The sequence below is a fragment of the Pseudomonas sp. PvP001 genome (assembly GCF_040546375.1).
Classification (GTDB): Bacteria; Pseudomonadota; Gammaproteobacteria; order Pseudomonadales; family Pseudomonadaceae; genus Aquipseudomonas; species Aquipseudomonas coleopterorum.
Map to the genome: position 1 here is coordinate 113642 of NZ_JBEPNQ010000001.1, position 115343 is coordinate 228984.

Annotated in this window: 96 protein-coding genes and 6 pseudogenes (2 of these 102 running past the window's edge); 41 read left to right on the plus strand and 61 right to left on the minus strand. The window is 61.2% G+C overall.

Translation table 11 applies throughout. The annotated features are described in order from the left end of the window. From aroQ to ABMD26_RS00540, 3 genes are all read right to left on the minus strand, one after another. A protein-coding gene (gene aroQ / locus ABMD26_RS00530) for a type II 3-dehydroquinate dehydratase (RefSeq protein ID WP_056842671.1) crosses the window boundary here: on the minus strand, positions 1-30 show its start. 423 nt of this gene lie to the left of the window's left edge; the window shows 30 of its 453 coding nt (coding positions 1-30); it begins with the start codon at positions 28-30; its stop codon lies beyond the left edge, outside the window. Positions 31-242: 212 nt separating this feature from the next. Next, complete coding sequence (locus ABMD26_RS00535) at positions 243-584, minus strand: hypothetical protein (protein ID WP_049859635.1); 342 nt, start codon at positions 582-584, stop codon at positions 243-245. A gap of 361 nt (positions 585-945) precedes the next feature. After that, a complete protein-coding gene (locus ABMD26_RS00540; protein ID WP_354306865.1) occupies positions 946-2088 on the minus strand; it encodes a cysteine desulfurase family protein in 1143 nt (380 codons plus the stop codon). A gap of 184 nt (positions 2089-2272) precedes the next feature. On the opposite strand from ABMD26_RS00540, the gene ABMD26_RS00545 reads away from it, so the two are divergent. After that, entirely contained in the window at positions 2273-2740 is a 468-nt protein-coding gene (locus ABMD26_RS00545) for an Lrp/AsnC family transcriptional regulator (protein ID WP_354306867.1), read from the plus strand. 76 nt (positions 2741-2816) lie between these two features. Here the strand turns inward: ABMD26_RS00545 and ABMD26_RS00550 are convergent, their stop codons facing one another. Further along, positions 2817-3140 (minus strand): RcnB family protein, encoded by a 324-nt coding sequence (locus tag ABMD26_RS00550; RefSeq protein ID WP_122742232.1) that lies wholly within the window; start codon positions 3138-3140, stop codon positions 2817-2819. A 120-nt stretch (positions 3141-3260) separates the two neighbouring features. Continuing rightward, positions 3261-4355 carry a site-specific integrase gene (locus ABMD26_RS00555; RefSeq protein ID WP_354306869.1) on the minus strand — a complete coding sequence of 365 codons (1095 nt, stop codon included), beginning with the start codon at positions 4353-4355 and terminating at the stop codon, positions 3261-3263. Positions 4356-4433: 78 nt separating this feature from the next. Between ABMD26_RS00555 and ABMD26_RS00560 the strand changes: the two genes are divergently transcribed. The 10 genes and pseudogenes from ABMD26_RS00560 (at position 4434) to ABMD26_RS00605 (ending at position 15166) form a co-directional block, all read left to right on the plus strand. Continuing rightward, a complete protein-coding gene (locus ABMD26_RS00560) occupies positions 4434-5396 on the plus strand; it encodes a DNA-binding protein (RefSeq protein ID WP_354306871.1) in 963 nt (320 codons plus the stop codon). Positions 5397-5599: 203 nt separating this feature from the next. Further along, a complete protein-coding gene (locus tag ABMD26_RS00565) occupies positions 5600-7240 on the plus strand; it encodes an AMP-binding protein (RefSeq protein WP_354306873.1) in 1641 nt (546 codons plus the stop codon). Between the two features lie 15 nt (positions 7241-7255). Then, positions 7256-8017, plus strand: a complete 762-nt coding sequence (locus ABMD26_RS00570; RefSeq protein WP_354306875.1) for an SDR family NAD(P)-dependent oxidoreductase — start codon at positions 7256-7258, stop codon at positions 8015-8017. 15 nt (positions 8018-8032) lie between these two features. Continuing rightward, the gene (locus ABMD26_RS00575; protein WP_502948287.1) at positions 8033-9220 is read left to right on the plus strand and encodes an acetyl-CoA C-acyltransferase; all 1188 of its coding nucleotides are present in this window, start codon (positions 8033-8035) and stop codon (positions 9218-9220) included. A 165-nt stretch (positions 9221-9385) separates the two neighbouring features. After that, positions 9386-10432, plus strand: coding sequence for an AraC family transcriptional regulator (locus ABMD26_RS00580; protein ID WP_354311774.1), 1047 nt, complete (start codon positions 9386-9388; stop codon positions 10430-10432). A 146-nt stretch (positions 10433-10578) separates the two neighbouring features. Then, a complete protein-coding gene (locus ABMD26_RS00585) occupies positions 10579-11544 on the plus strand; it encodes an amino acid ABC transporter permease (protein ID WP_122742225.1) in 966 nt (321 codons plus the stop codon). Between the two features lie 54 nt (positions 11545-11598). Further along, positions 11599-12369, plus strand: coding sequence for an amino acid ABC transporter ATP-binding protein (locus ABMD26_RS00590; protein ID WP_354306877.1), 771 nt, complete (start codon positions 11599-11601; stop codon positions 12367-12369). An 87-nt stretch (positions 12370-12456) separates the two neighbouring features. Next, positions 12457-13298 (plus strand): annotated as a pseudogene (locus ABMD26_RS00595) (transporter substrate-binding domain-containing protein). 70 nt (positions 13299-13368) lie between these two features. Then, positions 13369-14668 (plus strand): annotated as a pseudogene (locus ABMD26_RS00600) (NAD(P)/FAD-dependent oxidoreductase). A 27-nt stretch (positions 14669-14695) separates the two neighbouring features. After that, positions 14696-15166, plus strand: a complete 471-nt coding sequence (locus ABMD26_RS00605) for an Lrp/AsnC family transcriptional regulator (RefSeq protein WP_049859649.1) — start codon at positions 14696-14698, stop codon at positions 15164-15166. 54 nt (positions 15167-15220) lie between these two features. Here the strand turns inward: ABMD26_RS00605 and ABMD26_RS00610 are convergent, their stop codons facing one another. The 8 genes from ABMD26_RS00610 to ABMD26_RS00645 form a co-directional block, all read right to left on the minus strand. Next, positions 15221-15826: an OprD family outer membrane porin gene (locus ABMD26_RS00610; RefSeq protein WP_354306880.1), complete on the minus strand. Its 606-nt coding sequence runs from the start codon at positions 15824-15826 to the stop codon at positions 15221-15223. Continuing rightward, positions 15741-16469, minus strand: coding sequence for an OprD family outer membrane porin (locus tag ABMD26_RS00615; protein ID WP_354306882.1), 729 nt, complete (start codon positions 16467-16469; stop codon positions 15741-15743). Before ABMD26_RS00615 ends, ABMD26_RS00610 begins: the two co-directional genes overlap by 86 nt. 90 nt (positions 16470-16559) lie before the next feature. Continuing rightward, a complete protein-coding gene (locus tag ABMD26_RS00620; protein ID WP_354306884.1) occupies positions 16560-17786 on the minus strand; it encodes a M20 family metallopeptidase in 1227 nt (408 codons plus the stop codon). Next, a complete protein-coding gene (locus tag ABMD26_RS00625) occupies positions 17776-19410 on the minus strand; it encodes a dipeptide ABC transporter ATP-binding protein (RefSeq protein WP_354306886.1) in 1635 nt (544 codons plus the stop codon). Before ABMD26_RS00625 ends, ABMD26_RS00620 begins: the two co-directional genes overlap by 11 nt. After that, positions 19407-20240, minus strand: coding sequence for an ABC transporter permease (locus ABMD26_RS00630; protein WP_049859653.1), 834 nt, complete (start codon positions 20238-20240; stop codon positions 19407-19409). Before ABMD26_RS00630 ends, ABMD26_RS00625 begins: the two co-directional genes overlap by 4 nt. Beyond that, complete coding sequence (locus ABMD26_RS00635) at positions 20233-21180, minus strand: ABC transporter permease (protein ID WP_122742219.1); 948 nt, start codon at positions 21178-21180, stop codon at positions 20233-20235. The genes ABMD26_RS00630 and ABMD26_RS00635 overlap by 8 nt, the downstream gene beginning before the upstream one ends. 15 nt (positions 21181-21195) lie before the next feature. Continuing rightward, on the minus strand, positions 21196-22767 hold the full coding sequence (locus tag ABMD26_RS00640; RefSeq protein WP_191999577.1) for an ABC transporter substrate-binding protein: 1572 nt from the start codon (positions 22765-22767) through the stop codon (positions 21196-21198). A gap of 93 nt (positions 22768-22860) precedes the next feature. Beyond that, positions 22861-24144 (minus strand): M20 family metallopeptidase, encoded by a 1284-nt coding sequence (locus ABMD26_RS00645; RefSeq protein ID WP_354306889.1) that lies wholly within the window; start codon positions 24142-24144, stop codon positions 22861-22863. A 69-nt stretch (positions 24145-24213) separates the two neighbouring features. Between ABMD26_RS00645 and ABMD26_RS00650 the strand changes: the two genes are divergently transcribed. Then, positions 24214-24984, plus strand: coding sequence for a GntR family transcriptional regulator (locus ABMD26_RS00650; RefSeq protein ID WP_134722335.1), 771 nt, complete (start codon positions 24214-24216; stop codon positions 24982-24984). A gap of 1206 nt (positions 24985-26190) precedes the next feature. On the opposite strand, the pseudogene proA reads toward ABMD26_RS00650, so the two are convergent. Next, positions 26191-32032, minus strand: a pseudogene (proA, locus tag ABMD26_RS00655) (anti-phage protein ProA). A gap of 448 nt (positions 32033-32480) precedes the next feature. Here proA and ABMD26_RS00660 point away from each other — a divergent pair. From ABMD26_RS00660 to ABMD26_RS00680, 5 genes and pseudogenes are all read left to right on the plus strand, one after another. Continuing rightward, positions 32481-33455 carry a FecCD family ABC transporter permease gene (locus tag ABMD26_RS00660; protein ID WP_354306891.1) on the plus strand — a complete coding sequence of 325 codons (975 nt, stop codon included), beginning with the start codon at positions 32481-32483 and terminating at the stop codon, positions 33453-33455. Continuing rightward, positions 33452-34216, plus strand: coding sequence for an ABC transporter ATP-binding protein (locus ABMD26_RS00665; RefSeq protein ID WP_354306893.1), 765 nt, complete (start codon positions 33452-33454; stop codon positions 34214-34216). The genes ABMD26_RS00660 and ABMD26_RS00665 overlap by 4 nt, the downstream gene beginning before the upstream one ends. Positions 34217-34434: 218 nt before the next feature. After that, positions 34435-34626: pseudogene (locus ABMD26_RS00670) on the plus strand (hypothetical protein); the annotation flags it as partial. Between the two features lie 760 nt (positions 34627-35386). Continuing rightward, positions 35387-36340 (plus strand): TonB-dependent receptor, encoded by a 954-nt coding sequence (locus tag ABMD26_RS00675; RefSeq protein ID WP_354311775.1) that lies wholly within the window; start codon positions 35387-35389, stop codon positions 36338-36340. A gap of 50 nt (positions 36341-36390) precedes the next feature. Beyond that, entirely contained in the window at positions 36391-37380 is a 990-nt protein-coding gene (locus ABMD26_RS00680) for an ABC transporter substrate-binding protein (RefSeq protein WP_354306895.1), read from the plus strand. A gap of 106 nt (positions 37381-37486) precedes the next feature. Here ABMD26_RS00680 and gspD read toward each other — a convergent pair whose 3' ends face one another. The 11 genes from gspD to gspE form a co-directional block, all read right to left on the minus strand. Next, positions 37487-39772 (minus strand): type II secretion system secretin GspD, encoded by a 2286-nt coding sequence (gspD, locus tag ABMD26_RS00685; protein WP_354306897.1) that lies wholly within the window; start codon positions 39770-39772, stop codon positions 37487-37489. After that, positions 39769-40290 carry a hypothetical protein gene (locus ABMD26_RS00690; protein WP_354306899.1) on the minus strand — a complete coding sequence of 174 codons (522 nt, stop codon included), beginning with the start codon at positions 40288-40290 and terminating at the stop codon, positions 39769-39771. The genes gspD and ABMD26_RS00690 overlap by 4 nt, the downstream gene beginning before the upstream one ends. After that, complete coding sequence (gene gspM, locus ABMD26_RS00695) at positions 40287-40898, minus strand: type II secretion system protein GspM (RefSeq protein ID WP_122742196.1); 612 nt, start codon at positions 40896-40898, stop codon at positions 40287-40289. The genes ABMD26_RS00690 and gspM overlap by 4 nt, the downstream gene beginning before the upstream one ends. Beyond that, complete coding sequence (locus ABMD26_RS00700; protein WP_502948288.1) at positions 40873-41808, minus strand: PilN domain-containing protein; 936 nt, start codon at positions 41806-41808, stop codon at positions 40873-40875. Before ABMD26_RS00700 ends, gspM begins: the two co-directional genes overlap by 26 nt. 107 nt (positions 41809-41915) lie before the next feature. After that, a complete protein-coding gene (locus ABMD26_RS00705) occupies positions 41916-42605 on the minus strand; it encodes a type II secretion system minor pseudopilin GspK (protein WP_354311777.1) in 690 nt (229 codons plus the stop codon). Positions 42606-42634: 29 nt separating this feature from the next. Continuing rightward, positions 42635-43237: a type II secretion system protein GspJ gene (locus ABMD26_RS00710; RefSeq protein ID WP_354306901.1), complete on the minus strand. Its 603-nt coding sequence runs from the start codon at positions 43235-43237 to the stop codon at positions 42635-42637. After that, a complete protein-coding gene (locus tag ABMD26_RS00715; RefSeq protein WP_354306903.1) occupies positions 43234-43605 on the minus strand; it encodes a type II secretion system protein in 372 nt (123 codons plus the stop codon). The genes ABMD26_RS00710 and ABMD26_RS00715 overlap by 4 nt, the downstream gene beginning before the upstream one ends. Further along, positions 43602-44039 (minus strand): GspH/FimT family pseudopilin, encoded by a 438-nt coding sequence (locus ABMD26_RS00720; RefSeq protein WP_354306905.1) that lies wholly within the window; start codon positions 44037-44039, stop codon positions 43602-43604. The genes ABMD26_RS00715 and ABMD26_RS00720 overlap by 4 nt, the downstream gene beginning before the upstream one ends. A 2-nt stretch (positions 44040-44041) precedes the next feature. Continuing rightward, on the minus strand, positions 44042-44446 hold the full coding sequence (gene gspG, locus ABMD26_RS00725; protein WP_320497091.1) for a type II secretion system major pseudopilin GspG: 405 nt from the start codon (positions 44444-44446) through the stop codon (positions 44042-44044). A gap of 32 nt (positions 44447-44478) precedes the next feature. Beyond that, positions 44479-45681 (minus strand): type II secretion system F family protein, encoded by a 1203-nt coding sequence (locus tag ABMD26_RS00730; protein WP_354306907.1) that lies wholly within the window; start codon positions 45679-45681, stop codon positions 44479-44481. 3 nt (positions 45682-45684) lie between these two features. Next, on the minus strand, positions 45685-47217 hold the full coding sequence (gene gspE, locus ABMD26_RS00735) for a type II secretion system ATPase GspE (RefSeq protein WP_502948289.1): 1533 nt from the start codon (positions 47215-47217) through the stop codon (positions 45685-45687). Positions 47218-47839: 622 nt separating this feature from the next. Between gspE and ABMD26_RS00740 the strand changes: the two genes are divergently transcribed. After that, positions 47840-48088: a hypothetical protein gene (locus ABMD26_RS00740; protein WP_354306911.1), complete on the plus strand. Its 249-nt coding sequence runs from the start codon at positions 47840-47842 to the stop codon at positions 48086-48088. 92 nt (positions 48089-48180) lie between these two features. After that, a complete protein-coding gene (locus ABMD26_RS00745; RefSeq protein ID WP_354311778.1) occupies positions 48181-50835 on the plus strand; it encodes a glycoside hydrolase family 3 protein in 2655 nt (884 codons plus the stop codon). Positions 50836-50898: 63 nt separating this feature from the next. Here ABMD26_RS00745 and ABMD26_RS00750 read toward each other — a convergent pair whose 3' ends face one another. The 14 genes and pseudogenes from ABMD26_RS00750 to ABMD26_RS00815 all read right to left on the minus strand — a co-directional run bounded on the left by ABMD26_RS00750 (position 50899) and on the right by ABMD26_RS00815 (position 67052). Then, positions 50899-51534: a TetR/AcrR family transcriptional regulator gene (locus ABMD26_RS00750; protein WP_354306913.1), complete on the minus strand. Its 636-nt coding sequence runs from the start codon at positions 51532-51534 to the stop codon at positions 50899-50901. Positions 51535-51560: 26 nt separating this feature from the next. Then, a complete protein-coding gene (locus ABMD26_RS00755; protein ID WP_354306915.1) occupies positions 51561-52892 on the minus strand; it encodes an MATE family efflux transporter in 1332 nt (443 codons plus the stop codon). 149 nt (positions 52893-53041) lie between these two features. Next, complete coding sequence (locus ABMD26_RS00760) at positions 53042-53884, minus strand: cache domain-containing protein (protein ID WP_192068529.1); 843 nt, start codon at positions 53882-53884, stop codon at positions 53042-53044. Further along, positions 53881-54675 carry a cyclase family protein gene (locus ABMD26_RS00765; protein WP_192068530.1) on the minus strand — a complete coding sequence of 265 codons (795 nt, stop codon included), beginning with the start codon at positions 54673-54675 and terminating at the stop codon, positions 53881-53883. The genes ABMD26_RS00760 and ABMD26_RS00765 overlap by 4 nt, the downstream gene beginning before the upstream one ends. Further along, positions 54675-55640 carry an NAD-dependent epimerase/dehydratase family protein gene (locus ABMD26_RS00770; RefSeq protein WP_192068531.1) on the minus strand — a complete coding sequence of 322 codons (966 nt, stop codon included), beginning with the start codon at positions 55638-55640 and terminating at the stop codon, positions 54675-54677. The genes ABMD26_RS00765 and ABMD26_RS00770 overlap by 1 nt, the downstream gene beginning before the upstream one ends. A 9-nt stretch (positions 55641-55649) precedes the next feature. Further along, positions 55650-56627, minus strand: a complete 978-nt coding sequence (locus ABMD26_RS00775; RefSeq protein ID WP_354306918.1) for a fumarylacetoacetate hydrolase family protein — start codon at positions 56625-56627, stop codon at positions 55650-55652. Further along, positions 56624-57187: a cupin domain-containing protein gene (locus ABMD26_RS00780; RefSeq protein ID WP_122742182.1), complete on the minus strand. Its 564-nt coding sequence runs from the start codon at positions 57185-57187 to the stop codon at positions 56624-56626. Before ABMD26_RS00780 ends, ABMD26_RS00775 begins: the two co-directional genes overlap by 4 nt. Positions 57188-57296: 109 nt before the next feature. After that, a pseudogene (locus ABMD26_RS00785) lies at positions 57297-58480 on the minus strand (MFS transporter). Further along, positions 58470-60959, minus strand: a complete 2490-nt coding sequence (locus tag ABMD26_RS00790) for an efflux RND transporter permease subunit (protein WP_354306920.1) — start codon at positions 60957-60959, stop codon at positions 58470-58472. The pseudogene ABMD26_RS00785 and the gene ABMD26_RS00790 overlap by 11 nt, the downstream one beginning before the upstream one ends. 4 nt (positions 60960-60963) lie before the next feature. Beyond that, on the minus strand, positions 60964-62016 hold the full coding sequence (locus tag ABMD26_RS00795; RefSeq protein ID WP_354306922.1) for a YCF48-related protein: 1053 nt from the start codon (positions 62014-62016) through the stop codon (positions 60964-60966). Position 62017: 1 nt separating this feature from the next. Next, positions 62018-63391 (minus strand): DUF1329 domain-containing protein, encoded by a 1374-nt coding sequence (locus ABMD26_RS00800; protein ID WP_354306924.1) that lies wholly within the window; start codon positions 63389-63391, stop codon positions 62018-62020. Between the two features lie 17 nt (positions 63392-63408). Then, positions 63409-65095, minus strand: a pseudogene (locus tag ABMD26_RS00805) (DUF1302 domain-containing protein). Positions 65096-65526: 431 nt separating this feature from the next. Further along, a complete protein-coding gene (locus ABMD26_RS00810; protein ID WP_354306926.1) occupies positions 65527-65898 on the minus strand; it encodes a Rieske (2Fe-2S) protein in 372 nt (123 codons plus the stop codon). Positions 65899-65927: 29 nt separating this feature from the next. After that, positions 65928-67052: an FAD-dependent oxidoreductase gene (locus ABMD26_RS00815; protein ID WP_354306928.1), complete on the minus strand. Its 1125-nt coding sequence runs from the start codon at positions 67050-67052 to the stop codon at positions 65928-65930. A 155-nt stretch (positions 67053-67207) separates the two neighbouring features. Between ABMD26_RS00815 and ABMD26_RS00820 the strand changes: the two genes are divergently transcribed. The 3 genes from ABMD26_RS00820 to ABMD26_RS00830 all read left to right on the plus strand — a co-directional run bounded on the left by ABMD26_RS00820 (position 67208) and on the right by ABMD26_RS00830 (position 70434). Further along, positions 67208-68131 carry a LysR family transcriptional regulator gene (locus ABMD26_RS00820; RefSeq protein ID WP_192068537.1) on the plus strand — a complete coding sequence of 308 codons (924 nt, stop codon included), beginning with the start codon at positions 67208-67210 and terminating at the stop codon, positions 68129-68131. Between the two features lie 193 nt (positions 68132-68324). Further along, complete coding sequence (locus tag ABMD26_RS00825; RefSeq protein ID WP_354306931.1) at positions 68325-69482, plus strand: alpha/beta hydrolase family protein; 1158 nt, start codon at positions 68325-68327, stop codon at positions 69480-69482. A 22-nt stretch (positions 69483-69504) separates the two neighbouring features. Next, positions 69505-70434 carry a VOC family protein gene (locus ABMD26_RS00830; protein ID WP_354306933.1) on the plus strand — a complete coding sequence of 310 codons (930 nt, stop codon included), beginning with the start codon at positions 69505-69507 and terminating at the stop codon, positions 70432-70434. A 78-nt stretch (positions 70435-70512) separates the two neighbouring features. Here ABMD26_RS00830 and ABMD26_RS00835 read toward each other — a convergent pair whose 3' ends face one another. The 4 genes from ABMD26_RS00835 to ABMD26_RS00850 form a co-directional block, all read right to left on the minus strand. Then, the gene (locus ABMD26_RS00835) at positions 70513-71790 is read right to left on the minus strand and encodes an OprD family porin (protein ID WP_354306935.1); all 1278 of its coding nucleotides are present in this window, start codon (positions 71788-71790) and stop codon (positions 70513-70515) included. Positions 71791-71815: 25 nt separating this feature from the next. Next, complete coding sequence (locus tag ABMD26_RS00840; protein WP_354311779.1) at positions 71816-73162, minus strand: MFS transporter; 1347 nt, start codon at positions 73160-73162, stop codon at positions 71816-71818. Between the two features lie 202 nt (positions 73163-73364). Then, positions 73365-74453, minus strand: coding sequence for a Rieske 2Fe-2S domain-containing protein (locus ABMD26_RS00845; protein WP_354306937.1), 1089 nt, complete (start codon positions 74451-74453; stop codon positions 73365-73367). A gap of 37 nt (positions 74454-74490) precedes the next feature. Beyond that, entirely contained in the window at positions 74491-75444 is a 954-nt protein-coding gene (locus ABMD26_RS00850) for a PDR/VanB family oxidoreductase (protein ID WP_354311780.1), read from the minus strand. A gap of 283 nt (positions 75445-75727) precedes the next feature. Here ABMD26_RS00850 and ABMD26_RS00855 point away from each other — a divergent pair, with 283 nt between their 5' ends. Then, positions 75728-76201 carry a MarR family winged helix-turn-helix transcriptional regulator gene (locus tag ABMD26_RS00855; protein WP_122742168.1) on the plus strand — a complete coding sequence of 158 codons (474 nt, stop codon included), beginning with the start codon at positions 75728-75730 and terminating at the stop codon, positions 76199-76201. Between the two features lie 111 nt (positions 76202-76312). Here the strand turns inward: ABMD26_RS00855 and ABMD26_RS00860 are convergent, their stop codons facing one another. Then, positions 76313-77656: an LLM class flavin-dependent oxidoreductase gene (locus tag ABMD26_RS00860; protein ID WP_354306939.1), complete on the minus strand. Its 1344-nt coding sequence runs from the start codon at positions 77654-77656 to the stop codon at positions 76313-76315. Between the two features lie 52 nt (positions 77657-77708). Further along, a complete protein-coding gene (locus ABMD26_RS00865) occupies positions 77709-78665 on the minus strand; it encodes an ABC transporter substrate-binding protein (protein ID WP_354306941.1) in 957 nt (318 codons plus the stop codon). Positions 78666-79004: 339 nt separating this feature from the next. Here ABMD26_RS00865 and ABMD26_RS00870 point away from each other — a divergent pair, with 339 nt between their 5' ends. Beyond that, a complete protein-coding gene (locus ABMD26_RS00870) occupies positions 79005-79643 on the plus strand; it encodes a hypothetical protein (protein ID WP_354306943.1) in 639 nt (212 codons plus the stop codon). An 86-nt stretch (positions 79644-79729) separates the two neighbouring features. Here ABMD26_RS00870 and ABMD26_RS00875 read toward each other — a convergent pair whose 3' ends face one another. After that, positions 79730-80698, minus strand: coding sequence for an XdhC family protein (locus ABMD26_RS00875; protein ID WP_354306945.1), 969 nt, complete (start codon positions 80696-80698; stop codon positions 79730-79732). 444 nt (positions 80699-81142) lie between these two features. On the opposite strand from ABMD26_RS00875, the gene ABMD26_RS00880 reads away from it, so the two are divergent. Continuing rightward, entirely contained in the window at positions 81143-82027 is an 885-nt protein-coding gene (locus ABMD26_RS00880) for an AraC family transcriptional regulator (protein ID WP_354311781.1), read from the plus strand. 56 nt (positions 82028-82083) lie between these two features. Here the strand turns inward: ABMD26_RS00880 and ABMD26_RS00885 are convergent, their stop codons facing one another. Then, the gene (locus ABMD26_RS00885) at positions 82084-83136 is read right to left on the minus strand and encodes an aldo/keto reductase (protein ID WP_354306947.1); all 1053 of its coding nucleotides are present in this window, start codon (positions 83134-83136) and stop codon (positions 82084-82086) included. 304 nt (positions 83137-83440) lie between these two features. On the opposite strand from ABMD26_RS00885, the gene ABMD26_RS00890 reads away from it, so the two are divergent. Continuing rightward, entirely contained in the window at positions 83441-84535 is a 1095-nt protein-coding gene (locus ABMD26_RS00890; RefSeq protein ID WP_354306949.1) for an NADH:flavin oxidoreductase/NADH oxidase, read from the plus strand. Positions 84536-84587: 52 nt separating this feature from the next. Here the strand turns inward: ABMD26_RS00890 and ABMD26_RS00895 are convergent, their stop codons facing one another. From ABMD26_RS00895 to ABMD26_RS00910, 4 genes are read right to left on the minus strand one after another with little or no spacing between them, the layout of a single operon-like run. Continuing rightward, the gene (locus ABMD26_RS00895) at positions 84588-86978 is read right to left on the minus strand and encodes a xanthine dehydrogenase family protein molybdopterin-binding subunit (RefSeq protein WP_354306951.1); all 2391 of its coding nucleotides are present in this window, start codon (positions 86976-86978) and stop codon (positions 84588-84590) included. After that, positions 86975-87400 carry an FAD binding domain-containing protein gene (locus ABMD26_RS00900; protein WP_354306953.1) on the minus strand — a complete coding sequence of 142 codons (426 nt, stop codon included), beginning with the start codon at positions 87398-87400 and terminating at the stop codon, positions 86975-86977. The genes ABMD26_RS00895 and ABMD26_RS00900 overlap by 4 nt, the downstream gene beginning before the upstream one ends. Continuing rightward, complete coding sequence (locus ABMD26_RS00905; RefSeq protein WP_354306955.1) at positions 87354-87968, minus strand: FAD binding domain-containing protein; 615 nt, start codon at positions 87966-87968, stop codon at positions 87354-87356. The genes ABMD26_RS00900 and ABMD26_RS00905 overlap by 47 nt, the downstream gene beginning before the upstream one ends. After that, positions 87965-88441, minus strand: a complete 477-nt coding sequence (locus ABMD26_RS00910) for a (2Fe-2S)-binding protein (RefSeq protein WP_502948290.1) — start codon at positions 88439-88441, stop codon at positions 87965-87967. The genes ABMD26_RS00905 and ABMD26_RS00910 overlap by 4 nt, the downstream gene beginning before the upstream one ends. 244 nt (positions 88442-88685) lie before the next feature. Between ABMD26_RS00910 and ABMD26_RS00915 the strand changes: the two genes are divergently transcribed. Together ABMD26_RS00915 and ABMD26_RS00920 are read left to right on the plus strand one after the other, a co-directional pair. Next, on the plus strand, positions 88686-89444 hold the full coding sequence (locus tag ABMD26_RS00915) for an alpha/beta fold hydrolase (RefSeq protein ID WP_354306959.1): 759 nt from the start codon (positions 88686-88688) through the stop codon (positions 89442-89444). Positions 89445-89521: 77 nt separating this feature from the next. Beyond that, positions 89522-90319 carry an SDR family oxidoreductase gene (locus tag ABMD26_RS00920; protein WP_354306961.1) on the plus strand — a complete coding sequence of 266 codons (798 nt, stop codon included), beginning with the start codon at positions 89522-89524 and terminating at the stop codon, positions 90317-90319. A 96-nt stretch (positions 90320-90415) separates the two neighbouring features. Here the strand turns inward: ABMD26_RS00920 and dmeF are convergent, their stop codons facing one another. The 3 genes from dmeF to ABMD26_RS00935 form a co-directional block, all read right to left on the minus strand. Continuing rightward, a complete protein-coding gene (gene dmeF, locus ABMD26_RS00925; protein ID WP_354306963.1) occupies positions 90416-91345 on the minus strand; it encodes a CDF family Co(II)/Ni(II) efflux transporter DmeF in 930 nt (309 codons plus the stop codon). Positions 91346-91352: 7 nt separating this feature from the next. Next, positions 91353-91628 carry a metal/formaldehyde-sensitive transcriptional repressor gene (locus ABMD26_RS00930; RefSeq protein ID WP_090358149.1) on the minus strand — a complete coding sequence of 92 codons (276 nt, stop codon included), beginning with the start codon at positions 91626-91628 and terminating at the stop codon, positions 91353-91355. A 124-nt stretch (positions 91629-91752) separates the two neighbouring features. Next, positions 91753-93939 carry a beta-glucosidase gene (locus ABMD26_RS00935; protein ID WP_354306965.1) on the minus strand — a complete coding sequence of 729 codons (2187 nt, stop codon included), beginning with the start codon at positions 93937-93939 and terminating at the stop codon, positions 91753-91755. Positions 93940-94110: 171 nt separating this feature from the next. Here ABMD26_RS00935 and ABMD26_RS00940 point away from each other — a divergent pair, with 171 nt between their 5' ends. Continuing rightward, positions 94111-95679 carry an MFS transporter gene (locus ABMD26_RS00940; RefSeq protein WP_354306967.1) on the plus strand — a complete coding sequence of 523 codons (1569 nt, stop codon included), beginning with the start codon at positions 94111-94113 and terminating at the stop codon, positions 95677-95679. Then, positions 95676-96776: an HlyD family secretion protein gene (locus ABMD26_RS00945; protein ID WP_354306969.1), complete on the plus strand. Its 1101-nt coding sequence runs from the start codon at positions 95676-95678 to the stop codon at positions 96774-96776. Before ABMD26_RS00940 ends, ABMD26_RS00945 begins: the two co-directional genes overlap by 4 nt. A 73-nt stretch (positions 96777-96849) precedes the next feature. On the opposite strand, the gene ABMD26_RS00950 is transcribed toward ABMD26_RS00945, so the two are convergent. Continuing rightward, the gene (locus ABMD26_RS00950) at positions 96850-97623 is read right to left on the minus strand and encodes an L-iditol 2-dehydrogenase (RefSeq protein WP_354306971.1); all 774 of its coding nucleotides are present in this window, start codon (positions 97621-97623) and stop codon (positions 96850-96852) included. A 162-nt stretch (positions 97624-97785) separates the two neighbouring features. Beyond that, a complete protein-coding gene (locus tag ABMD26_RS00955) occupies positions 97786-99096 on the minus strand; it encodes an ABC transporter substrate-binding protein (RefSeq protein ID WP_354306973.1) in 1311 nt (436 codons plus the stop codon). 307 nt (positions 99097-99403) lie between these two features. On the opposite strand from ABMD26_RS00955, the gene ABMD26_RS00960 reads away from it, so the two are divergent. After that, positions 99404-100354 carry an AraC family transcriptional regulator gene (locus ABMD26_RS00960; RefSeq protein ID WP_354306975.1) on the plus strand — a complete coding sequence of 317 codons (951 nt, stop codon included), beginning with the start codon at positions 99404-99406 and terminating at the stop codon, positions 100352-100354. A gap of 27 nt (positions 100355-100381) precedes the next feature. On the opposite strand, the gene ABMD26_RS00965 is transcribed toward ABMD26_RS00960, so the two are convergent. Then, the gene (locus tag ABMD26_RS00965) at positions 100382-101260 is read right to left on the minus strand and encodes an MBL fold metallo-hydrolase (protein ID WP_354306977.1); all 879 of its coding nucleotides are present in this window, start codon (positions 101258-101260) and stop codon (positions 100382-100384) included. 104 nt (positions 101261-101364) lie between these two features. Between ABMD26_RS00965 and ABMD26_RS00970 the strand changes: the two genes are divergently transcribed. From ABMD26_RS00970 to ABMD26_RS00995, 6 genes are all read left to right on the plus strand, one after another. After that, positions 101365-102279, plus strand: a complete 915-nt coding sequence (locus ABMD26_RS00970; protein ID WP_354306979.1) for a LysR family transcriptional regulator — start codon at positions 101365-101367, stop codon at positions 102277-102279. 279 nt (positions 102280-102558) lie between these two features. After that, positions 102559-103485: a homocysteine S-methyltransferase family protein gene (locus tag ABMD26_RS00975; protein WP_354306981.1), complete on the plus strand. Its 927-nt coding sequence runs from the start codon at positions 102559-102561 to the stop codon at positions 103483-103485. After that, the gene (locus ABMD26_RS00980) at positions 103478-105022 is read left to right on the plus strand and encodes an ABC transporter substrate-binding protein (protein ID WP_354306983.1); all 1545 of its coding nucleotides are present in this window, start codon (positions 103478-103480) and stop codon (positions 105020-105022) included. Before ABMD26_RS00975 ends, ABMD26_RS00980 begins: the two co-directional genes overlap by 8 nt. A 5-nt stretch (positions 105023-105027) precedes the next feature. Continuing rightward, on the plus strand, positions 105028-106023 hold the full coding sequence (locus ABMD26_RS00985) for an ABC transporter permease (RefSeq protein WP_354306985.1): 996 nt from the start codon (positions 105028-105030) through the stop codon (positions 106021-106023). Positions 106024-106026: 3 nt separating this feature from the next. Further along, on the plus strand, positions 106027-106848 hold the full coding sequence (locus tag ABMD26_RS00990) for an ABC transporter permease (protein WP_134722277.1): 822 nt from the start codon (positions 106027-106029) through the stop codon (positions 106846-106848). Continuing rightward, on the plus strand, positions 106841-108454 hold the full coding sequence (locus ABMD26_RS00995; RefSeq protein ID WP_354306987.1) for an ABC transporter ATP-binding protein: 1614 nt from the start codon (positions 106841-106843) through the stop codon (positions 108452-108454). Before ABMD26_RS00990 ends, ABMD26_RS00995 begins: the two co-directional genes overlap by 8 nt. A gap of 14 nt (positions 108455-108468) precedes the next feature. Here the strand turns inward: ABMD26_RS00995 and ABMD26_RS01000 are convergent, their stop codons facing one another. From ABMD26_RS01000 to ABMD26_RS01010, 3 genes are read right to left on the minus strand one after another with little or no spacing between them, the layout of a single operon-like run. Further along, complete coding sequence (locus ABMD26_RS01000; RefSeq protein WP_354306989.1) at positions 108469-109692, minus strand: nucleoside permease; 1224 nt, start codon at positions 109690-109692, stop codon at positions 108469-108471. Positions 109693-109744: 52 nt separating this feature from the next. Beyond that, positions 109745-110824, minus strand: coding sequence for a sugar phosphate isomerase/epimerase family protein (locus tag ABMD26_RS01005; protein ID WP_354306991.1), 1080 nt, complete (start codon positions 110822-110824; stop codon positions 109745-109747). Beyond that, the gene (locus ABMD26_RS01010) at positions 110821-111993 is read right to left on the minus strand and encodes a Gfo/Idh/MocA family protein (RefSeq protein ID WP_354306993.1); all 1173 of its coding nucleotides are present in this window, start codon (positions 111991-111993) and stop codon (positions 110821-110823) included. Before ABMD26_RS01010 ends, ABMD26_RS01005 begins: the two co-directional genes overlap by 4 nt. 193 nt (positions 111994-112186) lie before the next feature. On the opposite strand from ABMD26_RS01010, the gene ABMD26_RS01015 reads away from it, so the two are divergent. Further along, positions 112187-113188, plus strand: coding sequence for a LacI family DNA-binding transcriptional regulator (locus tag ABMD26_RS01015; RefSeq protein ID WP_354306995.1), 1002 nt, complete (start codon positions 112187-112189; stop codon positions 113186-113188). A 9-nt stretch (positions 113189-113197) separates the two neighbouring features. Here ABMD26_RS01015 and ABMD26_RS01020 read toward each other — a convergent pair whose 3' ends face one another. Continuing rightward, positions 113198-113350, minus strand: coding sequence for a DUF2256 domain-containing protein (locus ABMD26_RS01020; protein ID WP_354306997.1), 153 nt, complete (start codon positions 113348-113350; stop codon positions 113198-113200). Between the two features lie 115 nt (positions 113351-113465). On the opposite strand from ABMD26_RS01020, the gene ABMD26_RS01025 reads away from it, so the two are divergent. The 3 genes from ABMD26_RS01025 to ABMD26_RS01035 form a co-directional block, all read left to right on the plus strand. Next, a complete protein-coding gene (locus ABMD26_RS01025; RefSeq protein WP_354306999.1) occupies positions 113466-114425 on the plus strand; it encodes a DNA replication terminus site-binding protein in 960 nt (319 codons plus the stop codon). 468 nt (positions 114426-114893) lie between these two features. Continuing rightward, a complete protein-coding gene (locus ABMD26_RS01030) occupies positions 114894-115208 on the plus strand; it encodes a DUF7693 family protein (protein ID WP_354307001.1) in 315 nt (104 codons plus the stop codon). A gap of 90 nt (positions 115209-115298) precedes the next feature. Next, positions 115299-115343 carry the beginning of a sensor domain-containing diguanylate cyclase gene (locus ABMD26_RS01035; protein ID WP_286916397.1) on the plus strand. 891 nt of this gene lie beyond the right edge of the window, so the window shows 45 of its 936 coding nt (coding positions 1-45); the start codon lies at positions 115299-115301; its stop codon lies off the right edge, out of view.

Below are 115343 nucleotides of genomic sequence, written 5' to 3' on the forward strand. Positions count from 1 at the left end.
GCCATTGAGTACGAGGATGATCTGGGACATGGGGCTTCCTGGTCGGAGGTGATGGGACCATGGGGCAGGGCGGCTGCACCGTGGCATCGAGACCGGAAGAATACCCAAAAAAACGATAAAAGGGATGGATGTGAAAACGGGTGGCCTGAGCGGATGCGGTGATACGCATCTTGGCCCAGCCACCCGCTTGGATCACGGCAACGCAGAAGGCTCGAACGCGATGCGCTCGAGCCGCCGCAGAATCAGTTACCGCTGCTGCCACCCGCGCCGCTGCCTGCGCCCTTGCCGGAGCTGGCGCCGTTGCCAGTGCCGCTGCCTACAGCACCGCTACCGCTGCTGTTGCCGGTGCCATTGCTGAAGGTGCCCGAGCCATTCGGGGTGCCGGAGGTGGTGGTGCCGCTGCTGCTGTTGGCATCGTTGGTACGACCACTGCCCATCTGGTTGCCCGTGCGGGTATCAGTGCTGGTGGTTGGCGACGAAGGGCTGATTTCCTTGCCTGGAGGCACCGAACCGGCCAACGCATACATACTGGTGGCAGACAGCAGGCCGACGAGGGCAAAGCGAGTAATCGTGCGAGTGACCATGGTATTTCTCCGTTATAGGAATCGGTACGCAGATTTGGGCAGCGAATGGCCATGATCGGTGCCGCAATTCCGACGAACGGTAGCACCCAGGATCCCCCCCGACCCCCTCCATACACCCGGTGCGGCCGAACGCGGCTCGCGCCGCTGCTACAGGCGCACGCGGTCGCTGTACGGCGGTATAGGCGGTCCCGCTGCATGAACGCGTTGAAGCCGAAGCAGGCGCACGCGGTCGCTGTAGCAGCGGCGCAAGCCGCGTCGGCGGTTTGTGCGGTGTGCCTGGATGAACGCGTTGCGGCCGGACGCGGCTTGCGCCGCTGCTACGGGGATTGCGGGGCCTTGATGAATGCATGCGATCCGGGGATCACCAGAATGGCGCGGGGGCTTTGAGGGCGTCGTTGATGACGGCGATGGCTCGGTCGACATCGGCCTGCGTGCTGTAGCGACCCAGACTCACCCGCAGGCTGCTCAGCGCCTGAGCTTGGTTCAAACCCAGTGCCAACAACACGTGCGACGCGGCGGCACTTGCCGAATTACAGGCCGAGGTCGAAGACACCGCGATACGTCCGGCCACTGCCTGCATGGAAAAGGTCGGGCTGTCGATGCAGACGTTGAGCGTGTGGGGAATCCGCTGCTCGGCGCACCCGTTGAGCGATGCGCCTGGCAGCGCCAGCAATCCTTCGCGCAATCGCTGGGACAGTGCCTGGATCTGCCGGTTATCGCTCGGCATCTGCGCGCTGGCTTGGGCAAATGCTGCGCCCATACCCACGATCTGATGCGTCGGCAGCGTGCCTGAACGCAGGCCCTGTTCATGGCCACCCCCATGCATTTGTGCGCGCAGTACCGGGCGAGCGCGTGGTCCGACATAAAGGGCGCCGATCCCTTTGGGTCCATACAGCTTATGGGCGGACAAGGACAGCAGGTCTATGCCTGCCTGAGCCAAGTCGATCTCGACCTTGCCAGCCGCCTGGGCGGCATCCACATGCAGCAGCGCGCCATGCGCCTGTACCCGTCGTGCGATCTCCACAACATCGGTCAGTGTGCCCAGCTCGTTATTCACCCACATCAGCGACACCAGACGCGTATTGGGTCGCAGTGCCGAGGCCACGGCCTGTGGTTGAATCAGCCCGCGTTCGTCGGGGCTGAGCCAGGTGACCTCGCAGCCAGCCGCCTGTTGCTCGCGCACGGTGTCGATGACCGCCTTGTGTTCCAGCACGCTGGTGATGATGTGATCGCCGGGACGGGTACAGCCCTTGATCGCCAGGTTGTTGGACTCGGTGGCGCCCGAAGTCCAGACGATATCCTCGCCCGGAGCATTGATCAGTTCGCCCACTTGCCGCCGCGCCAGTTCAACGGCCTGGCGCGCTTGTTGGCCGTAGGCGTGGGCGCTGGAGGCGGGGTTGCCATAGACGGCATCGCGCCCCATGCAGGCCAGCATGGCGCTGATGACATGATCGTCGATGGGCGTGGTGGCGGCGTAATCCAGGTATACGGGGAGGGTAGGCATAGCGTCTCGACCAGTGCTGATTTCGTACCGCTCATGCTAGCGATGGACGCGGTGAAAAAATTTGATATCTGTACAGATCAGCTGGATGAATACGCAAAATCTTTGCTCGGATTGTCGATATAACAGAAGGATTTTCCCGCATACTTATAGCCACCCGTACAGACCCACTCAGGCTCGCATTTTCATGGACAAGTTCGACATGGCCATTCTCGACATCCTGCAAGCGGACTGTACCCGTCCCCTGGCTGACATCGCCGAGCAGATCGGCCTGGGCGGCACTGCCTGCTGGCGTCGCATCCAGAAGCTCGAACAGCAGGGGGTCATCACCCAGCGCGTCGCGCTGCTCGATGCACGCGAGTTGAATGTTGCCGTAACGGTATTTGCCGAGCTGCGTACGCAACGGCACAACGCGCAATGGCTGGAGGATTTTCACAGGGTCATCGAGGCACTGCCCGAAGTGATGGAGTGCTATCGAATGGCGGGGGATACGGACTACATGCTGCGTATTGTGGTACCGGACATCGCCGGCTATGACGCAGTGTACAAGCGGTTGATTCAGGTGGAGGGTATTTCCGACATCAGCTCGACCTTCGCCATGGAGCGCATCAAGTCAACCACGGTCTTGCCGCTGCAATACGCCAGGCGCCCGTAGGCGCGGTCATCGGCCGCGAACCAGGTACCCAAGCAAACGGCCCCAGCCTGAAGTTGCCCAGGCTGGGGCCAAAAACTCACTTCTTGACCGAAGACTTGTCGATCATCTCGACGATGGTGCCGTTAGGAATGTTCACGCGCACGTACTTGTCCTTGATCTCGACCCACTGCTCGTTCTCGCCGGGCTGCTTCAGGCCATGCTTGGCTGGATCGATCGCCAGTTCCTTGCGCTTGTAGGAGTCGGGCACTTTGTCGCCCTCTTTGATTTCATGATCACCGTTGCCTGGACGGTCCAAGGTGACGCTTTCTTCCTTGGCGCCGGTTTCGGCTGCGAAGGCAGGTACGCTCAGGGCGCAAAGGGCAGCGAGAGCAAGGCGAGGCAACAGCTTGGAAGTGGTCATAATGATTATCCTGGATGTTCGAATAGGGCGACGTGGTACGCGCAAGCGTCAGCGTCGACAGACTATTGACCGGCGCTGATGACTTTGTTTCCGTCCATCTTTCAACAACCTGCCTAGAACTCATTCCTCATCCTCGCTTTTCAACAGTTGCGTAGCGGTGCTGTTGAGCAACGATCCGGCCTGGAAGTAGCCCATGACCGTCGCCACGCTGCGGTGCTCGGTCATCGCCATCACCTCACCCAGCGGCACACCCTGCCGGCCCGCTTCGGTCACGAAACCCGAGCGCAGGCTGTGGGCGGCCCAGTCCCCCTCCAGACCTGCAAGCTGAGCCCGACGCTTGACGATGCGCGCCACTTGGTCGCCGCCCAGGCCTTGGCTCGCCACCTTGTCGCCACGGTACAGACGACGAAACAGTGGGCCCGTGGTCGCCGGCGCGGCAGCCAGCCACGCCGCCAACGCATGAGCCGCAGGCCCGCGCAGGGGCTTCTCTCGTCGCGTACCGGCGGTGTCGGTCTTGGTGGCACCGAGGCTGTAGACCCAGGTGTCGGCATCCAGACGCCGCACATCACCCACCTGTAGCCCGATCACTTCGGAGCGGCGCCGACCACCGCCACTCCAGGCCAACAGCAGCAGGGCGCGATCGCGGGTGCCCCGCAGGCCGTCGGTGCAGGTTGCCAGCATGGCCTGCAGCGGCTCCAAGGCCATGGCCGTTTTCTTGCGCACGGTCACGCCTTGGCGCGCTTGGGCTTTCTGCGCATTGCGCAACAAGGTCTTGAGCGCTGGCGACTCGGTCGGACTGTCCCAGCCCTTCACCCGATGCCACTTGCCCAGCACCGCCAGACGATGCTGCACGGTGCTGTAGGCCAGGGCACCCAGCCGTGACTTGGCACCGGCTTCGACCAGAGCGGCGTCGATGGCGTCGGGCAGCAGGTGATTCCATGTGCCGTCTTCCAGCGGCCGTGCCAGATGGTCCAGAACGAATTGAACCGCCACCGCTGCAGGTAATGCAGCATCACCCAGCACCTGCCCGTAACGCAGCTTCAGCCACGCGGACCAGTACGCCAGAGCACTGCGATAGCTGCGTACCGTATTCGCGGCGGTGCCCGCAGCCACAAACGCCTGGGCCGCACGAGCGGTGGTTTCTGCCAGTGAATACAGGTCCAGAGGCTTTGCATCGGCCACCAAAATGTCATGTGTATTATTCATTACGTTCAACGTATTATATTATCAATATGTAATTTATAAGGTCGGATAATCTTTCATTATCATACCTAATCCAACGGAGAGCAGGCCATGGCAGTAGGCGTACCGGAAAATGACGTATTTGCCGCGGCAGATGCCGTGCTGGCCCGGGGAGAGCGGCCAACGGTCGAACGCGTGCGCCTGGAGCTAGGTCGCGGCAGCCCGGCCAGGGTTGGGGCCTTGCTGGATCAGTGGTGGGAGCGCCTAGCCGAGCGGCTGCGCGGGGAAACCCGGCTGCCTGGGCTGCCGGCTGAAGTGGCCCAGGCGTTCGTTGCGATCTGGCAGCAGGCAACCACGCTGGCCCAAGGCGTGGTCGAACATTCGTTGGCGGCCCAGCGTGAGCAGCTCACGGCGGAGTACGAGCGGGTCGCGGAGGTCGAGGAACAAGCCCGCCGCGACGCTGCCCAGGCTCGCCGCCAGGTGGCCGATGCGGAAACCGCCCGCGGCAACGCCGAGACCCGCCTGGCCGACCTGGAAAAACTCCTGGCTCAGCGCCAGGAGCAGATCGACGATTTGCAGCATCAGCGCGTCGAGCTGCAGGGCGCACGCAGCGAGTTGCAGGCCGATCTAGCGGCCCTTCAACAAGCGCTCCGTGAGCAACAGCAGCAGGCCGAGCACAATCGCCTGGCTCAGGAGGCCTACGTGCGGGGCGTCGAAGAGCGCTCGCACCGCGAGGTCGACCGCGCCCGCGAAGACCTCAAGGCGCGCAGCCTCGAGGCCCGTGAGCAACACAAGCAACTCGAAGCATTGCAGAAGCGTTTGGAGCACGTACAAGGCGCACTTGGCGAGGCCCAACTACAGGCAGCGGCCCGCGAAGCGCGCTCGGCATTGGCCGTGGAGCAGGGGGAACATGCGCGACAGCAGCTCGAAGCCCAGCTTCAGGCCGCGCAAGCAGGGCAGGCGTCAGCATTGCAAACCGCCGCCGCCCAGCAGGCACGCGCCGAGACTCTGGACGCCCAGTTGGCCCTGCTGCGCCTGCCGCCGCGCAAGACACGGAGTCGAAAGACGGAATGAATGAGGCTTCCAGCACGCCAGCAACAGCCGCAATGCTCGGCGAATGCGGGATTCAAAACGCTAGCACTGGCTAAACCGCTCAAATGACCTGAGCGCTGAAAACATTGTCGCGAAAGCACGGGCGGATCACTATCGGCCAGTGCCTTCAGGGTCACAACGATCTCACAACACCCAGATCCCATAACAACAAGCAGGGTCATGTGATGCGCGATTATTTCACTACCGCTCAGGCGTTCGATTACCCGCAAACTGCCGCGCAGGATCTGCACGGCACCCTCGATCAGCTCAATGCCTGTGTCGAATGCTGCGACCGCCACCTCGGCGAACAGGCCGTGGCCCTGTATTGCGAGTCGCAGCAGGGCGTGGCTACGCAGTACACCTTCGAGCAGCTGCAGACCCATGCGGCGCAGTTCGGCAATTTCCTACGCAGTCAGGGCGTCAAACCGGGCGATCGCGTCGCCGGGCTGATGCCACGCACGGTCGAACTGCTGATCGCGATACTGGGTACCTGGCGCGTCGGCGCGGTCTATCAGCCGCTGTTCACCGCGTTCGGTCCCAAGGCCATCGAGCAGCGCCTGCATTGTTCGGGGGCCAATTGGGTGGTGACCGACCTGCACAATCGCCCCAAGCTCGACGAACTCGATCACCGTCCCAACGTGCTGACCGTGGGCTGTACCGCAGCGGGCACCGGCGAACACGACTTCTGGACGGCACTGCAAGGGCAGAGCCGCGAATGCGAGCCCGTGATGCTCGCTGGCAATGCGCCTTTCATGCTGATGTGCACGTCCGGCACCACCGGGCCGGCCAAGCCGCTGGAAGTGCCGCTGCGCGCATTGCTGGCGTTCAAAGGCTATCTGCGCGATGCCGTACAACTGCGCAGCGACGATCGGTTCTGGAACCTGGCTGATCCGGGTTGGGCCTACGGGCTCTACTATGCCGTGGCCGGCCCGCTGGCCCTGGGTCATGCCACCTTGTTCTACAACGGCGGCTTTACGGTTGACAGCACCTGCCGAGTGATCGACAAGTACGCGATCACCAACCTCGCCGGATCGCCAACGGCTTATCGCATGCTGATCGCTGCCGGCGATCGTTTCGCGGCCGGCGTGCGCGGGCGACTGCGCATTGCCAGCAGCGCTGGGGAGCCGCTCAACCCGCAGGTGATCCGCTGGTTCGCCGAACAGTTAGGCGTCGTGGTCCACGATCACTACGGCCAGACCGAGCTGGGCATGGTGCTGTGCAACCATCATGGTCTCGATCATCCCGTGCACGAAGGCTCGGCCGGTTTTGCCGTGCCTGGCCATCGCATCGTGGTGCTCGACGCCGATCTGCATGAACTGGAGGCCGGTCAACCCGGGGTTTTGGCGGTAGACCGCGAGCGCTCGCCGCTGTGCTGGTTCGGCGGCTACCTGGGGATGCCGACCAAGGCGTTCAAAGGCAGGTATTACCTGAGCGGCGACACCGTCGAGCTCAATGCCGACGGCAGCATCAGCTTCGTGGGCCGCAACGACGATGTCATCACCACCTCAGGCTACCGAGTCGGGCCCTTCGATGTGGAAAGCGCCTTGATCGAGCATCCGGCGGTGGTCGAGGCCGCCGTGGTGGGCAAGCCCGACCCGGAGCGCACCGAAGTGATCAAGGCCTTCGTGGTGCTGCAGGCGGGTTTCGAGGCAGGCCCCGAGCTGGCCGAAACCCTTCGCCTGCACGTGCGTCAGCGGCTCGCCGCCCATGCCTACCCGCGCGAGATCGAATTCGTCGAGCAGCTACCCAAGACCCCCAGCGGCAAGTTGCAGCGCTTCATCCTGCGCAATCAGGAAATTGCCAAGCAGCAGGCGTCCAGCGCCTGACGAGGAGACCGTTTCATGCACATCCAAGACAAGGTTTTCATGGTCAGTGGCGCTGCGTCCGGGCTCGGTGCCGCCACCGCGCGGATGCTGGCCCGTGCAGGCGCACGCCTGATGCTGGTGGACCTCAACGCCGAGGCGCTCAAGGCGCAGGCCAGTGAACTGGAAGCCGGCTACGCAGTGGCCGACATCACTCAGGCCGATGCCGCCCAGGCCGCCGTAGACATGGCCATGGGCAGCTTCGGCGAACTGCACGGGCTGATCAATTGCGCCGGCGTGGTGGCGGGCGAGAAGATCATTGGCAAGCAGGGCGCTCATGGGTTGGACAGTTTCAGCCGCATCATCAATATCAATCTGATCGGTACTTTCAACCTGCTGCGCCTGGCCGCCGAGGCCATTGCCAAGAGCACCGCGAACGCCGAAGGCGAACGCGGCGTGATCATCAACACCGCCTCGGTGGCCGCCTTCGACGGTCAGGTCGGCCAGGCCGCTTACGCCGCATCCAAGGGCGCGGTGGCGAGCTTGACCTTGCCGGCGGCACGGGAACTGGCGCGCTACGGCATTCGGGTGATGACCATCGCGCCGGGCATCTTCGAAACCCCGATGATGGCCGGGATGAGCGATGAGGTGCGCGCGGCGCTGAGCGCCGACGTGCCCTTTCCGCCACGCCTGGGCAAGCCGGAAGAATATGCCGCTCTGGTGCGCCATATCATCGAAAACAGCATGCTCAATGGCGAGGTGATCCGTCTCGACGGCGCCCTGCGCATGGCGGCCAGGTAATAAGGAAGACTGCAGATGAATGAAGATCCGATCGTTATCGTCAGTGCCGTGCGCACACCCATGGGTGGCTTTCAGGGCGACCTGCGCAGCCTGACCGCGCCCCAGCTGGGCGCTGCGGCCATTGCGGCTGCCGTCGAGCGCGCCGGTATCGATGCCGGCAGCGTCGACCAGGTCCTGTTCGGCTGCGTGCTACCGGCCGGGCTGGGCCAGGCACCGGCGCGCCAGGCGGCACTGGGCGCCGGGCTGTCCCATGCCACGACCTGCACCACCCTGAACAAGATGTGCGGGTCGGGCATGCAAGCCATGCTCATGGGCCACGACGCCTTGCTCGCGGGCAGCGCTCGGGTGGTGGTGGCCGGGGGCATGGAGAGCATGTCCAACGCGCCCTACCTGCTGGATCGCGCCCGTGATGGCTATCGCATGGGCCACGGCCGGGTACTCGATCACATGTTCCTCGATGGCCTGGAAGACGCCTACGAACCCGGTCGCCTGATGGGTACCTTTGCCGAGGACTGCGCCCAGACGCACGGTTTCAGCCGTCAGACGCAGGACGAATTCGCCTTGGCTTCGCTGACCCGCGCACGCCAGGCCATCAGCGACGGCAGTTTTGCCTCGCAGATCGTGCCGGTGAAGGTCATCCGCAACAAGCAGCCCCAGATGATCAGCGATGACGAGCAGCCGCCCAAGGCCAACCCGGACAAGATCCCCACGCTGAAACCGGCCTTTCGTGAGGGGGGCAGCGTGACGGCGGCGAATTCCAGCTCGATTTCCGATGGCGCCGCGGCCTTGCTGCTGATGCGCCGCAGCGAAGCCCAGGCTCGCGGACTTGCTCCGCTGGCGGTCATTCACGGGCATGCCGCCTTCGCCGATGCACCGCACCTGTTCCCGGTGGCGCCCATTGGTGCCATTCGCAAGCTGGTGGAAAACACCGGCTGGGCGCTGGAAGACGTCGATCTGTTCGAGATCAATGAGGCCTTCGCCGTGGTCACCCTGGCCGCCATGCAGGCCCTCGACCTGCCGGCAAGCAAAGTCAACGTCAATGGCGGCGCCTGCGCACTGGGTCATCCCATCGGCGCGTCCGGGGCGCGCATCGTGGTGACGTTGCTGGCGGCATTGCGGCAGCGCAACCTGCGCCGCGGCATCGCCGCCATCTGTATCGGCGGCGGTGAAGCCACCGCCATCGCGGTCGAATGCCTCTATTGAGGAGGCCTGTGGTCAGGGTGCTTGCTCGGCGCCGACCGATGCATTAGAAATGACGACCGGAAGAGCGGGGCAATGATTGCTCCGCAGCCTATTCGGTCCGTTTCGCGCAGAAGCGGTGAGCGAGGATGAGTGAGCCTGACCCGAACACCGCTCGACAGCCCGTCGATGCGCGACACGATCTCGATCCACCTCGTGCGTGAAGCCGTACGCGACAGCCATGTCGACCTGGAGCGAATCCTTCAGGCGGCGGGCATCGATGACCGGTTGCTGCTGGACGATCAGGCCCGGGTTCCCGTTCAGCGTTACGCCCGGCTCTGGCGGCAACTGGCCAGGGCGCTGGATGACGAGTTCTTCGCCATGGATGCGCGGCCATTGCGCCGCGGCAGCTTCGCCTTCCTCTGCCAGGCCTGCCGGCAGCAGCCGACCGTGGGCGCCGCGCTCAAGCTGGCCCTGGAGTTTCTTGCACTGATGCTCAGCGACTACGACGGCCGTCTGGCGACCCAGCAATCGCTCGCGGAGATCGTCCTGCGCGAGCGCAGCGCTGACCCCAAACGCGCATTTTCCTGTTTCACCTACTGGATGATCGTGCACGGTATCGCCTGCTGGCTGGCAGGCCGGCGCATCCCGATCCTGGCCATGGAATTGCGCGGCCCTGCGCCCCGATACGTTGGTGATTACCAGGTGATGTTCTCGCCCAACCTGCGCTTCGAGCGGCCACGCACGCGGTTGATCTTCGCCGCCGAACACCTCGACATTCCCGTACGGCGCAGCGCAACGGAGCTGCGCCGTTTCCTGGCCCGCGCCCCGGCCAACATCCTGGTGCGCTACCGCGATCCCGACAGCCTCGGCTGGCGCATCCGCCAACACCTGCGCAACCTGCCGGCTGCCGATTTTCCAGCCATCGAAGCGATGGCGGCCCACTGTGGCGTTTCGGTAGCCACGCTGCGCCGGCACCTGACCGAGGAGGGCGCCGGCTATCAGGCCCTCAAGGACAGCGTGCGCCGGGAGCGTGCCGTGCTGTGGCTGGCTGAACCCCAGGCAACGTTCGAAGACATCGCCGAGCGCCTGGGCTTCGCCGATGCCAGCTCCTTTTACAAGGCGTTTCGCAAGTGGACCGGGGCCAGTCCTGGGCATTACCGCAGTCTGATTCTCGATGCGGACGATCCACAATTCACCAAGCCGCGCGCGATGCCGCAACAGACGATTCGCTAACGATCATCTGCCGGTATGTTCTTGCATTTGTCAGGGTAAAGCCGGCGAATGCGCTTAATTTATCGTTGAATGGACCCATAACGCAGGGTGCCGTCCGGCGTTTTGCGCGCCCATAATGAAAACACAACAACAAAGGTGTCCATGCCATGTTCAAGGACCACATCGTAAAGCCGCGCGCAACCGACAGTCCGGCGTTCATGGGTACAGTAGCCGCCGTGTGCTTCGCGGTGACGCTCTTCGCCGGCCTCGGCGAGAGTGGCCTGGCCCGGCTGATGGCACCCATATTGCTGGATCTGCACGCGCCCCTGGCAAGGGACGTAGCCGTGGCGGTCACCTTCACCCTGACGCTGGTCCTCAACCTGTTCGTGCTCGGTCGCTTCCCCTTGCGAGCGCAGATCGTCACTGTGTGGTGCGAACTACTGCTGATGTTCCTGCTGTTCTTCGACACCTTTGACCTTTCATATTCATTCATCGCCACCAAGGTCGGCTTCATGATTACCCAAGGGGTATTCACGACCGTGTATGTGTCGGCGATCTCCATCACCATCGCTTTCGTGCTTGCCCTGCTGGGTGCGACCGCACGCCTTTCGTCCAACGGCTTCGCCATCGCGATCGCCAGCTTTTACACCTCGTTTTTTCGTGGTGTGCCGCTGCTGATCCAGATCTACCTCATCTACCTGGGCATTCCGCAACTGGGCTATGTGGTCGGCGCGGTGCCTGCGGGTATTCTGGCCCTGTCGCTGTGCTATGGCGCCTACATGACCGAGATCTTCCGTGCCGGCATCAGCAGCATTCCCCGAGGGCAATGGGAGGCGTCGCGAGCCATAGGCCTGTCGCCGCTGCAGACCATGATGCGGGTGATTTTGCCGCAGTCCATGCGGCTGATCATCCCGCCCACCGGGAACCAGTTCATTTCGATGCTCAAGGACAGTTCGCTGGTGTCGGTGATAGGCGTCTGGGAGTTGATGTTCCTGGCGCGTACCCAAGGCCGCGCGGAGTTTCGCCATTTGGAGATGTTGATCACTGCGGCGGTGCTGTACTGGCTGCTGTCGATTGTTCTGGAAACGGTCCAGGCCCGCCTGGAAAAGCATTTCAACCGTGCCCACCGCTGAGTAGGGCCAGTGCTTGATATGAAAAAGGCGCCCGCTATGAACCTGGAGCTTGCCATGAATCGATCGACCGTCCCTGCTGCGTCCCCCCGTTCAGCCGCTGTTCGGGTGCGTCGGCTGAACAAGTGGTATGGCGAGTTTCATGTGCTCAAGGAGATTGATCTGCACATTGCCAGCGGTGAGATCGTGGTGATCTGCGGGCCGTCGGGCTCCGGCAAGTCCACGCTGATCCGTTGCCTGAATCTGCTGGAAGACTTCCAGCAAGGTGAGGTGATTATCGGCGATACCCCACTGACCCGCGGCGCGGCGTGCGTGGCGGGCATACGCCGCCAGGTCGGCATGGTCTTTCAGCAGTTCAACCTGTTTCCGCACCTCAGTGTACTTGACAACCTCATGCTCGGGCCGCGCCTGGTCGGCCGACTCAGCGATGCCGAAGCCCGCGCTCTGGCCCATGAGTACCTGGAACGGGTGCGTATCGGCAACCAGGCCGACAAGTACCCCGGCCAGCTGTCCGGCGGCCAGCAGCAACGCGTGGCCATTGCCCGGGCGCTGTGCATGCGCCCGCGCATCATGCTCTTCGATGAACCGACTTCGGCACTGGATCCGGAAATGGTCAAGGAGGTGCTCGACGTGATGGGCGAACTGGCCGAGGACGGGATCACCATGCTCTGCGTCACCCATGAAATGGGCTTCGCCCGGCGCGTTGCCGACCGGATCATCTTCATGGACCAGGGCCGCATCGTTGAGGAGGCCTCGCCGCAGGCGTTTTTCGACAACCCGCAACACGAGCGTGCCCGCGAGTTTCTCTCGCAGATTCTCAGCCACTGAGTGATCCGTCAGGGCCGGAAATGGCTTCAAACGCTGCACACGCCACAACAACGACAACTGCGTATCGCTGCTCTCTGGAGGTTCACCATGACGTCGCTGACTCGCCTGTTCACCGCTGCCGCACTGGCTGGTGTTTTCATGACCGGGGCCGGAGTTGCCTGGGCCGGCGCCACCCTGGATCGCATCAACTCGACCAAGGTCATGAAAGTGGCCACGGCGGCCAATTGGCCACCGCAGTCGTTTCTCGGGCCGGACAATGCCCTGCAGGGTTTCGATATCGACGTGGCCACCGAGATCGGCAAGCGACTCGGTAGCAAGGTCGCGTTCGTCACGCCCGAGTACGGCATCATCACCGCCGGGCGTTGGTCGAACCGCTGGGACATCTCCGTCGGCTCCATGACTCCTACGCGCGAGCGCGGCCGGGTTCTGGATTTTCCTGCGGTCTATTACTACACCCCGTATGTATTCGCCGTGCACAAGGCCGCGGCCGGTACCAATAGACCGCAGACCTCAATGGCAAGATCATCGGCGTCGAGGCCGGCACCACGTCGGAGGACTACATCAATCGTCGGCTGACCATCGATGCGGCCGACGTGCCGTCCTTCACCTATGACGTGGAGCCTGGCGAAGTGAAAACCTACGGCGACAGCATGGGCCCGCTGGATGATCTGCGCATGGGCAACGGTGTGCGTCTGAACGCGACCCTGTCGGCCCTGCCGACCATCACCGCTGCCATCAAGAACGGCTACCCGATCGTTCAGGTCGAGGGTAAGCCGGCCTACTACGAACCGCTGGCGATCGCCGTTGACAAGGGCGACGACGCCTTCAACGCGGCGCTGACCAAGGTCGTCGGCGAGATGAAAGCCGACGGTACTCTCAAGCAGCTGTCCGAAAAATGGTACGGCGCCGACCTCACCAAGGTGCAGTGAACCAATCCCCTGCGCGTGTCCCTTGGCCCGGCACGCGCAAGGTAGACGCCCGACGAAGGACGAGGTCTTCATGTTCAGCTATATCGACAACTATTACACCGCGACCATGCGCGTGGCCCCCGTGCGCCCGCCGCTCGCTGGCCAAGTCAACGTCGACGTGTGCATCGTGGGCGGTGGCCTGGCGGGGCTGAGCACGGCATGGGAGCTGGTGTCGCGCGGCAAGTCCGTGGTCGTGCTGGAAGCGGCGCGGGTTGCTTGGGGGGCGTCGGGTCGCAATGGCGGGTTCGTGCTGCAGGGTTGGTCCGAAGGTCTGTCGGCCATCGAGCAGCGCTGCGGCAAAGACACCGCTGCGGCCTTGTTCAGACTGTCCCTGGAGGGCGTGGACAGTGTGCGCGAGACCATCGCCGGGCACCAGTTGCCCGGCTGCGCGCCCAGTCGGGGCAAGCTGAGTGTCAGCCGCTTCGACAATACCGACAGCCTCAAGCGCTTCAGCGAGCGCATGGAGCGCGACTTCGGCTTTACCCTCGACTACCTCGACCGCGATGCCTTGCGCACTCTGCTCAACACCCTAGCGTTACTACCAGGGGCTGCGAGATACCCACGGCTTCCATTTCCACCCACTGAACTACTGCCTTGGCTTGGCCGAGTTGATCGAGCATAAGGGCGGGATGATTCACGAGCAGTGCGCCATGCTCGAAGTCGTCAGCCGGGCAGGGCGCTCGCAGGTATCGACCGCCCACGGCAGTGTCGATTGCGCTGACGTGGTGTACTGCTGCGGCGGCTACGGCGGCCCTGAGTTCGGCAAACTGCACCGCGCCTTCCTGCCCATTGCCACCTACGTGGTCCTCACCGAGCCGCTGGGCGCGCGCCTGCAGCAGGCGGTGCGCACTTCAGAAGCCGTCGGTGATTCCCGCCGTGCCTCGGACTATTACCGTATCGTCGACGGCGATCGGCTGTTGTGGGGCGGCCACATCACTACCCACAACCTGCAGGACGAACAGCGCCTGGCACAACTGCTCACTGCCGATATCCTCGACGTTTACCCGCAACTTCGAGGCCTGAGGATCGACAAGGCATGGTCTGGACTGATGGGCTATGCGCGGCACAAAATGCCCCACATCGGCCCAATCGGCCCAGGGCTGTGGTCCTGCGCTTCGTTCGGGGGGCACGGTATGAACACCGCGCCAGCAGGCGGGCGGGTGATCGCCGAGGCCATCTGCGGTGAATCGGATCGCTACCGCCTGTTCGATCGCTATGGTCTGCAATGGAATGGTGGCCCATTCGGGCCACCGGCGGCGCAATTGGTGTATACCGGTTTGAAGATGATGGATAGATTCCAGGAACGACACGCCGGCGCAGGGCCGCGCTAACGCCTCCTCACGCAAGGTCGATACGGCATGGAAGCACACTCACCCCGTACATTGTTCAACCTGACCGAGAACGATCGCCAGTTGCTGGCGCTACTACAGGCCAACGCTCGCGAGCCGACCGCGTCGCTGGCACGCAAGCTGGGCGTGTCGCGCTCCTCGGTGCAGGAGCGCATCCAGCGGCTGGAGAAAGCCGGCATCATCACCGGCTACAGCGTGCGCATCGACCACGACCGGATACAGCCGACCATCAACTGCTTCACCATGACTTCGTGCACCAACAAAAGCTACACCGATGTCATGACGACGCTGCGCAAGATCGACGCGGTGCAGGCCGTGTACGCGGTGTCTGGGGAGTCGGACTTCATCATTCACCTGGCCACCGGGACCCTGGGCGAACTCAATGCCGAGCTGACCCGGATCAACATGATCAAGGGCGTGGCGCACACCGCGTCGCATATCGTGATGGAGACCAAGTTCAGTCGTCGGTTGAGTGTGTAGCAGGGGCAAAAGCCCGGCGAGAGATTTCACCGGGCGGAGTGCCTGCGGAGTCACCTACAGATTGATCGGATACTGCGTGATGAACCGCACGTCATCCAGATCGCCGCTGAACGAGTTGCGGTAGGTGGCCTGACGCAGGCGGAAGGTCAGGTTTTTCAAAGGACCGCTCTGCACCGTGTAGGCTGCTTCCAGATCACGTTCCCATTCGGTCTGGCCACTCGCGCCGTTGGCCAGGGTGATGTTGTCGCCACGCAGGTAGCGGGCGAACACATCCAGCCCTGGCACCCCAAGGCCGGCGAAGTTGAAGTCATAGCGTGCCTGCCATGAACGTTCGTCCTCGCGGGTGAATTCGGCGTACTGCACGTAGTTGGCCATGTAGTTGGTATTGCCGCCGTCGGTGTAGAAGACGTAACCGCCTTTGCCGGTGATGGCCTGATAGGCCAGGGTCAGCTTGTGCGTGCCGTAGCTGTAGGCGGTCTTGAGGCTGAACGAGTTGCTGTCGATATCCCCGCCGCGCTCGGCGCTGGTGCTCTTCTGGTTGTAGAACCTGAAGTCAGCGGAAAACGCCTGCTGGTCATCGATGGGTTTGACCCAGCTCAGCCCCGCGTATTTCTTTTTCCACAGATCCTGCACGTCCGAGGCATACAGCGCGCCGGTCAAGGCCGGGGTGAAGTTGTAGGTGGCGCCATAGACGTCCGCACGCGGTCATGCCGCCGGCGTTGTGGCCACTTTGCGCGTACGTGCTGAGCGAGGTGAGGTGGGCGACATCGATGCGCAGGTTGTCGATTTCCTTGCTGCTCAAGTAGAACCCTTCGGTCGTCTCGGGCAACAGGCGACTGTCCCCGGTCGAGTAGACCGGCAGGTTGAGGGTCATTTCGCCGTACTTGAGTACCGTGTTCGAGACCTTGAGCTTTACCGCAGCCGAGGCGCGGGAGTAGTTGTCCTCGGCCCGATCGATCCCCGGCGTGTGCCGGCCATTGCTGGGAAGCAGGCCGGTACCGATGCGGTCCGAGCTGCTGTCGAGTTTCATGCCATAGAGGCCTATGGCGTCGATACCGAGGCCCAGGGTGCCTGGGGTGAAGCCAGAGGTGAAGGTGCCGATGAAGCCCTGGGCCCATTCTTCGCGATAGCTCTGCGCGTTCGGGCCGGTGTTGTGGAAATCCCGGTTCAAGTAGAAGTTGCGCGCCATGACCTGCGTGCTGCTGTCTTTGAAGAACGGGTTGTCGAGCACGTCGTCGGCAAAAGCCGCAGGGGAAATGGCCGCGCACAGTGTTGCACTGCCAAGCATTAAAGCTGACCGCATGGTGTTGACCCTTATCGAGAATAATCAGCAGATGGCGAAGGCTTGAAGCAAGATTATTGTTATGGGGCGTCCATGCCCTGCAGCGGTGAATCAGTTGCTCGCGGCCACTTCGCAGATGCTCAGAATGGCGAGGATGTAGACGCGGACCATGTCCAGGTAATCGCGCTTGTGAACACGCTCGTCGGGCATGGTGTTGAACTTGCCACCGGGCCCGCAGACCACGCCCTGCATGCCCAGGCGCTGATAGAAATGCGCGGCATCGGTGCCGAAGTACGCCGGCGGGGTGATGATTCCGGTGGGCTGCGGTTCACCGCGCACCTGCTGATAGGCGGCGTTCACGGCCTTGACGATGGGCGAGTCGAGCGCCACTTCGAAAGGCGGCATAAGCGGCTGGTTGTCGCTGTCGTTGATCAGCTTGGCTTGCAGACCGGGAAACTGTTCGCACAGGCGATCAAGGAGTCCTTGCAGGTCGGCGAGCACCGACTCGACGGTCTGCCCAGGGGTGTAGCGGGCCGAGCCACGCAAGCGCAGGAAATCGGCGACCTGCGGCGGACGCCATTCTTCCAGTTCGCGACCCAGGGCGCCGTGGACCACACCGATGTGGCCGCGGTTGACCTGCTCGTGTTCCGGCGTGCGGGCGCCGCTGAAGGTGATGCCGTTGATCTGCGGAATGAGCTGCACCGCCGCAGTGATGACGTCCACCGCTTCTTCGCGCTTGGACAGATGGCGGGTGTCGCCGGTCAGCTCGATGACGAACATCAGCGAGCCCACGTGCAGGGTCACCGCCTGCAGGTCGGTCGGTTCGCAGTTGATGAAGTAATCGGCTTTCACGCCTTGTTCGATCGCCGCGATGGTGCCGATCCCGCCTTGCAGCTCGCCGACCACATAGGTCAGGATCACGTCGCCCTTGAGCTTGACCCCGGCGTCTATCAAGGTTTTCAGCGCGCAGAAGTAGGCGGCATCACCGGCCTTCATGTTGGAGACGCCGATGCCATAGATGAACTCGTCATCGACCTTGCCGGCCCACGGGTCCACGGTCCAGCCTTCGGTGACCGGGTTGGTGTCCAGATGGCCGTTGAACAACAGGCTGTGACCACCACCGCCCTGGCCTTTGAGCGTGCCAATGGCATTGAGGCGTTCGCCTGGCACTGGCATCAGCTCGCTGTGCAGCCCCAGCTCGCTCATCTGCCCAGCCATGTATTCGGCCAGCCGACGCTCCTCGGCCGTGGCGCTGTAGCTCTTGTGCTGCACCATGCGCGCAAGAAAGTCGAGGCAGTAGGCCTCATCGATGCTGTGGATCAGCGCATCAGGCGTCATCGAGTTGCTCCATTTCGGTGAGGGGCTGCGGCACTGCCTGGAGCAGGGCACGGGTGTAGGGGTGACGGGACTGTTCGGCCATATCCTGCGCGGGCAGGATTTCCAACAGATCGCCGCGGTACATCACGGCGATGCGGTGAGCGATCTGGCGGATCAGGTTCAGGTCATGGGTGATGAACAGGTAGGCGGTGCCATGCTTGCGGCGCAGCTCCAGCAACAGCTCGATCACCGTGGCCTGCACCGACACGTCCAGCGCAGCGGTGATCTCGTCGCAGATCACCAGCTCAGGTCGCGCCGCGAAGGCGCGGGCGATCGCCACCCGCTGTTTCTGGCCGCCGGACAGGGCGTGTGGAAAGCGATCGGCGAAATCCTCGGGCAGGCGCACCTCGCGCAGCAGTCGGGCGACGGCCTGGCGCTCGGTTTCTCCCTCGGGCAGGCCATAGAGCCGCAGCGGGCGAGCGAGAATCTGGCCGATGGTCTGGCGCGGATTGAGCGAGGCATCCGGGTGCTGAAAGATGATCTGCACCTTGCGCCGGTAGTCACGGCTCATGTCGGCGGCGCCATGAATGTCGACGCCCTCGAACTGCACCTGCCCGGTGAACGGGGTGAGGCCGGTCAGCGCCTTGGCCAGAGTCGACTTGCCCGAACCGGATTCGCCGATGATGCCGAGGATCTCGCCACGCGCCATGCTCAGGGTCATGTCTCGCGCCGCCAGGGAAGGCTTGGCGGCACGTCGCAGCAGACCGTCGAGCAAACCCGGACGACCGTAACGCACGCTGAGTCCGTTGACGTGCAGCAGCGGCTGACTCGGCGCAACGGTTTCGCTTAGCAGACGCTTATCCGCAGCCGGCACGGCGGCGACCAGTCGTTGCGTGTAGGGATCGCTGGGCGCGCTGAAGATCCGCGCACCGGCTGCCTGCTCGACGATGCGCCCCTGATTCAGGACGCAGACCCGATCCGCCACCCGCGAGACCAAGGCCAGGTCGTGGGAAATGTACAGCGAGGCCACGCCAGTTTCTTCGCGCAGACGCCGGAACAGCTGCAGGATCTGCGCAGAACTGATCACGTCCAGCGCGGTGGTTGGTTCGTCGAAGATCAGGCATTGCGGGCGACAGGCGAACGCCGTGGCGATGAGCACGCGCTGTTTTTCACCGCCGGAGGCTTCGTGGGGAAAGCGCTTCATCATCGCCGCCGGGTCTTTGAGATCGACATCGGCGAGCAGTTGCTCACCCAGGGCCCAGGCGTCCCGATAGCTCAGGTCGCGATGGCGGGTCAGCACTTCCACTACCTGCTCGCCCAGGCTCAGGGTTGGATTGAGCGACGCGCTCGGGTCCTGGAAGATCATTCCCAGGCGTCCGCCGCGTAACTGCTCGACCTGGCGTTGCGGCATCTGCAGCAGGTCTTCACCCTGCAGAATGATGCTGCCACCCACGTCGCGAGCGTTGCTCGCCAGGTAGCGCATGATGGCAAAGCCCAGGGTGGTCTTGCCCGAACCGGATTCGCCGACCAGCCCCACGACTTCGCCTGCACCGACCTGGAAGTCGATGTTCTGCAAGACGTGGAGTGGGCCGCCTGGCAGTTGATAGTCGAGGCTGTAGTCAGCCACTTGCAACACGGCAGTCATTGGCGGTGCCCCTTGGGATTGAGGGCATCGCGCAAGCCATCGCCCAGCAGATTGAAACCGATCGCGATGATGGCGATGGCCAGGCCGGGCATGAGCATCATCCACGGTGCCTGAAAGAAATAACGTCTGGCCTCGGCCACCATCAAACCCCATTCCGGCTGCGGCGGTTGCGCGCCCAGGCCCAGGAAACTGAGGGTGGCGAACAGCATGATGGCGAACGCGACCCGAATGGTTGCCTCGACGATGATCGGCGCGACGATGTTGGGCAGCATTTCCCGCACCACGATGTAGGCAGTGGATTCGCCGCGGGCAATGGCAGCGCTGACGTAGTCCTGACGGCGAGCGGCGAGGGCAACGCTGCGCGCGATCCGCGCCATGCCGGGAACAAAGGCGATGGTGATCGCCAGCACGGCGTTGAGGTCGCTTTTGCCGAGCGTGCTGACGATCAACAGCGCGAACAGCAGGCTGGGGATCGACATTACCGCGTCCAGCGTGCGCATCAGCGCCTCGTCGATACGCCCGCCCAGGTAGCCGCTGGCCGTGCCGAGCAATGCGCCCAGCAGCATCGCCATCGCGGTGGCCAGCACCGACAGCGAAATGGTCGCGCGGGCTCCGATGAGCAGGCGGCTGAAAATGTCGCGCCCCAGCTGGTCGGTGCCCAGCCAGTGCACCAAGCTGGGTGCCTTGTACCGGGCCAAAATGGAAATCGCTTCCGGGTCGTAAGGGGCCAGCGCCGGTCCGGCGCAGACCAGCACGATCGCCAGCAGCAGAATGATGCTGCCCACCAGACCCTGCGGCGAGCTCAGCAGTCGGTAGATGATGTCACGCATATTGAATCCGCCGATCAAGGTAGGCATAGGTCAGGTCAGCGATGAAGTTGACCACGCAATAGGTTGCGGCGAGGATCAGCACACCGCCCTGAATGGCCGGCAGATCGCGGGCCGCGACTGCCACCAGCAGCTCCCGGCCGATGCCTGGAATGTTGAAGATTTCTTCCACCACGACGATGCCACCCAGCAGATAGCCCACGTCCAGCGCGACGATGGTGATGGTCGGCAGCAGGCCGTTGCGCAGCGCATGACGCAACAGCACACGGCGCCGCGACAGTCCCTTGAGCCGCGCCGCACGGATGTAGTCGGTCTCGAGCACGTCGATCATCTCGGAGCGCACCATCCGCGACACGTGAGCGACCATGATCATCGACACCGTGAGCGTCGGCAGGATCAGGTGCCGCAGGCCCTCGCCGAAGTTTTCCGAAAGCGGCACGTAACCGGTGGCCGGCAGCAGCTGCCAGACATCGGCGAACAGCAGCACCAACAGGGTTGCCGTGACGAACTCGGGCAACGAAACACCGATATAGGAGAACAGGGCAATGATCAGGTCCACCGGTCGCCCGCGCCGTACAGCGGCGAGAATGCCCAGCGGAATGGCCACGGCCAGCATCAGCAGCAGGGAACATCCCGCCAGCAACAGGGAGCGGCCCAGCGCGTCCAGCAATGAACCCAGCACCGGTTGGCCGTTGCGCATCGACAGGCCGAGATCGCCTTGCAGAACGGCCATCAGCCAGTGGCCGAATTGCAGCCACGCCGGTTGGTCCAGCCCGAGCTTGGCGCGCAGGGCGGCGAGCGCTTCAGGCGTGGCGTTCTGGCCCAGCAGCGTCACGGCGGCATCGGCCGGCAGCAACTGGGTGATGGCGAACACCAGCAGCGAAACGATCAGCAGGGTATAGACGACCAGAAGCAAACGCTTGGTCAGGTAGGCAGCAGTCACAGGATTACCCTCGATTCATCCGCGCTTCGGGGCGCCTTCATCCAACCAGGCCTGGTCCAGGCGAAACACCGCGCCGCGAGGGTGCAATCGATAGCCTTGAACATAGTTGCGCTGGGCCGCCAGTACATCGAAGAAGGTCGGGATCAGCGATGGCACCTGCTCGTGCATCAGGCGCTGGGCCGTGCCGTATAACGCCGCACGCTTGACCGGATCGTCCGTGCCCCGTGCAGCGGCCACGGCGGCATCGAATTCGCTGTTGTTCCAGCGCGTTTCGTTCCAGGCAGCGTCCGAGGTGTAGAGCAGAGAAAACACCGCGTCGGCCGAAGGTTGCATGTTGTAGAAACCGACGTAGAAGTTGCCCTTCTTCCAGACCTGATCCAGGTAGGTACTGTTGGCCATGGTCTCGACCTTGATATTGAACCCGGCTGGCTTGGCCATTTCCCGTACGGCGATGCCCAGCTGGGTGCGCGTAGAGGGCTTATCGGAGGCCACCAAGGTGATGTCCAGGCCATCGGGATAGCCGGCGTCGGCCAACAGCTGCCTGGCCTTGGCGATATCGGCCTGACGCAGTTCGATATCGGCGTGGTAACGGTAAGCGGCATTGAGCGGTGTATCGTTGCCCGGCGTGCCGAAGCCTTCCGCCACGAAGTCCACCAGTGCCGCCCGATCGACACAGAGTGACAGCGCCTGGCGCACCCGTACGTCGTTGAACGGCTTCTGGTCGCAGGCCATGTTGATGTTGAGGAACTGCCCGGAAGGTGCGCGCAGTCCGGTCACGCCGCTGGCTTGGCCAAGGCGGCTGAACTCGGTGGCCTGGGCTGACAGCATGAGATCGATGTCGCCGGACATCAGCGCAGAACTCTCCGCAGTCGGATCGGGATAGACACGGATTTCGACGCGATCCAGAAACGGACGTTCGGGGTCGTGGAACTGTTCGTTGCGAGTGACTACGACCAGCCGCTCGGGCTCGAACGAGGTCAGCTTGAACGGCCCTGTGCCCACGGCTTCGCGCGTCAGGCGGGCCATATCCCCCTGGACGATCGCCGCGGGCACGATCTTGGCGTCCGGGTAGGCCAGGCTGATGGGCAGGTCTGCGTAGGGCATGGTGGTGGTCAGCTTGACGTGCAGCTCGTCGATCGCTTCCACGGACTTGATCGGGCCGATGTTGCGCAGGCCGGGCGAAGCGGTCTTGGGATCGAGGATCGCCTGCAGGCTGGCCACGACATCCCTGGATGTGCAGCGGCTGCCGTCGTGGAAAAGCAGGTTGTCGCGCAGGCTGAAGGTCCACTCGGTCAGCGCTTCGTTGTGGCTCCAGGACGTGGCCAGATCGGGCTCGGCCTGCATGTCGTGACTCAGGCGTGTAAGCCCGTTGTACAGAAGCTCGCTGAGCAGGTACTCGGGATTGACACGAGCCAGCAGCGGATTGAGCATGCCCACCGCCTGGTCGACGCTGATGCGCAGTGTGCCGCCTTTGCGCGCGGCGCCAGCGGCCCACAATGTGCTGGAGAACGGCAGCATGGCAGCGCCGGTGACGATGGCCGTGGTTGCAAGAAAGCGGCGACGGTTGAGCCGGAAAACGGTAGTCATGGCGATAATTCACTTAGCAAAGAGATGATGGGGCAGCTAGGTAAAAAGTGCCGATGACCGATCTTGATGCCAGTCTTCGGTGGTCGCTTGGGGTTAGCCTGTTGCGGCGGTCTCAGGGGTGAAGTCTGCAGCCAGGTAGACCAGGATCGACTTGGCCAGGGCGACCAGATCTTCGCGGGTCGTGTATTCGTCGCTGGCGTGAATGCGACTGTGCGGGCGGATCAGGCCGCCCAACAAAATCTCCTGGATACCGGCCTGTTGCACCCAGCCCATATCCGAGCTGCTGCTGGAGCCATAGCACTGAAACTGCTCGGCGGTGAAACCGAAACCCACGCCCAAGGCGGCTTGCCAGCGCGGCCAATGAGGACCGGTCGGGTCCGCAACCGGCGCAAGATGGCCGATCACTTCAGCTTCCACCGCAAGTGCCGCGCTTCCGGCCATGGCGGCGTCGATGCAATGGTGCAGTTCGGCCAGCACCTGATCGAAGGGCTCTTGCGGTGCGTAGCGACGGTTTATCAGCACCTCGAACTGCGCTGGAACGGTAGAGCCTTTGCTACCGCCATGGGCCGCGGCCAAGGTCATTCGCGAGATCAGGGGTGCACCGTTGTAATGGGGCGGCGCCGGCATCGGCCATGCACGCTGTTCTACCTGCTGCTTGAGTGCGTACAAGGCGTTCAGCAGGGGCAGGCTTTCCTCGATGGCATTGATGGCATCGACCGGTTCACCGGAGTGCGAAGAGCGGCCCTTGACCGTGATCTTCAGGTCGACACTGCCAAAGCACCCAGCCCAGATCCTCGGCGCTGCACCGCCGTTGAAACTCAGGATATGGCCCTCGACCAGTCGTCGTTCGGCCAGGTAGCGGATACCAGGATAAAGACCGCCTTCTTCATCGGTACACAACAGCAGGGAAGGGCAGTAGCGCAGCGGCAGGTCGAAACGTGCCGCCGCACGCAAGGCACTCAAGGTGGCGGCGATGCTGCCTTTCATATCGGCCGTGCCGCGCCCGATCAGCTTGCCGTCAGCTTCGGTCAACTGCAGAGGAGGGTGGTTCCAGCCGTCACCGGCCGGCACCGTGTCGACATGAAAATACAGACTGCAGACCTCCTGATTTCCGGGATGCCGGGCGATCAGATTGATGCGTTCGCCATGGGCCTCGCCGCTGCGGGTCTGCCACAGCGCCTCGGGCACCGAGACCCGTGTCGCCTGCAAGCCAAGCGGCGCAGTCAGGGTTTCCATCAAGTCGGCGAAGGCGCCGTAGCCTGCGCCGGGCGGGAAGCAGGTATCGACCACGATCATGCGTTGCAGATCGTCGATCAGCCCATCATGATCCGTTTCGATCGATTCAAGTGCCTGCTCAAGTGCCGCATTCATCGTCATTTTGAGTCTCGCCGTATTTCTATATAGTTTATAGTTAAACACCACCGCATGGCCCGTCAAGGAAAAACGATGACCAACAGCAACGCACCGGCTGCCGACGCCAGCTTTGCCCGACTGAGCGAACAGGACAGCGCACCTCTTTATGAAGTGGTGAAGCGGCGGGTCTCAGAGGCGATCCTGCTAGGGGAGTGGGCCAGTGGCACGGTGATCCCCAGTGAGAACGCGTTGGCCGCAGACTTCGGCGTATCGGTAGGCACCGTGCGTCGCGCACTGGCTGAACTGGTGACAGAAGGCATGCTGATGCGCCGCCGCAAGACCGGCACCGTCGTCACCGGCTGGGCGCCGTTGCACAACCTGCGCTATTTCTTCCAGTACTTCCGGCTGCACAACAAGGAAGGCGCACTGCTGAAATCCAGCACCTCCTTGCTCGACTACCAGACGGGCAAGGCCACGGCGGAGGAGGCCGACAAACTGCTCATCGATCCTGCCAGCCCCGTTTACCGCCTGCATCGACTGCGTACCATCGCCGGCGTCGCCGCCATGCACGAACATTTCACGGTAGTGGCAAGCAAAGTCCCGGACTTCCCCGGGCCGGACGCCTTTCCCGAACTCTTGTATCGCCACTTGCTCGAACACTACGGCATACGCGTAGCGGCGGTGCGCGAACAGCTGACCGCCGGCCTGGCCACGGCTGAGGACTGCAAGCTGCTGAAGCTGGAGGCTCCCCATGCCGTGATGATCATCGACGCCATATCCTTCGACCAGACGGCAACGCCAGTGATGATCACGCACCAGCGCGCGAGTACGGAGCACTTCATGTATGTGAACGAGATTCGGTGACCATGCCGTTAAAGACGAGCGTGCCGCGCATGTGATTTCGGGGCAGGCGGGTGGTGTTCGTGGATAGGCTTCATTAGTAACTCTACTAAATGCTTATTTAGTAGAGTTATCGTGGCTTTCGGAGGAGTTTCAGCGGAAATAGGGGGTTTTCGCTTCACTTTGAGGGCGTCACTCACGCGTTGCCCAGGTACGCTTGATTCGCGTCGTCAAGCTGTAAGTTTTGCCAGTGGAAGCGCGTATTGGTTGATGGCTACGCTGTGCTGGTTGAGAAATACGAGCTCTGCCGCCGGGAATGGCTCGCCAGCAACGCAGAACCCGATTTCCGGTCAATGTGGCATGAGTAGGTAGCGACATGGAATACGACGACAACTGGTTGAAGATGCCGTGCTTGCGCTGTCGGCAACCTACAGGTCCGATACAGGCAATTTCGGTATGAGAACTCCAATGGATCGGAGATCTGAATCCGATAGCTGACCGCATACTCCTAATAGGTTGGACAGGTTTGTGGATTGATTGGGTTTTGAGTTATCGGAGATCTCGCCCAGATTTACGATTGACTGGCCAGCCAACGGGCAGCTTTAGCGCTGCGGCTGCAAGACGTGAATCTTGACGAGGATGATTAACAGCTTTAGAAACGTACTTGACGCTACGCAGGTCCCAAGCGCTTGACGTGGGATGGACAGAGGCTGAGCAGATGCTCCCACGAATCGGTCGGCACAGAGGGCGATGAGTACTCGAGATTGATGCTTATGAGAGTGTGGGTACCAGAGGATCAGGATCGTCTGATGAAGGACCGACGCCGGGAGACCAAAGGCAACCCTGCCACCCGAATCGCGCATCATAACGTTACGCATAATGTATATTATGTTAAATCAGGTATTAACCATCCTTGCCCACCTCAGGCCACACCCCCTCCACAAGAACCACGATGGCTATCTTCGTTAGTCCGCTCGGCGCCCTCGGTTGGTTCAGTTACACCACTCCCGAGGACATGAGCGTCATGGTCTAGGTTGATCGCGCCTCTGATTTTCGCCCGGCACTGTGGTAGTGACAGTTTTGGGCTCGTACGATTACGACCCGCACCGCCGGCACAAACGGTGAACCAGCTACTCGATGCCCAGATCACCTGGTGATTGACTGCTGGTCGTCGCGGGGTTTTCCCCCAGGCTCTCCTGCTAACCGTTGTTGCTCATGGAGCGCCTCTGGTCACGCATTCAGAATTCGCTCTATACGCTGACGCGCAGCCCCAGTGAGCCGTTTGACCCCAAGCAGCCGCGCAACTTCTAATGCAGGGTCTGCCGCATCAATGATGCTCGCAGCGATGCGCAGCTCCTCTGCGGCAATTTCTTCAATCGAACGTGCATCGTTGGCCGATACGGGAACACGGTATGTCGACCACGCCATCACATCGCCGTAAGCTTGCCAGATAAATACCTCTCCAAAGCCCGCCTGCTGGACGTGATAATGCTGATCAGCCAGCTCCAACACGCGATCTCTAATCAGTCGACCCGATCGTTGGAAGCCATGTGCACGTGCGACACGTTGAACCAATAGCGTGTCGAGGATTGGCGCCTCCTGGCGAAGCACCTCTTCGATGATCTGTTGTAGCACGGGGGTGTATTCAGGTACGTGAAACCGCTCGGCTTCGATCAATGAGGCGAGTGCCGAAAGATCAGCCACTCGATATTCACCCTGTCGTCCGGCAGCAGCTTGGGCGCTACAGTCGCGAGCGATTCGAGCCTCTCCGACCTCCAATGAGTGCTCATTACTGAGAGCGACCGGGGATTCAGTGGAGACTTCTACAACCTCGTCCATCTCTGGCTCCACGGCGAAGTCGATCACGACCGTTGGAGCTACCACGTCATCCGCCTGAATTGGCGCAACTGCCAGCCGGGATTGATCCAGTAGGTCATTGAGGGCTGCGTGCAGCTTCTGTAGAGCGCCTTCCTTGTTCACCCACCATTCCGTCGACCACAAGCGCAGTAGATTCCATCCCAAGCCTTTGAGAATCGCCGCGCGAACTTTGTCTCGGTCCCGAGCAGTGGCAGCGCTGTGATATGTGGCGCCATCGCATTCAACGCCTGCCAAGTAATCACCCGGCCTATCAGGGTGAACAATTCCCAGATCGATGCGGAAACGCGATACGCCAATTTGTGGCACTACCTGCCAGCCAAGACGTCGGAGACCCTGGGCGACAGCCTCCTCGAACGGCGAGTCGTAGCCGCCTACCGAGCCTTGTATCGCCTCGGCCAGTGCCCTCGGGCCGCGCTGAGCGAATTCGATGAAGTGCTTCAAGTCGCGGACGGCGCGAGCGTTGGTCCGGTTCAGATCGATCATCGACGGATCGAAGGATGTGAAAACGAGCATCTCTCGCCGAGACCGGGTGATGGCGACGTTCAACCTGCGCCATCCACCGTCCTTGTTGAGCTGGCCGAAGTTCATGGACATGACCGGCGCGCCCGGCTCCGTAGGTCCATAACCTATCCCGAGCATGATCAAATCGCGCTCATCGCCCTGGACCGTTTCCAGGTTCTTCACGACTACAGGTTCGGTCTGTGTATCTTGGAAAAACGGCTCGATTTCTGGGTACTGCTTGCGTGCGGTATCCAGCAAATCGTTGACCAGCTTTTGCTGGTCAGAGTTAAGCGTGATGATCCCGATTGAGTGGCCGGCAGCGACGAACGCAGGATCGGTCAGACGCTTTACCGTCTCCATGACGATGGCTTCAGCCTCAGCTTGGTTGTAGCGGCCTTTCCCTTTCGCATAGACACCTTCAACCTTGCGCCACTCGACAGCGCTTGCACGGGTCTCCGCCGCTGGGAAGGTAATCAGGTTGCTATCGTAGTAACGATGGTTGGAGAACGCGATCAGGCTTTCATGACGGCTTCGGTAGTGCCAGCTCAGGCTGTGGCTTGGCACCCCTGCCCCCAAGCATTCATCCAGGATGCTTTCCATGTCTTCGGCGGTAGCATCGTCCCCCGCGTTTGGACCACGGCTGAAGAAGTTGGTCGGTGGCATCTGACGCGGGTCACCTGCGATTACCACTTGCTTGCCTCGAGCAATGGAGCCAATGGCGTCCCATGGAGCGATCTGCGAAGCCTCGTCGAAGATGACCAAGTCAAATGGAGGCTGATCGGCAGGTAGGAACTGCGCAATGGACAGCGGGCTCATGAGCATGCACGGAGCCAGGCGGTTCAACGCATCGCCCATCTCAATCGCCAACTGCCGGACCGGTTTGTGCCGACGAGACTTTTGCAATTCGTGTTTGAGAATCGCGAAGCCGCTGCTCTTGGGGATGTCGTTCTTGGACGGGATAAGCCCGCAGAGCTTCGCCCGGATGTATCGCACGGTTAATTTCGCCAGTTCATCGTCCAGACGAACGAATTGCCCCGATATCACTCATGTGTTCGGCAGCGACGAAGTTTCTGAGAAGCGGTTCACTGTCGATGCCATGGGTCGCAAACCAATGGGCGTAGGCAGTGACGAATGTGTCTTCAGTTGTGGTTGGCAACAGACGTCCTGCTTCCAGAGCGTGAGCCAGACTGATGAGCCCAGCCTCGGTAGCCTGCTCGCGGACTCGGCACCAATCGCACCATGCTTTTAGCTGTTCTTCCTGTTGCTGAATGGAGAGCGTGGTAGCCCGCAGTGCAGCAACGGACGGATGCGTACCGGTGCTGTTTCCAGCCAGTCCCGCAAATAGTCGTGCTGCATCGTCATATCGCGATAAGGCTTGTTGCAAGACCGTCAGCGCAGCAGCGATTTGCCCAGTTGGCGCCAGCATTTCATTCGCATCGATGACAAGACGCGCGACTGAGCCGCGCAAGGAAACCAGGTGGTCGGGTGATTCGGCGTGAGCACTCAGCAGCCCGCGCAGATTTTCAGCCAATATGACAGCGCGCAGTGTGCGGGCGCTGTCGCTCGTCAGACCTTGCCAGCCTGGAATCGACTGCATATCGCCTGCCAACCCATCCAACTCGGTTAGCTGAGCATGAAGGCGCTCGAAAGTAGCGAGATCGGCCAGGGTATCTGGAAGACCCGCTGCACCACCCAATGTGGCTAACTTCTTCGCAACCTTTTTCTGGGCGAACGTTGCCAGGAACCAGAACTTACCCTCAGCCGATTGCCAGTCACTGCGCAATTGTTCGAACGGGACACGGCGGCACGCTTCATCGGCGTAATCCAGTGAGAGCCGTTCCTCAAGCTCCCTGTAGCTCTCGATCAACTGACACGCCCGTCGCGCGGATTCGATACGCGTCACAGCATCGGGCGCAAATGCGAAGGAAAGGTTCTGCCCATGGGACTCCACGACCAGAGTGACCAAATCACATAACTGCTGGATCTGAACCACCTCGGCTACAGGCAACGACAGGTGCGTCAGCCCAAGGAGCTTCTCGCTTGCGGCGTTCAACGCATCAAGCGCCTGCGGCAATTCACGTGAGGCCTTGGCGATCTCTGACTGCCAGGCGTTCGACCATTGGGTCTGCGACAGAGCACCAAATCTGCCTGACAGATCACGAGCGGCGTTGCCGTTTAAGCCAAGCCGCCGGGAGATATCGAGTAAATTTCCATACTCGGCAGCATCGTGCCGTGTGGTCGGGGCCCAGCTCAGCTTCGGTGTCTGTAGGCTGTGGTCGCGGATTACACGACCAATCGCTTGGTGCAGGGAAAGGCCGTTATCCCAACGGCGGTGCAGGACGTCAACCAACTGGTTCAGTCGTGAACGAAGGGTTTGCAACCGCGCAGCTTCATGCTCCCACTCTTGGGGGCTCAATGCGTCGCTCACGTGCCACGCACGATCCAGCTGTTTGAGCACTTCAACCTTCGACGCCTTGCTTGAATGCAGCTCCAAGCAGAACTCGCCCAGTCCTTTTTCAGCCAGTCGGCGATAAACCACATCCAGGGCCGCACGCTTTTCAGCAACGAAGAGCACGCGACGGCCCAAGGCTAGGTTGTGCGCAATCATATTAGCAATGGTCTGCGATTTCCCGGTGCCAGGTGGACCATCCATTACAAAGCTATGAGTACTGGCAGAAGCAACTACGGCTGATAGCTGCGACGAGTCGGCAGGCAGTGGTGCGAACAGTTGTGCGGGAGTGACAGATGAATCCAGTCGCTCGGGCCGTGGGAAGTCGTCTGAACAGGAAAAGCTCTGACCTGCTTCATTTGGCTCCAAGAGGTGCTTGACCAGAGGGCTTTGCAGCAACTGCGCCGCGTTGGCGTTCAGGTCTTTCCACATCAAATATTTGGCAAAGGAGAATGTGCCCAGAACCAGCTCGGTGCTCACCTCAAACCCGGGCACATCGCGTACTGCTCGCCGCACCATGTTCCAGATGCCGGTCACATCGATGCCGCTTTCATCATTCGGTAGTTCGCCATCGAGCCCAGGGATCACCAGCTCAAAATCATGACGTAGCAGTTCAAGCAGCGTGAGGTTGAAACGTGGCTCCTCATCGAGCAGGCTCAGTGTCACTCCGGACAAAGCGCTTTTGCGCTCAAGCTTTACCGGCAGCAAGATCAGTGGGGCTGAGTACGCTTTTACGTCGTCTGCGCTTTTCTTCCACTTTAGGAAACCGATGGCCAAGAACAGGGTGTTTGCCCCGCCCTCCTCCAAATCGCTGCGCGCTTTGCGAAACAGATCGATGAGCGTCGCTTCAAGCTTGACCTTTTCCAGATTCGCTAGGACTTCGCCACGCGCAAGTGCCTGGCGAGCGACTTCATCAACCAGGCTTTCGTTGTTTCGCTGCTCATAGAGAGCGACATCACGGCCACTGCTTTTCAGGTCAGGTACTGGCACCACGCGAATGCGCCCGCCACTGGAGAGAAGATCCTCAAGAGCGGCTGGGTCCGGGCAAAGAAGACGAACACCCTTGGCGCTATCTGGTAGGTGCAGCAGGCGATTGCGAGTGGTGAGATCAAGTAATTTGCGCTGCCAAAGCGTAAGCTTGCCGGCTGGACCGTCGCTTCCTTCGTTGATTTCGATATCGAACCCTGGAAGCTGCGGAGCATCTTCTAGCCCTTGAGCAGCGGACAACGCGTCGGAGGTCGAGTCGACCACCTCGACCGCAGACACCAGCGCCATTGGGCGTATCTTCTGCATGCGGGCACGATGTACGTCGATGGCCATAATGAACTGCTCATCATCGAGCTGCCGTTCGGCCGCTGCGACTGCCTGGCTGAAGCTAGGCGGATGCGCTTGTGTCGCCAAAGTGGTCTCGAAAACCACCATCTCCTTCAAATCAAGACGCTTGCGCACTGCCGAGGCCTCGTCGGTCAGCAGTTGCGAAAACTCTTGAGGCTGTAACCAGACGCCAGCGAATGCATGCCCTTTTGTCATCAGAAGCAAAGCGTTTAGTCCGGCCTGCTCTAGCGCCGCTGCGAACAACAAGGCGGTGTCGAGACACGTTGCAACACCGTTTTCCAGCACGACACTCGGGGGCCTGATCTTCTGGCCCTGATGCTCGAAGCTGGCCGGAGGCAATGCGTAGCTCAATTGAAAGCTGCAAACCCCTGACCAGATGGCAGAGGCCAGTTCCCAAGTACGGCTGCGTGATTTGCTTTCATAGCCGTCAATGCCATCTTTCTTGCCTGCCCGGCGCAACACTTGCGAAGCGGCTTTGAGCACACGGTCTACCGCTGGGTCATTGGGCATGCAGAAAGCAGCCAGCAGCTCAGGCATGGCGCTCAAACCGCCCCACTCTGTTCGAGCCAGCAATTCTGTTGGGAAGCGCTGTTCGAGGAGTAGGCTCTCACCTTGAACCAGACGCATTACGACATCAGCGGTCAGGCTTTCGCTAAGCCCAGATAGGTAGCCTGCATTGAGCTTGATGTCGCGTTCGGAAATGCTGAGTCGATCACCCGCATGGATACGGTCAATATTCCAAGTTCGGCTTTCGACGAAGTCCGGGTCGGTACTCAAAGTCAGGGTGAGGTTTTCTAGGGTCGTCTCTTCTTGGTTCCAGATGCTCAACTCGCGTACGAGCGGTACCGCATTCTGGTGTGAGGCGAAGCCGATTTTACGGGCAATCAGCGCCTCAATCTTGATGTTCATTCACGGGCTCCTGCTGCTGCAAGTGCTGGCCTCCTGAAAAGGCCGCAAATGGCGCCTATAGTCCATTAGTAATCGACGGTTGGGAATTTGTTTATCAGTGAACCAGACGGGTTGATGCATTATTAAAGTTGAGAGGCCGTGCTTTTGCGAGCAGGCGCAGCTGCGTTTGAGGCCCGCCCTCGCCTACCTATGATCTCGCTTCGGACTCCCGCAGTTCAGCACAGAATCCCTGCTTGGCCCCCCACGAGCGGACATAGCTTTCTTCGGCTCGATGAGCAACCGGTAAGTCGGTGCCGCCGCTCATTTCAGGTCAATTATGAAGATCTCCACGTGGCAACCCGCCACGTAGAGCAGCTCACCATACCGCTGTATAGTTACCTATATACCCAAATCCGAGCCCCCGATGCCCGTTCCAGCGCGCCTTCCGCTTCCCCTGCTCAGTTTCCTTTTGCTGATAGTCACCGTCCTGCTGTCTCTGCTGCTCGGCCGCTATGCGATTTCACCCCTTGAACTGCTCCATTTCCTGGCGACCCTATGCGGCGTGGGCGACATGCCTGCCGAGCGTTATCGGTTGATCCACAGCCTGCTGATCGATGCTCGCGCACCGCGCATGTTTGCCGGAATGCTGGTAGGGGCCGGGCTTTCGGTTTCCGGAGCGGCCTATCAGGCGGTGTTCCGCAATCCACTGGTATCGCCGGGGTTGCTGGGGGTGCTCAGCGGCTGTGCGTTCGGCGCGGCGCTGGGGATCATCTGTCATTGGCAGGCGCTGCCGATTGCCGTGCTGTCGTGTGTCACCGGCTTGATTGCCGTCGCGGTCGGGGTCGGCATTGCCCACCAGTTTCAGACGACGTCGATCCTGCTGTTGGTGCTGGGCGGGATCGTCGCCAATGCGCTGTTCACGTCATTGCTGTCGATCACCCAATACCTGGCTGACCCAGTCGATCAACTGCCAAGCATCGTCTACTGGCTGCTTGGCAGTCTCAGCGCAGTGGACCGCAGCACACTGCTGATCATCGGGCCCATGCTGACGGTAGCGATTGTCCTGCTGTGTCTGGCGGGGCGCGCGATCGATGCTCTGTCCCTGAGTGATGACGAGGCCCTGAGCCTCGGCGTGCCGGTGCAGCGCATTCGCTACGGCGTGATCGTGCTGGCCACGTTGATTTGTGCTCTGACGGTGAGCCTGGCCGGCATGGTCGGCTGGATCGGCCTGCTGGTGCCGCATCTTGCGCGCCTGCTGGTGGGTCCGGGCAACGCGCGACTGCTACCGGTCAGCGCCTGTCTGGGAGGTGCCTTTCTGCTGGCGGCGGATGGCGTCGCGCGCAGCCTGTCGGCGGGTGAAATTCCGCTGGGAATCATCACCGAACTGTTCGGTGCCATTGCCTTCGTGCTGGTGCTGCATCGCGTGCGCAGGGGCTGGCTATGACGTTGTTGCAGGCCGAAGGGCTGGGGTATCGCATCGGCGAGCGGCAGATTCTCGAAGACATCTCGGTCAACGTGAACCCCGGCGACAACATCGCGTTGCTGGGCGCCAATGGAGCGGGCAAAAGCACCTTGCTGCGTATCCTGCTGGGTCTCTTGGCGCCTGCATCCGGGCAGGTCTGTTTACAAGGGCAACCCTTGAAGGCGCTGAGCCGGCGGACCATCGCCCGGCAGCTGGCCTACGTGCCGCAAAGCCATACACCGGGTTTTCCCTTCAGCGTTTCGCACATCGTCGCGCAAGGCCGGCTGCCCAGTACCGGTCTGATGAGCGTCCCGAGCCGCACCGATGAGGAGTACGTCGAGCAGGCCCTGGCCGATCTGGGCATCGCCCATTTATCAGCGCGCACCTACACCGAACTGTCCGGCGGCGAACGACAGTTGGTGCTGATCGCTCGGGCGCTGGTGCAGCGCGCCCGGCTGATCGTACTGGACGAGCCGATCACGGGCCTGGATTACGGCCATCAACTGCGCCTGCTTGCACTGCTCGAACGCCTGGCCGAGCAAGGCCTTGCCATTGTTTCCAGCACCCATCGCCCCGAACAGGCGCAGGCTTCGGCCAATCGCGTCTGGGTGCTGCACGAAGGCCGTTTGATCGCCGATGGCGCGCCTGCGCAAGTGGTCGACAGCGCGCTCATGCAGCGCCTCTACAACGTCAGCGTCAGACAGATCGACGCTGACGGTCATCGCTTTTTTATCCCTTGCTGAGTCCCTCATCAATGAGACAGTCCCGCTCGTCCCGCTTTGCTTTTGCGCCGCTGTTGCTGGGCAGCGCGATCCACCTGGCCCGCGCCGAGGACATCACGCTGGCGCCTATCGATGTCGATGCCAATGAATCCATCGCCCAGCAAGCACGGGAAAAGTCCGCGACCCTCGGGCCGATGGGCCAGCGGCGCCTGCAGGACACGCCCTACTCCATCAGCGTCATGTCCCGCGATCTGATCGACAGCCAACAACTCAAGAGCTTCAAGGACATCATCCGTTACCTCCCCTCGGTGCAGGCCGACGGTGCCCGACCGCAGACCCGTGGTCTGCAAGGCAGCGTGGTGCAGAAAAGTCGTCTGGACGGGCTCAATGTGGTCTCGACAACCGATTACCCGGCCGAACAACTGGAGGGCGTTGAAGTGCTCAGCGGGTTGTCGGGATCCCTCTACGGTCCGGCCAACCCCGCAGGCACGTTCAACCTGCTGTCCAAGCGGCCGACTGACTTCACCCGCAACCGCGTGACCCTGGGCGTCGGCACTGGCCTGAGCTGGCTCAAGACCGCCGACCTCAGTGGCCTGTTCGATGCTGAAGGCAAGATCAGATATCGTCTCAATCTGGTCGACGAACAGGGGCACAGCTACGCGCCGGGCAGCACGTTGCGCCGTCAATTGGTGAGCCTGGCGACAGACTTTGAGATCAGCGACGACAGCGTCATCGAGACCAACTTCAGCCACTACAACTACCTGGCCAAAGGGCTGCCCGGCAAGTTCGCGGTCGCCTCCGGCGTCACCCTGCCCCACGCGCCGGATCCAACCAAAAGCAATCTGGGCCAGAACTACGCGGGCGACAACAACACCACCGACACCGCCAGCGCGCACTTCAAACATGATTTCGACGGCAACTGGAAGCTCGACGTCGGCGCCTTGCGGCAGATCGCCGACCGGGAATCTACCGGCGTGACCAACACCCTGATCAACAACGCCGGCACCTACCGCACGTCGGTTTCGAGCGCGACGGCCAGCCGTTTCACCATCAACAGCTACCTCGCCAACCTCAACGGTGCCCTCTACACCGGGCCGGTACGCCATGATTTGACCTTCGGCCTCACCGGCTTCGACTGGGACAACTACAACCCCGCAGCTGGCAGCACCCAGACCGCTGGGCACTGCCAGCCTGAGCAACCCTGCCAATTTCGCCGAGCCGAACTACCCCGATTTCACCGACCGGTATCACTCGGCCAACGCCAAACAGCGCTCGTTCATCGTCGGCGATACCCTCACCTTCACCCCGCAATGGAGCCTGATGCTCAGCGGCAGCCAGAGCCGCCTGACCGCCGATAACTACACGCTGGCAGGCGTTCATAGCGCCTCCGAAGGCTCGGGCATCAGCACTGCCAGCAGTCTGATCTACAAGCCGCTCGATGACCTGACGCTCTACCTCACCTACGCCGACAGCCTGCAGCAAGGCGACAGCGCCACGGCTGGCAGCAGCAACGCCGGAAGTATTCTCTCGCCCTACCGCAGCCGCATGTGGGAGCTGGGCAGCAAGTGGGTGGTCGGTGGCGTCAACCTGTCGCTGGCCGCCTTTCAGATCAAGCGTCCGTTCGCCTACACCCAAGCCGACAACGTCTACGCCATCGCGGGCGAGCAACGTAACCGTGGCCTTGAATTGCTCGCCGACGGCAACGTCACGCAGAATCTGAGGATGTATGGCGGCATCACCTGGCTCGATCCCAAGTTGCTCTCAACCGGCAATGCCAGCACCGAGGACACCCGCATCGTCGGCCTTTCGCGCGTCACTGCCAGCCTGCTCACCGAGTACCGTATCGATCAGGTGCCAGGCCTTGCCGTCAATCTCAATGCCCGGTACGTCGGTCCGCGTCCGGTGGATGACAGCAACGATCACTGGGTCGGCAGCTACCAGACCTTCGACATCGGCGCCAGCTACACCACCCGGCTGATGAACCGCGACACGGTGTATCGCCTGGAGATGACCAACGTCGGCAACGAGCATTACTGGACGAACATTGTCCCCGGCGGCCTGAACGGCTACACCGGCGCCGGTCAGGCCAGCGCGAGCGCGGGTGCACCGCGCATGTTGCAGGCCTCGATTCAGGTGGATCTCTAATGGGTCGCAAACTGCCCGGAGGTTGGGCGAGCCCTGTCGCGAGTTGCTTATTGCTCGGCAGCCTCAGCGCCTATGCGAGCGAGACTGCTGCCATCCAGGTGATCGATGACAGCGGCAAAACCGTCAGCATTCTTCACGAGCCGCTGCGTATCGCCGACGCCTGGTACGCCCACCATGTGCTGCTGATGACCCTGGGAGCAGGCTCGCGGATCGTCTCGACGGTCAATCACCCACGTAGCCAGCAATGGATGTTCAAAGTCTTGCCCAGCCTGAACGACGCCACGAGCATCGAGGGCACAACATTCAATGTCGAAGGCCTGCTGGGGCAGCGGGTCGATCTGGTTTTCACCTCGGTGGGTGACCGCCAATCCGTAGCCTACGAGCAGGTCGGCCTGCCCGTGATGCGCATGGGGTACACCGACCTGCTCGGCTTGCAGCGTTCCATGGTCGCCACCGCCCAGGCGCTGGGCGGTGAAGAACCCAGGCGTCGCGCGCAGGCTTACAACGCGTATCTGGATCGGCAATTGAAGCTTGTCAGCGACAAGGTCTCGGCGATCCCGATGGCGCAGCGCCCAAAGGTGCTGCACATCGCTTCGATCAACCCGTTGAAGGTCGATGGCAGTGGCACGCTGATCGATGACTGGATACGCATCGCCGGTGGGCGCAATGCTGCAACGGGCCTTGCGGGAAACATGCAGATCGTGTCGGCCGAACAGGTACTGGCCTGGCAACCCGATGTGCTGATACTGGCCGCAGGCGCCGGCAGCCTGGATCAGGCGGCACAGGCGTCTTTACTGCAACAGCTCACAGCCGTGAAGCATCAGCGTGTCTTGCGCAACCCGGCCGGGGTGTTTCCCTGGGATCGCTATGGCACCGAAGTCGCCCTGCAGATCAAATGGGCTGCGCAGCAACTGCACCCGACGCGGTTCAGCGACGTCGATATGGCGCGCACGACCCAGGATTTTTACCGGGAGTTCTTCGATTACCCGCTAAGTGATGCCGATGCTCAACGGATACTCCAGGGGATGGCACCAAGGTAATCTGCAGCAAAAAACGCAAGAGGGTCGAAGCAGCCATTCTCTGAACGCAACCTTTTGGGGAGCAACCAGACAGTCTCGCAGCACTGTACACAAGCACTGCGCTCAATCAGAGCGCATCTCGATCCGCACCTGGCCTGAGCAGTCGCATCTGCTGGCGGTAGTCGTCCGTTACCTGTCTGGCGGCCGCACCACCAGTCACGACTCTGGGCGTGATCAGAACAATCAGCTCGGTGCGGGCTTTGGATCTGGATTCAGTGCCGAACAGCCATCGCAAGCCTGGAACGCGGCCCAGATAGGGAACCGAAGAGCCGCTCTCGGCGTTGTTCTGCTGGATCAGCCCGCCCAACAATACGGTCTGCCCGCTCTGTACAGCGACCTGGGTCGCCACCGAGCGTGTCGATATGCGCGGATTTGCCTGGGTGGCAGTGATGCTGGACAACACCGCATCGCTTACCTGCTGCTGGATATCCATGTACACCAGGCCGCCGGGATTGATCCGCGGTACGACGTCCAGAATAACCCCCGTCTGCACGTACTCCACGCTGCTCAGCGTTGTGTCGGAGTTGGTGGTGTTCACCGTGGTCTGGCTGATGGGAACGTTATCGCCGACCTGAATCTGCGCCGGCTGGTTGTTCATCACCACCAGGGACGGTGCGGACAGCACTTGCGTCCGGCCACTGGATTCCAGTGCGCGAATGGCGATCTGCAGATTGGTGCTGACGAAAGAATAGAAGAACGAATCCGCAGCCCCCAGGCCCGCCCCGCCGCCGCCCAAGGCGCCTTGGCTACCTGGCGTGTTGGCGGTAGCGGGGACCGCCGAGTTTCCGGCCAGCCGGCCCAGGTACCACTGCACGCCCCGGTCCAGGTCATCGGTGAGTTGCACTTCGAGAATGCGCGTTTCGATCTGCACCTGCATCGGAGGATTATCCAACCGCTTGATGGCGGCTTCGATCTCCTTCCACTGGGCCGGGCGCGTTCTCACCAGCAATTGGTTGCTGCTGCGCTGAGCGGTGATGCGTGTGTCTTGATCGATGCCTCTGCCAGCGCCTTGAGCTTCTCCAGCGGCCGAGGATATGGGGTCGACATCTTCCGAGGCTTGCTCACCGAACGTCTCATCCTCGGAACTCTCGGCCTGATTGAAGCCTGCGACCGCCGCACCTGCACCCTGCCCCGTACCTCCGCCTTGCAAACTACCGACGGTCGACCCCCTCATGGATGCGCCACCCCCGAGGGAGCTTTGCCGCGTGGTACGCAGGCCAGGTGCCACACGGGCAGGCGCTTCGTCGGCAATCTGGCCATTGCCATAGATCTGACGTAGATAGCGGGCCAGGTCGGTCGCCTTCATGTTGAGCACATCGTAGACGTACATCTGCGGGTCGTTACCACCCCCCTCGTCGATCGTTCGGATCCACTGCCCCACCTCGGTGAGATAGGCGGGCTGGGAGGATATGGCAACGATCGAATTGGTTCGCTCAACTGGCAGAAACCGCACCATGCCGGCCAGTGGCGTGCCGCTCTGGGGGCCGAACAACTCCTGCAACTGAGGCATGAGCTCTGCCACTGAAGCACGCTGCAATCCGTACACGCCGATCGACATGCCTTTGAGCCAGTCGACATCAAAGGTGTCGACGGTATCTTGATAGTTGGCCAGTTCTTCGGCGGTCCCGCTCATGCTCAGAACGTTCCGCGCCGGGTCCACCAGCAGGAAAGCATTTTCCCGTGCGAACGGCTTGAGCAGTTTTTGCATTTCGGTGGCGCTGATGTAGCGCAGCGGGAACAGCCTTGCCGAAAGCCCGGCGCCAGGTGCAGCCATCGGCATTTCAGGAACCAGCTTGCCAGCCACGGCTTGAGCGGCAGGAACGATGACGTACCGGGAGCCCTGGCGGATCATTGCATTGTTGGTCCAGCCCAGCAGTGTCTCCAGTATGCCCAGCGCCTGTTGCTTGGTCACAGGCTTGGACGTGGAGAAGCTCACCGACCCGGTGACACCTTGGGCGATACTGTAGTTCTCCTGCAGCAGGTCACCCAGAATGCTGTTGATGACGGCCTCGATAGGCTGATCGGTGAAGTTGAAGACGATATCGGCGGATGAATCCTGAGCGCTGCCCGCGACGGGCCGTGACTGTCCCGCGGCGATGAACCGCTGGGAGCCACGGATGATCTGCTCCTTGGTGCTCTTGCCAGGGCCGGCTGCCGGGTCAGCGGCACGGGTGGACGGGACGACGGGTTCCGGGACGAATTTACGCTGCGCGCCTGTGCCGTCCAGGGCCTCGCGCGTGAGGTCATCGTCCCAGGAGGTGGTGTCGGCGCGATAACTGCAGCCGGCCAGCAACAGGGCCGCGATGGGGAACAACTGGATGAGCGAGCTACGGGCCGAACGGTGTTTGATCATGGCTTCAGGTTTTCAGGAAGTTTAGGCATGGCATCCCGCGAAGGTGCGGGCAGGCGTGGGGGCAGCAGAAGCAAACGTTGTTGTTGCCCCTGCAAGGAAAAAGTGGCTCCGTCGGACTCGACCGATTGCAACAGCCAGCCACTGGCAAGCGAGGTTCCGCGACGCAGGATGATCCGCTGTCCCGAAGGTAGCCGGAGCATGATCAGGCTCGTCGTGGCGGTTTTGACAACGCCAGTCAGGATCACCCCGCGCAACTCCGACACGTCCTGTGCGCCGGGGCCAGGATCGGGAGCACGATCGCCGCTGAACACGGGGCGCAGCCATGCGGCTTGCAAACGCTGGAGTGGCACTTGTGGCAATCCCATTTCAGGCGTATCGGCCAGAGCGATCGCTTTCTCTTCAGGAGCGGGGTACCAGTCAGGGACCGGCGTCGAGTGAGCAATGACCCAGCAGCAGCCTGCCGCCAGTGCAACCTGGCAAGCCGAGAGCACCCACGTGGCGAAGCGTAGATTCTTCATGCCCCTGTGCTCTTGACGGCAGGTGCAGGCGGAAGATAACCGCGCACCAACACGTGCACGGTCAGCCGCCCAGCGGGGCCGTGTGATGCGACCTCGGGCCGTCGTTGCACGCTTAGATGTTCGACGAACAGCATTGGCCGCTGCGTCTCCAATGCGTGCAACAGGCTGACAAGCGGCTGTGTGGCACACTCTAGTGTCAGGCTGACTTTCACCGGCACATAGGGCTCGGCAGAGGCATCCGACAGCATCGGCATTCGCTGCTGCACGCTGCAACCTGCGCCAAGGTTCGCCACATCACTGACCTGATCGGCCAGGTGCTGCATCAGGTCTGCCGCCACAGCACTGGGATCTCCCGTGGGCAACAAGCTGTCGGCGCCGGATGGATCCGTGCGCACCGCTTCCAGCCGTCGCTCCAGCGAACCACGACGGGCCAGTAGCTGCGCGTTATCGTGCTGCACTTCACGCAGCTGGCTGATTTGCTCGTTGATAGACGCGAGCGGACCGGTGAACCAGCTGGCGATCAATAGCCAGTATGCCGATGCAGCCAATGCCCCAAGAATCAGTAGCGCACAGGCTCTGCGCTCAGTCCGAGTCAGTGATCTGCGCATCCGCAGTCTCCCGGCGCAGTTGCGCCTTGACGTTGAAATTGTCTTTTGCAGTCCGCTCGTCCGCTCTGATGACGCCGTCGAAACGGGGTTTTTCCACGCTCTTGCATTCAGCCATCGCGCTGATCAGGACGCTGGCCCTGGCGCTTTGGCCCGCCATCGTCACCTCGCCTTGGTCGTTGATTTCCAACCTGTCGAGGGACGTATCGGTCGGCAGACATGTCGCCAGATCACCGAGCACCGTGGACAGAGCAGGCAGCTCTGCTTTTTTCTGCCGCAGATAGCTGGCCGCACCTTGGGTGCTGTCCAGTTCCTGTCGCAGCTCGCGCAGCGCAGCCACTTCGCTGTGCTGCAACTCAACGGCGGCCTGCACGGTCTCGAGCAGGCTCTGGCGATGGGCAAGCCACACACTCAACAGCACGAACATCGAGACCAGACAAGTGGCGAGCAGATAGCGATCGATTCGCTTGCCACCCGGCGCCGAGGTACGCGCAGAACCGGGCATCAAGTCCACACCGAGCGGCACGCCCTCCTGGCTCCGGGCATCAATGCTTCGGGGTTGGAACCCGCGGGCTTTACAGGCCTGCAATATCGCGTCCAGCCGTTGCGAAGGGATGGCGACCCATCGAATTTCAGCGACCGTGTTGCGCACCGAAATCACTTGGACGGCGTAGCTGAGGTCGGACGCGGGGTAAGGGCTGTATCGGTCCAGCTCGTACCGGATCACGGTCGCCGCATTGCTACCTGCGATCTGCGGGAGCCTGACGACCTGGGTGAGCACGCATGCGTAGGGCAGCACCAGGGTGGCGTTTGCCTTGACCTCGACAGTCTCACCCAGTGGCCAGTCTATGTTCGCCTGCGCTGTGGCTGCGGCCACACGTCGGCGCACGAACGATGGCAGCATGGCGAACAACTCGGCACTCCACCATCGCCAAGCGGTTTCGCCCCCAGCAGATTGCCAGAGACCGTGCAAACGCTGCTGGCAGGCGGCCAGGCCCGCAGCCAGAGACTCGCGCGCAGTCATCGCTCGGACCGCTGCAGGATGCGGTAAGGCGCTGCGGTCGAACCCGCTGGCTGTAGCAGCACCGTCGTGCGTATGCCGGCTTCGTGAGCCGTGGGCAGGTGGGCGATGCTCTCTACCGTGAAGATCGCACCGCCATCCGCCGCGAGCGCCGTTTTCGGCAATTTCAATGCGGTTCTCAACAGCGCTGTGGCAGCCGCTGGATCCGGTCGTGTCTGACCGCTCCACAACGTCATGTGCGGTGCCACACACAGATAGGTCTCTCGGCTCATTCCCGGTAATTCTCGTAATTGCTCAATTGCATGGATGGCAACATCACGGACCAGCCGCAGTGCACCCAGCGCACGGGCTATGGCCAACGCAGTGCGTTCCGGGCTGTGACAGGCCATCAGCAACCGAGCGAAATCTGCCTCGCTGCCGGCATTGGCATCCAGATAGCCCCTTTCGCTGCGAATGCTGACTTCGATTTTCGCCCCATCGAATTCCAGGGCATGCACGCTTCCATCAGCCTGCCAGACCTGACGGGTCTTCAAATCCGCGAACCCGGCAATCGCGATGTTCATACCGGCCTGCGCGGCCAGTAATGCCTGAAAGTGCTGGCGCTCCCAGAGCGCCTGGCGGTTCTGCAACTGCACCGACGACGCCAACGTGGCCAACATCAGACTGAGCAGCGCCAATACCCAAAGCACCAGCAACAGCGCTATTCCTCGCTGGTTGCTCATGGGCTTGCTGGCGAAGCCAGGTCAACGTAAAGGTTGATCTGCATGGACGGCCAGGCCACGGGCCCTGCGACAGACATATCGACCCGGACAGACCTGGGCAGTCGATCCGTCCAGGGCCACTGCTCCAACCAGCCAGTGGGTTTGCCCTGGGGATCGTTGCCTGCGTACCAGAACCGACCCTCTACCACATCACTGAGCAACTCCTGGGCATCACCCCAAGGTCTGTTGGGGTCCAGCATGGCCAGCGACATCGTTAGTTCATGAGCCGTGAGCTTGACCGTGTGCAAGCGCAGCCCTCCGCCCAGATACGGCGCAAGTGGTGCTACGAACCTCAGCTCATCGGTTCGTCCGTCGAACAGTACCGGCTTCGACGATGAAGGCCCTGTGCCGATCGGCAAAGGCAGCGCCGCACTGATCGTGGCGCGCAAGGTTCGCTGCGCGGCGCGCATCTGCTCCAGGCTCGTCACGTAGTCGGCAGCCCTTTCGCTGGAACGGGCTGCCGCAACCAGACCGCCGGCGGCCAGAAGCAGCAGCACCGACAACAGCAGCATCACCACCATCATTTCCATCAAGGTGAATCCCCGACTTGCAGACCTCATCGGTTTGTACCTGCCGGGCGACCCAGTAGCTGCAGGGTGCTGAACTGGACCTGCCGTTCACCACCGCTCACGATGAGATCCAGCCGAGCCAATCTCGTTGTCCCTTCACCATGAGCCATGGACGTGATCGACGCCTGCCAGCGAATCCCGCCTGGCCACTTGCCCTGTTGAGGGCCCGATTTTTCCATGTCCCAAGGTTGAGCATCGATCAAAGACCGCGCCACGCTCACCAGCCTGTCACTGTTCTCGACATGCGCCATGGCGCGCGCTGCATTACCCACGGCTACCAGCAGTACACTGGCACACACGCCCAGTAACGCCAGGGCGGCCAAGACCTCGATGAGAGTGAAGCCACGGGCGGATCTCATTGCCGTCTGCGCGCTTTGATGTTGCCACTTAGCCAAGCCACATCGATGCGCCATTGCTGGTCGCCGAACCTGACATCGATGTGCCCTCCACTGGCGCCGCCACTGGGGTAAAACTCGAACGCAGAACCGAGTTCGGATGAGCTTGTCACGGTCACTTCCAGCGAGTCCGGCCACTGCTGAACCGCCTCGCCCGATGCCTGATACCGCCGATTGGCCAGGTCGAACACGGCACGCACCGGCTGGCCTGTGACGATGGCTTTGGTCTTGGCCGAACGCAGCACGTCAACCATCGCGGACACCACTTGCCGCTCGTTCGCCTTGCCCAGGCCGGTGGAGACAGCGCTCACTACCAATGCGCTGCCGACACCAATGAACACGATGACCAGCAGCAGCTCGATCAGGGTGAATCCCCGGTTGCGCCTGGCGTCGAGCACGATTATTCCCAATTACCCAAGTCGGCCTGATAGCCGTCGCCGCCAGGCTGACCATCCTGGCCAAAAAAGATCAGGTCGAAACTGCCATGCTCACCTGGGAATCGGTAACCAAACGCATGTCCGAACGGGTCTTTCAAGTCGGACGGTTTGGCGTAGGGGCCGGTCCAGGTCTTCGCATTGCCCGGCTTGCTCACCAATGCCTGCAGAGTCGGCGGCGGAGCGCCATTGTCGAGTGCATAGCTTTCCACTTTCATGCTCAGGCTGGCGAGCTGCGCTTTGCCAGCACCGTACTTGCCTTTGTCGACGTTGCCGCCCACTTGCCGTACCACGATGGTTGCGACGATCCCCAACAGGACAATCACGGCAAGCATCTCGAGCAGGGTAAAACCCCGCTGAGTGCGGGACATCGATGAGTTCGTGTGCAGCATGATGATGATCCTCAAATATTACTGGTCAGGCTCATCAGCGGGAGCATGATGGCCAACATGATGACGGCGACCAACGCGGCCATGACGATGGTCAGAGTGGGAACCAATGCGGCCAGCATCCGATCGATCGAGCGTTTCGCCTCCACATCGAAGATGTCCGCGACTTTCAACAGCATCGCGTCGAGCTGACCGGCCTGCTCTCCGACTTCTATCATCTGCAGGGCAAGGTCAGGGACCAGGGGCGCACTGCCAAAACCATTGACAAGGGTACTGCCGCCTTTGACGGCTTCGGTCACGCTGCCCAGTTGCGACCTCAGTGCTCGGTTGCCACAGACTTGCTGGGTGATGACCAGTGCCTGCAGAAGCCCTACTCCGTTGCTCAGAAGAGTCCCCAGCGTACGAGTAAACCGCGCCACCTCGATGCGTTGCAGCAACCCGCCCAGGACTTTGCCGCGAAGCAGCCTGGCATCGATACGAACTCTTCGTTGAGGGTCGCGCAGCGACAGCGTCACGGCAGTCGCCAACAACGGCACCGCGGCGCCGAGCGCCAATGCGTGCGCGGCGAGCCCCTGACCCAATGCGAGGATGACCTCCGTGATCAGTGGCAGCGGCACATTCAGGTCGCGAAAAATCGGTACGAATTGCGGCACCACATAGGTGAGCAGCAATACCAGTGACCCCAGCACCCCGACGATCAGGAAGGCCGGATAGATAAGCGCGTTGATGACCTCGCCCCGGAGCTTTTCGCTGCGCTCCAGGTAATCCGTCAATTGGCTCAGCGTCTGTTGAAGCGTCCCGCCTGCTTCGCCCGCGCGGACCAGGGCGGTGTAAAGCGTAGGGAACTGTCGACCTTGTTCTTCCAGCACCGACGAGAACGGTCTGCCCGCCTTGACCTGCTGGCGAAGTGTTTCTACGAGCGCTCTCTGCCTCACATCCGTGGTTTGCTTGAGCACCGCGCCCAAGGCTCGTTGCAAGTCCTGACCCGCCCCGAGCAGCGTTGCCAGCTGTTGAGTGAAGCGCGCCAATGCCGTATTGCTCATTGCAGGCCGTTCAGCCCGGGTGGTGAAACTTGAGGTGGCACTGGCGCGAAGTTCCAGGACCAGCCAATTGCGCTTGTGCAGAATCTGCGCCGCTGCCTGCGCATCTGCGGCCTCGAGGCGACCACGCTCGCGACCACCGTCCTGGTTCAGGGCTGAGTATCTGTAATGGGCCATGGATCAATCGCCGCTCGTGAGGCGCAGGACTTCTTCGAGCGAAGTGATGCCTTCGACGGCTTGACGCAAGCCGTCTTCGTGCAGAGTTCTGAGACCTGCCCGGCGTGCTGCCTGCTCCAGCGAGGACGCGTCGGCCTTGCGCACCAACAACGCTCGAAGCTCGTCGTTCATGATCAACAACTCGGTGACTGCGCTGCGGCCCTGATAGCCGCCACCCGCTGCATGCTGATCGGCGCGGTAGAGCATGATCGGACGTTTCTGGGTGTAACGTTCAAGCCCGTACTCGACAATCAGTTCGTCCGGGGCCTGGAATGGGATTCGAGTCGCCGGGTCCAGGCGCCTGACCAAGCGCTGGGCCAGGACTGCCCGGACGGTGGACGCCACCAGATAACTTTCCACCCCCATATCCAGCAAGCGCGTGATGCTCGCCGCAGCGCTGTTGGTGTGCAATGTCGACAGCACCAAATGGCCGGTAAGCGACGCTTGGATGGCGATCCGACAGGTCTCCAGGTCGCGCATCTCACCGATCATGATGACATCGGGATCCTGACGCAGGATGGAGCGTAACGCCCCGGAGAAATCCAGTCCGATGGTGGGTTTGACCTGAATCTGGTTGATACCCTGAAGCTGGTACTCCACGGGGTCCTCGACGGTGATGATTTTTCGATCGGCCGTATTGAGGCGTGAAAGCGCGGTGTACAACGTTGTGGTTTTGCCAGACCCCGTCGGGCCGGTGACCAGCAGAATACCGTGTGGCTGTTCGAGTACCTGGGTGAATGCTTCAAGACGGGCACCATCGAAGCCCAGGCTTTGGAAGTCGAAATTGACAGTCTGTCGATCCAGCAGACGCATCACTACCGATTCACCGAAACTGGTCGGCACGGTTGAAACACGCAGATCCAGCTCTCGCCCCTGAATCTTGAAAACGATTCGACCGTCTTGCGGAAGCCGGCGCTCGGCAATGTCCAGCCGCGCCATGATCTTGATTCGCGAGATGATCGCGGCAGTCAGACTTGCCGGGGGCGCCTCGACGTCATACAAGACCCCATCGATTCGGTACCGGACCTGAAGCTGGGTTTCGAAGGGTTCAATGTGGATATCCGAGGCCCTTTGCTCTACGGCCCGCTGCATCACCAGATTGACCAACCTGATGACAGGTGCCTCAGAGGCCAGGTCTTTGAGGTGCTCGATGTCTTCTGCCGAAACGCCGGGCTCATCCAGTGTTTCGACCAGCGCCCCCATCGCAGTGCGCCCTTGCCCGTAGAGGCGCTCGATCAGATCCTGAACCTCAGCCGGGGTCCCGACTACGGGCCCTATAGGGCGTTGGTAGTAATAGGCGATGGCTTGCAGCGCGTAACTCGAGACGGGGCTCGAGACCGCGACCAGCAAGTCGCCCTGGCTCGTGGAGATGGGCACCAGACCGTGATGATGCATGAAGCGCAACGAGGGCGGCGCATCCTCATCGGCTGACATCGGGAGCGCCGCGACATCCAGGCGCGGAACGTCCATCAACGCGGCATAGGCATCGGCGATCACGCCAGCGGGTAGAACCCCGAGTCGTTGAAGTATGCCCACCAGATCGCCCTCCTCACCTTCGTCGAGCAGCCGTCGACCGCGCTCCGCGTCGCTGTGGCGCAGCAGCGAAGCGTCAATCAGCCAGTCGCAGACTTCGTAGGTGGATGGGATGTTCAAAGTTCAGTGCCGCTCAGTGGCGACCCTCGGTGGAAGTGTTGGATCTATAAATAGGAATGATCCTACCTGTGAAAAGATCTCGCGCCATCTGCCACTAGCTGCGGCATCTGCTTTTAGGCCGTCGTTTATTTTGATAGGGAAAATTTGGCACCAGCCTGGGTTTTGCGAACTATATCACCTGCCAAAACCTAACGCACACTCTGTTTTTGAAAAAGATTTTTTATGCCGTATTTTGGCTATAAGACGCTTTTTTACACTGCCAAGGGATTATTTTCGGCAATGATCTATTAATAATTATAGGGTCCTAGCGATTGAATTTTTATAGCATATCAAGTTAGTAAATTTGTTTTTTGCAAGTTCAGAACTTTTAGACCCAAACTACTGACTCAGCATTCGCGTTCCTGCTCCCTTCAGCCGGACGCACGCTCATTGCCGCCTAATCCCTTTCTATCTGGAGAATTCCTTGATGGCTCGACACTTGCTGCGCGCCGGCGCCTGCGCACTTCTGTGTATTACCGCAGCTTCAGCTTTTGCCGCTGACAACACCCCCGCCTCCGCCAACACCTCCGCCGATCTGCGCAAGGCGGTGGACGAGAAACGCGAACACCTCACCGGTGCCGACGCAGTGCAGAAGAACCGCACCTCAGGCGAACAACCGATATTGGAAGCCCCTGTCGACACCGAGGATGCGCCGAGCGTCGAGGAACAGAACTGAGCAGCCCTCAGCGCCGTAGACCCTTTCAACACGTATCCAGGAGTAATTCAGTGGCTAATATCAAACAAGGCTTCAGGCTCGGGCTGCTCGCCATGAGCGTTGCCCAGGCTGCCAGCGCGCTGGCGGTGACCCCCATGACGGGCAACGAAGTGGAAGCACGCGTGGGTGCGATGCTCGACAACATGTCACTCTCGGAAAAAATCAACTTTTCGAGAGTCGACGACGGTCGCATGATCCCCAAGCTGGACAAGTTCGGGCTTCAGGGCACGGTGGCGTACGACTCGTCGATGGGCGTTCTCGTCAACGGCCGGACATTCGGCGCCCAGTATCCATCTCCATCTGCGCTGGCGGCCACGTGGAGCATCAACCGGGCGAAAGAGTTCGGACTCGCCATCGGCTACGAAACCCGCATCGCAGGTGGGCAGCAGATGCTTTCGCCAGCCGTGAACCTTTACCGTACACCGTTCAACGGACGCTCGGCCGAATACATGAGTGGCGAAGACCCGTTTCTGGGCGCCGTGCTCGCTCCTGCGGTGACCAACGGTATTCAGGTCCAAGGTATCCAGGCGGCTGCCAAGCATTACCTGATGAACGAGCAGGAGGCTAACAGGCACTACCTGGATGTGAAGATTGACGAGCGGGCGATGCAGGAGCTGTACTTGCCGGCTTTCGAATCGCTGGTCAAGAACTCGAACATCGCTTCGGTAATGTGCGGATACAACAAGATCAACGGTGAGTATGCCTGTGAGAACCACCATCTGATCACCGACATCCTGAAAGGCCAATGGGGCTTCCAGGGCAATGTCATGAGCGATTTCAACTCGGTGCAGGACGCCTTCAAAGGTGCCTGGGCAGGCACCGATATCGACATGCCCAGCGGGCTGCAATTCACCGAAGGCAAGCTGCTGCCCTACATCTGGAATGGCATGCTCCACCCGGCCGTCATCGATGACAAGGTGCGTCGCAATCTGAGGGCCTTGGTCAGCTACGGTTTCGACAAAGGCATCAACAAGGCCCAGCCGCTGAACCACCCCGAATACGGTCAGATCGCTGCACTCAACGTCGCACGAGAATCCATTGTGTTGCTGCGCAACGAGGCCGTCGGTGGTAGTGGCCCGGTCCTTCCACTGCGCCGGGACGCACGAGTCGCGGTTATTGGCGACATGGCGGTTCAGGCACCCACTTCGCCATTTGGCACCGCGTACTCCTCCGCAGCCAGCTTCGTGACCGAGCTGAGCGGGATGCAGCAACTGGCCGCCAGCCCATCGCGGATCGAGTACCTGTCACAGATGAGCCTGAACCCTCGTTCGTCGGTCTGGTACCAACCCAGCGTTGCCAAGAAAGCGATCAGCAACACCGGTGTGAAGGCCGAGTACTTCGCCAACACCACGCTGACCGGTGACCCCGCAGCAACGCGTGTTGAACCGGGCATCAACCTGGACTGGATCACCAACAGCAACGTCACCGATCATGGGTCGACCACTGTCAGCGGGTACAACCCGGCCGCCGGAAACTTCTCGGCGCGTTTCACCGGCAAGATCAAGCCGACCATCACGGGCCCCCACGTATTCAAGGTTCGCGCCGATGGTGCTTACAAGTTGTGGATCAATGACGAGCTGGTTGCCCAGGATGAGGGTGGCCAGGTTTCCTTCGACCTGATTCCCGTGGTACCACGCACCATCAAGACTGCAAGCCTGAAAGCAGGTGCCGAGTACACGGTACGTCTGGAATATCGCCGGCTCAAGGGTAACTACACCCCGGTTCTGGGCGGCATGAATGGCGTACAGATGAGCTGGGCCTCGCTGCGTCCGCCTAGCAATCTGGGGGATTACGACGCCGTCGTAGTGGCGGCAGGCAGTAACTTCGAATACGAAGGCGAATCACTGGATCACCCGTTCGAACTGCCACAGTTCCAGTCCGAGCTGATCACTCAGGTTCAGAAGGCCAACCCCAAGACTATCGTCGTCCTGCATGGCGGTGGCGGCATGGACATGCAGCCTTGGGCTAACAAAGTCGCCGCGTCGCTGCATGCCTGGTTCCCAGGTCAACAAGGCGGCCAGGCGCTGGCAGAGATCCTGTACGGCAAGGTCAACCCGTCGGGCAAACTGCCCATCACGCTGGATAAGAAAGTGCAGGACAACCCCAGCTTCGCCTCTTACTCGGACCCTGTTCCTTACTATTTCAGCAGCCCCAACCCGCCAACCGAAATGACCTATAGCGAGGGGCTGTTCCTGGGCTACCGCGGGTACGACAAGGCAAACGCCAAGCCGCTGTATCCGTTCGGCTTCGGCATGTCCTACACCACGTACGCCTACAGCGATCTCAAGCTGTCGACCAACGTGCTCACGCCTGGGGCAACCATCAACGCAACCTTCACGGTCACCAATACCGGTGACAAGGCTGGCTTTGAAGTCGCCCAGTTGTACGTGCAACCGTCCAAGCCGCAGGTGGAACGTCCCGAGAAGGAGCTCAAAGGCTTCACCAAGGTGTACCTCAAGCCCGGCGAAAGCAAGACCGTCACCATCGCCCTGGATTCTCGTTCATTCGCCTACTACTCACCTGACACGGTGAGCTGGAATGTCGACCCTGGCAAGTTCAAGGTGTTGGTGGGCAAGGACTCCGAAAACCTTGCTCTGAATCGCACCGTCGTTGCTCTGTATCCCGAGCAGTTGACGACCCGTGATTCAAACCCCCTCCCCGTGTCACTGCGCAAGGCAGTGCAAGTCAAGCCGCAGCAGGCTTACTGACGGCTTGTGGTCGGTGGCGCACGCCACCGGCCACGGCGTTGGTCAGGCTCTTGGACTCGGCATTCAGAGATGGCGTGTCAGGTCCAGTTCCAGGCGCTGGAGAAACCGGGTGAAGCCAGCTTCGATCTGGAGAGTGCACGACGACCTCAGCCACTGGATCTGCATACCGTCCATCATCGAAACGACTTCAAGTGCTACCTGCTTGACGTCGACGTCTACGCGTATCTCCCCAGCCTGCACCAGCCGGGTGATGTGATCGTTGAGGTGCGCATGAACGATATTGAATCGCTCGCAGAACCACAGGTTGGCAGGGTGGGTAACAGAGAGGCTTTCGGTATTGATGATGATGAGCGCCTGGCTGACCGATGCGTCCTCGATGCTGAACTCGAATACCAGTTTCAGGAACGACATGAAACTCTGTAGCGTCGCGTCCTGATCCGCTTCGCGCAACCGCCGCGTCACGTATTCGTCCCGGTGCTTGAGTACAGCCTGCAGAAGCGCCAGCTTGTTGGGAAAATGGTGCAACAAACCGACGGTCGAGAGGCCGGCAACCTTCGCCACATTGCTCAGCGATGCACCGGCAAAACCATCACGCGCAAAAATCGTCATGGCAGCTTTGATGATCGCAGCCTTGCGCAGGTCCCCTTTGGGAATGCGCCTTTGCTTGGCGGCGGCTGAATCCCCGGGGCCTAGCGGCATGGGGTGTGAGGTTGCAGTGCCACGATTCAACCCTCCTTGGGTCGACCAGTGCTGATGAAACGACTGGTCAAGTTAGCCACCACGCCGATGCATGCATTGCCTGCCAGCATGCCGATGAACGCGCCGGTGCTGCCATTCAAATGGGCGCCCAACCAGAGAAAGGGGATTGTGCCAAGAGTCGCCCTGAGCCAGGCGAAAACGGGAACATACCACGCACGTCCAAAGCTTACAAACACGGCAACGGCGACCAGTTCGCCACCTATCAGAACCCATAACGGACCCGCATATAACAGCACCTCGTCAATCATCGATTGGGTCGCTGATGACAGCCCAGCGAACTGGGCAAGTACATGCGACAGCAGCACCCCAACCAGCCACGCTGCCGTGCCGTAGACCAGCACCAGGCGATGGGCGCAGCGTATGGACGCACGCACCCGTAGCGTTTCCCGAGCGCCCAGATTCTGGCCAAGGATAGGCGCCAGTGCGTTGGGCAAGGCGAAAAAGAAGCAATAGAGCGTCTGGACGATCCTGTCCAGGACCGTCATCGCCGCAAGCGCTGCCACCCCGAAAGGCACCATGACCTTCAACAGGCACGCAACGCCTATGAACGTTGCCAGATTACCCAGCCAAGCAGGCCCAGCCACGTGCAGTATTCCCCGGCTATGGGTGTAGAGGCTGCTCAGCAGCGGGTAGCGTTCCCTCACCCCGGGGCACGTGGCAATGCCGATCAGGCCCATGCAGGCGCCCAGGATCGCAGTCAGGGCAAATGCCAAGGCACTGCCGAACAAACCCATCTCGAGTTGAAACATGAACAATGGCGCGCTGATGGCGAAGAATAGTGTGCAACCCGCCGTGACGTACATTGCAGCCTGCACGCGACCATAGGTCCGCAGTATCTGCGTCGAAAGATGCACGATCGTCATCATGAGGGTCGCCGGCAACACCACTTGCACATACTGGTGGCAAAGCCTGGAGACCGAAGCATCAACCCCCAGCCAAACGCTGATGTCACTGAACAGCGCCAACTCGGCCATCACCGTGACGGCGATGACTATCGCGCTGAGCATGAACAAGCCGCGAACGAATCCCGCTATTTCAAAGTGATCTCCCGCTCCAATGCGTCTGGAGAGCCCCGCGGCACAAGAGACGACGAAAGCGGCCTGCAGGGTCGATATCAGGAAGGTGAAGGTCTTGGCCACGCCGTAAGCCGCCAGTACGGGTTCATCGTGGAGCAAACTCACGTAGATGAGCGAGAGGATGTCCAGCAGAAAAAACGCCAGCAAGCTTGCACCGCTGCTGGCGACGGCTACCCATACGTGCTTCGAAATATTCCCGGAAACGTAGGCGGACGTGCTCAATCGAGGGTACCTGTGAGGGATCGACTGCGCGAGGATTGGAGGATCGTGCGTCGGCAAAAGATGGATGATATCGCCATACGACCCGCGCTGGGTCGGGTTTCTGCGTCGAGACTCAAGCCATCGAAGCGGTCTCTGCGAACAGGATGCAGCTACTTCGACCCCCGACGATAGTACCCCACCGCCACCGCGTAGCCCCCTGCCTTGCGTACCAGCGCGTGCTTTTCTTCTATGTTGCCGGTCACCGGATTTTTCCAGCGGTAGTCGTAACCGGCTTCAGTACTGTTACGCATCAATGCCAGGATCGGTGCGCCGACCGGTTTGCCGGCAGGGTCGCGGATGGTGGTAAAGTCGACCCCGAGCAGGCGCAGGTTGTACCCATGCGCGACGTAGCGGTGGGTTTGCAGGTCGACCACGAATACGTACAGATCATCTTCGCGGAACTCGGCCGACAAGTTGTTGATGGCCTGCAGGCTACGCTGCGGATCCTGCTCGATGGCCTGCACCGACCTGTCGAGCAATCGCTGCGCCTGCTCGGCAGTGGCGCGTGGCAGGTACTGGCCGGCGGCGATCACTCGGTCGCCGACGGCCTGGAAGTACACGCGCTTGTGCTCGGACCGGCCATTGACTGGGTTGGTCCATCGGTACTCCGCGCTCTGGACGCCTTCGTCGGTCGGGCTGTTCAACGCAGCCCGGAAGGCGGTGGTGAGCTCCGGCGCCAGAACACCGGAGACGTCACGCCCGATCAATACCGCAGAAGGTCCGCCGCTGGCGAGCAGCGTGCCGGTTTTGTCAACAACGAACACATAGCGATCAGCGTCGATGAATTCGCCCTGGCGGCTGAACGCAGGTAGCGCTGCGTCGCCTTGCAGTCGATAGTAATCGACCGCTTGCTTGAGCAGCGCGCGGGCGTGCTGGTCGATCGCAGCGTCATCCGCCAATAGCATGCCAGGCGCGAACACTAGACAGAGGGCCGATATGGCCTGGCGAATCATGTTGGCTCCTCATCATTGAAAATCGCTACTGCGCGCACGAAACCCGCCGATGCATGCTTGATCTTGTAGGGGAAGCACGACACCACAAACCCGCTGGCTGGCAGTTGATCCAGGTTGGCGAGTTTCTCCATCTGCCCGTAACCGGTGTCCCTTCCGGCTTTGTGACCCTCCCAGATGATCGATGCATCACCGCTGGCGGCGAAGCGCTCGCGGGTGTATTTGAACGGCGCGTCCCAGCTCCAGGCGTCGGTGCCTACGACACGTACGCCGTGGTCCAGCAGGTACAGCGTTGCCTCGCGGCCCATGCCGACACCTGCGTCGAGATAGCCCGGCTGGCCAAACAAGGCACCGGCGCGGGTGTTCACCAGCACGATGTCCAAAGGCTGCAGCCTGTGCCCGATCCGGGAAAGCTCCGCGTCAACCTCAGCCGCCGTGACTACATGCCCGTCGGGAAAGTGCCGAAAGTCCAGCTTGACCCCGGGTTGCAAGCACCAATCCAGAGGCATTTCGTCGATACCCCAGGCAGGTTTGCCGCCGTCGGTGGTCGACGCATAATGCCAGGGTGCATCCATGTGAGTGCCACTGTGCGTGGTGATGTTCAGGCGTTCGGCAGCCCAGGATTCGTTGCCCGGCATCTGCTCCAGTGTCAGGCCTGGGAACATGGCCGCCATTTCCGGCCAGCCTTGCTGGTGGTCCATGTAGTCGATTTTCGGCAGCAACGGCGGTGGGTCGGTATAGGGGTTGTTGTCCAGGGTCACCGACAGATCCACAAGGCGGCGTTTGGCAGTCATCACAAGGGTTTCCTCGCAGCAGGTAAGTTGAGTGCCTGGCGTACCAGGATGGCCGCACTGCCGTCATGGCAGAAGCCGGCGGCCTTGGCACGGGCAGTTTTCATTGGCGGTAACGCACCGAACGACGCTTGCAGGTGCGGATCCGGGGCAAAGCTGATCAACTCACGGCGGGCCTCGCCGAAACGGCCGGCCAACGCGTCGATCACCTGCGCCATGGACAGTTGCAACACGGGCAACTGCCACACCCGTTCGGTATCCCATGGCAAACCCGACAGCTCGGCGGCATGCAGCAGGTTGTCCACACAGCACTGCGCCGACATCCACCAGGCCGTTGCCTGGGGACTCACTGGGCAGACGTAGGCGTCGCCCGCTGCAAAAGCGTGCAGCACATCGCTCATGAATGCCGAGCGCAGGCCGCTCGCGGCTCTGGGGCGTGCAACGATGCCTGGCAGTCGGAGCGCACGGCCGTCGACCTCGCCACGACGGGCCAGGTCGACCAGGGCAGTTTCCACCATCAGTTTGTGCGCGCCGTACGACAATTGCGGGCGCGCAACGGTGGCTTCGTCCATGCGCGACGGCAGCCTGTCGCCGTACACGGCAACGCTGCTTGCGTAGACCAGAACCGGTGGGCGTAACGGGTTGCGCAACTGGTCGAGCAGCTCCAGGCTCGCCAGCAGGTTGACCTGATACCCCTGCGGATAATCCTGCTCGGCGCCGCCCCCCGGCACGCTGGCCAGATGGAACACCACATCGATGCCATCCGCCAATGCCCGCCGCAGCAATGCTGCATCGGTGATGCTGCCCAGGTGCGCACGCACACGCGGGTCGTGCGGCAGCTCATCGAGTCGGGTGTCGAGCAGCAGCAGGCGCTGCACCGGCTGGCCGCGAAGTACGCCTTTGCTCAGCACCGCAAGCATCAGCTGGCGCCCGACGAAACCGTTGGCTCCGGTGATCAGTACACGCATGGGCGCCCCCTACACATTGGCTCGCACCACACGTTGATCGATCGCTCCGAACAGCGACTGGCCGCCTGCGTCGAGCACTTCCATGCGCACCCGATCCCCAAACTGCAGGAAGCCGGTGCGAGGCGCGCCGTGTTCGATCATTTCGATGGCGCGACGCTCGGCAATACACGCCGAGCCTGCACTGCGTTCAGCGTTGGACACGGTACCCGAACCTATCAGACTGCCCGCGCCCAGACGCCGGGTCAGGGCGGCATGGGCGATGAGCTGAGCAAAGCTGAAGTTCATCTGCCCACCGTGCGGCTGGCCGAACCAGGCACCGTTCCACTGTACGTTGAGCGCCAGGTGCACACGCCCGTCACGCCAGGCGTCGCCCAACTCGTCAGGGGTTACCGCCACCGGTGCGAAGGCTGACGACGGCTTGGCCTGCAGGAACCCGAATCCCGTTTTCATTTCCCGGGGCGCCAAGGCACGCAGGCTGATGTCGTTGACCTGCAGCAGCAGCTTGATGTGCCCTATCGCCTGTTCAGCCGGGCAGCCCAGCGGCACGTCGTCCAGGAGCACCGCGAATTCGCCTTCGAAGTCGATGCCCTGGCTGACGCTGGGCAGGCAGATGTCAGCTTGGGCGCCGAGGAAGTCATCGCCTGCGCCTTGGTACATGAGTGGCGTATGCTCGGCCCCATCGATGGGCTCCAGGTTGAACGCCTTCTGCATCAGTGTGCCGTGGTTGAGAAACGCCGAGGCGTCGCACCACTGGTAGGCGCGCGGCAGCGGCGCCATGGCGAGGGCCGGATCGAAACGAAAGGCATCGGCGGACGTACCGGCATTCAGCCGCGTGTACACCGCCTGCAATTTCGGCTCGTTTTCCGCCCAGTTCTCGATGGCCAACTGCAAGGTAGGGATGGGGGCCTGCGCCGCCCATTGCAGATCACGCGATACCACCACCAACTGGCCATCGCGACTGGCGTTGGGCAAGGTCGCCAGCTTCATGGCCGCAGCTCCCTGGCGAAGGTTCCGTCGAGCAGGATGAACACCATCCGCGCCATCGTCTTGGTACGGTTGCTCCAGGCGTGGTTGGTACCTCGCTGCACGACGACGTCGCCGCGTGAGAGGTGCACCTCCTGATCGTCGAGCACCAGCCATACCTCGCCTTCGGTGACGATCCCATAGTCGACTGTTTCGGTACGGTGCATCAGTTTGTGCCGCGAATCGGCTCGGCCGGTGCTGGCATCGGCCTGGCCGATCTCGGCGAATGCTGCCGCGGCGGCCTCGCCACTGAGGGCGTTCTGGACGCTGTCAGGCGGAATGTCGACTACCCGAATCAGGCTGCCCTGTGCTCCGGGACTCAGGCACAGTGCACGGGCTGTGGGGTCGTCACCGTTGTCGATGAGCGCGGGGCTGGCATGGGTGTTCCATATTTCGTGGAAGACCGTGCCAGGCACGGCTTGCAAGGCGAATGTATTGGGCGCGATACCGCAATGCGCCAACGTAGCTCGGCCGTCAGGGGTATGGCCGGTGACAACCCGCTTGAAGCTGGGTAATGGTTGCATGGGCAGTCCTCGTTCAATGGCGGTTACCGAGGGCGCTGCGGCGCCCGACGGTAAGATAGGGTCCTGTGATGAAGCGCTGTCGTGGGCAGCAACCGGGAACAGGGCGCGGTCATGCGTGCTCCTGCGTGGAACTGCGAGCACTGATGCGCAGGCAGCTCAGTGCCGCCAGCCATTGCAGCCCGCCGATCACTGCCAGCGCTGCGGGCAGTGCGGTTACCACACCGGACGTCAGGGCCAGCACCGCCAGTGGGCTGATGAATTCACCGGCGAAAATGGCGGCGGTGAACGAACCGCTGGCGCGGCCGCGTTGATTGAAACTGACCAATGCCATGATGTGGGTGATCAAAGTGGGCAGCATCAGGCCGATGCCCAGACCATTGATGAATACTGCTGCGGACACCGTAAGGTGTGTACCGGCGCCCGCCATCATCAATCCGCCGCCACCGGCCAAGGTGAACGCCAGTAGCAAGAGATATGACGACCGGGCGCGTCCGATCAGGCGGAAACTCAGAGCACCCAGCACCACGCCGACCTGGTTGCCGCCCATGGTCATACCGATTCGCTGTGGCCCATCGACACCCAGCAAATTGAGCAGGTAACCGGCCTGCACCGGCACGATGAACAGGCTCAAGCCGGCCAGCACCGCCAAGCCTAGCAACGGCGCCAGCGTGCGCCACGGGGCATGGGTGCGCTGCTGTGGGACGAGGTCTGGACATGCCTCGGTTCAGGTTCCCATAGCCAAAGCGCCATCAACGGCAGAAACACAAGGCCGACGGCGTAGAGACTGAACGGTGTGCGCCAGCCGCCCTCCCCCAAGACTCCGCCCACGCCGATGAACAGCGCTGCGGACAGCGAGGTGGCCACCATTTGCAGGGCAAACAGCCGCTCGCGGCGGCCCCCGTTGTAGTAGTCACCCATCAGAGTGGTACAGCAGGTCATGATCGCCGCCTCCGCCAGGCCGATACCGGCGCGGCTGAGTACGATGGCCGGCAACGAGTCCAGCCAGAGCGGCAAGGTCCCGAACACCGAATACAACAGCATGGCCACCAGCAGCAACGGCTTGCGCCCCATGCGATCGGCCAGTATTCCGGCAAACGGTGCAACCAGCGCAATGACCAGCGCTGGCAGGGTCAGTGCCACCGGTACCAGTACTGCAACGCCGGGCGTATCGGCAAAGTGCGTCTGCATCCGCGGCAGCACCGGCGCCAGCAGCACGGCGCCCAACACCGGTAAGCAACTGCCCAGGAGCAACAGCAATGACTGCGGCAAGCCGGCTTGGCGATCAGCCCTCATGGCGCACCTCCAGCCCGGTGGGACGGCGCGCAGTTTTGGCTGTGCGTGGCGACTTGCGTGTGGCCTGCGCTCGCTCCGCCTGCTCTTCAGCAGGGGCCGGTCTGGGTTGGGGCGGCAACAGAAAGTACGCCAGCGCCGGTAGCAGGATCAGTGCGCCGACCATGTTCCAGACAAACATGAATGCCAGCAGCACGCCCATGTCGGCCTGGAACTTGATGGGGGAAAATATCCAGGTGCCCACGCCGATCGCCAGGGTGACGCCGGTCAGCATCACCACCTTGCCAGTGAATTGCAGGGCTTGGTAATAGGCATGCGACAAGCTGGAGCCACGGCGCATTTCGGCCAGCACGATGCTCATCACATAGAGCGCGTAGTCCACACCTATGCCCACGCCCAAGGCGATCACCGGCAGGGTTGCGACCTTGACGCCGATGCCCAGCCATACCATCAACGCTTCGCACAGTATCGAGGTCAGCATCAGGGGCAGTACCGCACAGAGCACCGCTCGCCAGCTGCGGAAGGTCACCAGGCACAGCAGGCATACTGCGCCGTACACCCACCAGAGCATTTCGTGGCTAGCCTGTTTGACGACGATATTGGTCGCCGCCTCGATACCCGAACTACCGGCGGCCAGCAGAAATTGCGCCTGCTCGCTGTCGTTTTCACGGGCAAAGGCCTGAGTGCTGTCCACCACACGTGCAAGGGTGTCGGCTTTGTGATCAGTGAGGAATGCATACAGGGTCAGCAGACTGCAGTCTTCGTTGTACAGGCCACGAGGCGCACCCGCGGTAATCATGTTCAATGTGGCCTGGTTGTTGAGCAATTCGTACCACTTGGGGTTGCCCTCGGACAGCCCCACCAGCACGCGGCGATTGAGCAATGCCAACGAGTTGGTCGAGTCGACCCCCGGCAGGCTGCGCAACTGCCAGTCCAGATTGTCCACCCGCTTGAGCGTGTCGTAGCTGGAACAGCCGCCGGCGGGCGTCTTGACCATGACTGCGAACACGTCGCTGCTGGCACCGTAGTGACGGGTCAGGTAGGCGTTATCCTGGTTGTAGCGCGAGTCGGCGCGTAGCTCCGGGGCGCCGGCGTCCAGGTCGCCTACCTTGAGGTCAAGACTGACAACGTAACCACCTGCGGCCATCAACGCCGCGATCGCCACGCAGCCAGTGGCCCAGCGTCTGCGCGTGAACAGATCGAGAAAGCGCCAGGCGGGATGGCGTATGGCACCGGCAGCCTCGGCGGTTTCGCTGCGCAGGCTGCGCCGGGCAGCCCTTTCGCTCACGCCCAGGTAAGACAACAGCACCGGCAGCAGAATCAGGTTGGTGAAAATCAGCACGGCAACGCCGATGCTGGCGATCAGGGCCAGGTCCTGGATCACCTCGATCTTGATGATCATCAAGACCGCGAAGCCTACGGCATCGCAGAGCAGGGCCGTCAGCCCGGCGAGGAACAGACGGCGGAAAGTGAACCGGGCGGCCACCAGCCGGTGCATGCCGCGGCCGATGTCCTGCATGATGCCATTCATCTTCTGCGCGCCGTGGCTCATGCCGATGGCAAACACCAGAAACGGGACCAGTACGGAATAGGGGTCCAGCTCGAACCCCAGCATCGGTAACAGCCCGAGTTGCCACACCACGGCCACGAGCGAACAGCTCATCACCAGTACCGTGCTGCGCAGGCAACGGGTGTACCAATAGAGTACTGCGGCCGTGATGGCGATGGCCGCGGCAAAAAACAGCAGGATTTGCCGCAGCCCCTGGATAAGATCGCCCACCACCTTGGCAAAGCCGGTGATGCGCACTTCGATGCCGTGCTGCTGGTACTGGGCGCGCAGGGTTTCCAGTTGCTGTGACAATGCGTTGTAGTCAAGCGGCTGGCCATCGGGAGTGGTGGCCAGCAGTGGCACGTAGATGATGCTCGACTGCTGGTCGAACGCCACCAGTTGGCCGATTTCGTTGGAGCGCTCGATATTGCGCTGGAGCAGATCCAGACTCGCGCGCGATCCGTCGTATCCGTCGGGAATGACCGGCCCGCCTTCCAGGCCTTCTTCAGTCACGCCGACCCAGCGCGTGGCCGGTGTCCAGAGCGATTTCATGAAGGCGCGGTCTACACCTGGCAGCAAGTACACAGCGTCATTGAGCTTTTGCAGTGCTTCAAGATAATGCGGGTCGTAGATGCTGCCCTGAGTGTTGATGACTGCGATGCGCACGGCGTTGCCCAGGCCTGAAAGCTCCTGGCGATGCTCCAGGTAGTTGGCAATGAAAGGGTGGCCGGTGGGGATCATCTTTTCAAAGCTCGCATTGAGCTGCAGCCGCGTGGCCTGCCAGCCCAGCAGCACGGTCACCAGCAAGCACAGCAGCAGCACTGTGCGCCGGTGGTTGAACAGAGCCCTTTCGAGCAACGAGCCGGAGTGTTGGTCGAAATCGGCCAGTCGGCCGTTGGTGGCCTCTACGCCAGGTGAGTTGGGGACATGCATGGCCTTACTCCGCAGCATTCATAGGGGTAGCCAAGCGCACTGGCCCGGCAAAGCCAACGCCCACCAGGGCGCCATTGGCGGCTTGGGCGACGGCGGTCAGCGGTGGGCCGGGTGGCAGCGCCAGCGGGGTCAGGCCAGAGCGGTCGGCCGACGCCTGCAACAGGCCACCCGCCTGGTTGACCAGTAGCAGCCGAGGGCCCAGTAACTGCATGGCGTTGATAGAGATCGGCGATGGGTTAGGAACTGCTTCGAAGCTTTCACCGTGATCGGTCGACCGGAACACTCTGCCTCGCAAGCCCCCCAACAGCAGCGTGCCGTCAGGTTGCAGGGCGAGGCTGAAATAGCTGCCTTGGTAAGGTGTAACGAGGGATTCGAAGTGCAGGCCCGCGTCCTGCGAACGCAGCAACAGTCCCTGCTCCCCGGCGACATAGAAACCGTTGGGGGATTGCACAGCGGCATAGAGGTGCAAGCCTTGTGGATTGGGTAGACGCCCGGCCCAGGAAACCCAACTGGCACCACCGTCTGCGGTGTACAGCGCCAGGCCATAGGCGCCCACTACCAGCCCGTGGCGAGCGTCGCTGAAAGCGAGCGCCAGCAGGGGTTTGTCGGCACCATCGGCTACGCCCTGGCGGGCTGCCGCCAGACGCTGGTCGTCCCCGGCCGCCTGGGCGGCGTCCAGTTCGAGTTGGGCCAGGCGGCGACCGTCCAGTTGCAACGCCCAGTGTTCACCGCCGTCACTGCTGTGCAGCACCACCCCGGCATGGCCGACGGCCCAGCCGTTACGGGCGTCGGTGAATTGCACGGCCGTCAGCGAACTGCTGACCGGCACCTGTGCCTGGCGCCAGTGTGTTCCGTCGTCATCCGACACCAGCACGGTACCGCGTTCGCCCACGGCCACGAGGCGGTCCCCTGCGCGAGTGATGGCTTGCAAAGCGGCGTGCAGCGCCAGTGGCGACTGCATTGCCGGACTGCTCAGCACGTCTACTGCCGGTGCGGCCACTACCCAGTGCGGCGCCAGGGTCAGTAGCCCCAGGCCCAGCCATGCATTGAGTTTCATCTCAGCGCACGCCTTCGCCGGCCAACGCGTCCGGTGTGAACACCGAGTCCTTGTAGGGTGGCATGACCCGATATTGCTCGTTCTTGCCGGCAAAAATATCACCGGTAAACCACGTGCCGGAAAGCAGGTCGTAGAAGCCATTGGTCAAGGTCACTACGCCCGGCAGGTCGGGCATCACCACAGGCGTGGTCCACAGCACCTTGGCCAGTTGGTTCTGCGCATCGTAGCGCTCGCCCAGCACCGCAGCCCAAGTGTCCTCGTCCAGGTAGTATGTGCTGCGCGGCATCACATGGCGCTTGCCGCTTTTCAAGGTAGCCTCCACAACCCATACCCGGTGCAGTTCCCAGCGCAGCACGTCCGGATTGAGGTGATGATCGGCCAGCACATCGGTGGCGTTGGCGGCAGTCAATACCTTGTTGGCGTTATAGGGAATGTACATCTCCTTCTTGCCGACCAGCTTCCAGTCGAAGCGATCGACACGGCCATTGAACACATACAATTCGTCGAAACTCATCACGCCAGCGGTCGCCGGTGTCGGTGTGTCGCAACAGGCATTGGGCAGCCGCCGTACCCGACGCTGGCCCGGCAGGTAGGTCCAGGCACCCGTGTTTTCGGCGTTGACATTCTCCCGCCCGGTGATGGCCTCACCCGCGCGCAGCGGCGGCCCGTCGTTGATCATGCGGATGGCCCAGAAGGTGCCGTCCTTCTTGCCACCATCGGGCAGGTACCACGGCATCTGGTAATCGCCTCGCGAGTTGTTGGTCAGCACATGCTTGCCATCGGAGGTGGTCAGGTACTGGGTAAAATCGGTGTGCCAAGATGCCCCGCGCCAACGCATCAAGTGGTTCCAGATGGCCTCTACGCCATCTTTGGCCAGTGGAAAGGGAATACCACCCTCGCCATCCTGGGGAATCAGCCCGGCTGAACTGTCGACCAGCTTGGTCTTGCCGGCATTGGCATACGTGGCGTCGTATACCGACTGCGGCGCCGCCGCGGTGCGGTGCGTCGAGTACACGTCCAACCGATAGCTGTCAGGGTATTTTTTCAACATGGCCTGGACGCCGGGAGTGACCTTGTCAGCGTATTGGCCGATGTTTTTCGAGGTGATGCTGAACAGCGGCTTTTCCGCTGCGAACGGGTCGCCTCGCTTGCCACCCTCCTTGTACGCCGGGTCAGGTTTGGTCAGCCCGCCGGTCCAGGCCGGGATGCTGCCATCGGCATTGCCGGCGCGCTCGGCGCCCAGCGGCGTGAGGGTGGTTTTCAAGTTGGCGGCGTCGGCGGCCATGGCGCCCTGGGCCAGCAGCATGGCGGCGGCCAGGGAGGTCAACAGGACAGTCACGTGCTTGCGAAGGGTCGTGGATTTGCAGGTGTTCATGGCAGTGCCCTCCGGGCTCAAAAGGTACGACTGACGCTGAAGGCCACGAAATCCCGGTCCTTGAGCGATTGTTCGAAGGTGTAGTGGTTGTTGGCATCCAGAAAGGTGTTGGCCGGGCCGTAGTAATGCGTGTAGGTCAGGCCCAGGTTCCACGTATTGAGGTAGTTGCCCTTGATCCCGATATTGATGTCACCGCCGCGGTCACTGCCAAAACCGGTGCCCAGCGCTTCGGAAGCGCCGTGGGTGTAGCTCACGCCGAACGGGACGCTGATGTCCATGCCGGAAAAGGCCTGGCGGTACGTGGGTTCGTACACCGTACGAAAGCTCCACGCGTCGCGATCGGCGTTGGGGTCCACGGCAGCAGCGTTGTGACTCACGCTGAGTGCGCGGTTCCAGGCGATCTCGCCCAGGAAGCTGGTCTCCTGGGCCAGGAGGTTGGGGCCCAGGGTAGCCAGCCAGGACAGGTTGGCGTGCAGGGTCCGGCCGGTGGCATACAACGCGTCGTCGGCTCGATTGGAGAGGCCTTCACCGGGGAGCAGTGTGCGTTGATTGGTCGAGGCCAGCGGCTGGTCCCAACGCGTGGAGAGTTCGCCGGCGATGTTGAATGCATCCACGGTGGTCGAGAAGCTGGCGCCAAGGGCCTTGATGCCTTCGGGGTAGACCCAGTTGTACTCGCCCGCATCCCCGGTGAAAGGGTTGAGATTGGCGAAATCCGGTCGCACGTTCAGTTGAGGGCTCTTGTCGTGAAAGCGAATCGCGTACACGCCGAAGTCATAGTTTTCGGTGCGCCACTTCACCTGTACACCGCCCTGCCCCGAGTCTTTGGCGTCCTTGTCCTGGCCATGGTAAAACGCCAGCGGCTGTGCACCGGGGAACAGCGGCGCGCCGACGAACAGGCGCTCGTTGCCGTCGCCGAACGTGTCGGAGGTCGAAAAGTAGCTGCCCGCACCCGGCAGGCGGTTGGCCTCCCACTCGAAACTGGTAGTAGGCACCGACGGAGACGTCCGGAGTGAGCTGCAGTTGCCCGGACATCTGCTGCACCGGACGGATCAGTTCCTTGAACTGGGTATTGGGTACCGACAGCCCCTTGACCACATCGATCGGGGCCATGCCCCCGGCGATGCCGTTCATGCCATAGAACAGGCTCTCACCCCACTGCATGGCGTACTGACCGATGCGGCCAGAAACCGGCATGTCGCCCAGGTCACCTTTGCCGTAGACGAAGGCGTCCAGCAGTTCGCCCTGGCGACCGTGCAGCTTGCGGGTGTCGTGGGTGAAATGGTCGTAGTCCACCGAGTAACTGTTTGCCGTGCCCGGCGAGTCATTGTCGTTTTTCTTGTTGTAGACGTCGTCATACCAGGCCGCGCCGCTGAGCCGAGCACCGAAGTTCTGGTAGCTGATGTCGAACTCGGATAGAAGATCGAGCCGACTGGAAATCAGGCCTTTATCGAAGTTGCGGTCGCCATCGTCATCGTTCAACGCACCCGCACCCTCGGTGAGCCGGGACGACGGACTCTTGGTGCGCCAGGCCGAGCTGTACTTGATGCTGTTGTCCCAACGGGCACGGACATCCGGGTTACCGGTTTCGAAATCGAACGCCTGGGCCAGCGGTACACTGCCCCACAGCGCAGCCAAGGCCAGGACCAACGGGTTGCGCGCAAATTTTGGGCGCAGGCATTCCTTCGCACATGTGCTAGTCACCATCGAATAACCCTCTTTCTTGTTTTTATCCGTAGGATTTTTTGCCAGTGTTGCTGGGTCGAGTCAGCACTGCTTTGCCTTCAGGCAACCGCCGGCAGTTGCTTTGAGAGGCCTTGCCGAAGGCGCGCACGAGTTTCCCGGGCAATGGGTTGGCCAGGGTATGCACGGAAGACTGCTGGGGAGGTCGGCGAACGTTTGATGAACTTCATGGAGCCCTCTCGATTCTTTTTATTGTTGTGGCCGCCGCCCTTTGGGCAGTGGTGTATGGCTACAGCTTCAGGCCGCAAGGCCGTTTTGACTAATCGACTCTTCTGATGCGACGTATCTCGAAGTGCAATACCTGTAGGACGACCAATACACGCAAAACGATGGCTGCCAGCATTCGCAGCGCCAGGGTTGGCCCTGACCTTTTCTTGATGTCGATGGCCGCGTCGTCAGGGCCTGATGCTGCGGTCATCGCAGGCCAGTTCGCCGGCAGACAACCACACACCACCCTGTTCATCCACGTACAGGGGCTGCGGGCGCAGCGACTGCCCCAGGCACGGACCCAATACGCAAAGTCCGCTGTCGGGCATGAACAGCGCACCGTGGGCGTAACAGACAATGTGCCTGCGGTCGGCCGACATGAATCGATCCTTGCGGTAGTGCATCGGCACCTCAAGATGCGGACAACGGTTGAGCCAGGCTTTGAGTTCGCCCTGCCAACGCAGCACCATCAGGGTGTCGTGGCCCCGCCCGAGCGGGTCGAAGCCTCGGGCACAGCCTTCGGCCAGCGAGGCCTGTGCGCATAGGTAAATGGGCTTCATGGCGATCACATCCGCTTCTCTTACCCTGGTCAGATCGGCTCGGCCGTCAGCTTGAGCATCTGTTTGGTCAGGCCGATACGGTCGAATGTCTGATCGCGAGCCATTTCGCGATCGCCTGCCAGCACGGATTTTTCGCTGATGAACTTGCAGCGCTCGAAACGCCGCGCCATGAACCGTTCGAGCTTGGCCTGCAGGCTGCCCTCACCCGCCAACTCCATACTCAGTACCAGCGCATCTTCGATCGCCATCCCGGCGCCTTGCCCCAGGTGCGGTGTCGTCGCATGGGCAGCGTCACCGATCAGCAGTACCCGTCCCTTGAACCAGGGTTCATCGACGAATACCACTTCCATGGGCTTGTAGACGACCTTGGTGCTGTCGGTGATCTGTTCGCGCAGGGTGCCTACCAGGCCGCCGACGTTGGCGATGCGGTCACGCATCAGATCGGCCAGTTGGGCAGGTTCATACCAGGGATTTTCCGGTTCGTGTGAGGTCGAGAACAGGTACATCAGGTTGTCGGAGAGCGGTACCAGGCCCGCATTGCCGCCAGGGCCCATGTAGCTGGCCAGATGGTCGATGGAGGGGTCACGGGCAAAGTTGTAGCGCCACACGGCCTGGCCGGTGAAGCGCGGCCTGTAGGTATCACCGAACAGCATGCCGCGGATCTTCGAATAGACACCGTCTGCCCCCACCAGCAATGCGTAGCGCCCCGTGCTGGCGTCAGTGAAGGTGACGTCCACGCCATCTGCGTCCTGCTCGAAGCTTTCCACGCTGAGCCCCAGACGCACCTGCGCACCGAGTTCGATGGCAGTGCTGCTCAATACCTGATGAAGCGCCAGACGGGAAATACCGACGTTGGCCGGGTATTGCGGCCCGGCCAGGCGTTGGCCGGGAATACGCGCCAAGGGGTTGCCTTGCAGGTCGTAGATACCGACATCCTCGAACGCGTAGGCAGCGCCCAGGTAACGGTCGAGCACACCTAGCCGGGCCATTTCACGCACCACGTTACTCTGCTGGATGATGCCCACGCCATACACCGTCCAGTCGGACTTCAGTTCCACCAGGTCTACCGCCACGCCCTGGCGCCGCAAGGCGATAGCGGCGCACAAGCCGCCGATGCCACCACCCACCACCAGCACTTTGTTGACTTCGGTCATCACGCGATCCCTTGTTCTTGTTGTTGTTCAGGTGGCCAGTCGTACACAGCTGGCTCAAGCCCTGTGGCTGACGATAGGGACGAAACGAGGCGTTGACTAATCGTGAGTTGGCATGGAAAGTATTTTGAAAAAAACTACAAGAAGGGGCTCACCCCATGCGATTCAACCATCTGGACCTCAACTTGCTCGTGGCGCTCGATGTACTGCTCGAAGAACAGAACATCACCAGAGCGGCGGTGCGACTGCACATGACCCAATCTGCGCTGAGCGGCATCCTGCGCAGGCTGCGAACGTATTTCGAGGATGACTTGCTGGTGCAGGTCGGGCGCAGCATGTCGCCCACCCTGCTGGGCAAGGAACTACAGATCCCGGTCCGTGAAGTCTTGCTCAAGATCCAGACCTCGATTGCCGCCAAGCCGGTGTTCGACGTGGCCCTGAGCAAGCGGCATTTTCGGATCATGGCCTCGGACTACCTGATCAACGTGTTACTGGCGGATGTGATTCACCGCATCAACGGTGACGCACCCCACGTCACCTTCGAGCTGATGAGTCCGGGCGAAACTGCCCTGGAGATGTTGATGCGCGGCGAGATCGATCTGATGATCGCTCCGGAGCAGCACATCAACGCCGAACATCCTTCTCAACTGCTGTTCGAGGAGCAGCACGTGTGCGTGACCTGGACCGGTAATACCAGCCTGAGGGAGCCGTTCACGCTGGAAAACTATCTGGAGCTGGGCCACGTGGCCGCCGCGTTCGGACGCAGTCGCACCCCGGCGATCGAACAGTGGTTCATGGACCAGTACGGCTGCAAACGACGGCTGGAAGTCATCACCCACGACTTCAACACCATTCCGCACCTGCTCATCGGCTCGCAGCGCATCGCTACCATGCACAGTCGGCTGGCCATGCTGTATGCGCAATTGCTGCCGCTACGCCTGCTGCCACCGCCAGTGAAGTTACCGGTGATGCGGGAGTACATGGCATGGCATCGAAGCCTGGACGGCGATGCCATGCTGGGCTGGCTCCGCGGGCAGCTTCTGGACGCGGTGAAGAGGTCCGAGGCGCCTGCTCTGATCTGACACCGTGTGATCCTGACACTGCCTCCTGTCCACCTATCACGAAGTGCGATGGCTGGCATCCGCACTCGCCATTTGTCCGATGCATCAATGCATGCGAGTTTCGGCCAGCAGGCAACGCTTTTTTCGGCGTTGCCTGCTGCGGCATGGGCTGACCTGGCCGCGCCCCGGAACCGATAAAAGGACAATAAAAACTATGTTTCGCTACTTCCCTACCAATTACGTCTGGAACCTGTCGGTCGACCTGGCGATAGAGATGGGCGCCCGCATCGGTGAGATCGAGGAGATGTGCGCGCCGCTCCAGGAAAGTGCCAAGCACCCGGACGCCGAGGGCACACAGGCGTTTCGTGAAACCTGGGCAAAGATGGCCGACAAGTTGTGTGATCTGGCCAGCGAGGATGAAAGCCGCGGCCGACTGTTCTCCGCAGGCGAAAAATACAACCGCGCCGCCACCTACTACATCACCTGTGAACGCCTGCAAGCCCATGGCGCCTCGGCTCGAGAGGCGCTGTACCAGCGATTTCTGGAGACCTTCGCGCGCGGCATCGCTCTGTCGTCAGAGAACTGCGAACGCGTGGAAATACCTTATGAAGGCACCCATCTTTCGGGGCTGTATACCCGCGCCGAAGGCATACAAGGCCCGGCGCCGATCCTGGTGCAGGTCAACGGCCTGGATTCCACCAAGGAAATGAAATACCGCGTCGGGCTGCCAGCCTGGCTGGCCAAACGCGGAGTGTCTTCTCTGGTGATCGACCAGCCCGGCACGGGTGAAGCGCTGCGTCTGCAAGGATTGACTGCTCGCTTCGACAGCGAGCACTGGGCCAGCCCTGTGGTCGATTGGTTGGAAACACGCAGCGAGATCGATGCGAAACGCATCGGCCTGGAGGGCGTCTCGCTGGGCGGCTATTACTGCCCGCGTGCAGTGGCCTACGAGCCGCGGTTCGCCTGCGGCGTGGTATGGGGCGCCAACCATGACTGGCGCGACGTGCAGAAGCGTCGCCTGGCCAATGAGGGGAACCTGCCGGTGCCGCATTACTGGGCCCACGTTTGCTGGGTCTGGGGCGCTAAAGACATCGACCAGTTCATGAGCCTTGCCGAGAACGTGCACTTGGACGGCGTACTGGATCGCATCAAGGTGCCCTTCCTCGTGACCCACGGAGAGAAGGACAGCCAGATCCCGCTCAAATGGGCACAGCGCACTTACGATCAACTGGTGAACAGCCCCCAACGCGAGCTGAAAATCTTCACCAGCCGTGAAGGTGGGGTGCAGCACTCCAGCTTTGACAACAGCGTCAACGCCGGTCAGTACATCGCTGACTGGGTCGCCGAAACCTTGGGTGGCCGTACGGCCTGAGCCAGAACAAGAGAGACAGCTCATGAATATCATCGGACCGGAATACCTGACGTTCGGCGTGGACGACGTCCGGGCTTGCGTGCGATACCTGATCGACTACGGACTCCATCCTCTGGATGTCGACGAACAAGGGGGCTTCCTTGAGGCACTGGACGGTACCGGCGTGCTGATCCGCCATCGTGACCACGGTGGCTTGCCGGCGCCCATGGGCACCGCCAGCACCTTGCGTGAAACGGTGTATGGAGTCGCCGACGAGAGCACGTTGCAAGCCATCGAACACGAGCTGCGCAAAGACCGAGAGGTGCACCGCACCGATGACGGCGTGTTGCATGCCGTCGACGACATGGGGTTTGCGCTGGGCTTCCGCATCACTCAGCGCAGGGCGCTGGCGCTGCCTGGGGAAATCAGCAATGCACCAGGTTCGACGACGCTGCGCGAAGTCAACAGTCTGGGCGCCAGCAACGAGATGGCCGCCCTGCCCCGCAGCTTGTCCCATGTGGTGTACTTCGTGCCCGACGCCGACAAGGCCGAAGCGTTCTACACCCGGTTGGGGTTCGTCTGCACGGATCGCTTCATCGGCACGGGTCCCTTCCTGCGCCCGGCGGGCACGCTGGATCACCACACGCTGTTCTTCATCAACACGCCACCGTTCATGAAGGGTATCGAGCATTTCACCTTCCACATGGCGGGCCCCACTGAAGTGCTGCTGGCGGGCACCCGCTTCGTCGAGAAAGGCTACCAGTCGTTCTGGGGGCCCGGTCGCCATCAGTTGGGCTCGAACTGGTTCTGGTATTTCAACAGCCCCTTGGGATGTCACGTCGAGTACGATGCTGACATGGACTTGCACGATGACAGCTGGGCGCCCCGGGTCGAACCCTCCAGTGCCGACACGTCTCAGTACTTCCTGTTTGAACACCGTGAGAAATGGATGCCGGGTGGCAAACCGGAATAGCCGAAAAGCACGCACACGCAGAGACCGCTGGGATAACAGCGGCCCCTGCGCCTTTCACAATTGCAGCGAACGACCTGGTTACCAGAGCTTCCACGTGTAATCGATATTGACCCGCGTTTCATTGTCACTGCGGAAGGTCGCTGCAGCAGTCAGATCGTTTCGGTAGAAGTTTTGCCTTACGCGCAGACTCAAACCCTTCACCGGTCCCGACTGCACGACATATGAGAGTTCGAGGTCTTTGGACGACTCCGACAAGTGGCTGCCTCCCAGACGTGGCAGGTTTATATGGCTGCCGTGCAGATACCGCAGCATCCCTGAAAGACCGGGAATGCCCACCGCTGCAAAATCGTAGTCGTATCGCAGAGCCCAGGTGCGCTCATCGGGGTTGACGAAATCCGCGCTCATGGTGCCATCGCTGAGCACTACCGGCTCGCCGCCGGCGAGATACACCATCGCGGTATCACCCATCTGTCGCATGTAACCCAAGCCATAACTGTGTGGCCCGATCTGGTAGGTGAGCATCGCTCCTGCGCTCACGTTGTCTACCCTGCCCGCTTCTGCCCGGCCATCTTCTCGACTGTTGAACACGCGGATATCCATCTTGAGCTTGCCCGGCCCCAAAGGCAGCGCATGCAGCAATCCGGCAAAATCCTGTTGGTAGATGTTGCTCAGTTCGGCGTGGAAGTATCGCAGCGTCAAGCTGGGTGACCATCGATAGTCACCACCCAGAAGGTCGAACTGTGTCGAGCTGGCGCCCGGTGTGAAACGCCCATTGGGAGAGGCAATGTAGAGGGGCTGGTAGTCCGTGGAGTCCCGTTGATTGACCCTGTCCATGCGCCCAGCGTGCAATGTTGAATTGGGTACATCCTCGGAGAGCAGATACACGCCCCTGAAGGATTGTGGCAGCAGTCGTGCCGGACTGGCTGTTATGACGGGCAGACTGGGAAATTGCGTCCCCAGCAACAGCCGAGTTTTGGATACCTTGGCTTTCAGAGTAGTCCCAAGCTCCGAATACTCGTCACGCGTCTTGCGAGTCACCGGGTTGAACTCGATCAATTGCGTGCCCGTGCGGTCTGGCGATGAATCCAGTTTCAGCCCAACCATTGCGGTCAGATCCAGACCAAATCCAACCGCGCCCTCGGTATAGCCGGACTGGGCACGAAGAATGAAACCTTGAGCCCATTCTCGCGCCGCCGCGTAGGGGGTCTCGCCTTTGTAGTCTCGATCCAGATAGAAATTACGGCTGGTCAGTGTCACCGTCGAGTCAGACACCAGTGCTGCCTGGCTGACGCCAGCCAACAGCATCCCCATGCTACCCAGGCTGAACAGCCAGGGGCAATTGATCAACGCTTTCATAGCGAAGTCCCTGTTTATTATTTTTTTATCGGGCGGTCAGGCCAGGCTCGGTTGTTTGCAGATCGCCAGCCGGGCGGGGTTTCAACCCTCCTATCGCCAAGGCTGCGAGCACAAAGGCCCCGGCGAACAGCACATACAAATGAGCAGGCGCCCATTGAGCATCGATCAATTGCCCCGCTACCAACGGCGACAGAATCGCGCCTGTACGCCCGATGCCTATCCCCCATCCAAGGCCGGTGACCCGCTGCGAAGCGTCGTAAAGCGTTGGCGTCAATGCGTAGAGCCCTGCCACGCAGCCATTCACGAACACACCGATAGCCAACGCCAAGGCAAATGCGAGATTCAGGTTGGAGGTGAACTGTACGAACAGTGCCAGCAGCACGCTGTTGATGATCAGATAGCCGATCAGCACACGCGACAATTTGTACCGCGCGGCAAGCAAGCCAACCAGGGCCGTACCGACAATGCCACCCATGTTCAACAGTACCCCGCCGGTGATCCCTTGCTGGTTGGATAAGCCTGCGGCGACCAGCAGCCTTGGGGTCCAGCTCATCACGAAATAGAAGCCGAACATCACCAGGAAGAATGCCAACCAGATCAGCAAGGTGGAACGCAGCAAAGCCGGCGAAAACAGCTGGGCGAACGCCACCCGCAGCGGCTGATGCACTGACTGCCGGATCTGTGGCAACTCGACGATGGATGCCAACCGAACCCGGACAAGCAACCGGTTGATCTTGCGCAGCGCACCCTTTGGCTGGCGAGATGCCAGAAATACCAGGGATTCCGGCAACCATGCCACCAGCAGCGGAAGGGTCATGAGCGTGGCGATCCCACCGTAGAAAAACACCGCACGCCATCCCATGGACGGGATGATCTGCGCTGCGATCAACCCTCCCACCGTGGCGCCCAGGGCGTAAGCGGTCGATTGCAGACTGATCGCCAGTCCCCGCCATTTCTTGCTGGCGTACTCGCCGGCAACGACATAACTGCTGGCCAGCACTCCACCAATGCCCAGGCCTGTCAGCAGCCGCAATGCGGCAAGCATTTCCGGGGACGACGCCTGAGACGACGACACCATCCCTACGCCCGCTACGGTTACGCAGACCAGGATCAAAGGTCGTCTACCCAAGCGGTCCGCCCAGGGCGCGATGAACAGCGACCCAACCGCCATGCCTACGAGGCCGGCGCTGAGGAGGTAACCGAGTCGTATACCCGACAGCGCCCACTCGCTGGACACCGACGCCGCCGTGAACGCCATGACCAGTACATCGAAACCGTCCAGCATGTTGATCAGAAAACACAGGCCGACCACCCCCCATTGGAATCCAACCATGGGCTTTTCATCCATCAGTTGTCCGATCGACTTATCCATGGCACAGGACTCCCAGGTCATAGCAGCGATGAACAGCCAAACGCTGGGCAGCCGAAGCCGGCCCGGAATTGCGGGTGCGTAACAGGTGCATAGGGGTACCTTCTTGTTTTTGTTGTTTACCGGATACTCAATGCGCCTTGGCCATGCCAAGGTTCGGGGATGTGACTACCGAGAAATCTCACCCCCTGTCTCATGGGGCTCGCTATGCGCTCGAATGGTTGGCGTGACGCAACCGTTCGATAATCTTGCGCGCCCGATTGGCGCCCACGTCGACATGGATATCGATCATCGGGCGAGCACCGAAACGGCACATGTTCTGGTATTGCGCCTCGATCACTACCTTGTCTTCGTCAAAGGTCAAAGCGGTCTGCTCGATGACCTTGGCCTTGATCGCCTCGTGATCGCTCTGCGGGTTGGTGGCCATGGTCCAGAAGTAATGGCTGGTGGTGTCGGTTTCCGGAGTGACGCCATGGAAGCCGCGCATGTGAAAGCCGCCGCGCTGCGGATCATTCAAGTCGTCGGTATTGGCGTCCACAGCGCCTGTCCAGATGCGCAGGTGGCTGACGTGAAACTCGATTTGCTGCCAACGGTCGACACGATCCTTGAAAGGGTATGCGGCGACGTAGGTGGGAGGCGGAACGGAACCCGGCATATGGCGAGTGACCGTAACCGATGCATCATCGCTCTCCACCTTCATTTCGGCATTCATGTGAATACTCGCATTACCACCGATGGTGCGCAGGTGCACGTAGCCCAGATGGCTGAGATCCATCAGGTTGTCATGAATGAGCTGATAAGGCGCATCGTAGTGGTATACATCGCCGTCAAACAGGTATTCGCCGCTGCTGTGCACCTCGTACGCGGGCGGCTCGCAGCTCGGCTCGGAATGTTCGCTGCTACCGAACCAGATCCACACGATCTGGTCTCGTTCCCGCACATGGTACGCAGGCACCCTGGCCTTGCTGGGGATCTTTTCCTGCCCAGGGATTTCAATGCACTTGCCTTCGCCATTGAACAGCAATCCGTGATAGCCGCAGCGAAGCCCCTGCCCTTCAAGAGTGCCATTGGACAAGGGAAGTGCACGGTGACAGCAACGGTCTTCGAGTGCGGCCACCTGGCCATCGGCGGTGCGAAACAGCACGATGGGCTTGTTCAATAAAGTGCGGGCGACAGGCGTGTCGGTGAGCTGCCAGCCCAAACCGGCCACATACCATTGATCAAGAGGAAAACTGGGCAAAGACGGCACTGCAGGTACTTCATATGCAAAGGCTTGGCTGCCTGGGGCGTTCATGGTGTTCTCCCGTATATCGCTGGTGTCAGGGTAGGGTTCAAAGATCCAGGACCAGGCATGGCGTTTTCGCCCGCGAGCAGCATGGCGTGAACTGGTCGTTGTTGGCGTGCTCGGAGTCGGTCATGAACTGGTCGCGATGATCGGGGATGCCCTGCACCACCCGAGTGATGCAGGACCCGCAAATGCCCTGCTCGCAGGAGGTCTCGATCTCGATGCCAGCTTCGTCCAGCACCTCGAATACCGAGCGATCGGCCGGAATATGAAAGACCTTGCCTGACCGCGCGAGCTGCACTTCGAAGGCCTGGTCCGCGTCATGGTCTATCGGCGTCGCCGCAAAGAACTCCCGGTGCACTTGGGCCTGTGGCCAACCTGCTGCTGTGGCGCAACCGAGGATGTAATCCATGAAGCCGCCCGGGCCGCACACATAGAGATGCCGGCCCGGCTCAGGACCTTGCAGCAAGGCGTGGGCATCCAGAGTGGATGGCACCACACTACTGTCGTCATGCAGCACCACCCGCTCGGTAAATACCGCTTTGCTCAGGTCATCGAGAAACGCCGCGCGGTCGGCGGAGCGAAAGCAGTAATGCAGCTCGAAATCCGCACCTTGGCGGTCGAGTTCGTGAGCCATGGCGAGCATGGGTGTGATACCGATACCCCCTGCAATCAGCAGGTGCCTGGTTCCATTACCTGCCAACGGAAAGAGATTGCGCGGCTCGCTGATCTGCAAAGTGTGGCCTTCCTGCACGGCATCGTGCAGCGCCTGGGACCCACCGCGCGATGACGGGTCCCTGAGCACACCGATAAGATAGCGATGACGCTCCTGAGGTGGATTGCACAATGAATACTGGCGAACGATGCCGCCGGGCAAATGCACATCGACATGGGCACCGGCAGTGAAGGTGGGCAACCATTCCCCATTAGCGAGGCATAATTCGAAACTGCAGATCCCATCGGCGACGATGGATTTGCGTTTGACAAGAACTTGGAGCATGAGACGACCCTCCACCTCGAAAGTGGCTGCAAAAGACGAACGAAGATCGAGCGGGCGAAGGGGGCTATGGCGGGCTGGTGGCCGTTGGCAGACGGTGCAGATCAGGCTTGTTGGCGATGCGGTTCATTGAGGGCTACCTGATAATTATTTTTGTTGGGGCGGCTGTCGCCTATGATGCGAGCTGCCCGCGCACGGCGCGCGGCTGAAAGTAGAATCCGATTATTTAGTTGCGGTGTCAACTAGTTTGGCCGTACCGTTCATCGTCCTTGAAGGCAGCTCCCCCATGGTGGAAACCCATAAGCTGGATCTGGATCGCTACGTTCCAGCCATGCTCACTTTTTTGGCAAACAAGCTCGCTACCGGTGCCTCGCTCAGCTACCGCAAGCATTTCGGGATCGGGGTTGTGGAATGGCGACTGATTGCCCTGCTGGCGGTGGAAGATAAGATCACTGCCAATCGCATCTGCCAGGTTATCGGCCTGGATAAAAGCGCGGTCAGTCGATCGCTGCAGGTTCTGGAAGCGGCTGGGCGAATTTCGGGAGAGATAGATAGCAAAGACGCACGTCGCTATACGGTAAGCCTCACTGCCGAGGGCAAGGCGTTGCATGACCGGGTGCTGAAGGTCGCGCTAGAGCGCGAGCGGCGACTGCTGAGTGGTTTTTCGCCGGCAGAAGTCGACACGCTGGTCACCCTGCTGGCACGCCTGCAGACAAACGTCGCCTACGTAAATGACTACGATCCGCCTGCAGACGCCTGAGGATCATCAGCCGCATCATAAGTTTTTCGTGCTACTGGCAAGGCAATCTTGTCGGTGGTTCTCCGGAATGGCCTCGACGTTGAAAGATTTTGGATGGCAACAGCGTAGAAGCTAGGCAGATGACTTAGCCGAACGGGCACGCACAAACCCCGGAATCCCCAGCCCCAAACTCTCCCGCAACGTCGTCCCCTCGTAAGCCGTGCGGTACACCCCCCGCTCTTGCAGCAACGGAACAACCTCCTGAGTGAATCGCTTGAACTGCGATGGGTGCCCAATGTAGATATTGAACCCATCCACCGCCCGCGCCTCGAACCAGTCCGCCATCTTTCGAGCAACCGTTTCCGCTGATCCCACGAACGCTCCCGGCCGCAACTGCCGGCCGAACTCCACGGCTTGGCGCAACGTGAATCCTTTTTCCCTCGCTTGATCGGCAATCCGCTTGGCGGCCGTGAAGAAGCTGCTGCGCGCGGCTTCGAGGCTTTGCTGTGGGAAAGGCGCGTCAAGATCGTACTGACTGAAGTCGTGCCAGCCGAAGTTGCGACCGAACTCCTTAAAGGCGAGCTCGAAGCTATGGTCGACTTCATGATAGTGCCGCTCGATTTCACGCGCGTGCTCGTCGGTGTCGCCTACATGGATTTCAGCGCCTGGCATGACCAATAGCTGCTCGGGATCTCGCCCCAGGCGCTCCGCCCTCCCCTTGATATCGCGGTAGAACGTCTGGCCCTGCTCGATGCTGGCCGCGTGGGTGAATACGACGTCGGCGGTGGCGGCGCCGAGGTCGCGTCCCTGCTCGGAATCACCGGCCTGGAAAATAACGGGCTGTCCCTGCGGCGAGCGCTGGATGTTCAACGGGCCGACCACGGAAAAATGTTCACCCTGGTGGTTAAGCGCGTGCAATTTGCTCGCGTCGAGAAACTGCCCAGTCTGCCGATCGCGTACGAAGGCATCTTCCTCGTAGGAATTCCACAGTCCCTGGACGACCTGCACATGCTCTGCAGCTCGGCCGTATCGGGTATCGTAGTCGAAATGCTCGTCCCTGCTGTAATTTCCTGCGGTACCTGCGTCGCCACTGGTGACCACGTTCCACCCCCCCCGCCCCTTGCTGATCAGGTCGAGCGACGCGAGTCGACGTGCGACGTTGTAAGGCGAGTTGTAGGAAGTGGTGAGCGTGCCCACCAACCCCAGATGTCGGGTGGTGACCGCGAGCGCGGATAGCAGCGTCAGGGGTTCCAGCCGATTGAGATAGTGCGAGGGAGAGCCTGGCGTGATGAACTGGCTGTCGACGATGAACATCAGGTCAAACAGCGCAGCCTCTGCCTGTTGCGCGATGTCGATGTACCAATCAACGTTCACACTGGCGTCAGCCGGCAACTCTGGGTCGAGCCAGAGGTTGTGCCGCCCCGGGCCGCCGCAGCCCATTGTCAGAGCACCGAGTTTGAGCTTTCGTGACGTCATGTTGATCGTGTTCCTTGCGAGTAGGTAGAAGCCTGGGATGCTGTCAGCCGGTTCAGGGCTGAGCTTTTGCCACAGCGGGCTGGAGCGACGCTGCGAAGGAATCGTCGAACAGACTCGCCGCAGGGTAGGCCTTGACCAGACCCAGGCTGGCGAAGAAGTCCACGGTCTTCTGGGCCTGGATGGGGGCTTGTGGGCTCAGCGGCTCGACGGTGGTTCGCGCACGGGCGAACCAGGCTCGTGAGATGTCGGCGTCCGCGCGGGTACGCTTTGCCCAGGCGTCGGCATAGGCGTCTGTGTTGGCAGGACTTTGCAACGTCCAGTCGCGAGCCTTCTTCAATCGCTGCAGGAAATCACTGATCAGTGCACGCTTGGGATCGATGACTTTGGCGTTGGCGGCAATGAAACTTTGCGCAGGAATCAGCCCGTCTGCCGTCGCCAGGATGCGCGCGCCCTGCCTTTCCTGCTGGGTGACGTAAGGTTCCCAGGTGGCGATCACATCCACTGAGCCGCCATCCAAAGCATGAGAGGCGTCCAGGGCGCTGAGATAGCGAAGGTCAAGCGAGTCTCTCGGAACACCCGCCTTGTCCAGCGCAGTGAATAACAACTGCTGGCTCCAGGAGCCTTTCCAGATTGCGGCGCGCTTGCCTTTGAGATCTTCGATACTGCGTATCGGTGAGTCCTTGCTTACCAGGATGGCGACGCCATCGAGGCTCTGGCGACCTACCGCAATCACCTTGATCGGCGCACCCAGGGCGCCCAGAAACAGAGCAGGCGCGTCACCGAGCAAGCCGATATCCAGACTGCCGACGTTCAGGGCCTCTGCAACGGGCGATCCTGCTGTGAATTGTTTCCACTCAAGGGTGTAAGGCAGGTCATTCAACACGCCTGCCGCTTCCATGACAGCTTGTGCGTTATAGCTCTGGTCCCCCACTACCAGCGTCTGCGCGCTCGCCGAGAGGCAGAGCAAGGACGTGGCCACTCCGATCGCCAGTTTCTTCAGGTAACGCACGGTTGTCTCCAAAGCCCATTCAGGACGGTGAGGATCGATCCGCGGGTACGGTCTCGGGGAATTTAGGATGTGGTCAGCAGCAAGGCCGCCAGTGCTTCGAGAGAAGAATTCCTATGGAAGCTGCGACAAGATAGAGACGCACGGGCAAGAGGTGAAATACCCAATGCGCATAATCCTATTACCAAAGATGCGTTGTGCGCATTTTCGGGCGAAGGCGAGAGAGGATTGATAGAGAAGGCAGGACAGCATCATTCTCTTGCTGCCCATGCCGATCGGCTTATTAACATCTGACAAAGTCGAGATAGAATCGCGCAGTCAAAACAGGGAAGCAGCGAACACATGGACGTCATTCAGCAGTTACAACCACTGCTCAATAGCAGTTACAGCATTTTCGTTGCAGCCGCAGCCACGCTGGCAGTGCTTATGAAGATTTTGTCTCACATCATCAAGGCAATGGACTGGCACGATAAGCACTTCGTGCGCAAACGCTTGTCCCGCCTCAGAGACATTCGATCAGGTGCGACCAACACGAGGCTCATTCGATATCTGGATGACGCTACGGAGCTTGAGCTGTTTCGAATCGCCTCCGGCGTCAGCACTAGCCGCTCGAAGATGGAATACCTGCTCGAGCTGGATGAGACTGGGCGGTGGAACCGCATGCAGCTTCAAAGCCTTTCAAAATTTGTGGCACTGCAGCCTGATAGCAAGACTCCGGTTTTGTCAGTGACATCCTTGGATAAATTGAGCGCCTGGACGAGTGGTATCAGTACACTTCTCATTCTGTTCTTAGGGGCCTGGTGTCTGAATATCTTGGTTCGCGCCGGTTCGCCGATCTTAGGGATTTCAGGGCTGTTGCTGTTTGGATTGGCAATTCTGTTCGCAAGGTATTTGGCGACGGACTGTATCGACTACCTTATCGTGACACGGGCGCAGCGATACCTGAGCTTGCAAGCCCAGATGACGGAGACTGATCAGTGATCATTGCCCGATCACATAACCACTGGGGTGCGAGTGCCGCTGAAAAGCCCTGATACCGCCCGATTTCCAGGCATCGCACTCAACACTCACAGCGCGCCTCGACCCACCCCATTACCCACCCGAACAATGTCAGCCATGACGGCCAAGGCAATTTCCGCCGGGGTTTTGCTGCCCAGCCGCAAGCCCACCGGCGCGCTGATCCGCTCGATCGCCTCATCATCCAGGCCGCCGATGCGGCGCACGCGTTCCAGGCGTTTCTCGCTGGTGCGCTGCGAGCCCATGGCGCCAATGTAGAACGCAGGCGTTCTCACCGCTTCAAGTAGCGTGAGGTCGTCCAGGCGGGGATCGTGGGTCAGCGCGACGACGGCGGTACTCGCGTGGCAGCCGCCATTGGCGATGAAAGTCGCCGGTAGTTGCTCGATGACCTTGACTCCTTCAAGGGCAAAGCCAGCAAGCAACTCGGTGCGGGGGTCACAGACGATCACTTCATAACCCAGAGACACGGCAAAGCTTGCGCAGAACTCTGCGACGGGCGAGAGCCCCGCTATCAATAGCCGCCGCGCCGCGCCGATGCGAATCGTGATTTGCCGCTCGGACAGTTCGACCGTCGAACCCTGTGCAGAGCAGACGTCGAGTGTCCGGTCAAGGGTGTCCAGAGAAACCGTACGGATGATCCGCTGCTGGCCTTGGAGCGCCTGCAACAGCAGGGAAAAATGCTCGAGTGCCTCGCAGCCGGCGACGAACTGCTCAACCAGGACGTCCAGGACGCCACCGCAGGGTAGCTTCAAAGATGGCGCCAAGCCCCCTTCCCCATAGCGAACGACCTGGTTGTCAGGCCCGAATTCGTCACGGCCAAGGCGTTCCAGGAAATCATCTTCCACGCACCCGCCGGACAGCGATCCGCAGAAACGCCCATCTGCCAAGGCAACCAGCATTGCACCGGGCCCGCGTGGCGCGGAGCCATAGGTCGACAGAACAGTACACAGGCACACGGATTGTCCCTGCTCAAGCCATTGCTGTGCTTGCTGGACGACTTGGAGGTCGAGACTGTTCATGGGGGTTATGGTCCGCTGTGTTGGCAAAATCCCCTGGCGAATGGGGCGTAATTACCCGGTTTAGTATGCAGGCGAGTCGCCTCGCAGAATTGCCTGATCTACGCGGGTTCTTGCCTATTCCTTGGAACCTTGGGTCTGAGCTGACACCTCGTTGGGTCGGGCTTTACTATTCCGGTCTATGCTCGGAATAGGCAATAAAGACGTCTGTTCAGGCAATTTGCCCCTCGATTGCCCTGCAATACTGGCGTCGATGAAACCCAGTCGTGCAACGTGGGCCTGATCCGCCCAGATGCTCTTGAAACAGTTGCGTTAACCAGAGCGTTCTGGCGCTTTCTTCAGCCTCTTTCCAGACCAAGCATGGAGGAAGAGCTTGTGGCTCACCTTGAACACCCCACCGACTCCATCGAGCTGCAAAGCAGCTCCTCCTGCAATCCCGAGCCACTCGTGGCCAACGATACCCGCAGGCTGGCCCAGGCCCTGAGCCGGTGGGCACGCAGCGACGGTGATCACGAAACGCCCGTACCTGGCCTCACGCTGCACCGCCGTCATAAACTCACCATGCCCCTGCACTGTATCTACGGTCTGGGCCTGGGCCTGACCGTGCAAGGGCGCAAACAGGTGATCGTGGGCGAAGAGTTGATGACCTATGGGCCGGGGCAATCGATGGTCACCAACATCGATATGCCGGTGATTTCCAATGTCATCCAGGCCAGCGTTGCACAGCCTTTTCTGGGCATGATGCTGACCTTCGAGAATGCGCTGGTCGTCGAAATCGCCGAGCGGCTGCAGTCGTCGCAGAGGCTTAAGGACGAAGCCTTCAAACCCTTGTCCGTGAATGATCTGGACAGCGGTGTGCTGGATGCGCTCGAACGCCTGATTGCGCTGTTCGATCAGCCCGAACTGCTTAAATCACTGGCGCCGTTGATCAAGGAAGAGATCATCATCAGGCTGATGAATGGCGCTCACGGGCCTCATTTGCTTCATGTCGTCAGCGCAGGGTCGCCCAGCCAGAACATCGCCAAAGCCGTCGCCTGGCTCAAACTTCATTACAGCGAGGCGCTGCGCATGGATGATCTGGCGGCCATTGCCCATATGAGCCCTTCCACTTTCCGACAGCACTTTCGTACCGTTACGGGAATGAGCCCCTTGCAGTATCAGAAACAACTGCGCCTGCAGGCCGCACGCCAGTTGATGTACAGCGAAAACATCGATGCCAGTAGCGCAGGCGGTCTGGTGGGCTATGAAAGTTCTTCCCAATTCAGTCGCGAATACAGCCGCCTGTTCGGCCATCCACCGCAGCGCGATATCAAGCGCATGCGGGTTCAATGAACCCTTGAAATCCACTCCGATCATGCCGGCGCGGACTTCCAGGGGCTCCTGCGACTTTACAGCTCGCGCAACGCTTGTTCGCTGGAGTCGATATAGCGCTTGCGCTGCAGTGCACCGAAACGCCCATAGGGGTAATCATCAGGCGTTGGCGCGCTGACTTCGGTCAGTCGCTGCGGCGCTGACTCATCGAGCACCACATCCACTGCGCCGAGGTTGTCCTGCAACTGCTCGAGGGTGCGGGCGCCGATGATGGGAGCGGTGACCGAAGGTTGCGATGTCAGCCAACTGAGTGCCACCTGACTGGGCGTAGCGCCGAGTTGTTGAGCAACGTCTTTTATCACGTCGAGAGTCGCCCAGTTCCGATCGCTCATATGGAGTTGCCTGGCGATGTGTTGATTCATGGGGTTGTCGGAAGTCAGCCGGCCGCCGCGCCCGGATTCACTATCGCGGATGTATTTGCCGGTCAGGAATCCCGCAGCCAGTGGCGACCAGGGTAGCAAACCGACGTTGTTATGAAGGGCGGCCGGGATGACTTCGTATTCGAGTTCGCGATAAGCGAGGCTGTACTGCTGCTGCATCGTTACAGGCAAAGGCACGCCCATGGCCTGGGCGGTAGAGATGAAAAGTTGCAGTTGCCAGCCGGTGAAGTTGGAGACGCCCACGTACTGAATCTTGCCTGCACGCAATGCCGCATCCAGGAAGGACAGCGTTTCCTCGACGGGGGTCAGTGGATCCCAACCATGCAGTTGGTACAGATCGATGCTTTGTGCGCTGAGCCGGATAAGTGAGGTGTCGAGTGAACGCTGCAGGTGGCGGCGTGACAGCCCTACATCGTTGACGTCCGGCCCGGTGCCGAAGCGAACCTTGGTAGCAATGACGGTGCGGTCGACAATGTCGCCGGACCGGCTCTTTCGCCACCGACCGATCAGCTCTTCGGAGGCACCCTGGCCATAGACGTCGGCTGTATCAAGGGTGTTGCCACCGGCATCGAGATACGCATCGAGTATGGCAAACGCCTCTTTCTCATTCGTTTCAGTACCCAACCCCATGGTGCCCAGAATGAGGCTCGATACGGACAATCCGGAATGACCCAACTTTCGATAGTTCATGTGATCCTGCTCCTTTGAGGCCGCCGCCTTCGTGATTCCTGAAGACGCGGGACTTGGTTTCGAGGGTGACCTGCAGTGCAGACCCCATTGCCAGTGTCCCCTTGCAGCAACGTTCTGGGTTGTCGGATCGAATCTGATGATTGCCCATACTGACGACGTTTGCCGGCACGCCATGGGGAACGCGCCACACCAGCCCTGCAGGAGCAATTAAAAATCGTTTTAGGCAATCATGGCCCTGAATAGGGCAAGCTCGATTTCGTGATTCCTTTTAACGTGGGCTACCCCCTTTATCGGAGCCCCTGTCATGGCCTCACTTTTCGATCCGCTCGCCGTAAAAGGCGTCACCCTGCGTAACCGTATCGTCGCCTCGCCCATGTGCCAGTACCAGGCACGGGATGGACTGCTCAACGAATGGCACCAGGCCCACTACACCATGCTGGCACGTGGCGGTGCGGGGCTGGTGATCGTCGAAGCCACCGCCGTAACCCCCGAAGGTCGAATCACGCCGGGCGATGCGGGCTTGTGGAGCAACGAGCACGTACCCGGTTTCGCAGCGGTCGCCGCGTCGATCAAGGCGGCTGGCAGCGTTCCCGGCATTCAGATCGGGCATGCAGGCCGCAAGGCAGGCTGTACACCACCCTGGGAAGGAGGCGCGCCGCTTGAACGCACCGATCCGCAGGCATGGACACCGGTAGCCCCCAGCGCCCTGCCCTATGTGCCTGGCTCGGATTACGTACCGGCGGAACTGACTCAAGAACAAATCCTGGTGACTCAGCAAGACTTCGTCGACGCGGCCGTTCGTGCACGACAAGCCGGTTTCGAGTGGCTTGAACTGCACTTCGCACACGGCTTTCTCGGGCAAACGTTCCTGTCACCGCAATCGAACGTCCGTGAGGATCAGTACGGCGGTCCTCTGGAAAACCGTGCCCGGTTTCTGCTCGAAACCCTGAAGGCGGTGCGGGAAGTGTGGCCGGAACATCTGCCGTTGACCATGCGCCTGGGCGTGACCGAATTCGGCGAAAACACACATCAGTCGTTCTCCGAATCCCTGCAGCTTCTGAAGTGGGCCAAGGAAGCGGGGTTGGACCTGGTCGACGTAGGGCTGGCCCTCACCAGCGCCAATGATCCGGTACCTTGGGGCCCCAACTTCATGGTTCCGTACGCTGAACGCGTGCGGCTGGAGACAGGCCTGCTGGTTGCGACGAGCTGGATGATCACGGACCCGAAAGAGGCTGACGCTTTCGTCCGTGAGCACAAGCTGGACCTGGTGTTCTTCGCTCGTACGCTACTGGCCAACCCACATTGGCCCTTCCATGCTGCTCGGGAGCTGGGGATAGAGAAACCCGAAGCGGTGCTGCCCACGCCCTATGCATTCTGGCTGCAGAACTGGTCGGCCTGAGTGGGGAGGAGCGTGCGGCGTGAACCACGCTGCCGCACGCTGCGCGTTTCACTCAGGTCAACAGCTTGTCCATGGTAAACGGCAGATCGCGGATCCGTTTGCCGGTGGCGTGATACACCGCATTGCCAATGGCCGCGGCCACACCCACGATCCCCAGCTCGCCGACCGCCTTGCCACCCAAGGCGCTGGCTTGCAGGTCGGGTAAACCGACATCGATGGTGATGATCTCTGGCACATCAGCGTTCACCGGTACGACGTAGTCGGCAAAACTGGCATTGACCACACGGCCGTCACGACGGTCGATATGGCCTTCTTCGAAAAGCGCCTGGCCAATGCCCATGATCATGCCGCCCATCCATTGGCTTTCCGCAAGCCTGGGGTTGTAGACCCGACCGCTGTCGAACGCCGCGACCATGCGTTTGACCTTGACCGTACCAAAGTCCTCGTCGACCCGTACTTCAACGAAGTGCGCGCCCCAGCTGTGCGCGGAGACCCCACCGGTGGTGGGCAACTGCATCTGGCTGAAGCCGTGGGCGGCCGCGTTACGGTCGGCCTCCGTGGCGCCCGCCTTGAAGGTATCGGTGGAAATCTCGAAGCGCTCCTTGCCCAGTGCCGTCAGCAGGTCGCCGAAGCTGATGCCCTCTCCCGGTCTTTGCGACGGTTTGATTCGGCCGTTCTTGAAGATCAGGTTCGCTGCGACCATGCCATGCAAAGGCGACTTCGGGTCCGTGGTCGCCACTCTGATCAGCTCGCTGCGGGCCAGTTTCGCCGTTTTGTAAACCGCACCCGTGAGGTTGTTGGCCAGTTGCGAGCCGCCAGCGATCGGCGCACGTGGTAAGTCGGTATCCCCCAGACTGACCTTGACCGAACGGGTGGGTACGTCGAGTACTTCCGCTGCGGTCTGGGCGAGGATCGTGTAGGTGCCCGTACCCAGATCGGTGCCCGCGCTGAGTACTTCGATACGCCCGTCTCGATGGATGACGATCTTGGCTTCTCCCGGTGTCCGCCAGACCGGATAGGTACCTGCCGCCATGCCCCAACCTATCAGCTCATGGCCTTCGCGCATCGAGCGTGGGGTGGGGTTGCGCTCACTCCAACCGAATGCGTTGGCCCCTGCAGCATAGGCTTCGCGCAGCCGTCGACTGGTCCATGGGATCCTCGCCTTCGGATCCTCGGCAGCCCAGTTGCGCAGTCTGAGCTCGACCGGGTCCATGGCAAGCTTGACCGCCAGCTCATCCATGGCAGTTTCGAGCGCATAGGTGCTGATGTTCTCGCCTGGCGCGCGCATCCAGCCCGGATTGACGGTGTTGACGGGGATAAGGCTGTGGCGGGCGAGCATGTTGGGCGTTGCATACATCAATGCCGTGACCGAGGTGGAAGGCTCCAGATGAGTGTCATCCATGGCAGTCTCGTTCCAGCCGTCGTGCACGACCGAAACCAACAGGCCATCGCGGGTCGCGCCCAGCGCCAGTCGTTGTCCCGTTCGCGGACGACCCCCGTAGCTGGTGAAGGTTTGCGGGCGTGTCAGGGCTACCTTCAGTGGCCGGCCCAGCGACCTGGCGGCTGAACACGCCATGGCCACATGCGGATGGGGAGCCACCTTGCAGCCGAATCCTCCGCCGATGAAGGGTGAGACAACGCGTACGTCGGCCATCTCCAGCCCCATCCATTGGGCGATCACGTTGCGTGCGCCCCCTACCCACTGGCTCGATTCATAGACCGTGAGCTTCTCGCCCTGCCAATGGGCGATACAGGCGTGGGGCTCCATGGGGACGTTGTATTCACGTGGGGTGGTGTAGACACCTTCGACCTTGACCGCTGCCGACGCGAGGGCCGCCGGCGCATCACCCCATTTGGCTTGAAGGTCATCGATGGGTTGTGCCTTGGCACGGCTGTCATCGGGATCGATGATGGCGGCCGTCGCGGCGTAACTGACGTTGACCAGATGGGCCGCTTCGGTGGCCTGCTCGAACGTTTGCGCAACGACCAGTGCAACATGCTGGCCGTTCCAGCGCACTACGTCATCCTGCAAGGGCGTGAAGTTCTCGGTGGCAGCGCCGCCCTTGATGAACGGCGTGGCCGGCTGGATCGCCAGCGGGTTCAGATGGGTGTAGATGGCGACCACGCCCGGCGCCTTGTCGGCGGCTTGCGTATCGATGGCCGTGATGCGGCCGGCGGGTATCGTCGATTGCACGACAACACCGTACAGCATCCCCTCGATGGCGTGCTCGATCGCGTAAAGTGCCTGGCCTCTGACTTTCAGCCCGCCGTCTTGACGCACCGCCCGCTCTCCGACAGCGCCACTCGGGTCTTTTTCCAGCAATGGCGCCGCTTCCCCAGTCAACGGGTTCAAGGCCAGGCCGACGTAGGCTGCTGCGGAGCCAGCCGCTGCCGTTTTCAGCAATGTGCGGCGCTGCAGCTTGGGGTTGAAAAGATCGCTCATGCCAGACCTCCGACAGTCATCAATGCGCGCGCGACGACGCGCGGGGCGAGCGTTATCTTGAAGCCGTTATGTACACGTGCCTGGGCCCCCTGGACTGCCAGCATGGCGGCCTCTCGGATGACATCCTCGCGCAGTGCCTTGCCCACCAGCGCCTGCTCTACTCCACGCGCGCGCCAGGGCTTGGTCCCTACTCCACCCATGGCGATGCGTACGACCTTGAGCGTGCGGCCATCGTCTTCGAACTCGATACCCACTGCAGCGCTGGCGGCGGCAAACTCGTACGAAGCGCGGTCTCGTACCTTGAGGTAGTGAGAACGCTTGAGCGCTGCCGACTGCGCAATCCGTATTCCCACGATCATTTCCCCTGGAGTCAGGTCATGCTCGATATCGGGGGCGCGTGCCGGGCAGCCGATAGAAGTCATCGGCCAGTACCTCCCGCCGCGTTTCCCCGGCGATAAGGATGTGAGCGTCGAACGCAACCAGCGCGACAGCCAGATCGCCCGGATAGATAGCAATGCAGTCGGCGCTGGTGCCCAGCACTGCATGGTTGCGATTGATACCTTCGAGGGCCGCGCAACCTGAGCCGGGTACACGCTTGTTGCACTGGGGATAGGCTGCAGGGTCACGAAAGTAGGTGCACCGGGTGCGCTGCATCAGGTTGCCGCCAATGGACGCCATGTTGCGTAATTGGGGCGAGGCTGCGCGCCAAAGTGCCTCGCTGATCACCGGTGCTTGCTGCTGGATACGGGCATGCGCGGCGACGTGGCTCATCTTCGCCAGGGCGCCGATGTCGATCTGCCCGGTGCTGACCTCGATCTCGCTCAAACCCTGCAAGTGGGTGACATCAACCAGCCGCGACGGTCGCTCTACAGAACATTTCATTAGGTCCAGCAAGGTGGTTCCACCTGCCAGAAAACGGGTGTCGGGTTGACTTGCCTGCTGACGAGCATGCGCCACATCGGTGGCGCGGACGTAGTCGAATACCTTCATGCCTTGCTCCCCTGCAGACGTGCCGCCGCTGTGCGTACGGCGGTGACGATGTGGGGGTAGGCGCCGCAACGGCAGAGGTTGCCGCTCATGTATTCGCGAATGTCCTCATCGCTCCCTGTGTGGCCTTCGCGGATGCAGGCCACCGCCGACATGATCTGCCCAGGCGTGCAATAGCCGCACTGGAACGCATCGAATTCGACGAACGCAGCCTGCACGGCATGCAGCGTGCCATCTGGCTGGGCCAACCCTTCAATGGTGGTGATCTCGCAGCCCTCGATCTGAGCCGCCAACGTCAGGCAACTCAATACACGCTGCCCATCGACATGCACCGTGCAGGCACCACATTGCCCCTGGTCACATCCTTTCTTGGTGCCCGTCAGCAGCGTGTGTTCACGCAGCGCGTCAAGCAATGTGGTTCGGGAGTCGAGATCCAGCTCCCTGCGCTCACCGTTGAAGATGAGCTGAAGTTTCATTGGGGGCGCCATACGGGCTCTCCAGAATCGCCTAGGGCTGCCGAGCCAGACAGCCGACAGGTCATGAGCGAGAGTATCTACACGCCCCAGCACTCTGGTTTGCCTTTTCGGCGCTGTTTTTTGCCCATTCCGATTATCGAGTTCTGTACTGTGTTGCGATTGATTGCAGCAAGTCAGGCAACAGCCCGACTGAACTTTGCTTTCGTCACCCCCCTCAATTGGCAAACCCTCACGAGTCATATCCATGCTTCCACACAGCAGACAAGGCCACGGGGCGCCCACCTTCGTGCTGATGCATTACCTGGGCGGGTCTCACCGCACCTGGTTTCCTACCCTTCCCTATCTTGACGGCGAACATGAGTGCATAGCGATCAACACGCCGGGATTCGGCGATGCGGCGCAGGTCGAGGGGTATACCGTCGAAGCGATGGTCGAGCACGTGGATCAATGCATTCGGGAACTGGGCCTGACGAACTGCGTGTTGGTGGGTCATTCGATGACAGGCAAGGTCGCCGTGGTGCTGGCGTCACGCCGGCCCGACTACCTGAGCGGGCTTGTACTGGTCGCGCCCTCGCCTCCCGGCCCACAGCCGATGAGCGATGCCGACCGAGACCAGCAACGCGCTTATGCCAAGACGCTTCCCGAGGCTGAAGCCTTCGTCGATGAATCCAGCACGTTGCGCCTGCCTGACGACGTTCGCGAAGTCGCCATCGCCGATGCCCAATGGCTGAACCTCGATGCCTGGCGCGCTTGGGTCGATCACGGCAGTCGTGAAGACTGGACTGCCCGATTGGGGACGATCGATTACCCGGTGCTACTGGTCTGTGGCGAGCTCGATGAGCAGGTGCCGGGGCCCGAAGAGCAGCGCCGGACCACGCTGGCGGCCTTTACGCGTAGTACGTTGGAAGTCATTCCGAATGCGGGTCATCTGATGCCGATGCAGACGCCTCAGGCGCTGGCGAAGTTGATGCTGACCTTCGCTAAAGAGCAGTGCAGCAAATAACCATCTTCTAGCTACACCCGGTTTGAAACACGCATTTGAACGCCGCCATGTCGGCATAATCGTTGAGCGAGGTGAATATGGATCTGGGAATCAAAGGCCGCGTTGCACTCATTACCGGTGCCAGCGGCGGCGTTGGCTTGGCGACTGCCAGACAGCTGCATGAAGAAGGCGTGCAACTGGTGCTCAGTGACATGGATCAGCAGAAGCTGGAAGAGGCCTACACCTGGTTGAAAGCCGACAGCGTGTTCGTGGCCGCCGACATGACCCAGCAGGACCAGGTCGCGCGCGTCGTCGAGGCTGGTCGAGACAAGTTCGGCAAGATCGACATCGTCGTTCACACTGCGGGCGTCACGGGTGCCAAGGGCGATCCGCTGGAGCTGTCGGACGAGGACTACCTCGAAGCCTGGAACACGGACTTCTTCTCTGCCGTCCGCGTTGCTCGGGCAACCATCCCTGATATGCGCAAACACAACTGGGGACGCTTCGTCTGCATCACCTCCGAAAACGCCGTGCAGCCGTACTGGGAAGAAGCGGTCTACAACACCGCCAAGGCCTCGCTGGGTGCGTTCATCAAGAACCTGTCCTACAAGGAAGCTGCTCACGGCGTGCTGTGCAACACCGTGGCCCCAGCGTTCATCGAGACACCCATGACCGACGGGATGATGAAGAAGCGCGCCGAAGAACTGGGTGTGTCCTTCGAAGAAGCCATCGAAAGCTTCCTTGAGGAAGAGCGTCCTGGCATCGTCCAGAAACGTCGGGGCAAGCCAGAAGAAGTGGCCGCCGCCATCGCGTTGCTGGTGTCTGAACGCGCGTCCTTCATCAACGGCAGTAACCTTCGGGTCGACGGTGGTTCGGTGCAGGCGCTGCAGAACTGACCGAGGTTGGATCGCTGGTTTTAGTTCAGGACCGGATTCAGTAGCCCGCCATGCGGGCTATGAATTCAAGTAGATGAAATCTGCCCCGCGCAGGTGTCATGCCAGTCGATATTCAACAGTCAGGTGACTGATCTCATGCACAGACTTCAGTGCGGCTCGAACGTCATCTGCAGAGCGTCCAGAATCGCCATGCACGCTGACAATCGCCGCTCGCGCCTGCGGACCGACCCGCCAGACGTGCAAGTCGGTGATGTCAAAACCTTCGCCCTGCAGCAGTTCGCGAATTTCTTGCGCCACATGCTCGTCTGTCCTGTCCAGCAATACAGCCGCAGTGTCTTTCATCAATGAATACGCCCAGCGGGCGATGACCACGGCACCTACCAGACCAATCAATGGGTCAAGCCATACCCAACCAAGGAACTTGCCGGCCAGCAGTGCAGCGATGGCCAGCACCGACGTGACTGCATCAGCCATGACGTGTACGTAAGCCGAGCGCAGGTTGTTGTCCGAACCATGGGCTGGTTCGTCGTGATGATGATCATCGTGACCATGACCATGACCATGGCTGTGACCGCCGGCCGATAGCAGTAGCGCACTGATGATATTGACGATCAAACCGACAACCGCAATAAGCGTCGCGGTGCCAAACTGAACCGACGTCGGTTGGAACAGGCGCATGACCGACTCGACGCCGATACCCGCTGAAACCAGACCCAGAACGAGCGCTGAGGCGAACCCACCCAGATCCCCTACCTTGCCCGTGCCGAAACTGAAGGCATCGTTGGCCGCATGTTTGCGTGCAAATCCGTAGGCTGCCGCGGATATTCCCAATGCAGCTGCATGGGTGGCCATATGGAAACCGTCGGCAAGCAATGCCATCGAACCGGTGACGTAGCCCGCCGCGATTTCGCCGATCATCATGACCACGGTGAGGGCCACAACCCACAGCGTACGCCGAGCGTTGTGATCATGGTCAACGCCAAGGAAGTCATGGCTGTGGCTGTGCTGGAGCGAGGCATTGGTCATGGCGATGTCATTTCCCATAGCGGCGAACGGCTTCGAGCAGTTCCTCGGTGCCTTTGGCTCGTTCTTCATCGCTCAAGCCAGGCTTGGCAACGTGCTCCCAGGCATGGTCCTCGAGGATCTCGTCAAGTAAACCGTTCATGGCGCCGCGGGTGGCTGCCACCAAATGAAGGGTCTTTGCACAGTCGGCGTCGTCCTCGAGTGCCCGTTCGATGGCCTGGACCTGGCCAGCGATACGTTTGACCCGTTTGAGCAACTGTTCTTTCGCCGCCTTGGTGTGTGCCATACCCTACCCCCCTACCCTATAGTGGAGGCATCATGCGCTGTGGCACCCGTGATCGCAAGTCTGTGTCGATAGCCGTCAACTGAAACCGCCTGTTCAAGGCGGTTTGTGTCAGTCCTGCCACGCCTCATGGCGCGATGAAACGGTCCTCGTCCACCACAATATCCTGATAGGCATCCTCTGCCTCGGCATGCTGTGCAGCCCACACCCGATAAGTACCTTTGCCTATCTTGAAGCAACCTCCGTCAGGTCCTTCCTGGTACCTGGCGAACACCCGAGGCTCCAGTTCCAGCTCGGCAATACTGTGCTGCCCGGCGTCCAGGTCGACTTTGGCGAAGCCTGCCAGCCTGCGAACGAAACCCTGTTCGCCCAGCTTGGCCACGTAGCACTGGACGACCACCTTGCCCGCCCGGCTGCCGCTGTTCATGACCTGCACAGACGTCTTGATGTGCTCCCCGTACGCTACGTTCAGGCCGGGAATCTCATACTGGGTATAGGACAACCCGAACCCGAATGGGAACAATGGCTTGAGCTGCTCGCGCGCGAACCAGCGATAGCCGACGTCCGAACCTTCAACGTCGTAATCGATCGGGATGATACCGCCCTTGCGCGGCATACCAGGGTTGGAAGTCGTGGTTTCGGGGTCTATCTGCTCGGGTCTGGGCAATTGGGCTTCGCTGGCTGGGAAGGTCAGCGGCAGACGGCCGGAGGGATTGACCCTGCCGAACAGCACTCCGGCGATGGCAGCCGCGGCGCCTGAACCTGGGTACCACGCCGCCAGAATCGCACCCGCCTCATCTTTCCAGGGCATGAGCACCGGCCCGCCGGACTGAATGACCACGACGGTAGCTCTGTTTGCCGCTGCGACCGCGCCAATCAGCGCGTCCTGGTTACCCGGCAGACCGAGGCCTACGGCATCCAGGCCTTCGGAACGCCACTCCTGAGCAAAGACGATCACCACGTCGCTGCGGCCGGCCTCGAACACCGCCAGATCGATGTCGCTACCGTCGAGGAAGGCCACCTCCTCGGCCGAACTTTCCTCGGCGATGGCGGCGACCAAAGGAGCAGGTTGATAGACCTTGTCCACACCGACACCCATGATCGTAGTGCCTTGCTTCTTCAGGCTGCCCAGCGGCGTGACGGCCGAAGATCCGCCACCACAGAGCACACCGTGGTCAGCGTGCTCGCCGATGACCAGTATCCGTTTGCGCTTCTGCGGGATCGGCAAGCATCCGGCATCGTTCTTCAGTAGTACGATGCCTTCTTCGGCCTGACGTTGTGCGATCAGCTTGTGAGCGCTGAAATCGATCGGCTGAGGCTTCGACTCAGCCCCGGCCTGATCGAGGATTCCCACTGCCAGTAGGCTGGTAAGGATCCGAGTGACCATGTCGTCGATACGCGATTGCGGCACCCGGCCGTCTTTGACTGCGTCGCGCAAAGCCTGGCCGAAATATGCCTGGTCGTCCAGGTTGGCGCCCGACTGCACGTCGAGTCCGGCCAGCGCGGCCTTGACCGTGGAGTGGGTCGCGCCCCAGTCCGACATAACCCAACCTGGGTAACGCCATTGACCCTTGAGCACATGATTGATGAGAAACCCGTGCTCCGACGCGTAGTCGCCGTTGATCAGGTTATACCCCGGCATCACCGCGCCGGGGTTGCCCAACTCGATGGCGATCTGGAACGCAAGGAGGTCCGATTCGCGCATGGCAGGCTCCGACAGATTGGAGCTGACCATCACTCGCCCAGTCTCCTGCCCGTTGGCGATGAAATGCTTCACCGTGGACACCACACCCTGCGCCTGGATGCCGGCGACCGAGTGGCCACCCATTACACCGGAGAGCAGTGGATCCTCGGAAACGTATTCGAAGTTTCGGCCGCAGCGTGGCTCACGGATCAGATTGATGCCGCCCGCCAATTGCACGTTGAACCCTTTCGCGCGCGCTTCGCGACCGACCAGAGCGCCGCTCTCATAGGCCAACCCGGTGTTGAAAGAAGCACCCAGGGCCAGTGAACTGGGCAGGCCGGTGGCGTGATCGCCCGGACGCACATTACCGATGTTACTGATGCCAAGGCTCGCGTCAGCCTGCTGCATGGCCGGGATGCCCAGGCGCGGGATGGCTGGGTAATAAGCAGCGGAGCCAATGGCACCCGCAGGCTTCTGCGTATCGCCAACGGGAATGGCCATCGGGCCGGACAGCCAGGAAAACTTCTCGTCTTCGCTCATTTGGGTGACAAGACGCTGTGCCTGCGCACGCAGGGTTTGAGCATCGGCAAAGATGGCGGAGTGCAAACTGTTCTGCGGTGTACTGTTCATAAGTCGGATTCCGAATTGCCGGTTATCAAAGTGACCCCTGTCGGGAAGAACCGTTTCAGCCAGTTCAAGGCACGCGACGTTCCGCCGCGCACCGGCAGCCACACCGCCTCGAACTAAATCGCTTCAGCTGAACCAAAGCTCAGATCGTTCAAGTTCCCGAAGCTCACCTGCATGTCCACTGACCACGCCTACCATTTCACCGAGGACCAACGTCCCAACGTTGCGGGTGCGCCCTATCTTCCGCCACACACCCTTGGCCGCAGAGTGGCCTATGTGATCGTTGCGCTGCTGATGAGCCTGTCAGGCACGTTCGGCAACAGCTTGATCACCGAAAACCTGGCGCAACTGGCCGGCGGCTATTCGGCGTATTCGGCCCAGATGGTCTGGCTCACTGGGGTGTTCGTCGGCGTGGGTGCCTGCAGCAACCTGTTCGTGATCAAGGGGCGGCAGCAGTTCGGGTTGCCGCTCATGCTGTTCGGCGCCCTTGGGCTCTACGCGCTGGCGGCAGCGGCGGATGTGCTGTTCGCCAATCTGACCACCGCGATACTGTCCCGCGCTGCGAACGGTCTGGCCACCTCGACGGCGGTGGCTTCAAGTGTCTATTACCTCATGTCGGCGCTGCCCCAGAGCAAACGGATTCTGGCGGTGGCGACGCCCATCGCCTGTGTCCAGTTGGCTCAGCCACTGGCGCGCCTGGTGCCGGTCGACTTTCTCATTGCCGACGGCAACACCACTCTGCGTCTGTTGGTGCTGCTGATACCTGTCCTGCAGATCGTGATCCTGGCGCTGAATCCACTACCACCTACCTACCGCATCAAGACCTTCGAGTGGGTAGACCTGATCACGGGCGTGTTCGTGGCGTGTGGCGCCGTCATGTTGGGATGTGGGCTGGCCACCGCGTCCACCTATTGGTGGAACGACGCACCATTCGTTGGCGAGCTGATGCTGGGCGCTGTGTTGACCATCGGTGCAGCCCTGCTGGTCGAGGCGTGCCGCAAGCGTCCCGAGATCGACATCGGCTGGCTGAGCAATCGCCATATCTGCACGTTCATGGGTATCGCGCTGCTGGAACGTGTTTCGCTGGCGGTGCAGACCACGAGCGTGCCTGGCCTGTTCGCCCTGCGCAGCCTCAACAACGATCAGTACCATGCCCTGTTTGGCTGGGTGTCCGTGGCGATGCTGGCAGGCATCGTGATCATGCTGGCGACGTTGAACCCGCGTTCGTTGCTGTATCAGATGGTCGCCGCGCTGGGCTGCATTGCCATGGGCGCGCTGCTGGCGTGCTTCAGCAACGGTTCGGTTCGCCCGCAGGACCTGATCGTGTCCCAGTGCCTGATCGGCTTCGGTGCCACGCTGTTCGTCGGCCCGGCGCTGCTCTACAGCGTCTCGCAGGTGCTGAAGCAGGGTCCGCAGGTACTGGTGCCGACCGTGTTGATCTTCGCCGCCACACAGAACCTGGGCAGTGTGATTGGCTCGACCCTGCTGAACAGCGTCCAGTACGCGACACAACGGTATGCGATCTCCGGTTATGCCAATCGCCTGAGCGCAACCGATCCGCGCGTCGATCCGTCAGCGCTTTCCACGCTCACCAGCCAGGTGAGCCGCCAGGCCAGTGTGATCGGCTACCTGAACAGCTTTCGCCTGGTATTGGTGATTGCACTGGCCGCCACACTGGTGGTGCTGGCGGCCGCCGCTTATTCCAGCTACTCCAATCGCCATCCAAAGAGGAAACCCACGTGAGCAAGGACTCTCCTTCCGAATCGTCACCGTCCGAGTCGTCCGACGATACCTGGAAGCCTGCCAAGCCCAGCCTGATCCAGCTCGGTGCAATTGCCCTGGTTGCGTTGCTGGCGGTGACGTTGGTGCTTTACATATGGCGTTTCTTTCCCTTCAGCGATGACGGTCCCTATACCGATAACGCGTACGTGCGTGGCTATGTCACGACTCTGGCACCAGAGGTCTCCGGGCACCTCACCAACGTGCTGGTCAAGGACTATGAAACCGTCCACGAAGGCCAGTTGCTGGCGCAGATCGACCCTGCCAGTTACGCCGCCAGTGTCGAGCAGGCGGTCGCCGACCTCGACGCCGCCAAGAGCGACCTGGCCAACAACGCCCAGTCTCAAGCGTCTGCCGTGGCGACCTTGAGCGCACGCCAGGCCGCACTTGGCACTGCCAATGCAGAGTTGCTTCGCGCCCAAGGGGATTACGCCCGCAGCGAAGCGCTGGTCAAGGAAGGTGGGGTGTCCATCCAGGAGAGGGACACCGCGCTGGCGGCGTTGCGCAGTGCCAAAGGCGCGCTTGCCGAAGCGCAGGCCAATATCAAGGTGGCGCGCGCCGACGTGCGTACCCAAGAGGTGGCGGCACAGGGGTTGAATGCCAAAGTGCAGCAGGCCAAAGCGGCGCTGGACTCGGCGCGGATACAACTCTCCAGGACACGAATCGTGGCGCCGGCTGACGGTCAGCTCGGCCGTGTCGAATCCCATGTCGGCCGCTACGTCGGCGCCGGTACTGCATTGTTCAGTCTGGTGGAGACGGACCGCTGGGTGATTGCCGACTACAAGGAAGCGCAGACCCATGGCATCACCCCCGGTCAGACCGCGCATTTCGAGGTCGATGCCCTTCCCGGCACGACGTTCAGCGGCATCGTTGAGCGGATGGCACCGGCCACCGGCCTGGAATTCTCGGCAATGACCGCCGACAACGGCACCGGTAACTTCGTCAAGGTGCCCCAGCGCCTGGGTGTACGCATCGCCATCGATCGTGATCAGCCGCTGTTCGAGCGCCTGCGGCCGGGTATGTCGGTGGAGATAAGGGTGGATACGGACAGCCGCGAATGACCCGAAGATCATGCGCACCGGATGTTCGGCGGGCAGGATCAGTCCCAGGCAGACGCTGCCGTCCGCGGGACGGTCAACTCATCCAGTTGCCACCGTCGACGTTGTAGGTTTGCGCAACGATGTAATCGCTCTCCGGGCCAGCCAGGAATACCGCCATCCCGACCAGGTCTTCGGCCGTGCCCATTCGGCCGAAGGGAACTTCGAGGCCAACCAGGCGTTTCTTTTCGCCCAGAGGACGGTTCTCGTGCTTGGCGAACAAGGCATCGACACCATCCCAGTGCTCGCCGTCCACGACTCCGGGGGCGATGGCATTGACGTTGATCTTGTCTTTGATGAGGTTGAGTCCTGCCGACTGGGTAAGGCTGATCACCGCCGCCTTGGTCGCGCAATAGACACCCACCAACGCCTCACCTCGGCGACCGGCCTGGCTGGCCATGTTGATGATCTTGCCGCCATGCCCCTGCGCGATCATCTGCCTGGCAGCGGCCTGGAGCGTGAACAACGTGCCGCTGACATTGATGGCAAACAGCTTGTCGTAGCTGGCCCTTGTGATCTCGGTGATCGGCGCCAGATCGAACAGCGCCGCGTTGTTCACCAGGATGTCCAGCTTGCCGACCTGCGTGACCACCGCCGCCATGGCGGCATCGATGGATCCCTGGTCGGTGACATCCATTTCAACCGCATACGCCTGCGGTCCCAGTTCGGCGGCGGTCGCCCGGGCACGTTCCAAGTTGATGTCGGCGATCGCGACCGTGGCGCCTTCGCGAATGTACGCTTGGGCGAATGTACGACCGATGCCTCGTGCAGAGCCGGTAATCAGGGCGCTTTTTCCTTCGAGACGTTTCATTGGGTCTACCTTGAGAGTACGTTGTTGGCGGTGTTGGTCGCTTCTACAAGGATCGTGCAGTACCCGTAGGAGCGGTCAGTGGCCGCGAAGGCGTCCATGAGATCACCACTTACCTGTTCGGCGGTGACCGCCGGCGTCGGGCCGGCGGGTGTCGTGGGCGGATTACTGCTTGGGGTAGCCCGCGCGCTTCATCTCGCGTTCGGTAGTGGACTGAGCAGATGCCAGTGCCTGATCCACTGACATCTGCCCGGTCAGCGCTGCACTGAACAGCTTGCCCACGGAGGTGCCTATCGACTGAAACTCCGGAATCACCACGTACTGGATGCCCACGTACGGCACCGGCTTGGCTGACGGGTTGGAAGGATCGGCGTGCTTCATCATCTGCAAGGTGACTTCGGCGAATGGGGCCGCCTTCAGGTAGGCATCACTGTAGGTCGAAAGGCGCGTGCCAGGCGGAACGTTGGTGATGCCATCCTTCTCGGTGACCAACTGGATGTAGGCTTTGGAAGTTGCCCAGGTGACGAACGTCTTGGCGGCATCCTTGTGCTTGGAGGTGGCGGGAATGGCCAGCGACCAGGCGTACAACCAGGACGAGCCTTTGTCGGTGACCTCGGTGGGCGCAGGCGCGAAGCCCACGCGGTCGACCACCCTGCTCTGCTCTTTGTCGGTGGTGAACGAACCCGCCACGCTGGCATCCACCCAGATCGCACACTTGCCGCTGTTGAACAACGCCAGCGTTTCGTTGAAACCGTTGCTGGATACGCCCGGAGGGCCATATTTCTTCAGCGTATCGACGTAGAAATTCGCCGCGGCTTTCCACTCTGGGCTATCGAGTTCGGGCTGCCATTGTTCGTTGAACCAGCGTGCCCCGAAGGCGTTGGCCATGGTGCTGAGCAATGCCATGTTTTCACCCCAGCCAGCTTTGCCTCGCAGGCACATGCCGTACTGATCCTTGGACGGCTTATTGAGCTTGGCGGCGAATTGACCCAGTTGCGACCAGGTCGGTTTTTCCGGCATGGTCAGGCCCGCAGCCTTGAACAGATCGGTGCGGTAGTAGGTGACCGTGCTTTCGCCATAGAACGGCAACGCGTAGAGGGTATCGTTGACCGAAAGACCCTGGCGGACCGCAGGGAAGATGTCATCGACATCATAGTCGTCCGGCAGATTCTGCATGGGTTCCAGCCAGTTCTTGGCGCCCCACAGTGGTGTCTCGTAGGTGCCGATGGTCAACACGTCGAACTGGCCACCCTGGGTGGCAATGTCGGTTGTCAGGCGCTGGCGCAGCACGTTCTCTTCGAGAACGACCCAGTTGAGTTTGATATCGGGGTTCTGCTGCTCGAAGATTTTCGACAGCCGCTGCATGCGGATCATGTCGCCGTTGTTGACCGTCGCGATCGTCAGGGTCTCGGCAGCATGGCTGGCGAAGGCGACTGACAGACCAGCCGAAAGAATTAGCGCAGGGGTAATCTTCATGGGGCTCTCCGCTCCAGGCCGGTTCGACCGGAGCTGTTATTGTTGTTGTCGACCATCGCCGCGCGGATCGTGCCGTGGCCGCAGCGCTGTACGAGCCGATTAGATCACCCCCCAATATTCCCGCTCAAACGAATGGCGAACGTCGTTTCGATACTTTTTTGACCGTCCTATCCATCGACGCGTGCGATCAAGAAACTATTAAACCGGCGCAACGCAGGGACTAGCTGCTCGGGGCAGACTCAGCGTATGGTGCGGGAATTGGAGCCGCTGCACCCGATCCGCACCACAAACAAAAAAGGGGCACTCGATGCCTGATAACCGCGCTGCCCTGTTCGAGCATCGGCCCGCCGATCTCGAGGTCATCCTGCCTGGCCCTGACCAGAGTTTCCGCTGGTATGAGCACGACTATCCCTACGAGCTCGCCCGCTGGAACCACCACCCCGAGTATGAAATCCACCTGATCCGAGCAGGCAGCGGCAAGCTTCTGGCGGGTGACTACATTGGCCCCTTCGGCGCAGGGCATGTGGCGCTGATCGGGCCGGACCTTCCCCATGACTGGATGGGCGACGTTGCGCCCGGTGAACGCATCTGCGGCCGTGACGTGGTCCTGCAGTTCGATGGCGCCGCCCTGCTCAACCTGCGCGGCTCGCTGCCTGAACTTTCAGAGCTGAACAGCCTGTTGGCACAGGCACGACGCGGCATCGAATTTACCGGCAGCACTGCCTTGCAAGCGGCCGCCTTGCTGGAGGGCATTGGTAAGGCCGACGGGCTGCAGCGGCTGATTGCGTTCCTGCAATTGCTGTCCACGTTGGCCAGAGCCCCCAAGCGCGAGGTTCGAGTATTGGCCAGCGCCTTTTACTCGCCATCGCTGGACGCACGTAGTTCACAGCGTATCAATCAGGCATTCGACTACTTGATCAACGAGCTCACGACCGATCTGCGCCTGTCGACCATCGCCGCGCGCGTCGGCATGAGCGAGGCAGGCTTCTCGCGCTTCTTCAAACGCATCACCGGCCACGGTTTCATCGACCTGATGCGCAAGCTCCGGATCCAGCGCGCGTGCCGGCTACTCGTCCAGACCCAGCTTTCCGTGGCGGAAATCTGCTTTGAAGTGGGCTACGAAAATGTCTCCAACTTCAATCGCCACTTCCGCCACGAAATGGCCCAGACGCCCAGTGACTATCGGCGCACCGCTGTCGTGACGCCGTTCGATGGCACGGCTATCAAAGCAGCGTTACCGGTTGCACGAGCTCGGTGATGGAAGTCCAATCTGCCTGCAGGCCAACTACCACTTCATCTCCCCCTTGGCGACCTTGGCGCTGAGTTCCAGTGACGACTCATCGCCCAACGCCGGGTAATGCGCCTTCATCGCCGCGACCAATGCGGTCGAGTCTTTGGCTTTGACTGTCTCGGCATCGAAGGTTTTTATGTAGTCCGCCGTGAAACGTGCCGCGTCGATTGCCTTGCGTTCACCGGACAGAAAGTGGCCGGGGATGACGGTCTCAGGCTGGAGTTTCTCGATATGGGCCAGCGTGGCCAGCCAGTCAGCGTGGGATTTGGCACTTTGTGTGTCGGCCATCCAGACGTGGATGTTGTTGGAAAGCACGACGCCGCCGAGTACCGTTCTGGTTGACGGTATCCAGACGAAGGTACGCTCGGGTTGTGGGCCGTCCAGGCCGATGATCTGCAGCTGTCGACCTTCCAGTTCGAGACGGTTGCCTTCCAGCACCTGCGGCACGATGAGTTTGCCTGGAGCGCCGTCCCCCATTTGGGCGCCCCAATAGGCCAGCTTGCTGTCCTTGGTTTGCTTGATGTGCGCGACGGTCTGCGCGGTCGCTAGCACTTTTGCCTTGGGAAAGGCCTCGGTGATGGTTTGCAGGCCGAAGTAGTAATCGGGATCGCCGTGACTGATGTAGATGGCAGTCAGTGTTTTCCCGCTTTGGTGGATGCGTTTGACCAGTTCTTCGGCCTGCGGCCGGGCAAATTGTGCGTCGACCAAAACGGCCTCTTTCTCGCCGGTGACAAGTACCGAGGACACCGGAAAAATCGCCTGCGGGCCCGGATTGTAGACCTCTACGCGCAGAGGTTCTGCGGCCAGGGCCGCCCCTGCGACCCCCAGCAGTATCAGACTGGCAAACACACGTCGTGCGATGAAGTGGATCATGGACATTCCATCTCGAAGGTTGAGGTGAATGGAGGTTAGATGAGATTTATCGCTCGAAAAACAGTAGATTTGCTGCATATTTGTTTCGGGAAATAGAGCTAATCATGGATAAGTTGTTGGCGATGCAAGCCTTCGTCACCGTCGTGGACTGCGGCAGTCAGACGGCTGCCGCCGATAAGCTCGGGCTCTCACGGCCGGTGATTTCCAGGTTTCTGGCGGAGCTCGAGGACTGGACAGGCGCCAGGCTCATGCACCGCACGACGCGGCGCCTAACCCTGACCGCAGTGGGCGCGCAAATGCTGCCACTGTGCCGGCGAATGCTCGACCTGGCCGAGGACATGCAGGCGATCGCGACTCATCCCGAAGACGAGCCCGAAGGACTGCTGCGCATCACGGCCAGCACCTCGTTCGGACAGGCCCAGCTCACTGGGGCCGTTACCGAATTCGTCGCACGCTACCCCAAGGTACGGATCGACATGCAACTGCTCGATCGCACGGTCAATCTGGTCGACGAGCGCGTGGATCTGGCGATCCGAATCACTAACGAGCTTGACCCCAACCTTATCGCCCGGCGCCTGACCACCTGCCGCTCGGTGGTCTGCGCCGCGCCCAGCTATCTGAAAACCCACATGGAGCCTAAAACGATCGAAGACCTTTCCCTGCATAACTGCCTGACGCATTCCTATCACGGCAGCAGCCTGTGGCATTTCACCCGCAACGGCGAGCCCAGCAGTGTTGCAGTCAATGGCAATGTCAGCACCAACGACTCCGTCACGACCTTGCAGGCCGCCTTGTGTGGGTCAGGCGTTGCGCTGTTGCCGACCTACCTGGCAGCGCCCCTTGTTCGCACAGGAGAGTTGGTCGCCCTGCTGCCCGACTACCAACCCATGACGTTGAGCATTCATGCCGTGTATGCGTCTCGCAGGCACGTATCGGCGGTATTGCGCGCGATGCTGGACTTTCTGGTCGTACGGTTTCCGGAAGAGCCTGCGTGGGATAGCGCAGTGGACGCACGCTAATCGTTAATAGTGAAAATATGATCCGCTAAATCACAAAGTGTTGAATCACTGTTGCTCAGCAAACAGTACTTCAATATATAGCTAAAACTCAGTTCGCTATTCCACCACGGAAGTTGCAGCAGCATTTATATTTCTATTCAATCTAAGCACGCCTTGTATGGCGGCGGCTTCAACACACTATCGCTGCTCTTTCTGTCGGATCCCTGCGCGCTAATACAGCACTTATCTTCCAGTGCTGCAGGACCGACCTACTTCTTATCTGGATCTCGGATACCAACAATGGCCAAACAGCTTCAAATTCTCGACGGTGGTATGGGCCGTGAGTTGTCGCGCAATGGCGCACCGTTTCGGCAGCCGGAATGGTCGGCACTGGCGTTGATCGAGGCACCTGAATATATGCGGCGGGCCCACGACGCTTTCATCGAGGCCGGTGCGCAGATCATCACGACCAACAGCTACGCCGTGGTGCCCTTTCACATCGGCGATGCGCGCTTCGAACGCGATGGGGCGGCCCTGGCGCGCCTGGCGGGTGCCATCGCTCGCGATGCGGCCGATGCCAGCGCGCAGAGCGTTCGGGTTGCGGGTTCGCTGCCTCCGGCGCTGGGCTCGTATCGTCCGGATCTGTTCGAGCCGGTGCAGGCGGCCAGGATTCTTCAGGTGCTGATCGATGCCTTGAGTGATCAGGTCGATCTGTGGCTGGCCGAGACCCAGAGTTCCATTGCCGAGGTGCGGCTGGTCGCCGATCTGCTCAAGGACGACCCACGTCCGCGCTGGTTTTCCTTCACCCTGGATGATGCACTTAATGCTCAGGGCAAAGCTCAACTGCGATCCGGGGAAAGCATCACTGCAGCCATAGCCGCTGCGACGCAGCTGAACGCGGCGGCCATTCTGTTCAACTGCAGCCCGCCTGAAGTCATGAGTGCCGCCCTGCTCGAAGCGGGCGCCCAGAGCAATTCCGCGCTGGGCATCTATGCCAACGCCTTCGAACATTCGGATCAGAAACGTGGGGCCAACGTCGGCCTCAGTGCGATGCGGCGGGACACCGAGCCAAGCAACTATCTGCGTTGGGCTCAGGAGTGGGTCGCCCAAGGGGCGACTATCGTTGGCGGTTGCTGTGGCATAGGCCCGGAACACATTCACGCGCTGTCGACCGCCCTGGTCGACGCTGACCTTGCCCCCGCTGCACAGGATGCCTTGCATGTTTGATCGTCGTTCTTTCATCAAGGGCACCGGCGCGGCGGCGATGACAGCGGCGATGGCGTCTGCCTGGCCTTTGCGAGGCTTCGCACAGGACAGCCTGGAACCAAAAAAAGGCGGGCATCTGGTGGTCGGGTTGGACAACGCCTCCACCACCGACCGCCTCGACCCTGCCTTCTGGTTCGAAAGCTGGATGTACGTCACCGGCAGCCAGCTGTTCAACGCGCTGGTGGAAGTCGATGACACCGGAGCCATCGTTCCCTCACTCGCCGAATCCTGGTCCAGCGCCGACGGTGGTCGCAAGTGGGTGTTGAACATCCGTAAAGGCGTGCAATTCCATGACGGCCGGTCGTTGAGCGCAAAGGACGTCGTGTGGTCGCTCAATCACCACCGCGACGAGAAATCGTCGTCGCCCGTCAAGGTGTATCTGGAGCCGGTCACAGACCTGCGGGCCAGCGCCGAGCACGAAGTCACCATCACGCTGGCAGATCCGAACGTCGAGTTCATCGCATTGCTTTCGGCGGTCCATTTCGTGATCACTGCCGAAAACGAACCCTTCGAAAAAGCCATCGGTACCGGGGCCTTCATCCTGGAAAACTTCCAGCCGGGGGTGCGCATGCTGGTCAAGCGCAACCCAAATCACTGGAACCCTTCCCGCGGCCACGTCGATTCGGTCGAAACCCTGGCCATGAATGATTCGACCGCCAGGGTGGCGGCGCTGGTCAGCGGTTCGGTGCAGATCATCAATCGAGTCAATCCACGCATTGTCGGTCGCATCGAAAAGATGCCGTCGATCCAGCTGATCCGCGACAAGGACAGCCAGATCTTCACGCTGCCGGGCCTGGCCAATGTCGCGCCGTTCGATTCCCTTGATGGGCGACTGGCGCTCAAGTACGCCGTGGATCGGCAACAGCTGATCGACACGGTGCTGGGCGGTTATGGCTCGGTGGGCAACGACAACCCGGTGTTTCCCTCGAATCGGTATTTCGCCAAGGACATTCCGCAACGGCCCTACGATCCCGATCGCGCCCGCTTTCACTGGCAAAAGGCGGGCTTCGCCGGACCGCTCACGCTGCACGCGGCAGACGCCGGTTTTCCGGGGGCGGTGGATGCCGCCCAGTTGTATCAGCAGTCGGCGCAGAAAGCCGGTATTCCTCTGGCCATCGAGCGCGTACCGAACGACGCCTTCTGGACCGATACCTGGCTGAAGAAGCCATTCTGCACCTCCAACTGGGGCGCGCGGCCCACTGCCGATGCCCTGCTGTCCATGGTGTTCACCAGCAATGCGCCGTGGAACGAATCGGCCTGGCGGGTCCCGGCGTTCGATCAACTGGTCAAGGCTGCGCGCGGTGAAAGCGATGAAGACAAGCGCCGCCAGATCTACCACGACATCCAGCTGATGCTGGTGGACCAAAGCAGTGAAATCATCCCGCTGTACGCCGATGCGCTCGCGGCCACGCGCAGCAATGTGAAGGGCTTCAAGTCGGTGCCTGGAGTGCCGCTGAGCGGCAACCGCGCCGCCGAAAAAGTCTGGCTGGAAGGATAGCCATCATGCCTGCGACATTGCCGGTTAGCGTGGGCGCAGAAGGGCAAAGCGTCTTAACAAGCCTGATCGTGCGACGGCTGGCTGTCGGCCTGGCGATGCTGCTGGCCACTTCGCTGTTGATCTTCATCGGCCTGAACCTGCTGCCCGGCGATACCGCCACCGCGATCCTTGGTCAATCCGCGACCCCTGCGGCCATCCAGGCGCTGAAGCTGCAACTGGGGCTGGATCAGCCAGCGGCCTGGCGGTATCTGCACTGGCTGGGCGGAATCCTGCAGGGCGATTTCGGCATCAGCCTGACTTCGCGGGAGAACATCTCAGTCGCGCTCTCGGAACGGCTGCAGAACACCTTGTTCCTGGCCGGCAGCACGGCGCTGGTGGCGGTGCCCCTGGCGCTGCTCATGGGTCTGGTTTCGGTCCGCTTTCACGGTGGTTGGATCGACGGACTGCTGAACCTGATCAGTCGTATGACCGTGGCCTTGCCGGAGTTTTTCTCGGGTTATCTGCTGATCTTCGTCTTCTCCATGACCCTTGCCTGGTTGCCCAGCAACAGCAGCGTGCAACTGGGCATGACGTTGTCGGAGCGGTTGCTGGCGATCGTGCTTCCCGGTGCCACGCTGGTGCTGGCCGTGCTCGGCCACATGAGCAACATGACCCGCGCAGCATTGCTCAGCGCCCAGCGCAGCAGCTATGTCGACACCGCCGTGCTCAAGGGCCTCTCGCCGATGCGGGTGTTGTGGCGCCATGTACTACCCAACGCCTGGGGACCAATCATCAATGTCATCGTGCTGAACCTGGCCTATTTGATGGTGGGTGTGGTGATCGTGGAGAACGTCTTCGTGTATCCCGGCCTGGGCCAATACCTGGTCGACAGCATCGCCAAGCGCGACGTGCCTGTCGTACAGGGCTGTGCGTTGGTCCTGGCGGCCATCTACATCCTGCTCAATCTGTTCGCCGATGTGATTGCGCTGTTGACCAATCCCCGTCTACGCCACGGAAACTAATTCATGCCCGCTCCAAGAATCGTTCACCTCCCCGGCATCGTTGGCTTGAGCCTGTTCGTTGTCGTCGCCCTCCTCGCGCCCTGGCTGGCACCTTACTCCCCCAATCAGGTGATCGGCTCCGCATGGGACCTGCCGTCGGCGCTGGCACCGCTGGGCACCGACAACCTGGGTCGCGACCTCCTGTCACGGTTGATCTGGGGTACGCGCACGTCATTGTCGGTGACCGCCGCCGCGGCGGTGGTGGCCTTCGTGTGTGGCACGACGCTGGGTTTCATCGCCGGGGCTGCAGGGGGGTGGATCGACCAACTAATCTCGCGGGTCAACGATGTGCTCATGGCCATACCCACGCTGATTCTGGCGCTGGTCATTCTGGCAACGCTGCCCAAGACCCTAGGTGTGATCATTCTGGTGCTCGGGGTGCTGGAGGCCACCCGTATCCTGCGCGTGGCCCGCGCCGTGGCCGTGGACATCGCCGCCATGGAGTTCATCGATGTGGCCCGCATGCGCGGTGAGCGCCTAGGCTGGATCCTGTTGCGAGAAATCCTGCCCAATGCGTTGCCGATCCTGATTGCCGAGTTCGCCCTGCGTTTCGTGTTCATTCTGCTGTTTCTTTCCGCGCTGTCGTTCCTGGGTCTCGGCATCCAGCCACCCACCGCCGACTGGGGTGGCCTGGCCCGTGATAACAAGGACGGTGTCCTGTTCGGGGTCTGGGCAGCGCTGGTGCCCGGCGCGGCGATCGCCGCGTTAGCGCTGTGCATCAATAGCCTGGCCGACTGGCTGCTGGGGACCAACACCCGCCAATGGGGAGCGCGCAACCATGGTTGATTTCACTCCGGTTGCAACGGCGCCGCTGTTGCGTGTCGAGCAGCTGCGAATAGCTGCCAAGGGCGAGCCTGGACGGCTGTTGGTTGACGATGTCTCTTTCAGCCTCAGGGCAGGCGAAGTACTGGGCTTGATTGGCGAATCGGGGGCGGGCAAGTCCACCATCGGGCAGGCCCTGCTGGGTCATCTACGCGAAGGCATGGCAGTTGCCGGCGGACGTATCCTGTTCGAAGGGCGCGACCTTCTGCACCTGTCGGAACCCGAGTTGCGCCGGATTCGCGGCAAACGCATTGCCTACGTCGCTCAATCCGCCGGATCGGCGTTCAATCCAGCCCTTACCATCGGAGCCCAGGTGATCGAGGCCGCGCAACTGCACGGGCTGATGGACGCACAAACCGCCAAGGCGCGGGCACTGGAGCTGTTCGCCCAGTTCTCGCTGCCACAGCCTGAGGCGTTCTTTTCACGCTACCCTCACCAGGTCTCGGGCGGGCAACTGCAGCGGGCGATGATCGCCATGGCCCTGTGCAGTTCGCCGCAGCTGATCGTTTTCGACGAACCGACCACGGCACTGGACGTCGTCACCCAACTGGGGATTCTGCAAGCGATCGCTCAGGTGATTCGCCAGGCAGGTGTTGCGGCGATCTATATCAGCCACGATCTGGCGGTGGTCGCACAACTGGCTGACCAGATCATGGTGCTGCGTCATGGGCGATGCGTGGAGCATGGCACCACCGAGCAGATCCTTCAGCGTCCGGCGCAGGGCTACACCCAGGATCTGCTCAGCGCCGGGCGCGCGGGCCGCATGTTGGGTAGCACAGATACTGCAGCAAATGAGCTGCTGGTCATCCGCTCGCTGACCGCAAGCTACCGGCAGCAACCGGTGCTCGACGAGCTCTCATTGAGCCTGTGCCAAGGCCGCACGCTGGCGCTGATCGGTGAATCCGGATCAGGCAAGTCGACCTTGGGCAGAGCCATCTGCGGCCTGCTCGGCGACGTGGGCGGGTCGATGACGCTCAACGGCAAGCCGTTGCCCCCAACCCTGAGTCGGCGAACCCGTGAGCATCTGCAGCAGATCCAGATGGTTCATCAGATTCCGGACAACGCACTCAACCCCAGACTCTGCATTGGCGATCAACTGGAGCGCGCCGTGCAGACATTCACCGGGCTGAGCCGACCGCTACGGCAACGGCGCGTGGCCGAATTGCTTGAACAGGTCGGCCTGCCTGCGGACACTGCGAGGCGACTTCCGCACACCCTTTCCGGTGGGCAGAAACAACGCGTCTGCATCGCCCGTGCCCTGGCTGCAGAACCCGCCCTGATCATCTGCGATGAGCCGACCTCGGCCCTCGACCCACTGGTTGCCCTGGACGTGTTGGCATTGCTGCGACGGCTGCAAACTGAAACGGGCGTGTCCTATCTGTTCATCACCCATGACCTGCACGTCGCCAGGGAGATTGCCCACGAGGTCGCCGTGCTGCATGACGGACGCATCGTTCGGCACGGCCGTACGGCCGAGGCGCTCAGCGCACCGCTCGACGACTACACCCGGCGCCTGGTCGAAGCCGTGCCGCAGATGCGGCAGGACTGGCTGATGCAAATGGCCGGATGACTGTTCTGTGCCGCTCATAGCCCCTGCACGCGCCGCTCGGGCCGGAACATCAAGCAAAACCCAATAAGCACCACCGCTGCGAACCCGGCCGGAAACAGCCAGATGCTCTGCCAGTCATGCAGCATTCCCGATGCGTAGTGGTCGGTCACCTTCCCAGCCACCCAGAACCCGATCAGCATGCCCAGCCCATAGGTAGCCAGCGTGATCAACCCCTGTGCCGAGCTGCGAAAGCGCTCGGGGGTTTTGGCGTCGGTGTAGATCTGCCCGCAGACGAAGAAAAAGTCGTAGCACACGCCATGCAGCGCGATACCGACCAGCAGCAGCGCGACCGCTTCACCGCCACTGCCGTAGGCGAACAACACGTAGCGCAGCACCCAGGCGAGCATGCCCACCAGCAGCGCGATCTTTATGCCGAAACGGGCGATGAACAACGGCAGCAGCAGCATGAACAACACTTCGGACACTTGCCCGATCGCCATTTTCGCCGTGGGATTGGCAACACCGATCTCGGCCAGGAACGGATTGGCGTTCTGATAATAGAACGCCAGCGGTATGCAGATCAGGATCGAGGCCAGGAAGAAGATCAGATAGCTGCGATCCTTCAATAACCCGAGTGCGTCCAGGCCCAACACCTGGCGCAGTCCCTGGCGCTCGCCGCTGGCTTGCACGGGCGCGGTTGCGGGCAACGTGAAGCTGTAGAAACCGAGCAGTAGGGAGGCGATGGCCGACATCAGGAAGGTGTTGCGCAATGCTCCGCCCGCGATGCCTGGCGCCGAATCCCACGCGAACACCATGCTGATGACCAGACCGGCCACGATCCAGCCGATCGTGCCCCATACTCGGATGCGGGAAAATTCCCGCGCCGGATCCTGCATCTGCCGGAAGGCGACCGAGTTCACCAGGGCCAGGGTGGGCATGTAGGCAATCATGTAGGCCAGGACATAGGGATAGAACGTGGCGAAATCCGCTGCTCGATACAGCTGATACAACAGCACCGCGCCCAGCAGATGAAGCACGGCCAGGATGCGCTCGGCGTTGAACCAGCGGTCGGCGATCAGGCCGATGACGAAAGGCGCAATGATCGCTCCCCACGATTGTGTGGAGAACGCCAAGCCGATCTGGCCGCCGCTGGCCCCCAGTCCCGTCGCCAGAAAGGTGCCCAGGGTGACGAACCAACCGCCCCAGATGAAGAACTGCAGGAACATCATCACGCTCAATCGCGCGTTCATGGTTTTCATTGCACTCACCGTTTTATTGTTATGGCAGGTGTCGGTCGAAGGCTCGCAGGTTTCAGTCTTCGGGCAGGCCCAGTAATCGCCGGTTGGAATGAACATCGGCAGACACCCCGGCGAAATCGTCGAAGGCCCGTTGGGTGCGTGTGATCATGTGGCTCTCGATGAACGCAGCGCCCTCACCCGCGCCTTGGGCCGAATCCTTCAGGCAGCATTCCCACTCCAGCACGGCCCAGCCGTTGAAACCGTATTGGGTCAATTTGCTGAAGATCGATTTGAAATCCACCTGACCGTCGCCCAGGGAGCGGAAGCGTCCAGGCCGGTCGATCCAATCCTGATAACCCCCGTAGACACCCGCCCGGGCATCGGGACGAAACTCGGCATCCTTGACATGGAACATGCGGATGCGCGCGTGATAGCGGTCGATGAAACCCAGATAGTCCATCTGCTGCAGCAGCAGGTGGCTGGGGTCGTAGAGAATTGCGGCCCGCGGATGGTGGCCGACCGCCTGCAGAAAACGCTCGAACGAAGCGCCATCGTGCAGATCTTCGCCGGGGTGGATCTCGTAGCACAGGTCGACGCCAGCGTCTTCGAAGCAATCGAGGATGGGCAGCCAGCGCCTGGCGAGTTCGGCGAACCCTTGTTCGACCAGACCCTTTGGCCGCTGCGGCCACGGATAGACATAAGGCCACAGCAGCGCACCGGAAAAGGTCGCGTGGGCTTTCAGACCCAGCCGCTGGCTGGCGCGGGCGGCAAGCTTGAGCTGATCGCTGGCCCATTGCGTTCGGGCCTCGGGCCGACCGCGCACGTGGACCGGCGCAAACTCGTCGAACACCGCATCGAAAGCCGGATGCACCGCCACCAGTTGACCTTGCAAGTGGGTGGACAGCTCGCTGATCTGCACGCCGGCGTTTGCGCAAATGGCGTTGAGTTCGTCGCAGTACGTCTGACTGTGCGCCGCTCTTTCCAGGTCGATGTATCGGGTACCCAGCGTGGGCAATTGAATGGCCTTGTACCCCTGGGATGCGGCCCAGCTGGCGATATTGGCCAGGCTGTCGAAAGGCGCTTGGTCCGACATGAACTGGGCCAGAAATATGCCCGGCCCACGCAGGCCGTGTTCGGTTGCAACGCTCATCATGAAAGGCTCCGTGAGTGCAGAGGACAGACCAACTCGGTCCACTTGGCATCGCTGCCGTGGCTGGCGATGGCGGTTTCGATGAAGGCCATTCCACGCAGACCCACCTCCATGCCTGGCACGCCCGGTGCCTGGTTGCCGCCGCCACCGGCCTGGATGGCGTCGGCGAAATCCACGTAGAGATTGGCCATCGCCTCCAGGTAACCCTCGGGATGGCCGGCCGGCAGACGCATCCGTCGTGTGGCAGCCGCGCTGAGCCACGGCTGCCCGAGGCCCGAGCGCAGGACACGCATGGGCTGATCCAGCGAGCGATGGATCAGGCTGGACGGCTCTTCCTGACGCCATTCCAGTCCGCCCCGCTCGCCGTAGATGCGGATTTTCAGCGGGTTTTCCTCGCCGGCGCAGACCTGGCTGGCGATGAGCACGCCGCTCGCACCGCCGTTCATCTTGAACAGCATGCTGGCATCGTCGTCCAGCCGGCGGCCCTCGATGTGGGAGCCGAGCATGGCGCTGAGGGCGTGCACCTGCTGATCGGCGACAAACTCGGCAAGACTGAACGCATGAGTGCCGATGTCGCCGATGCAGCCGCCGATACCGGACTGTTCCGGGTTGTCACGCCAATCGGCCTGTTTGTTGCCATCGCGGGCGATGTCTTGGCTCAGCCAGCCCTGGGGGTATTCGACGATGACTTTGCGCACCTTGCCGATCACGCCGTTGCGCACCAACTCACGGGCTTCCCAGACCATGGGGTAACCCAGGTAAACGTGGGCCAGACCGTACAGGCGATCGCTGCCGAGCAGCACGTCATCAAGCGCCTGCAACTCGGCCAGGTTCAACGCGGCGGGCTTCTCGCTGAACACGTGAAAGCCTGCCTGAATGGCCTGCCGAGCGACCGGGGCATGAAGATGATTTGGCGTGACGTTCACCACCAGCTGCATGCGCTGGTCACTGGGCAGGCGTGATTCGGCCTCGATCATCTGTTGCCAGTCCGCGTAGGTGCGCGCCGGCTGAAGCCCCAGGGCATTGCCCGTCCGCTGGTTATTCGAAGGATCGCGACTGAAGGCGCCGCACACCAGTTCGAAACGCCCGTCCAGCGCGGCGGCCTGACGGTGTGCCTTGGCGATGAAAGAACCCTCTCCACCGCCGACGAACCCCATTCTTGTCTTGTGCATGAAACCCAGCCTCAAAGCAGGTACCTGTCTGACGTGCGATACGCAACCAGCCGATGTAACCGGTTACATCCTTACATCGAATCTAGGCGCCAAACTGTGGTCTGTCAAACGGACAGCCGCTGAAAATCGGTCCCGGACCCTACCGCGAACTGCGGTAAGCTTCGCCTAGGTATCCCCGAGAAACGAGGTGGACTTGTCGAACATTCGTGAAGTGGCGCGCCTGGCCGGGGTTTCGGTGGCGACGGTGTCGCGCACCTTGAAGTCCCCGGAGCGAGTGCTGCCCGAGACCCGTGACCGGGTCAACGTCGCCGTGGAACAGGCCGGCTACCGACCCAACCTGATGGCCGTGCAGTTTCGCTCGCGGCGCACGTTCAACCTGGTCGTCCTGGTGCCGAACATTGCCAACGGTTTTTTTGCCCGCGTCATCAGCGGCGCCCAGAAAGCCGCCCAGGCCGCCGGCTATCGCGTATTGCTGTGCGACACCCTGGGTTGCGAAGCCACCGAGCGCGAATTTGCCGAGTTGGTACACGCCCATCAGGCCGACGGGCTTCTGCAGTTGCGCGCCTACGATCCGTTCGCTTCAACCAGCGACCTCTCGGACGTGCCGCCCATCGTCAACGCCTGCGAAGTGCTGCAAAGCGGTCGTCATCCAACCGTCAGCCTGGATAACCAAGCGGCTGCCAAAGCCGTCACCCAGCACCTGCTCGACCTGGGCCACCGACGCATTGGCTTGATCAACGGACCGGCCGACAGCCCGCTGACTCACGACCGCCGCGCGGGCTACGAAGCGGCGCTGCGCGAAGCCGACATCGCACCCGACGCGGCATTGATCTGGCCGGGCGATTTCAGTCTGAAAGCCGGCTATGACGGTGCGCTGCAGTTGCTGGCTGGGCCCGAGCGCCCCACCGCACTGTTCTGTGAAAGCGATGAAATGGCCATCGGCGCGTTGAAGCGAATCAGGGAAATGGGCTTGCGCGTACCTCAAGACGTTTCACTGGCCGGCTTCGACGACATCGAACTGGCCGCCTACTGCGATCCGCCGCTGACGACCATCGCCCAGCCGGCCGAACAGTTCGGCCAGCAGGCGGTAGAGATGTTGATCAGCGTGATCGAGAAACGCCCGCTGGCGGCACGGCACGTGACCTTGCCCTATCAGCTGACGATCCGGCAGAGCACCGCTCGGGTAGCGGGCTGATGACGCCCGTTATTGATTGGAGGCCGGCGCGGACTTTTTCTGCCGTCGACACCGCTCCGAGCAATAACGAACTTCATCCCAGCATCTTTCCCATTTCTTGCGCCAGGTGTAGGGCAGACCGCATGTGGCGCAGTGCTTTACCGGTAGTTCACTCTTCTTCAAACATTGTCTCCATCGACCCGGCAGCGAAATCATCCCGATACGAAAATCATCAGGGCTGTATAAAACCACAGTACCTCGCTAGAATGCGCCATCCGCCCATCACCTGGACAAACGTATGGACCTGCATCTTAGCCAAACGAGCGCGGCCATCGCCATGGTCAACCGGCTCCAGTCCGAGTTGATGGAGCTGGGCGAAGTGCTGCGGGCCTTCAGGGATCAAGCCCATGTCGATGCCATGTTCGGCCTGGATTTCCGGCCCGAGGATGCGGTGCGCAACGAACCGATAGAAGTTCGTACGCTCTACGGCGATGAGGCAGTACAAACGGCGTTCGAAGCACTCACCAGTATCTGGGTCAAAGTTGGCCAGCACCCACGGGAAACGCTGCGTGTACCCGGTGTGATCGCCCTGCCCCGCGCGGCCATCGACAAGATCCTGCAGACGAACGCCACTCGTGGCGAACTGGGCAAGTTGATCGGGGCCATCGAAAAGACCAACGATCGCCGCAATGTCTGGGGCCGCTTCAAGGGCAGCGGGAACGGTATCGTTCCCAAGCAGGCTTTGCGCTTGACCCATGTGCTTACCGATCCGCAGGTCATCAACTTCTACTGGGATGACACCGGCTCTTCCGGCGCACGCAAGATGGCCGGCGACTTGATCGAAGAATGGAAAGAGTTGCTCGATCAATACCGCGACAAACAAGCGACCGTGCACCACTCCTCGGAAGCTGCGGCGGAGAACGCCCTACTCTACGGCATCGACATGTTGGCCAAGCTCAACCCGAGCGAACAGGTCGCGATTCGTCGATTGGTGCAGCCTCATATTCGCGCGCGGGTTCGCAATGCAGACGCGAAAGTGAAGCCGATCATTGCACCGGTCCCCTTCGTCTACGAACTAGGCCAGCCAGCGCCGAAGGTCAAACCGCTTCAAAGTTACGAGCCGAAGATCCTGGTGAAGAAAAACACCCGCCTGGCATTGCTGGAGGATGATCCGTACGTGGAAGCGATGAACCTGTTCCGCTACAAGGAAGAGCATCGTGTGTATGGACCGATGCCCAAGAAGGCAGAAGAGCATTGAGAAAGGTTTGGACTGGGAACAGAACTCAAGCGCCTCCTCTGTTGTTAACTAGGTTGTGAACGCAGTGTGTGAGTCAGATAAAACGGCGTAGGTGTCATGATGTTACTGTTATTGAAGTAGGGTGATCATTGCAGTGCGGGATGTTAGTCGAGCGCGATGACGGCCCTTCTTTGCTCACGGCGCGCGGAGACAGGATTGAAGGTGCTGGGGCTGCCCGTCATGATGTTATTAGTGCTGAGCGATTGACGTGCAATGTGCTGCGCTCGATCCTGAATGGCGTGCTTTATCTGTTTCGGTTTCTCGACCCGAGGATACATCCCAATTGCGTGTTGCCAGCCTTGCGCGGTCTCTGCCGGTCAGCTTTCTTGAATAGTGAATCGGCATGCTGTCCACTCTCGATGTGATGAGCCGTTCAATACGCCAAAGTCCTGTAACATGCCCTTCTTTTTTTCAAGTGGCAGCCTTCTGGTGTCCGTAACTCCTCTCACCGCACGCGAAACCTGCCAGTTGCTTCGAGACATCGCCTTGGGGACCCGCACGTTATACCGTCTGGGCGACGCGTGCTGGGCCAACACCCTCGACTCAACGCTGACGGTCGGCGCCGATGGGTGGCTCATCACCTTCCATACGCACGACGACGGTCGCTTCCATTGCGAGCGTTGCCAGAGCCCTGAAGGCCGACTGTATGCCTTCGACTCGGCCCAGCGTTACGGCACCGATCCTATCGAACTCTTGAGCACCTGGGAGCATGCTCGACTGGCGCAATTGCTGGCCGAAGTCTGAGCCGAGCCTTCGACAGCCGGTCTTCAGACCCCATAGCCGCAGCCGATACCCTTTCATCAAGCTACCCTGCCCCGCTGGTAACACCCCACCATGCCTCCGAATGCCGATCACGTAGATTTTCTGTCCCTCCTGAAC

What these genes read in the sequence shown, in the direction of transcription:
- ABMD26_RS00885 (WP_354306947.1), bottom strand. Translation starts at nt 83,136, where the DNA reads ATGAACTATCGAAAGTTGGGTCATTCCGGATTGTCCGTATCGAGCCTC.
- ABMD26_RS00935 (WP_354306965.1), bottom strand. Translation starts at nt 93,939, where the DNA reads ATGAACAGTACACCGCAGAACAGTTTGCACTCCGCCATCTTTGCCGAT.
- ABMD26_RS00840 (WP_354311779.1), bottom strand. Translation starts at nt 73,162, where the DNA reads ATGGATAAGTCGATCGGACAACTGATGGATGAAAAGCCCATGGTTGGA.
- ABMD26_RS00580 (WP_354311774.1), top strand. Translation starts at nt 9,386, where the DNA reads ATGCGCGACACGATCTCGATCCACCTCGTGCGTGAAGCCGTACGCGAC.
- ABMD26_RS00605 (WP_049859649.1), top strand. Translation starts at nt 14,696, where the DNA reads ATGGAAGCACACTCACCCCGTACATTGTTCAACCTGACCGAGAACGAT.
- ABMD26_RS00640 (WP_191999577.1), bottom strand. Translation starts at nt 22,767, where the DNA reads ATGACTACCGTTTTCCGGCTCAACCGTCGCCGCTTTCTTGCAACCACG.
- ABMD26_RS00625 (WP_354306886.1), bottom strand. Translation starts at nt 19,410, where the DNA reads ATGACTGCCGTGTTGCAAGTGGCTGACTACAGCCTCGACTATCAACTG.
- ABMD26_RS00745 (WP_354311778.1), top strand. Translation starts at nt 48,181, where the DNA reads ATGAGCGTTGCCCAGGCTGCCAGCGCGCTGGCGGTGACCCCCATGACG.
- ABMD26_RS00950 (WP_354306971.1), bottom strand. Translation starts at nt 97,623, where the DNA reads ATGAAACGTCTCGAAGGAAAAAGCGCCCTGATTACCGGCTCTGCACGA.
- ABMD26_RS00985 (WP_354306985.1), top strand. Translation starts at nt 105,028, where the DNA reads ATGCCTGCGACATTGCCGGTTAGCGTGGGCGCAGAAGGGCAAAGCGTC.
- ABMD26_RS00930 (WP_090358149.1), bottom strand. Translation starts at nt 91,628, where the DNA reads ATGGCACACACCAAGGCGGCGAAAGAACAGTTGCTCAAACGGGTCAAA.
- ABMD26_RS00620 (WP_354306884.1), bottom strand. Translation starts at nt 17,786, where the DNA reads ATGACGCCTGATGCGCTGATCCACAGCATCGATGAGGCCTACTGCCTC.
- ABMD26_RS00575 (WP_502948287.1), top strand. Translation starts at nt 8,033, where the DNA reads ATGAATGAAGATCCGATCGTTATCGTCAGTGCCGTGCGCACACCCATG.
- ABMD26_RS00875 (WP_354306945.1), bottom strand. Translation starts at nt 80,698, where the DNA reads ATGAACAGTCTCGACCTCCAAGTCGTCCAGCAAGCACAGCAATGGCTT.
- ABMD26_RS00975 (WP_354306981.1), top strand. Translation starts at nt 102,559, where the DNA reads ATGGCCAAACAGCTTCAAATTCTCGACGGTGGTATGGGCCGTGAGTTG.
- ABMD26_RS00855 (WP_122742168.1), top strand. Translation starts at nt 75,728, where the DNA reads ATGGTGGAAACCCATAAGCTGGATCTGGATCGCTACGTTCCAGCCATG.
- ABMD26_RS00910 (WP_502948290.1), bottom strand. Translation starts at nt 88,441, where the DNA reads ATGAAACTTCAGCTCATCTTCAACGGTGAGCGCAGGGAGCTGGATCTC.
- ABMD26_RS00570 (WP_354306875.1), top strand. Translation starts at nt 7,256, where the DNA reads ATGCACATCCAAGACAAGGTTTTCATGGTCAGTGGCGCTGCGTCCGGG.
- ABMD26_RS00710 (WP_354306901.1), bottom strand. Translation starts at nt 43,237, where the DNA reads ATGAGGTCTGCAAGTCGGGGATTCACCTTGATGGAAATGATGGTGGTG.
- ABMD26_RS00960 (WP_354306975.1), top strand. Translation starts at nt 99,404, where the DNA reads ATGCCTGATAACCGCGCTGCCCTGTTCGAGCATCGGCCCGCCGATCTC.
- ABMD26_RS00995 (WP_354306987.1), top strand. Translation starts at nt 106,841, where the DNA reads ATGGTTGATTTCACTCCGGTTGCAACGGCGCCGCTGTTGCGTGTCGAG.
- ABMD26_RS00860 (WP_354306939.1), bottom strand. Translation starts at nt 77,656, where the DNA reads ATGACGTCACGAAAGCTCAAACTCGGTGCTCTGACAATGGGCTGCGGC.
- ABMD26_RS00690 (WP_354306899.1), bottom strand. Translation starts at nt 40,290, where the DNA reads ATGAAGAATCTACGCTTCGCCACGTGGGTGCTCTCGGCTTGCCAGGTT.
- ABMD26_RS00940 (WP_354306967.1), top strand. Translation starts at nt 94,111, where the DNA reads ATGTCCACTGACCACGCCTACCATTTCACCGAGGACCAACGTCCCAAC.
- ABMD26_RS00990 (WP_134722277.1), top strand. Translation starts at nt 106,027, where the DNA reads ATGCCCGCTCCAAGAATCGTTCACCTCCCCGGCATCGTTGGCTTGAGC.
- gspD (WP_354306897.1), bottom strand. Translation starts at nt 39,772, where the DNA reads ATGATCAAACACCGTTCGGCCCGTAGCTCGCTCATCCAGTTGTTCCCC.
- ABMD26_RS00920 (WP_354306961.1), top strand. Translation starts at nt 89,522, where the DNA reads ATGGATCTGGGAATCAAAGGCCGCGTTGCACTCATTACCGGTGCCAGC.
- dmeF (WP_354306963.1), bottom strand. Translation starts at nt 91,345, where the DNA reads ATGACCAATGCCTCGCTCCAGCACAGCCACAGCCATGACTTCCTTGGC.
- ABMD26_RS01005 (WP_354306991.1), bottom strand. Translation starts at nt 110,824, where the DNA reads ATGATGAGCGTTGCAACCGAACACGGCCTGCGTGGGCCGGGCATATTT.
- ABMD26_RS00845 (WP_354306937.1), bottom strand. Translation starts at nt 74,453, where the DNA reads ATGAACGCCCCAGGCAGCCAAGCCTTTGCATATGAAGTACCTGCAGTG.
- ABMD26_RS00825 (WP_354306931.1), top strand. Translation starts at nt 68,325, where the DNA reads ATGTTTCGCTACTTCCCTACCAATTACGTCTGGAACCTGTCGGTCGAC.
- ABMD26_RS00780 (WP_122742182.1), bottom strand. Translation starts at nt 57,187, where the DNA reads ATGCAACCATTACCCAGCTTCAAGCGGGTTGTCACCGGCCATACCCCT.
- ABMD26_RS00905 (WP_354306955.1), bottom strand. Translation starts at nt 87,968, where the DNA reads ATGAAGGTATTCGACTACGTCCGCGCCACCGATGTGGCGCATGCTCGT.
- ABMD26_RS00790 (WP_354306920.1), bottom strand. Translation starts at nt 60,959, where the DNA reads ATGCATGTCCCCAACTCACCTGGCGTAGAGGCCACCAACGGCCGACTG.
- ABMD26_RS00965 (WP_354306977.1), bottom strand. Translation starts at nt 101,260, where the DNA reads ATGATCCACTTCATCGCACGACGTGTGTTTGCCAGTCTGATACTGCTG.
- ABMD26_RS00835 (WP_354306935.1), bottom strand. Translation starts at nt 71,790, where the DNA reads ATGAAAGCGTTGATCAATTGCCCCTGGCTGTTCAGCCTGGGTAGCATG.
- ABMD26_RS00540 (WP_354306865.1), bottom strand. Translation starts at nt 2,088, where the DNA reads ATGCCTACCCTCCCCGTATACCTGGATTACGCCGCCACCACGCCCATC.
- ABMD26_RS00830 (WP_354306933.1), top strand. Translation starts at nt 69,505, where the DNA reads ATGAATATCATCGGACCGGAATACCTGACGTTCGGCGTGGACGACGTC.
- gspG (WP_320497091.1), bottom strand. Translation starts at nt 44,446, where the DNA reads ATGTCCCGCACTCAGCGGGGTTTTACCCTGCTCGAGATGCTTGCCGTG.
- ABMD26_RS00535 (WP_049859635.1), bottom strand. Translation starts at nt 584, where the DNA reads ATGGTCACTCGCACGATTACTCGCTTTGCCCTCGTCGGCCTGCTGTCT.
- ABMD26_RS00770 (WP_192068531.1), bottom strand. Translation starts at nt 55,640, where the DNA reads ATGCGTGTACTGATCACCGGAGCCAACGGTTTCGTCGGGCGCCAGCTG.
- ABMD26_RS00850 (WP_354311780.1), bottom strand. Translation starts at nt 75,444, where the DNA reads ATGCTCCAAGTTCTTGTCAAACGCAAATCCATCGTCGCCGATGGGATC.
- ABMD26_RS01000 (WP_354306989.1), bottom strand. Translation starts at nt 109,692, where the DNA reads ATGAAAACCATGAACGCGCGATTGAGCGTGATGATGTTCCTGCAGTTC.
- ABMD26_RS00775 (WP_354306918.1), bottom strand. Translation starts at nt 56,627, where the DNA reads ATGAAGCTGGCGACCTTGCCCAACGCCAGTCGCGATGGCCAGTTGGTG.
- ABMD26_RS00765 (WP_192068530.1), bottom strand. Translation starts at nt 54,675, where the DNA reads ATGACTGCCAAACGCCGCCTTGTGGATCTGTCGGTGACCCTGGACAAC.
- gspM (WP_122742196.1), bottom strand. Translation starts at nt 40,898, where the DNA reads ATGCGCAGATCACTGACTCGGACTGAGCGCAGAGCCTGTGCGCTACTG.
- ABMD26_RS00650 (WP_134722335.1), top strand. Translation starts at nt 24,214, where the DNA reads ATGACCAACAGCAACGCACCGGCTGCCGACGCCAGCTTTGCCCGACTG.
- ABMD26_RS00715 (WP_354306903.1), bottom strand. Translation starts at nt 43,605, where the DNA reads ATGAGATCCGCCCGTGGCTTCACTCTCATCGAGGTCTTGGCCGCCCTG.
- ABMD26_RS00955 (WP_354306973.1), bottom strand. Translation starts at nt 99,096, where the DNA reads ATGAAGATTACCCCTGCGCTAATTCTTTCGGCTGGTCTGTCAGTCGCC.
- ABMD26_RS00970 (WP_354306979.1), top strand. Translation starts at nt 101,365, where the DNA reads ATGGATAAGTTGTTGGCGATGCAAGCCTTCGTCACCGTCGTGGACTGC.
- ABMD26_RS00980 (WP_354306983.1), top strand. Translation starts at nt 103,478, where the DNA reads ATGTTTGATCGTCGTTCTTTCATCAAGGGCACCGGCGCGGCGGCGATG.
- ABMD26_RS00730 (WP_354306907.1), bottom strand. Translation starts at nt 45,681, where the DNA reads ATGGCCCATTACAGATACTCAGCCCTGAACCAGGACGGTGGTCGCGAG.
- ABMD26_RS00740 (WP_354306911.1), top strand. Translation starts at nt 47,840, where the DNA reads ATGGCTCGACACTTGCTGCGCGCCGGCGCCTGCGCACTTCTGTGTATT.
- ABMD26_RS00630 (WP_049859653.1), bottom strand. Translation starts at nt 20,240, where the DNA reads ATGCGTGACATCATCTACCGACTGCTGAGCTCGCCGCAGGGTCTGGTG.
- ABMD26_RS01010 (WP_354306993.1), bottom strand. Translation starts at nt 111,993, where the DNA reads ATGCACAAGACAAGAATGGGGTTCGTCGGCGGTGGAGAGGGTTCTTTC.
- ABMD26_RS00815 (WP_354306928.1), bottom strand. Translation starts at nt 67,052, where the DNA reads ATGACCGAAGTCAACAAAGTGCTGGTGGTGGGTGGTGGCATCGGCGGC.
- ABMD26_RS00560 (WP_354306871.1), top strand. Translation starts at nt 4,434, where the DNA reads ATGGCAGTAGGCGTACCGGAAAATGACGTATTTGCCGCGGCAGATGCC.
- ABMD26_RS00810 (WP_354306926.1), bottom strand. Translation starts at nt 65,898, where the DNA reads ATGAAGCCCATTTACCTATGCGCACAGGCCTCGCTGGCCGAAGGCTGT.
- ABMD26_RS00645 (WP_354306889.1), bottom strand. Translation starts at nt 24,144, where the DNA reads ATGACGATGAATGCGGCACTTGAGCAGGCACTTGAATCGATCGAAACG.
- ABMD26_RS00615 (WP_354306882.1), bottom strand. Translation starts at nt 16,469, where the DNA reads ATGCGGTCAGCTTTAATGCTTGGCAGTGCAACACTGTGCGCGGCCATT.
- ABMD26_RS00550 (WP_122742232.1), bottom strand. Translation starts at nt 3,140, where the DNA reads ATGACCACTTCCAAGCTGTTGCCTCGCCTTGCTCTCGCTGCCCTTTGC.
- ABMD26_RS00665 (WP_354306893.1), top strand. Translation starts at nt 33,452, where the DNA reads ATGACGTTGTTGCAGGCCGAAGGGCTGGGGTATCGCATCGGCGAGCGG.
- ABMD26_RS00915 (WP_354306959.1), top strand. Translation starts at nt 88,686, where the DNA reads ATGCTTCCACACAGCAGACAAGGCCACGGGGCGCCCACCTTCGTGCTG.
- ABMD26_RS00800 (WP_354306924.1), bottom strand. Translation starts at nt 63,391, where the DNA reads ATGAACACCTGCAAATCCACGACCCTTCGCAAGCACGTGACTGTCCTG.
- ABMD26_RS00585 (WP_122742225.1), top strand. Translation starts at nt 10,579, where the DNA reads ATGTTCAAGGACCACATCGTAAAGCCGCGCGCAACCGACAGTCCGGCG.
- ABMD26_RS00820 (WP_192068537.1), top strand. Translation starts at nt 67,208, where the DNA reads ATGCGATTCAACCATCTGGACCTCAACTTGCTCGTGGCGCTCGATGTA.
- ABMD26_RS00750 (WP_354306913.1), bottom strand. Translation starts at nt 51,534, where the DNA reads ATGCCGCTAGGCCCCGGGGATTCAGCCGCCGCCAAGCAAAGGCGCATT.
- ABMD26_RS01025 (WP_354306999.1), top strand. Translation starts at nt 113,466, where the DNA reads ATGGACCTGCATCTTAGCCAAACGAGCGCGGCCATCGCCATGGTCAAC.
- ABMD26_RS00870 (WP_354306943.1), top strand. Translation starts at nt 79,005, where the DNA reads ATGGACGTCATTCAGCAGTTACAACCACTGCTCAATAGCAGTTACAGC.
- ABMD26_RS00565 (WP_354306873.1), top strand. Translation starts at nt 5,600, where the DNA reads ATGCGCGATTATTTCACTACCGCTCAGGCGTTCGATTACCCGCAAACT.
- ABMD26_RS00795 (WP_354306922.1), bottom strand. Translation starts at nt 62,016, where the DNA reads ATGAAACTCAATGCATGGCTGGGCCTGGGGCTACTGACCCTGGCGCCG.
- ABMD26_RS00895 (WP_354306951.1), bottom strand. Translation starts at nt 86,978, where the DNA reads ATGAGCGATCTTTTCAACCCCAAGCTGCAGCGCCGCACATTGCTGAAA.
- ABMD26_RS00900 (WP_354306953.1), bottom strand. Translation starts at nt 87,400, where the DNA reads ATGACTTCTATCGGCTGCCCGGCACGCGCCCCCGATATCGAGCATGAC.
- ABMD26_RS00545 (WP_354306867.1), top strand. Translation starts at nt 2,273, where the DNA reads ATGGACAAGTTCGACATGGCCATTCTCGACATCCTGCAAGCGGACTGT.
- ABMD26_RS00890 (WP_354306949.1), top strand. Translation starts at nt 83,441, where the DNA reads ATGGCCTCACTTTTCGATCCGCTCGCCGTAAAAGGCGTCACCCTGCGT.
- ABMD26_RS00590 (WP_354306877.1), top strand. Translation starts at nt 11,599, where the DNA reads ATGAATCGATCGACCGTCCCTGCTGCGTCCCCCCGTTCAGCCGCTGTT.
- ABMD26_RS00760 (WP_192068529.1), bottom strand. Translation starts at nt 53,884, where the DNA reads ATGATTCGCCAGGCCATATCGGCCCTCTGTCTAGTGTTCGCGCCTGGC.